The sequence below is a fragment of the Pseudoalteromonas sp. SCSIO 43088 genome (genome assembly GCF_023650795.1).
GTDB lineage: Bacteria > Pseudomonadota > Gammaproteobacteria > Enterobacterales > Alteromonadaceae > Pseudoalteromonas > Pseudoalteromonas shioyasakiensis.
In genome coordinates this window covers 995,172-1,110,514 of sequence record NZ_CP072675.1, presented here as the reverse complement: position 1 = coordinate 1,110,514, position 115,343 = coordinate 995,172, and the positions used below count along the sequence as shown (strand labels likewise).

At 40.6% G+C, this 115,343-nt stretch carries 97 protein-coding genes and 2 pseudogenes; 28 read left to right on the top strand and 71 right to left on the bottom strand.

Going from position 1 to position 115,343, the window contains the following annotated elements; translation table 11 throughout:
- Window positions 1–118: 118 nt before the first annotated feature.
- The 17 genes and pseudogenes from galU to J8Z28_RS04965 form a co-directional block, all read right to left on the bottom strand.
- On the bottom strand, window positions 119–1,000 hold the full coding sequence (galU, locus tag J8Z28_RS05045; RefSeq protein ID WP_054562235.1) for a UTP--glucose-1-phosphate uridylyltransferase GalU: 882 nt from the start codon (window positions 998–1,000) through the stop codon (window positions 119–121).
- A gap of 26 nt (window positions 1,001–1,026) precedes the next feature.
- Window positions 1,027–1,326, bottom strand: a pseudogene (locus J8Z28_RS05040) (thymidylate synthase); the annotation flags it as partial.
- A gap of 287 nt (window positions 1,327–1,613) precedes the next feature.
- Complete coding sequence (locus J8Z28_RS05035; protein ID WP_250660016.1) at window positions 1,614–2,210, bottom strand: DUF6338 family protein; 597 nt, start codon at window positions 2,208–2,210, stop codon at window positions 1,614–1,616.
- A complete protein-coding gene (locus tag J8Z28_RS05030; protein ID WP_250660015.1) occupies window positions 2,207–3,160 on the bottom strand; it encodes a caspase family protein in 954 nt (317 codons plus the stop codon). The genes J8Z28_RS05035 and J8Z28_RS05030 overlap by 4 nt, the downstream gene beginning before the upstream one ends.
- Entirely contained in the window at window positions 3,160–3,561 is a 402-nt protein-coding gene (locus tag J8Z28_RS05025) for a TIR domain-containing protein (protein WP_250660014.1), read from the bottom strand. The genes J8Z28_RS05030 and J8Z28_RS05025 overlap by 1 nt, the downstream gene beginning before the upstream one ends.
- A gap of 39 nt (window positions 3,562–3,600) precedes the next feature.
- Window positions 3,601–7,059, bottom strand: coding sequence for an SNF2-related protein (locus tag J8Z28_RS05020; protein WP_250660013.1), 3,459 nt, complete (start codon window positions 7,057–7,059; stop codon window positions 3,601–3,603).
- Window positions 7,059–8,501, bottom strand: coding sequence for an EH signature domain-containing protein (locus J8Z28_RS05015; RefSeq protein WP_250660012.1), 1,443 nt, complete (start codon window positions 8,499–8,501; stop codon window positions 7,059–7,061). Before J8Z28_RS05015 ends, J8Z28_RS05020 begins: the two co-directional genes overlap by 1 nt.
- A 12-nt stretch (window positions 8,502–8,513) precedes the next feature.
- Window positions 8,514–9,257: an OmpA/MotB family protein gene (locus J8Z28_RS05010; protein WP_250660011.1), complete on the bottom strand. Its 744-nt coding sequence runs from the start codon at window positions 9,255–9,257 to the stop codon at window positions 8,514–8,516.
- A 2-nt stretch (window positions 9,258–9,259) separates the two neighbouring features.
- On the bottom strand, window positions 9,260–11,335 hold the full coding sequence (gene zorA, locus J8Z28_RS05005; protein ID WP_250660010.1) for an anti-phage ZorAB system protein ZorA: 2,076 nt from the start codon (window positions 11,333–11,335) through the stop codon (window positions 9,260–9,262).
- 82 nt (window positions 11,336–11,417) lie between these two features.
- Window positions 11,418–14,444 (bottom strand): type I restriction endonuclease subunit R, encoded by a 3,027-nt coding sequence (locus J8Z28_RS05000; protein WP_250660009.1) that lies wholly within the window; start codon window positions 14,442–14,444, stop codon window positions 11,418–11,420.
- A gap of 12 nt (window positions 14,445–14,456) precedes the next feature.
- The gene (locus tag J8Z28_RS04995; RefSeq protein ID WP_250660008.1) at window positions 14,457–15,869 is read right to left on the bottom strand and encodes a tetratricopeptide repeat protein; all 1,413 of its coding nucleotides are present in this window, start codon (window positions 15,867–15,869) and stop codon (window positions 14,457–14,459) included.
- Window positions 15,862–18,624: an NERD domain-containing protein/DEAD/DEAH box helicase gene (locus J8Z28_RS04990; RefSeq protein ID WP_250660007.1), complete on the bottom strand. Its 2,763-nt coding sequence runs from the start codon at window positions 18,622–18,624 to the stop codon at window positions 15,862–15,864. The genes J8Z28_RS04995 and J8Z28_RS04990 overlap by 8 nt, the downstream gene beginning before the upstream one ends.
- On the bottom strand, window positions 18,614–20,659 hold the full coding sequence (locus J8Z28_RS04985; protein ID WP_250660006.1) for a DUF262 domain-containing protein: 2,046 nt from the start codon (window positions 20,657–20,659) through the stop codon (window positions 18,614–18,616). Before J8Z28_RS04985 ends, J8Z28_RS04990 begins: the two co-directional genes overlap by 11 nt.
- Window positions 20,656–22,194, bottom strand: a complete 1,539-nt coding sequence (locus J8Z28_RS04980; protein ID WP_250660005.1) for a DUF262 domain-containing protein — start codon at window positions 22,192–22,194, stop codon at window positions 20,656–20,658. Before J8Z28_RS04980 ends, J8Z28_RS04985 begins: the two co-directional genes overlap by 4 nt.
- Window positions 22,195–22,205: 11 nt before the next feature.
- Window positions 22,206–23,507: a restriction endonuclease subunit S gene (locus J8Z28_RS04975; RefSeq protein WP_250660004.1), complete on the bottom strand. Its 1,302-nt coding sequence runs from the start codon at window positions 23,505–23,507 to the stop codon at window positions 22,206–22,208.
- 1 nt (window position 23,508) lies between these two features.
- On the bottom strand, window positions 23,509–25,968 hold the full coding sequence (locus J8Z28_RS04970) for a type I restriction-modification system subunit M (RefSeq protein ID WP_250660003.1): 2,460 nt from the start codon (window positions 25,966–25,968) through the stop codon (window positions 23,509–23,511).
- Between the two features lie 50 nt (window positions 25,969–26,018).
- Complete coding sequence (locus J8Z28_RS04965) at window positions 26,019–26,885, bottom strand: WYL domain-containing protein (protein WP_250660002.1); 867 nt, start codon at window positions 26,883–26,885, stop codon at window positions 26,019–26,021.
- Window positions 26,886–27,258: 373 nt separating this feature from the next.
- Between J8Z28_RS04965 and J8Z28_RS04960 the strand changes: the two genes are divergently transcribed.
- From J8Z28_RS04960 to J8Z28_RS04950, 3 genes are read left to right on the top strand one after another with little or no spacing between them, the layout of a single operon-like run.
- Window positions 27,259–27,564 (top strand): DUF6957 family protein, encoded by a 306-nt coding sequence (locus tag J8Z28_RS04960; RefSeq protein WP_193521558.1) that lies wholly within the window; start codon window positions 27,259–27,261, stop codon window positions 27,562–27,564.
- 15 nt (window positions 27,565–27,579) lie between these two features.
- Window positions 27,580–27,900, top strand: coding sequence for a hypothetical protein (locus J8Z28_RS04955; RefSeq protein ID WP_193521559.1), 321 nt, complete (start codon window positions 27,580–27,582; stop codon window positions 27,898–27,900).
- A 1-nt stretch (window position 27,901) separates the two neighbouring features.
- Entirely contained in the window at window positions 27,902–28,462 is a 561-nt protein-coding gene (locus J8Z28_RS04950) for a recombinase family protein (RefSeq protein WP_193521560.1), read from the top strand.
- A 478-nt stretch (window positions 28,463–28,940) separates the two neighbouring features.
- Here the strand turns inward: J8Z28_RS04950 and J8Z28_RS04945 are convergent, their stop codons facing one another.
- The 10 genes and pseudogenes from J8Z28_RS04945 to rppH form a co-directional block, all read right to left on the bottom strand.
- Window positions 28,941–29,774 (bottom strand): thymidylate synthase, encoded by an 834-nt coding sequence (locus J8Z28_RS04945; RefSeq protein ID WP_250660001.1) that lies wholly within the window; start codon window positions 29,772–29,774, stop codon window positions 28,941–28,943.
- Window positions 29,774–30,250, bottom strand: coding sequence for a hypothetical protein (locus J8Z28_RS04940; protein WP_250660000.1), 477 nt, complete (start codon window positions 30,248–30,250; stop codon window positions 29,774–29,776). The genes J8Z28_RS04945 and J8Z28_RS04940 overlap by 1 nt, the downstream gene beginning before the upstream one ends.
- Window positions 30,250–32,313: a site-specific integrase gene (locus J8Z28_RS04935; RefSeq protein ID WP_250659999.1), complete on the bottom strand. Its 2,064-nt coding sequence runs from the start codon at window positions 32,311–32,313 to the stop codon at window positions 30,250–30,252. Before J8Z28_RS04935 ends, J8Z28_RS04940 begins: the two co-directional genes overlap by 1 nt.
- Window positions 32,313–34,646 (bottom strand): site-specific integrase, encoded by a 2,334-nt coding sequence (locus J8Z28_RS04930; RefSeq protein ID WP_250659998.1) that lies wholly within the window; start codon window positions 34,644–34,646, stop codon window positions 32,313–32,315. Before J8Z28_RS04930 ends, J8Z28_RS04935 begins: the two co-directional genes overlap by 1 nt.
- 13 nt (window positions 34,647–34,659) lie before the next feature.
- Window positions 34,660–35,886, bottom strand: a complete 1,227-nt coding sequence (locus J8Z28_RS04925) for a tyrosine-type recombinase/integrase (RefSeq protein WP_250659997.1) — start codon at window positions 35,884–35,886, stop codon at window positions 34,660–34,662.
- Window positions 35,887–36,014: 128 nt separating this feature from the next.
- Window positions 36,015–36,590, bottom strand: a pseudogene (locus tag J8Z28_RS04920) (thymidylate synthase); the annotation flags it as partial.
- 13 nt (window positions 36,591–36,603) lie between these two features.
- On the bottom strand, window positions 36,604–37,407 hold the full coding sequence (gene lgt / locus J8Z28_RS04915) for a prolipoprotein diacylglyceryl transferase (protein ID WP_054562237.1): 804 nt from the start codon (window positions 37,405–37,407) through the stop codon (window positions 36,604–36,606).
- 14 nt (window positions 37,408–37,421) lie between these two features.
- Complete coding sequence (locus J8Z28_RS04910; protein WP_055020682.1) at window positions 37,422–38,231, bottom strand: sulfite exporter TauE/SafE family protein; 810 nt, start codon at window positions 38,229–38,231, stop codon at window positions 37,422–37,424.
- A gap of 338 nt (window positions 38,232–38,569) precedes the next feature.
- Entirely contained in the window at window positions 38,570–40,846 is a 2,277-nt protein-coding gene (gene ptsP, locus J8Z28_RS04905; RefSeq protein ID WP_250659996.1) for a phosphoenolpyruvate--protein phosphotransferase, read from the bottom strand.
- 33 nt (window positions 40,847–40,879) lie between these two features.
- Window positions 40,880–41,398 (bottom strand): RNA pyrophosphohydrolase, encoded by a 519-nt coding sequence (gene rppH / locus J8Z28_RS04900; protein ID WP_054562240.1) that lies wholly within the window; start codon window positions 41,396–41,398, stop codon window positions 40,880–40,882.
- 540 nt (window positions 41,399–41,938) lie between these two features.
- Here rppH and mutH point away from each other — a divergent pair.
- A complete protein-coding gene (gene mutH / locus J8Z28_RS04895; protein WP_054554349.1) occupies window positions 41,939–42,610 on the top strand; it encodes a DNA mismatch repair endonuclease MutH in 672 nt (223 codons plus the stop codon).
- 49 nt (window positions 42,611–42,659) lie between these two features.
- Here the strand turns inward: mutH and eno are convergent, their stop codons facing one another.
- From eno to rlmD, 5 genes are all read right to left on the bottom strand, one after another.
- Complete coding sequence (gene eno, locus J8Z28_RS04890) at window positions 42,660–43,958, bottom strand: phosphopyruvate hydratase (protein WP_054562241.1); 1,299 nt, start codon at window positions 43,956–43,958, stop codon at window positions 42,660–42,662.
- Between the two features lie 113 nt (window positions 43,959–44,071).
- The gene (gene pyrG, locus J8Z28_RS04885; RefSeq protein WP_054562242.1) at window positions 44,072–45,706 is read right to left on the bottom strand and encodes a CTP synthase; all 1,635 of its coding nucleotides are present in this window, start codon (window positions 45,704–45,706) and stop codon (window positions 44,072–44,074) included.
- Between the two features lie 157 nt (window positions 45,707–45,863).
- A complete protein-coding gene (gene mazG, locus J8Z28_RS04880) occupies window positions 45,864–46,664 on the bottom strand; it encodes a nucleoside triphosphate pyrophosphohydrolase (RefSeq protein ID WP_054562243.1) in 801 nt (266 codons plus the stop codon).
- Complete coding sequence (relA, locus tag J8Z28_RS04875) at window positions 46,664–48,823, bottom strand: GTP diphosphokinase (RefSeq protein WP_054562244.1); 2,160 nt, start codon at window positions 48,821–48,823, stop codon at window positions 46,664–46,666. Before relA ends, mazG begins: the two co-directional genes overlap by 1 nt.
- 7 nt (window positions 48,824–48,830) lie before the next feature.
- Complete coding sequence (rlmD, locus tag J8Z28_RS04870; protein ID WP_250659995.1) at window positions 48,831–50,156, bottom strand: 23S rRNA (uracil(1939)-C(5))-methyltransferase RlmD; 1,326 nt, start codon at window positions 50,154–50,156, stop codon at window positions 48,831–48,833.
- Window positions 50,157–50,236: 80 nt separating this feature from the next.
- Between rlmD and barA the strand changes: the two genes are divergently transcribed.
- From barA to J8Z28_RS04855, 3 genes are read left to right on the top strand one after another with little or no spacing between them, the layout of a single operon-like run.
- Window positions 50,237–53,005 (top strand): two-component sensor histidine kinase BarA, encoded by a 2,769-nt coding sequence (gene barA, locus J8Z28_RS04865; RefSeq protein ID WP_054562246.1) that lies wholly within the window; start codon window positions 50,237–50,239, stop codon window positions 53,003–53,005.
- Between the two features lie 36 nt (window positions 53,006–53,041).
- Window positions 53,042–53,518 carry an energy transducer TonB gene (locus tag J8Z28_RS04860; protein WP_250659994.1) on the top strand — a complete coding sequence of 159 codons (477 nt, stop codon included), beginning with the start codon at window positions 53,042–53,044 and terminating at the stop codon, window positions 53,516–53,518.
- 12 nt (window positions 53,519–53,530) lie between these two features.
- Window positions 53,531–53,857 (top strand): hypothetical protein, encoded by a 327-nt coding sequence (locus tag J8Z28_RS04855; protein ID WP_055020676.1) that lies wholly within the window; start codon window positions 53,531–53,533, stop codon window positions 53,855–53,857.
- Window positions 53,858–53,939: 82 nt separating this feature from the next.
- Here the strand turns inward: J8Z28_RS04855 and pdxJ are convergent, their stop codons facing one another.
- From pdxJ to rpoE, 10 genes are all read right to left on the bottom strand, one after another.
- Window positions 53,940–54,671, bottom strand: a complete 732-nt coding sequence (gene pdxJ / locus J8Z28_RS04850; RefSeq protein ID WP_054554340.1) for a pyridoxine 5'-phosphate synthase — start codon at window positions 54,669–54,671, stop codon at window positions 53,940–53,942.
- 43 nt (window positions 54,672–54,714) lie between these two features.
- Window positions 54,715–55,401, bottom strand: a complete 687-nt coding sequence (recO, locus tag J8Z28_RS04845; RefSeq protein WP_054562249.1) for a DNA repair protein RecO — start codon at window positions 55,399–55,401, stop codon at window positions 54,715–54,717.
- 17 nt (window positions 55,402–55,418) lie between these two features.
- Window positions 55,419–56,351 carry a GTPase Era gene (gene era / locus J8Z28_RS04840; protein ID WP_054554338.1) on the bottom strand — a complete coding sequence of 311 codons (933 nt, stop codon included), beginning with the start codon at window positions 56,349–56,351 and terminating at the stop codon, window positions 55,419–55,421.
- Window positions 56,341–57,018 carry a ribonuclease III gene (gene rnc / locus J8Z28_RS04835; protein WP_054554337.1) on the bottom strand — a complete coding sequence of 226 codons (678 nt, stop codon included), beginning with the start codon at window positions 57,016–57,018 and terminating at the stop codon, window positions 56,341–56,343. Before rnc ends, era begins: the two co-directional genes overlap by 11 nt.
- A gap of 2 nt (window positions 57,019–57,020) precedes the next feature.
- Window positions 57,021–57,956, bottom strand: coding sequence for a signal peptidase I (gene lepB, locus J8Z28_RS04830; RefSeq protein WP_054562250.1), 936 nt, complete (start codon window positions 57,954–57,956; stop codon window positions 57,021–57,023).
- Window positions 57,957–57,982: 26 nt separating this feature from the next.
- On the bottom strand, window positions 57,983–59,770 hold the full coding sequence (lepA, locus tag J8Z28_RS04825; RefSeq protein ID WP_250659993.1) for a translation elongation factor 4: 1,788 nt from the start codon (window positions 59,768–59,770) through the stop codon (window positions 57,983–57,985).
- A 70-nt stretch (window positions 59,771–59,840) separates the two neighbouring features.
- Window positions 59,841–60,290, bottom strand: coding sequence for a SoxR reducing system RseC family protein (locus J8Z28_RS04820; RefSeq protein ID WP_054562252.1), 450 nt, complete (start codon window positions 60,288–60,290; stop codon window positions 59,841–59,843).
- A gap of 3 nt (window positions 60,291–60,293) precedes the next feature.
- A complete protein-coding gene (locus J8Z28_RS04815; RefSeq protein ID WP_054562253.1) occupies window positions 60,294–61,247 on the bottom strand; it encodes a MucB/RseB C-terminal domain-containing protein in 954 nt (317 codons plus the stop codon).
- Window positions 61,248–61,251: 4 nt separating this feature from the next.
- Window positions 61,252–61,878, bottom strand: a complete 627-nt coding sequence (locus J8Z28_RS04810; RefSeq protein WP_250659992.1) for a sigma-E factor negative regulatory protein — start codon at window positions 61,876–61,878, stop codon at window positions 61,252–61,254.
- 1 nt (window position 61,879) lies between these two features.
- Complete coding sequence (gene rpoE, locus J8Z28_RS04805; RefSeq protein WP_036969086.1) at window positions 61,880–62,461, bottom strand: RNA polymerase sigma factor RpoE; 582 nt, start codon at window positions 62,459–62,461, stop codon at window positions 61,880–61,882.
- A gap of 393 nt (window positions 62,462–62,854) precedes the next feature.
- Here rpoE and nadB point away from each other — a divergent pair, with 393 nt between their 5' ends.
- Complete coding sequence (gene nadB, locus J8Z28_RS04800) at window positions 62,855–64,477, top strand: L-aspartate oxidase (protein ID WP_054562255.1); 1,623 nt, start codon at window positions 62,855–62,857, stop codon at window positions 64,475–64,477.
- Here nadB and J8Z28_RS21900 read toward each other — a convergent pair.
- Both J8Z28_RS21900 and J8Z28_RS04795 read right to left on the bottom strand, forming a co-directional pair.
- Window positions 64,452–64,811, bottom strand: coding sequence for a protein YgfX (locus J8Z28_RS21900; RefSeq protein ID WP_350338387.1), 360 nt, complete (start codon window positions 64,809–64,811; stop codon window positions 64,452–64,454). The two genes, nadB and J8Z28_RS21900, sit on opposite strands and share 26 nt — an antisense overlap.
- Window positions 64,812–64,851: 40 nt before the next feature.
- Window positions 64,852–65,103 (bottom strand): FAD assembly factor SdhE, encoded by a 252-nt coding sequence (locus J8Z28_RS04795; RefSeq protein WP_250659991.1) that lies wholly within the window; start codon window positions 65,101–65,103, stop codon window positions 64,852–64,854.
- 120 nt (window positions 65,104–65,223) lie between these two features.
- Between J8Z28_RS04795 and ygfZ the strand changes: the two genes are divergently transcribed.
- Both ygfZ and J8Z28_RS04785 read left to right on the top strand, forming a co-directional pair.
- Window positions 65,224–66,135 carry a tRNA-modifying protein YgfZ gene (ygfZ, locus tag J8Z28_RS04790; RefSeq protein WP_250659990.1) on the top strand — a complete coding sequence of 304 codons (912 nt, stop codon included), beginning with the start codon at window positions 65,224–65,226 and terminating at the stop codon, window positions 66,133–66,135.
- Between the two features lie 12 nt (window positions 66,136–66,147).
- Window positions 66,148–66,633: an FKBP-type peptidyl-prolyl cis-trans isomerase gene (locus tag J8Z28_RS04785; RefSeq protein WP_250659989.1), complete on the top strand. Its 486-nt coding sequence runs from the start codon at window positions 66,148–66,150 to the stop codon at window positions 66,631–66,633.
- A 53-nt stretch (window positions 66,634–66,686) separates the two neighbouring features.
- Here the strand turns inward: J8Z28_RS04785 and J8Z28_RS04780 are convergent, their stop codons facing one another.
- From J8Z28_RS04780 to J8Z28_RS04760, 5 genes are all read right to left on the bottom strand, one after another.
- The gene (locus J8Z28_RS04780) at window positions 66,687–67,157 is read right to left on the bottom strand and encodes a hypothetical protein (RefSeq protein WP_054562259.1); all 471 of its coding nucleotides are present in this window, start codon (window positions 67,155–67,157) and stop codon (window positions 66,687–66,689) included.
- Between the two features lie 14 nt (window positions 67,158–67,171).
- On the bottom strand, window positions 67,172–67,966 hold the full coding sequence (locus J8Z28_RS04775) for a DUF481 domain-containing protein (protein WP_370316364.1): 795 nt from the start codon (window positions 67,964–67,966) through the stop codon (window positions 67,172–67,174).
- Window positions 67,967–68,025: 59 nt separating this feature from the next.
- On the bottom strand, window positions 68,026–68,346 hold the full coding sequence (locus tag J8Z28_RS04770) for an HI1450 family dsDNA-mimic protein (RefSeq protein WP_250659988.1): 321 nt from the start codon (window positions 68,344–68,346) through the stop codon (window positions 68,026–68,028).
- A gap of 118 nt (window positions 68,347–68,464) precedes the next feature.
- Window positions 68,465–71,578: an efflux RND transporter permease subunit gene (locus J8Z28_RS04765; RefSeq protein ID WP_250659987.1), complete on the bottom strand. Its 3,114-nt coding sequence runs from the start codon at window positions 71,576–71,578 to the stop codon at window positions 68,465–68,467.
- A 9-nt stretch (window positions 71,579–71,587) separates the two neighbouring features.
- Window positions 71,588–72,790 carry an efflux RND transporter periplasmic adaptor subunit gene (locus J8Z28_RS04760; RefSeq protein WP_236702890.1) on the bottom strand — a complete coding sequence of 401 codons (1,203 nt, stop codon included), beginning with the start codon at window positions 72,788–72,790 and terminating at the stop codon, window positions 71,588–71,590.
- 258 nt (window positions 72,791–73,048) lie between these two features.
- Here J8Z28_RS04760 and J8Z28_RS04755 point away from each other — a divergent pair, with 258 nt between their 5' ends.
- From J8Z28_RS04755 to J8Z28_RS21840, 7 genes are all read left to right on the top strand, one after another.
- Window positions 73,049–73,840, top strand: coding sequence for a crotonase/enoyl-CoA hydratase family protein (locus J8Z28_RS04755; protein WP_250659986.1), 792 nt, complete (start codon window positions 73,049–73,051; stop codon window positions 73,838–73,840).
- Window positions 73,841–73,909: 69 nt separating this feature from the next.
- Window positions 73,910–74,263, top strand: a complete 354-nt coding sequence (locus J8Z28_RS04750) for a CidA/LrgA family protein (protein WP_055020672.1) — start codon at window positions 73,910–73,912, stop codon at window positions 74,261–74,263.
- Window positions 74,253–74,963, top strand: a complete 711-nt coding sequence (locus J8Z28_RS04745; RefSeq protein WP_054562264.1) for an LrgB family protein — start codon at window positions 74,253–74,255, stop codon at window positions 74,961–74,963. The genes J8Z28_RS04750 and J8Z28_RS04745 overlap by 11 nt, the downstream gene beginning before the upstream one ends.
- Window positions 74,964–74,996: 33 nt before the next feature.
- Window positions 74,997–75,836 (top strand): mechanosensitive ion channel family protein, encoded by an 840-nt coding sequence (locus J8Z28_RS04740; protein WP_054562265.1) that lies wholly within the window; start codon window positions 74,997–74,999, stop codon window positions 75,834–75,836.
- A gap of 100 nt (window positions 75,837–75,936) precedes the next feature.
- Complete coding sequence (locus J8Z28_RS04735) at window positions 75,937–77,088, top strand: PepSY-associated TM helix domain-containing protein (RefSeq protein ID WP_152966950.1); 1,152 nt, start codon at window positions 75,937–75,939, stop codon at window positions 77,086–77,088.
- A complete protein-coding gene (locus tag J8Z28_RS04730; protein WP_054554318.1) occupies window positions 77,088–77,558 on the top strand; it encodes a PA2404 family protein in 471 nt (156 codons plus the stop codon). Before J8Z28_RS04735 ends, J8Z28_RS04730 begins: the two co-directional genes overlap by 1 nt.
- Before the next feature lie 255 nt (window positions 77,559–77,813).
- Window positions 77,814–79,226: a family 43 glycosylhydrolase gene (locus J8Z28_RS21840; RefSeq protein WP_284693433.1), complete on the top strand. Its 1,413-nt coding sequence runs from the start codon at window positions 77,814–77,816 to the stop codon at window positions 79,224–79,226.
- A 32-nt stretch (window positions 79,227–79,258) separates the two neighbouring features.
- Here the strand turns inward: J8Z28_RS21840 and J8Z28_RS04715 are convergent, their stop codons facing one another.
- Together J8Z28_RS04715 and J8Z28_RS04710 are read right to left on the bottom strand one after the other, a co-directional pair.
- Window positions 79,259–80,008 (bottom strand): RIO1 family regulatory kinase/ATPase domain-containing protein, encoded by a 750-nt coding sequence (locus J8Z28_RS04715; RefSeq protein WP_054562269.1) that lies wholly within the window; start codon window positions 80,006–80,008, stop codon window positions 79,259–79,261.
- Between the two features lie 86 nt (window positions 80,009–80,094).
- Complete coding sequence (locus J8Z28_RS04710) at window positions 80,095–80,559, bottom strand: MarR family winged helix-turn-helix transcriptional regulator (protein WP_054562270.1); 465 nt, start codon at window positions 80,557–80,559, stop codon at window positions 80,095–80,097.
- Window positions 80,560–80,686: 127 nt separating this feature from the next.
- On the opposite strand from J8Z28_RS04710, the gene J8Z28_RS04705 reads away from it, so the two are divergent.
- Genes J8Z28_RS04705 through J8Z28_RS04695 form a run of 3 tightly spaced genes read left to right on the top strand, consistent with a single transcriptional unit; the run spans window position 80,687 to window position 83,040 of the window.
- Window positions 80,687–81,838, top strand: coding sequence for a hypothetical protein (locus tag J8Z28_RS04705; protein ID WP_054562271.1), 1,152 nt, complete (start codon window positions 80,687–80,689; stop codon window positions 81,836–81,838).
- Between the two features lie 48 nt (window positions 81,839–81,886).
- The gene (locus J8Z28_RS04700; RefSeq protein ID WP_054562272.1) at window positions 81,887–82,777 is read left to right on the top strand and encodes a dienelactone hydrolase family protein; all 891 of its coding nucleotides are present in this window, start codon (window positions 81,887–81,889) and stop codon (window positions 82,775–82,777) included.
- Between the two features lie 47 nt (window positions 82,778–82,824).
- On the top strand, window positions 82,825–83,040 hold the full coding sequence (locus J8Z28_RS04695) for a hypothetical protein (protein WP_054562273.1): 216 nt from the start codon (window positions 82,825–82,827) through the stop codon (window positions 83,038–83,040).
- A 77-nt stretch (window positions 83,041–83,117) separates the two neighbouring features.
- On the opposite strand, the gene J8Z28_RS04690 is transcribed toward J8Z28_RS04695, so the two are convergent.
- From J8Z28_RS04690 to J8Z28_RS04660, 7 genes are all read right to left on the bottom strand, one after another.
- A complete protein-coding gene (locus tag J8Z28_RS04690) occupies window positions 83,118–83,825 on the bottom strand; it encodes a TorF family putative porin (protein ID WP_055020669.1) in 708 nt (235 codons plus the stop codon).
- Between the two features lie 11 nt (window positions 83,826–83,836).
- Window positions 83,837–85,054 carry a choline transporter gene (locus J8Z28_RS04685; protein ID WP_054562275.1) on the bottom strand — a complete coding sequence of 406 codons (1,218 nt, stop codon included), beginning with the start codon at window positions 85,052–85,054 and terminating at the stop codon, window positions 83,837–83,839.
- 129 nt (window positions 85,055–85,183) lie between these two features.
- Complete coding sequence (gene betA, locus J8Z28_RS04680; RefSeq protein WP_055197897.1) at window positions 85,184–86,854, bottom strand: choline dehydrogenase; 1,671 nt, start codon at window positions 86,852–86,854, stop codon at window positions 85,184–85,186.
- On the bottom strand, window positions 86,854–88,317 hold the full coding sequence (gene betB, locus J8Z28_RS04675) for a betaine-aldehyde dehydrogenase (RefSeq protein WP_250659985.1): 1,464 nt from the start codon (window positions 88,315–88,317) through the stop codon (window positions 86,854–86,856). Before betB ends, betA begins: the two co-directional genes overlap by 1 nt.
- Before the next feature lies 1 nt (window position 88,318).
- Window positions 88,319–88,909 carry a transcriptional regulator BetI gene (gene betI, locus J8Z28_RS04670; protein WP_055020667.1) on the bottom strand — a complete coding sequence of 197 codons (591 nt, stop codon included), beginning with the start codon at window positions 88,907–88,909 and terminating at the stop codon, window positions 88,319–88,321.
- Window positions 88,910–89,189: 280 nt separating this feature from the next.
- Complete coding sequence (locus J8Z28_RS04665; RefSeq protein WP_250659984.1) at window positions 89,190–89,657, bottom strand: nuclear transport factor 2 family protein; 468 nt, start codon at window positions 89,655–89,657, stop codon at window positions 89,190–89,192.
- An 89-nt stretch (window positions 89,658–89,746) separates the two neighbouring features.
- Window positions 89,747–90,928 carry an MFS transporter gene (locus J8Z28_RS04660; RefSeq protein ID WP_054562280.1) on the bottom strand — a complete coding sequence of 394 codons (1,182 nt, stop codon included), beginning with the start codon at window positions 90,926–90,928 and terminating at the stop codon, window positions 89,747–89,749.
- A gap of 110 nt (window positions 90,929–91,038) precedes the next feature.
- On the opposite strand from J8Z28_RS04660, the gene J8Z28_RS04655 reads away from it, so the two are divergent.
- Together J8Z28_RS04655 and J8Z28_RS04650 are read left to right on the top strand one after the other, a co-directional pair.
- Window positions 91,039–91,926 (top strand): LysR substrate-binding domain-containing protein, encoded by an 888-nt coding sequence (locus tag J8Z28_RS04655; protein ID WP_055020665.1) that lies wholly within the window; start codon window positions 91,039–91,041, stop codon window positions 91,924–91,926.
- Window positions 91,927–92,024: 98 nt separating this feature from the next.
- Complete coding sequence (locus J8Z28_RS04650; RefSeq protein WP_250659983.1) at window positions 92,025–93,116, top strand: alkene reductase; 1,092 nt, start codon at window positions 92,025–92,027, stop codon at window positions 93,114–93,116.
- Window positions 93,117–93,120: 4 nt separating this feature from the next.
- Here the strand turns inward: J8Z28_RS04650 and J8Z28_RS04645 are convergent, their stop codons facing one another.
- Complete coding sequence (locus tag J8Z28_RS04645; protein WP_054562283.1) at window positions 93,121–93,558, bottom strand: membrane-bound O-acyltransferase family protein; 438 nt, start codon at window positions 93,556–93,558, stop codon at window positions 93,121–93,123.
- A gap of 151 nt (window positions 93,559–93,709) precedes the next feature.
- Window positions 93,710–96,130, bottom strand: coding sequence for an ATP-dependent helicase HrpB (gene hrpB / locus J8Z28_RS04640; RefSeq protein WP_250659982.1), 2,421 nt, complete (start codon window positions 96,128–96,130; stop codon window positions 93,710–93,712).
- A gap of 168 nt (window positions 96,131–96,298) precedes the next feature.
- On the opposite strand from hrpB, the gene J8Z28_RS04635 reads away from it, so the two are divergent.
- Together J8Z28_RS04635 and J8Z28_RS04630 are read left to right on the top strand one after the other, a co-directional pair.
- Window positions 96,299–97,066, top strand: a complete 768-nt coding sequence (locus J8Z28_RS04635; RefSeq protein WP_055020661.1) for a substrate-binding periplasmic protein — start codon at window positions 96,299–96,301, stop codon at window positions 97,064–97,066.
- 196 nt (window positions 97,067–97,262) lie between these two features.
- The gene (locus J8Z28_RS04630) at window positions 97,263–97,460 is read left to right on the top strand and encodes a CsbD family protein (RefSeq protein WP_250660375.1); all 198 of its coding nucleotides are present in this window, start codon (window positions 97,263–97,265) and stop codon (window positions 97,458–97,460) included.
- Window positions 97,461–97,500: 40 nt separating this feature from the next.
- On the opposite strand, the gene J8Z28_RS04625 is transcribed toward J8Z28_RS04630, so the two are convergent.
- The 4 genes from J8Z28_RS04625 to J8Z28_RS04610 form a co-directional block, all read right to left on the bottom strand.
- The gene (locus tag J8Z28_RS04625) at window positions 97,501–98,541 is read right to left on the bottom strand and encodes a GGDEF domain-containing protein (protein ID WP_250659981.1); all 1,041 of its coding nucleotides are present in this window, start codon (window positions 98,539–98,541) and stop codon (window positions 97,501–97,503) included.
- Between the two features lie 365 nt (window positions 98,542–98,906).
- Window positions 98,907–101,537 (bottom strand): methionine synthase, encoded by a 2,631-nt coding sequence (gene metH / locus J8Z28_RS04620; protein ID WP_055020658.1) that lies wholly within the window; start codon window positions 101,535–101,537, stop codon window positions 98,907–98,909.
- Window positions 101,538–101,546: 9 nt separating this feature from the next.
- Window positions 101,547–102,614, bottom strand: coding sequence for a homocysteine S-methyltransferase family protein (locus J8Z28_RS04615; RefSeq protein WP_250659980.1), 1,068 nt, complete (start codon window positions 102,612–102,614; stop codon window positions 101,547–101,549).
- Complete coding sequence (locus J8Z28_RS04610) at window positions 102,604–103,551, bottom strand: homoserine O-succinyltransferase (protein WP_054562290.1); 948 nt, start codon at window positions 103,549–103,551, stop codon at window positions 102,604–102,606. The genes J8Z28_RS04615 and J8Z28_RS04610 overlap by 11 nt, the downstream gene beginning before the upstream one ends.
- A 246-nt stretch (window positions 103,552–103,797) precedes the next feature.
- On the opposite strand from J8Z28_RS04610, the gene ettA reads away from it, so the two are divergent.
- Window positions 103,798–105,471: an energy-dependent translational throttle protein EttA gene (ettA, locus tag J8Z28_RS04605; protein WP_138600221.1), complete on the top strand. Its 1,674-nt coding sequence runs from the start codon at window positions 103,798–103,800 to the stop codon at window positions 105,469–105,471.
- A 26-nt stretch (window positions 105,472–105,497) separates the two neighbouring features.
- On the opposite strand, the gene J8Z28_RS04600 is transcribed toward ettA, so the two are convergent.
- A complete protein-coding gene (locus J8Z28_RS04600) occupies window positions 105,498–106,247 on the bottom strand; it encodes an EAL domain-containing protein (protein ID WP_055020657.1) in 750 nt (249 codons plus the stop codon).
- A gap of 163 nt (window positions 106,248–106,410) precedes the next feature.
- On the opposite strand from J8Z28_RS04600, the gene J8Z28_RS04595 reads away from it, so the two are divergent.
- Entirely contained in the window at window positions 106,411–106,776 is a 366-nt protein-coding gene (locus J8Z28_RS04595; protein WP_055020656.1) for a PilZ domain-containing protein, read from the top strand.
- A 53-nt stretch (window positions 106,777–106,829) separates the two neighbouring features.
- A complete protein-coding gene (locus J8Z28_RS04590) occupies window positions 106,830–107,738 on the top strand; it encodes a histone deacetylase family protein (protein ID WP_055020655.1) in 909 nt (302 codons plus the stop codon).
- An 82-nt stretch (window positions 107,739–107,820) separates the two neighbouring features.
- Here J8Z28_RS04590 and cyoE read toward each other — a convergent pair whose 3' ends face one another.
- From cyoE to J8Z28_RS04560, 6 genes are all read right to left on the bottom strand, one after another.
- On the bottom strand, window positions 107,821–108,705 hold the full coding sequence (gene cyoE / locus J8Z28_RS04585; protein ID WP_054554292.1) for a heme o synthase: 885 nt from the start codon (window positions 108,703–108,705) through the stop codon (window positions 107,821–107,823).
- A 141-nt stretch (window positions 108,706–108,846) separates the two neighbouring features.
- Window positions 108,847–109,206, bottom strand: coding sequence for a cytochrome o ubiquinol oxidase subunit IV (gene cyoD / locus J8Z28_RS04580; RefSeq protein ID WP_055020654.1), 360 nt, complete (start codon window positions 109,204–109,206; stop codon window positions 108,847–108,849).
- Window positions 109,206–109,841 carry a cytochrome o ubiquinol oxidase subunit III gene (gene cyoC / locus J8Z28_RS04575; RefSeq protein ID WP_054562296.1) on the bottom strand — a complete coding sequence of 212 codons (636 nt, stop codon included), beginning with the start codon at window positions 109,839–109,841 and terminating at the stop codon, window positions 109,206–109,208. The genes cyoD and cyoC overlap by 1 nt, the downstream gene beginning before the upstream one ends.
- Window positions 109,838–111,826 carry a cytochrome o ubiquinol oxidase subunit I gene (gene cyoB, locus J8Z28_RS04570; RefSeq protein ID WP_055020653.1) on the bottom strand — a complete coding sequence of 663 codons (1,989 nt, stop codon included), beginning with the start codon at window positions 111,824–111,826 and terminating at the stop codon, window positions 109,838–109,840. Before cyoB ends, cyoC begins: the two co-directional genes overlap by 4 nt.
- 2 nt (window positions 111,827–111,828) lie before the next feature.
- Window positions 111,829–112,743 (bottom strand): ubiquinol oxidase subunit II, encoded by a 915-nt coding sequence (gene cyoA, locus J8Z28_RS04565; protein WP_054562298.1) that lies wholly within the window; start codon window positions 112,741–112,743, stop codon window positions 111,829–111,831.
- A 236-nt stretch (window positions 112,744–112,979) separates the two neighbouring features.
- Complete coding sequence (locus J8Z28_RS04560) at window positions 112,980–113,399, bottom strand: hypothetical protein (protein ID WP_055020652.1); 420 nt, start codon at window positions 113,397–113,399, stop codon at window positions 112,980–112,982.
- A 414-nt stretch (window positions 113,400–113,813) separates the two neighbouring features.
- On the opposite strand from J8Z28_RS04560, the gene J8Z28_RS04555 reads away from it, so the two are divergent.
- The gene (locus J8Z28_RS04555) at window positions 113,814–115,169 is read left to right on the top strand and encodes a M14 family metallopeptidase (RefSeq protein ID WP_250659979.1); all 1,356 of its coding nucleotides are present in this window, start codon (window positions 113,814–113,816) and stop codon (window positions 115,167–115,169) included.
- Window positions 115,170–115,343 lie beyond the last annotated feature (174 nt).

The window sequence follows — 115,343 nt, the reverse complement described above, 5'->3', positions numbered from 1 at the left end:
ATATCAGAAAAATCCTTTATTGGGTAATAATCGACAATTGGGAGGAACATGTAAATAACAAAAAAGTGCCATATAGACACTTTTTTTACATAATTTTCAACTAGGTAATTTGAATTGCTTATTTAACCAGCGACTTTATGAAGTCTGTAAGCTCACCTTTGAATTCATCACGACGCAGTGCAAACTCAACGATGGCTTTTAAATAACCAATTTTGCTACCGCAATCATGGCTTTTACCCTTCATTGAGTAAGCATCAACAATCTCTTTTTCCATGAGCATGGCAATGGCATCTGTTAATTGGATTTCATCGCCTGCACCGGCTGGGGTTTTTGCAAGTAATGGCCAAATATTTTTGCTCAATACATAGCGACCCACAACAGCAAGATTTGATGGTGCTTGATCAACTGGAGGCTTTTCAACCATATTTAAAATAGCTGCGCTTTCACCTTGATTGATTTTTACATCACCTAAGTCGACAACACCGAACTTGTCTACTTCGTTTTGCGGCACAGGCTCAACCATAATTTGGCTCTCGCCGGTGGTTTCAAAACGCTGGATCATTTCAGCTAAGTTATCTTTTTTAAGGTCACTTGCTACATCATCGATGATCACATCCGGTAAGATAACAACAAACGGTTCATCACCTATGATAGGTGCAGCACAGTTAATCGCATGACCAAGGCCTTTCGCTTCACCTTGGCGAACATGAATAATTGTTACATCTTTCGGGCAGATTGATTGTACTTCTGCGAGTAACTGACGTTTAACACGCTTTTCAAGCGTTGCTTCTAACTCAAAACTGGTATCAAAGTGGTTTTCAATTGAGTTTTTACTTGAATGCGTTACTAGAACAATTTCTTTAATTCCTGCTGAAATTGCTTCATTTACAACGTACTGAATCAACGGGCGGTCAACAATAGGAAGCATTTCTTTAGGGATTGCTTTTGTTGCAGGTAACATACGCGTGCCAAGACCAGCAACTGGGATCACTGCTTTCATTGATTTCTCCTTAAATTTTATTGTTCTTAAACTGAAAACGGATACTTAATTGCATCGTGACACTGATAACCTACTACTTCAAAATCGTCTTTTGTAACCCAGGTTTCAATGTCTTCTAGTGATTTAATATTTGGGTTTATTTTTAATTCTGGCGACGCGAATGGCTCACGCTTAAGCTGCACATCACGCATCAACTCAAGTTGGTTTTCATAAATATGCGCATTCGCTATTTTATGATACGCCTTACCCGGTTTGTGGCCGGTGATTTGTGCAACTAAAGCAAGTAACACAAAACATTGAATTTGATTAAAGTTCAAACCCAGCGGTTTTGCAACCCCTAATTTTTGCACAGTACGTTATATTTTAAAATCCAACTTCATCAAGCATCCTGTGCATTTTTTATTTTCGCACAGTATGACAGCTTTTGCTACTAGGCAATAACTGCCTATTCACAAACTACTCTTTACCGGGTGGAGTGGGAACATTGGTGGGGTTATCACCTGTGGAGCTTGGTGAGTAACCGCCTTGAGGTTTCCCATCGCTGCCGGGTCTAGAGGGTTGATAACCTTTTTCTTGAACTTTGGGAGGTTGATACCCATTGTTTGCTCTTTGTTTAGTCATATTTTACTTTCCTCAGTTCTACATGCGAAATTTCAGCAGATAAAATCAAGATCCCTGCTGTATCATTTTTTGCTCTTTCAAATGCACCATCTTTATCCAACACCCAAGTTTGCTCAAGGTAAATTTGTTCTGGTTCTGGGTTACTAGATGCAAATGACTTGCTTGAATAGAGTCCACCTAATATTTGTCCATCTTTTAAAGTCACTTTTACCCAATAAGGTTCTCTCTGTGAAAACACATAATCCCACGGTTTCCCCGTAGGGTGCGGTGCTTTACTTTGTACTAAGTTTGTTGAGCGAACCTTTCGCCAACTAAGTACCAATAATATTGGCGAAATAAAAATCACAAAGAAATAAAACAATACATACAGGTTGGGAGACTGTGTTTGCATTTCGCTCATCTCAACCCAACGTATGAATATGAACATAAAAGCATAGTTAACACAGCTATATGTTACGGCATCGATGAGCTGCTTTGATGAGTCTTTCTGAATATTTGGAAAGCATAACTCATATGTTTTTAGTGCTATAAATCCCGGCACAACGAACAATATAAACAAATAAAGTTTATCTAGCTCCCATATATTCATATTCTCTCCTTTTTAACAAGGCTCCAGTAATGAGCGCCTAAAACAGTTAACTTACACGCTTTGGATTCCATTGCAGCGAAATACATATGTTCTGCACCAACAGGGACAACAAGATTGATTCTGTTGAATTTTTGCAAAATCGCGAACCTTTCAGTGTTATCTTCAAGAGGCGATTCACTTTCAGGTTCGAAGGACGGGTCTAGTGGAAATTCATAGCCGGGTTCAGGAAACAATTCTGTTATCTGTTTTAAGTCTGATAGTGGTATAGGAGGTTGCACAGTTCTGAGTGTTGTAAAACTTCTAACATTTGTCTTAAAAATCGGTCTTTGCTCCCAAGGACCTAGCGACTGATCAATATGTGCGTAAATACTGCCGGGAGTTATTTCGCCAACCAAATTGGAAGCTCCACCACTTAAAGCATCTACAAACAGGCTTGTAAATACGCCACTACCATTTTCTTCTAATGCATACTGTTCAGCACTAGAAGCAGTAAGAATTGTAACACCCTCGCTAAGCAAGGCTTGTTCACTTGAAACTATTCCATTCCCAGCAATTCCTGAGTGGCAACTATCCAATATAATTACTTTGCTTCTGGCTTTTGATGAGTTTGCAATTGTTAGTAGTTCATTCAGAGATAACCCGTCATCCCCATCATTACAGTCAGAAGTCACTAAGTAACCACCTGTACTTTCGATATAGCCATGACCTGAAAAGTAAAATAGCGCTACATCACAGTCATCGGCAAAGAGCTTTTGAATATTGTCTTTTAAATCTCTTTTTGAAATGGCGCTATCAGGGCCATTTGCAACCATCAGGTTGACCCCGAAGTTTATAGAGCCATCACTGTGTCGCTCTAATACTGATTTGACAGAGTAAGCATCATTAACACACCCAAACAACGAGTTCGCGTTTTGGTAGTAATCAACCCCAACTATCAACGCCTTTCTCATTAGCCGTATATCCTTATAGCTCTTGCAATGGAAGCACCTTGCCATTTAACTATTATGTCAGCATTGTTTTTCACAACAGATGACGTTCTTGTTGAAGCCCAAGGTTCAATAGCTATTATTGATTTACCATATGCTTTTGCTATCTCAATCTCTTTGTTTATCCATTTGCTATACGTTGAATAAACTCCAGCCATAATGATGATACAGCTTGTTCCTTTCATCTTGTTTTCTATAGCTTGTTTTAACTGCCAGTCTGAACCATTTGTATGTATTGGGTCGTTTTTTGGCACAGAGTGGTCAAAGAACTTAATTCCCTGTTTTTGAATGAGGTCTATGACTTTTGTGTATCCATCACTGTAAGCCCAAGAGTGGCTGATAAATAATCGATATGTTTTATCCATGTAAATTCCTTTTAAATCCTGTAGTAATGCTTTTCTCTGTCATACTTTCATCCTTTTCTTATCTAAACGTATTAAAATCTGTTTAAATGTAATCTGATACTTCTCAACTAACTGAGACAACTTAGTACCGTTGATAACTTCAACACCACATTGCTTTGCAACTTCTCTAGTTCTTGAAGAAAGCATAGTAGCATTGGTTATGAAGAGTAATTTTGAACAACTTTTGCCGATTTGATGCTCGTAAATTGGTTTGGCTGCAAAAATTTCTTGCACAGCTTTGTAGCCATCATATCGGCCTCTAGTAGTGTGTTTTGCTTGAATCAGTACCATTTCATTATTTGCAATCAATATCCCATCTGAGCCTTTATCCGCACCATTACTTGCAAGCCAAACACTTTCTGCTACTAACTCTTTACTCATAACTTCAACAGTTAAAGCCTCAAATTGTTGCCAACTTAATTTTTTAATATCCTCGGAATCTATTATCTGCTCATCACTAAAGCCCTTAGCACCGCCAATACCTCCCGGCATTGGAATTACTTCTTCTGGCGTAACAACAGCATCTTTGAGTTGAGTTTTCTTAGTAAGTAATTTATGCAGATTAACATCGAAAGACTCCATTTCAGGGTGAAGGAGCACTGGGACATATATGTTAACGTCTTTTTTCTGCCCAATTCTATATACTCGATCAGTAGCTTGGGCTTCTTTTGCTGGATTCCAGTGACGCTCAAAATGAACCACATTATTAGCCCCAACTACAGTCAAGCCAACTCCTGCTGCAACAGGAGACATTACAATAATATTAAATCCGTCTTTTGCCTCAAAATCAGCAATCATTGTTTTGCGAGTAGGAGTGGAAGCTTTTTTGGAAACAGCTTTGGCATCACCATTTATGATTGAAAGAGGGCCTAGCCCATATTTTCTGCCTAAGGCGATACTTAAGAAAGTTTGAAGACGTTTGTTTACCGCAAAAATAATACACTTTTCATTTTTAGCTTTAATTAAATCTAATAACTTTAGTAAGCTTTTTAACTTCTCAGATTCAAATAGTATTTCGTCTAGTTCTTTATTAGATTTAGGGCAATTTAAACTACCCCCATCCGCTAGTCGCGGATGCAATGAACTACTTCTAAGTCTTTGTAGTGTGCTCAATACATGATTAGACTCAGACTCTTCAATCGACTCTATAGCACCATCATAGACCTTTAATTGATAACCAGTCATTGTCTTACCTAATTCTGGCAAGTATTTCCAGTCAGTATTTTCAATCCCAACATACATGCGCTTTTCAGGCAGCCCATCTAAGTTGTCTTCCTTGATCCTACGAAGCATTATAGCTCCTACTTTAATCCTTAGTTCTCTACCCACTCTATTTCTTATATCTTCAACTTCATCACTGGCAGCCTGTAATATTGGTGAAATATATTTCGATCTAAAATCTTGATAGCTTCCTAAATATTGAGGACAGGCAGTATCCATTAGACACCAAAAATCCGCTAAACTATTTTCAACTGGTGTGCCTGTTGCCACTAACTTGAATTGAGCTTTAAGCCCCTTGGCAGCTCTTGTAGCTAGGGCATTAGGATTTTTAATATTTTGAGCTTCATCAAAAATTACTAACCCCCAGTCAATAAGACAAAGAGAAAATTGATAATCTCTTAACGTTTGATATGTTGTAATAACCAATCGGCCCGGCATATCAAGCCTGTCAGTGCTCTCTTTACCAATATTTAATGAATATCTTGGTTCAAATCCTTCCTCATCTATCGAGTTTGATCTAATTTCAACGCCACCATTTCTAAACCGATTTAATTCTCCATCCGACTGAAGAATTACAATGTCTCTAAACGGTGATGTTTTAAAGGTTTTTTCAACCTCATCTTTCCAGTTTTCTAGCAAACTCAAAGGAGCAACAATCAAGGTCGGTTTCTGAGTTTCATTAATTTGACTTACTTCTCTGTAGTAGTGTTCTACAGCAGAAAGTGCCATGAATGTTTTTCCTAAACCCATGTCATCAGCAAGCAAAGAGCCACTGATAGCACTATTTTCATGACTTTGATCCAATAAGCCAAGAATCCACCGAACTCCTATATCTTGATGCTTATATGGATTTCTTAAATAATTGCCCCAATCTAGTTCACCCGTTCTGCATACATCATTAATTTTCTCTGAAACTATAGGTGAATTTTCTGATAGTTCTTCATCATTAAGATCAATGTCTACAACTATTGTTTCTTCAGATTCTATTGGCTCTTTCTCACTATCTGGATCTAAACCTTTATCAACTTCTGCTTCATCACTACCAGAGTGTATTTTTTTCTCAATTTCATCGAGAGTTTTACTTACATTGCCAGAGTCAGAAATATCAAAAAATTTGCCTTCAAACTCGATTTCATTAGCTCCAGTGCTAACTGCATCATCAATTACTTTTTTTACTTTTTCTAATGATGGTGTATCGCTTACCAGTGGACCTATTTTCGATATAGGCAGCACTTGTTCTAGTGAAGCTGATTTACCAAACCAATCAACTCCAGAGTCATCTGTTTCACCAAAATAAGCATGTTTAAATGTTGTAGCCCCATGAACTCGCAACGAAAATCCAAGATCTAAATCCACCAATGATGCATCTATAAAAGCGGTTGGGTTTTGCAAAAACTCTTTAACCTTACTTTTAGGTACAACCCTATTATCCAAAACTTCTTTTACGGCTTTGATTTTTTCTTCAGTGAACAAAATAATTTCGTCACCAACTTTTATTGTATTAGCATTGGGAGCTACGATTTGCCCCAATACTTTCTGCATATCTTCATGGCTTGAATCTTGACCCATGTAGGGCGTTAGTATCAAATTACCAAAGGCATCAACCTCAGCTTCAACAGCTATTTTCTCTGGGGTATGTATTTTTAGCTTGTCAAAATGCTGTAGTTGTAAATTGGCGTTTTGTTTCTGACTTAATTGCAAGTTATGCAGCAAAGTTAAATTATCAAACTCTGTTTTATCAGAAGTTTCATGTTTCTTTTTGGCTTCAAAAGCAATTAGTTGCGCTTGAGTTAGCAGATATTGCGAAGATTCTCCAAACTTTATGATCGGGCCTTCGATGGAATAACTATGAGTAGTCCTGCCGTCAGGATCTGATACCGCAAGCTCGATATTAAAATTAGATCTACTCGTGTTCCCTTTAATATCGGAATAAATAACACCATCCCAATGCGAAGGTAATGATAAAGATTCTCGAACATAATCATCTAAACGACACAAAACATTTGCAGGTACGATGAAGCCATTAGGTATGCTCTCAGCTTCACCTTGCTCTTCTAACATCTTCAAGGTTACATACTGCTGTATTAGCCATTCATTAGCTGTTCCATTTTTTACGTTTTCAAACTCTTTTTTCTCTAAAGAAAAGTAAGCCCCATCAAGCTCATCTGGAAGAAAGTTAAATGAAACAGATCGATCTGCATTTTTAAAAAATTTATTAATTAAATCTGAAAGTGCCACTATTCTGCTCCAAATCTTCGAACATAAACACGATAATCATCTGCGGGTAAAACGTCTTTCATCATTATCGGAACTCGCAGTCGCCTTAAAGTTTCAACGGCTTTTCTCTGCCAACTAAAATTCTGAGGTGTATGGTTGAAATGGTCGTATGCTCCATGCCCTAATGATGACATCTTATTGTTTAAGCCAACGGTTAATCCCCGATACGATTGCCTTTGTTTATCATATTGGAGTACAGGGGCTGACTCATGTAAGGAGCGATAGATCCATAATTGGCATTGGTGACTTCCTTCAATCATATGAGCTGTGCCTAAATCCACATAGATAATAGATTTTTCTCCATCATCTACTAGTGAGAAATCAGGCAAATGCTCTTCTTTGTATTTCGTTTTTAAAAAGCGAGCCATGCTTCTACACATGTAAAGCTTGGTATTTTTAATCAGTTTTTTATCATAAAGACCCTCCAAAAACTTTTTCCGTGACGGAAACATTCTCTCCATGTCTGGGTCGTATGATGAATATGAAAAGTCTTCTAATGCTTCTAAGAAAAGCCTTAAGTCAAGCCCTGACAACCAACCTTTTACCTTGGCAGCCATGTCTTTTGAAACATGACTCCACCACTTCCTAAATCTAGGGTGACTAACTGGCACTCTAGGATCACCTGCTATTGACATAATGGTATTGAGCCAAGATTCATGGATATCATGCGGTGGTGCTCTTTCTATAAGAATTTTTAGGACTTTATGCCCCAATAGTTCTGAACTATCAAAGTTGGATTCATAAACTTCTTGTTTTTGAACTTCGTTAAGAAGTTCGTGTGGTTTATTCGCTGGAATATTATTAAGTTGCTCGACATAGTAAATTCTTTGAGCCTGTTCCATAAACTGACCAGACTGAAACTGATCTAGTTCGAACTCTTTAACAATAAAATCAAAATCTTTATTTTTCTCTATTGCTTGTTGTGCTAACCATTTGGGGCCATTTGGAGAAAGTAAATTTTCATCAAACCATTTTGCCTGCTTACGCTTCTTTCGAGCCTCGACCAACCAGTCTGAGACATATGCCACATCATTTAACATGCTAAAGCAGCTTAAATAATACTGATAAAAGCTTTCTAAAAACAAAGAACTTGGCTTATCTGTAATCGAGTTGATTTTATCCAAAATAGAATTTGTAAGCTGGATTTGTTTTCCAATTTTTGTGTTTAGAGCAAAGCCAAATGCACGAATATCTAATTTATTTTCAATCGTATATTCAATATTTTTATTCGTCTGAATTGCATTATAAATCTTTGCCCAAGCAGCCTTAAAGCTGTCGCTATCAGTACCAGCTTTCTTTGTAATTTGTCTTAGTCCATTAACCAGCTCTAGCATCACGTTAGCGTTATTACCAAAAGGCTTTTCTGGTAGTGTAAATCTGAGCTTTTTTAAATTTATTCTCATTTACAACACCACTTAATGTTTGCCGTAATTAGGCTTTATCTTTTCGAGATCTTCTATTGAAGGTCGTTTAACAGTAAACCTAATGTCAATCCGTCGATTTTTAGCCCTCAGTTCTGGTGTTGACTCATCTAATTCGACTCGTCTAGTTGCCGCATATCCACTTACTGAAAATAGCTTCTCTTCAGAGTGATTTAACAACTCATTCAAGTTTGGTTCTAAAGCCAATTCCTCACTCCATAACTTCCATACTGTTATAGCTCTATCAGCACTTAATCCCCAGTTACCTTTAGTCCAGTATTTACCAAATTTAATTGGGACACTGTCTGTATGACCTTCAACAAACACTGTATCTAAATAGTTAAAGCGATCATTTTTCATAATCGCAGTATGAAGAACAGCACCAATACTTTTAACTGAAGTAACCATATTTTCTGGGATTTGATCTTCGCCTGATTTAAAAGAAAGTGTTTCTTCAGGGATACGAATTACTGTCTCATTATCCGCAATTTCCACCTTAATATTTTGTTTCGCCAACTCTTCCCTAACTTCATTCAAAATATCTTGTCTTGCTTGTTCCGCCTTTTTTAGTTCTTCAATGCCAGCATCAATATCTTGTGTCCGTTGAGTAAGCTCTATAATTAGCGCCACAGCCGCCAAAATAAAAATTACCAACAGTGCCGACATTAGATCTGAAAAAGAGATCCAGTATGGGTTCTCTTCATCAACCTTTACATGATTGCGTGATGCAAATTTCATTATTAAGCACCTACTTTATCTTGAATATCCTCAACTACACCTGCTAACGCTCTTGCTGCGTTATTCATAGTATTCGCATATTGTGTTGAAGAATCAGCCCATATCGTTAAGTGATCTTTTGTTTGAGAATTTGCTTGTTCAGCATAATCAGCAAGTAAGTTGGTCATTTGAGATGACAAATCAGACACATTTTTCTGTAATTGTGATAAATATTCACTTTGAGAAGATTTCAAGTTTTCAAATGTATTACCAGCATTCACGATCATACTATTTATCTGGTCTGCTAACTCTTTGAAGCGAGCAGTATCAGCAATCAATTGTTCTCGTAAATTTTCCATTCGTTCAGAAGTTGTTTGGTTTTGGCTAGCTAAATCTTTAGTTGACTCAATGGCCTCAGCAACAGCACCAGACAATTTATTTCCAGCTTCTCTAACATGCGAACCAAATACACTCATTTTTTCTGCCGCAGATCTAAGTTCAGAGGCAGATTCACGCATGCTATCAGTAGCCTTCGCACTTGCTAAGACAGAAGATTCAACACTTTGTTGAAGTGATTTTCCTTGCTCAATAATCTGCTCGGAACTAGTTTTATGGTTCTGTATGCTTGATTCTATTTGAGAAACTAATTCTTGTGTTGACTTGGAAATTGCTTGTGTTTGCTGCTCTAAAGCTGCGTTCCTTTGCTCAGAAATGGCCGCACTCTGCTCATCACGCTTGGTGAACGATTCATTTAAGGAAGACATTTGTGATTGTACAAACTCAGTTAAAACAGAGCTTTGAGACGCAATGCCTTCAGTTAGTGACTTAATTTGTTGCTCGATATTGTTCGTAAACTCTTGTTCTCTTTCTTTTGCACGAGCTTGGCTGCTGTCGAAAGCTTCATTTAAACTGCCAATTTGAGTTTCCATCAATTCGGTCATTTTCCGACCTTGCTCATTGCTTTGCTCAACTAACTGAGAAACTTGTAATGAAATTGAAGAAATAAGTTCTTTTTCCCTTTCTCCTGACGCTTGTTGAGATGCTTCTATCTTAGAAATAAACGCTTCCATTGTGCTATTCATGCCAGAGATGGATTCGTTAACTTTTTCTGAAGCACTTTCCATTGCAGCTCTTTGTTGATTCCCTTGAGCGCCAAAGCCATCCATAAATTTCGTTAGCAAGTCCTCTAATGCTTTTTGATTTCCTTCAGAAGTTTCGTCTACCAATTTATTTATTGCTGGAGCCATTATCTCATTTAGCGTTGTCTCCAACGCCTCACTAATTCCCCTTGTTGCAGTTAGCATTGATTCTTGCATCTTAATGCCTATTTGCTCAGCGAGACCTTGCAAACTTTCTCGTGATTCGATGCTATTATTTGCGATAACTTGGAGTTGAGACTCAGGACTTAAGCGTGGAAAAATATCGTCTATTTTGTCTTGAAGTAGGCTTATCTTTTTTCTAATACTTTGCTCTAGTGATTTCTCAATAAAGTTAAATAAAACACTTAATAATACGCCCCAAACAGATGTCATAAACGCGACCTTAGCACCACCTATGACCGCAGAAACACCAGCCTTCATTTCTTCAACTGATACTTCAGATGAAATGTTCATTTCCGATAGACCAATTTGAAGCCCGACAAAAGTACCTATAACCCCAACAGCAGTCAAAAAGCCGGGTACAGCAGCAATTAACCTGTTATCAGTAACTCCCTTTGCTAAGGTATGAGTATTAAAAAAATGAGAAGCATCAAAAGTATTATGTAAATGAACATTACCGACAGCCTTAACTTCGATTAATGTTTCATCAAACTCTTTCCATATATGTCTTACAGGCTGGCTTTTTTCTTTGTCTTTATTTGTGATAAAGCTAATCAAATCTCTTCTTTTAGAAGCGATGTTATCCGTTGATGTATCCTTTAACGCTTCATTTAGAATCGAAACTCGACCTCTAGCTTTAAAATATGAAATTAAAGATTTGCCAAGAAAATAGAGTGTAATTAGTAGAAGAAATGCAACAAACGTGGCACTGAGCTGTGATTCAAATGTTAACTCTTTAAAGTTCAAAAAGTCAGGGACCAACCAATCTAATTTTTCCATAATGTTTCCTACTAAAACTACATTCACTTGTTATTCTTGCTACTAACGGTGAAAAACTATTACCGCTTAGTTTCCGTTATATTTATAAGCCAACTGTTCTTTGCATACTTTGCATCCAAGATGCTTTAAAAGCCGGATCACCAGCAAAAAGCTTGTAAAGTTCAAGCTCATCTTTACGTCTAGCCAACATTACCTCTTTCAGCATTTTTTCGAATGCTAGTTCTCGGTTATGTGGATCAGGGTTATTTTGGTATTTAGCTTCAAAATCAGGATGCTGTTTAATACTTTCTGCAATATTAATAAACTTAACTTTTTGTTCCGCTGGAGTTGCACTCCAGCCTTGGAACCATCTTTCGTTAAAATTCTTGATGATATCGTCTAGCGGATCTCGCTCTTCTTCACCGCCATGCGCTCCACGCGGGTTAGGGTTCTGTGGCGCTAACTCTGTTTCTTCTGAATCAAGTCCAATACCATAATTCAACTTAACCCGCTGAAGGCCATAGGAGCTTAAATCAACGGACTCTAATAATTCATCAAGTGCTTCAGAGTCAGGGTCTTTAACAATAAGCTTCGGTATTAAGAATTTTAAGAACCAAAAGAGTTTTTCCCATGCAACAATCTCATATGGCATGATTGATGCCATCTGCCCATAGATTTTTACGAACTGCTTAGCTTTTACTTTGAAATCAACTTTATCTTCGTCTTCAAGTTCTAACTCATAATTAAAACGGTTCGCAGCGGTATCTATAATTGGGCTTAGTGTTTGCGCATCTTCGTTATTAAAATAACGTTTAATAAAGTCTTCAACCTCGTACCATTCGTAAACGCCAGCATCATCCATAGAGTCTTTCAACTCATGTAAGACATTGATGTCAGTAGCTTCTGATAACGTTGTTGAGGTATAGAATGGGTCAAATGATGTTTTGATATCATCAACACTGTTAAAGAAATCTAGTACAAACAGATCTTCTGTCTTTTTGCCAAGCTTAGGTGCTGAGCGATTAAGACGTGATAATGTTTGAACACAAAGCACACTCGCTAACTTTTTATCAACGTACATTGCACACAATTTTGGCTGATCAAAGCCCGTCAAATATTTATTAGCAACTATTAGTAAACGATATTCATCTGTATCAAATTTGTCTTTGGTTTCACTTTCTGGAAAGCCATTCATATCAGCTTCGGTATACTCGATTCCATCAACTTCTTTGGTTCCAGAAAACGCAATAACAGCTTTAAATGGATTGCCTTGTTGTTCAAGCTGTCTAGTTATCGCTTTGTAATAACGTATAGCTGTTTCAATATTTTGAGTAACAACCATCCCTTTTGCTTTCCCCTTAAGCTTTTTGCTATTCACAACGTGCGGTATGAAATGCTCAAGCATGATCTCAGCTTTTGTATCGATGGTTTGTTGACTTGTCTCAACGTAGGTTCGCAGTCGTTTCTGAGCTTTCTTAGTATCGAATTCAGGGTTGTCTTGAATTGATTTTTCAATTTCATAATAGCTCTTGTACGTAGTGTAATTCGCTATAACATCAAGAATGAAGCCTTCCTCAATCGCTTGTTTCATTGAGTACAGGTGGAATGGCTTAAAACTACCGTCTTCTTGCTGCTGTCCGAATTTCTCTAAAGTACTGTTTTTAGGTGTTGCTGTGAATGCTAAATAAGATGCATTACCTCGCATCTTTCTTGAACGCATTGCCTCAAGGACTTTATCTTGAGCGTCCTCAGCTTCCTCTATTTCAGACTTACCCATCGCTCGGTTCATGTTGTCGTGGGCAGAGCCTGATTGTGAGCTATGAGCTTCATCAATGATCACAGCAAAACGTTTATCACTTAAATCACTTATACCATCAATGATAAATGGGAACTTCTGAATGGTAGTGATAATAATTTTCTTACCATTTTCAAGTGCTGACTTGAGTTCTGATGATTTAAAAGCAGGAGCAACAATATTCTTAACTTCAGAAAACTCTTTAATATTATCTCTTAACTGTTTATCTAAAAGTCTTCTATCCGTTACAACAATCACCGAATCAAATAACGGCTGCTCTATACCTCGACTTCCCGGAGCATCTGATGAGTGTGGGTAAGTTTCAATTAGCTGGTACGCAGCCCATGTTATAGAATTTGATTTACCTGAGCCTGCCGAATGCTGAATCAAATAGGTTTGACCCACGCCATGCGTGGCGGCATGATTTACTAACTTACGAACAACATCCATTTGATGATAACGAGGGAAGAAAAGCGTGCGCTTTTTGAGATCATCTTTGCTTGAACCATCTAAGCGAACAAAATGCTGAATAATGTTAGCCAAGCTTTCTTTGGTAAACACTTCCTCCCATAGATATGAAGTCTTATGACCAAACATGTTTGGCGGATTACCTTGTCCATGTCCATTACCTTTGTTGAATGGCAGGAAGAAAGTACTTTTACTTGCAAGCTTCGTGGTCATATACACTTCATCGGTATCAACCGCCATATGAACTAAGCACCTACCAAATTGCAGTAACGATTGAGTTATATCTCTATCATTACGATATTGCTTTTGACCATGATATCGCGCTGTTTGCCCTGTCCACGCATTTTTAAGCTCAAGCGTTATCAATGGAATACCATTAATAAAAAGCACCATGTCGATTTCTTGAAGCGGGTTTGCTTTTGAATAATGAAGCTGTCGAGTTGCACTGAAAATATTTGCCGCAAAGTTCTGATGAACTTTGTCGCTGCTACTTGCTAACGGAGCTGGATACATTAAGTTTAAATGCGCGTCATCTACACTTAAGCCTTTTTTCAGTAGATGCAAGATTCCATGTTTTTTAATCAGCCTATCAAATCGTTCAAGCACTTTACGCTGCCAATCATTCGGACTATTACGCTTAAGTTTTTCCAACTCATCTTCTTGCGTATTTTCTAAAAACTGCCAGAAATAATTAGTGTCTAACGCATAATGCATGTCAAAGTCAGTCGGTTGACCAAGTTTATAAAACTTGTTGCCAAAATCAGGTGCAGCTTCTTGCACACCTGCTTTAATGTCTTCTAGGCAAGTTCCCGTTAATGCTTTTTCTATCGCAGCTTCTAATGCTTGTTCGTTTGTTTGACTAACCATTTCTTATTCTCCTTAATGCGTTGACTGGCTTTTAACTATTTTTATTACACGCCAACTAGGGGTTCCTTTCTTGGGATCTTTGTCCCAAATTTTTGTTGCCTTGACATACTCTTGATCGTTAAAACCGTTCAATAAATAAGGAGCAACGAAAGCATCATCAACAAAGCCAAAGCCCTTGGGATTGAGCTTTAGAGTGCCTTCAATTAATTTCACTCTCTCACTTTGTTTTGGTTCAACCTTGTGCGCTTCCAATACTTCTAACTGCTGTCCGTCATTAGCAAGTTTTAACTCTAGCCACGTTCCTACCTCTGGTAATCCTTTACCAAAAAACACACCTTTTCTTGCACTGAGTTTTTTATCCAAATCAAGATATATACTAAAACCCTTACTTGAACGGTGATGCGAATCAACAATACCTACCGCCACTTCTAACTTCTTGGTTGCATATTGAAGGGCATCATTTGCTCTGGTTTTAATGACTTCATCAAAGTTAAGCGACTCAATAGCTGAGGCATCAAACCACCCTTGCTGAATAAGCTCTTCATGCTCTGGTTTTATGTGCCAACCATTTGCGTTGTATATTTGTATTAATTTACTCAACGCTGCTGATGCAAAATCAAACTCTTGTTTATTGGCAAAAAGCTGGGCTAACCCGTAAAACATTGGAATACAAAAAGGAGGTTCGTGAGCTTCCAAAATTGCCTTGCTATAACAAGCTATTGCGGCCTTAGGCTCTTGGCTAATATAAGTATCAGCTAAAGCGCCCCAAGCCCAAGATTCAGACATTTTTTGTCGTAAAACTGATAAAGCAGATTCTCTTGCCTCATCATATCTACCCGCACTAACCAAGCATTTAGAAATATCAAACTGAAGCCAAGTTTTGTTCCTATCAAGAGCATTATTCAGCGCATAATTAAGTAAATTTAATATACCATCCAGATTCAAATCCCATTGTTTATGATGTTGTAACCACGCTTTACTTGTTTGCCTTGATAACCTAACTAGTAAACTTGGGTATTCTCCCTTTTCTGTTTTATATGGCTTTAGGTCGGCAGGTTGATAAAGGTTAGAGCCATAATAAGTTAACATCTGGATATAAGACTGGTAATGCTCTCCACAGCCCTTAAACAAATTGAAGAATCTGAAATCTAGTTCTTCACATGGCACTGTTAAATTGAGTTGTCCAATACAATTAATCCATGAATTAACTATTTCCTGCTCATTGACATTGGGAGCCTTATTTTGCCTAGCTAAAATCGGGTCTTGAATCGCCTTTATTGCAGCATAACAAACCCAAAATAAGGATGTTCTTAAATATGTATTTTGTGGTTCATTTTGAAAAGCCACAGAACCACAATTCCATGCATCTACAAAATTTCCTTGCTGCTTCAGTTCACGAATTTGGGCAAATACTTCACTACTCATTTAAAGCTTCCTTAAAAAGAACCATAACCTCTTCAGAAGTCGCTTTTTCAGGCATTATTTTTGATAGTAATCCAGTTTTTACGACCCAAGTTTTAAATTGAATGGCCTCATTACCTTTCGCGCAAAGAACTTGCATCTCCCAGTCACCTGAACGCTTTGCGTCAACTATTTCGAAACCTAATTCTTCCACAAAATTTCGAAGTGATTGTAGAGCCGTATTTAGTCTAGATTCATCAAACGTTATTTCGCTTGCTAAGAGTGTTTTTAATTCTTCGCTTAAACTCGGCTCTTTTGACTCATCAGGAAAAGCTAATGTTTTGACTTTAATATTTTTGTCATAGGTAAATCGAACACGAACTTTCTTACCCGTACTGTGCTCAAAAGTATAAAGCTCTTGATAGCTATGCTGCTTTAATTCACTGATCCGCCAAGAAGAGTTACTAAGACAATTTGATACGGAAAAGCAAATAGCTTTAAGCTCAACTACATCAGTATTCATTCCAACGGGATAATTGAATTTTTCTAATTCTGTTCGTTCAGGAATTTGATAGTTAAAGCCTTTGCTTACAGGAAACATTCCAATTTTACAATTGTTGTTTGGAATGAATTGAGTCTGATATAGCGGAGTTAATTTAGGGTATTTAAGTAACTTCAAACCATTCTCAGCAGACATACTTGCTGTATATAAAAACCTAAAAAAACCATCATTGGTAATAGAGTCACCACTAGGGCCTCTACTAGCATCCAAATAAACTAAATTCCATTGCCTTCCTTGCGCTCTATGTACCGTCATGGCGTATGCATATCGAATTCTAGCCGCATTTAATAAAGGACTATGGGCGATATGATTTTGTATTAATTCAGAATACTTTTTCTTCTCTGATAAATATTCATCAGATTTCTTGTCATTGATGCTGTCCAATTTACCTTTAAGCCCTTTAAATGCTTCGACAGCTTGCTCTCTTACCTTAATACTTAGCACTAACATTTGATCAGTACTTAATTCCGGCTTATCCGCATGTAAATAATCAATAATATAAGAAACGTTCACATCACCTAAGCTTGGCACTCGGCAATTCAAATAACCTATACGCACAACTGTCGGCATATCGCGACCTTTTAGCTGTAACTCAATGGTATCAATCTTGTCATCAACCTCAGTAACGCTAGCTATTTCTCCTGAATGCACCCAGTCATTGCTGGACTCTATATCAACCGATATATCTTTGGGGCTAATCACTGGTGAACTTGTGTGGAAATCAATAAGATCTCCAGCATTTAGAACATAAGGGTTGGCTTGTTTTAGAACTTTTTGCTTAGCCGCAAAATTGATTTTTTGAGCCATATCATTCAACGCTGTTAAATAAACACCGTGATAACGCCCTGATGTTATATCAGTACCAATTGTAGGACTATTTTCTATCTGTGATACTACTTCACTGTCTGCATTAGGCAGTTTATTAAAGTGTTTGTGTTGCATCTGTTGTGCAATTTCAAACTGAAAGTCATGTAACTCTTTAGGTTCTGACTCGATCTGTTGTTCTAAAAATGCTTCGTCAATCGTTAATTCTTTGTCTCGAATAGCCTGACCGGATAGCAAGCATAGGTCTAAGTCGCCACGAGATAGTTGATATGGGTCGCCAACCAAAAGTAATTTGGGCGGATTATTCTCAAACGCAGTTAATAGATCATTAACCATATGGCCTGACCCAAAAATCGCATTATCCATGTCATAGTAACTATTGCTAATTAAATGCGACTCAACAACAACCAAAACTTTGTCTTTAACTTGTTCGCTAGTAAGAATCACTGGGTGCTTAGCTAACTCAACGCCATTTGATTTCTTTACTACTCCATCACTCTTACTGCTGTAGAGTACTTGATATATTGAGTTAAACTCTCCAAGCCCCATCTCGGTATACTTATTTGCAATTCGAGCATTCGGGGCCAAGAGCAACAAACTCTTATTTTTATTCTCTATTCGCTTAATTATTTCTCTCACTAGGGTTCGTTTACCCGTGCTAGACATGCCTTTCAAAACCAAAGCACATATATCAGATGTTAACCATCGCTCTACTTGTTCTAAGGCTGTTTTTTGAAACCCAATAGGAGTAAATTCAGAATTAAATGATTTTTCAGGTTCAGCGGTTATAGTTCTAATAACAGGTTTACCATCAGGGAAGTATTCAGGCGCGGCAAAAGCATCAGCAATCATATTAAGCTCATGCAAAGACATATCAATCTCTGCGCTTGCTATACCGTCAATTGTTCGAATAGCTTTACCTAAGTCACATATATGAAACCAACTTTTAATTTGTTGTGGTATCTGAGTTTCATCTATTTCTATTGGTTGATGAAACATCACTAAACCCGCTATATGACCAAGGTTTGGTTTAGATTGAATTTCTATATGCCCACTTTTAATGTAATCGAGTAGAGCAAACTTATTGCTGCGAAGCTGTAAAAATGGGTTTCGACTATTACCGCCTTTAACAACAACATCGTCACAGTACCAAGGGCCATTTTCAGAAAATGTTAGCTCACCGCCAAAATTTTTGAAATCGATAACAATGATCGCATTATTCTTAACGATTAATGCATCAAACTCTTTGCCTGCAACAAAAAAGTTACCGAACAAATATAACTGATCATCACGTCCATCCCACTCTGCTTGCAGCATATCATGCAAAGCATTAAACGCTTGGTTCTCATGACTGTGGTTAAATGCGCTCCCTCTGAAAGCTTTAAATCCCATTAAATGCCTCTCGTCCTGAATAATGCTGTTCCAATAAACAGATCATCTCTTTTTGATGCTGTTTAATCTTGTCTTTGTCCCACTCATCGTTTTGCTTCAACTCAAAAATTTGTTTTAACTTGAGTGAGTCATATACTGGTTTAGCTTTGAAATCTTCCTGTTTTTTACCAACGGTTTGATTACTATAGGAAGAGTTTTCACCCGGACTCAGTAACACAAGGTTGCCAAAAGCATTCAAATAGTTATCTTCTAACCGCTTATCGTATTCTTCATGTTGTGGGTGAACATGCTCAACAGAATTTTTTGAGCTTATGCGGTATTTTTTGAATTTCTCATCAGCTCTATTTTGCTCATTTTTCCAAAGCACATATTCCAGCTTTTGAAACCAATAATGCTCAAACCCAGTGCCGTTGATTTGTTTTAGATAATCATTCATTTCATTTGAAGATCCAAAACTGCCATCTGTTTTCGTAAGGTAGTTAAAACTTGCTTGTTTTTGGCTAAGTTCGGCATGGAACAAAGCTAGTGACATCTTATTATCAATATCTTCTAACTTAGCTAATACTATATTTTTATCTTCCGTGTTGTTTTCAACTAACCAACCTAGAAAAGATGTAAGCCAATACTGAGCGCTTCGTTCACCAGTAAAGTATCGAACACTTTGAAGTTGGCTTAACTCTGTAATTTCTGTAGGCACTCGGTTTAATCTGCTTTGTGTCTTTGAGAAATTAACATTACTTAATCGTAAAACTGCCGTGGATTCTTCAGCCTTTTCTACCCACTTAACAACCCACTTATCAAACTGGTAGCGTACTTGCCATAAGCAATCTAAAAACTTAATTACTTCTAATTCAGAAGCCTTTAATACAAACTTTTCAAATGCTTGATTGAGTCGCTCACCATTAACGCGACTTTCAATGTCTTCGTTACCTGCTTGCGCTCTATAGATTCTAAATGCATGAATTAAAAACAACGGAAAGCCAATTATTGAGCGGCAGAATACTTCATCGTCTTCAGCGCTACTGCTACTACTTTGTTTCGATTCTGGCTTTTCTAACAGAGACTCGTCACTTATGATCTCCTCAAGCGTTAACCCTCTAACGCTCTCAGAGCCTTTATCGGAGAGATCTTGAAGCATATTAGTATCAACAAGCTTAAACTTTGTTTTGTCAAAACTAGCTAGATCTATATCTTGAATTTTTTTCCAGTTAGATGCTGTAAACACCCGCCTCACATTGCGCTCAAAGTAGTTATTTAGGTTTTCACACACTTGCCACAAGCCATCATATTCATGACGGTTTTTGCTTAACTTACCTAATAGTTTCGATTTTAAGATATCGGATTGCTCTAACTGCACACCACTGGTATTCATAGTCGCGAACAGTTTATTTAAATCGGTTCCAGCAGGAATAATGTTGTTAACCCAACGTACTTGCTGATAAAAGTACTTAGCAAAGTTAACTAAATGCGCTTCACCTTTTTTACTGTCCTTACGTATTTCTTTAATAAAGCTCGTTGCAGTATTTAACGCTTCGGCTAAATGTTTGGTGTATTCGTTCTTATGAATATCTTCATCAGAAGGTTTATGTGTAAACTCTAAATCAGTCCATGAGCACAATAAACCTTGTACCATCTCTCTAATTGAAAACGTAACACGAGGAAAATGCGCTAATGTCGCAACGTTTGAAAGCTCACAATCAACATTGGCTTTTTTAAATGCAATGGCAATCAGCATTAAGGTTGTCATGCGCTGTTGTCCATCGATCAATTCAAAGCTCACGGATGCATCTTTGTTAGCTTTTTTCGGCAATTGAGAAGAAAGCACAGTGCCAATATAATATTGGTGCTCATCTGCAATATATGCTTGCTCTATATCTTGTAACAGCTTTAAAACGCCTTCGCCACCCCACACGTAGGGCCGCTGATAAGATGGGATTTCAAACGCGATTTTGTTAATTAATAAATCGTGTGGCGTTTGTACTATTGTTTCGACCTGACTAACGCTTGAAGCGTTGTTTGATAAGGCTAAACTCATGCAACACACTCCTGCAATGCTGGCATATTACGATCTTTGGGTTCAGCTAATTTGTTCTCTATACCTTGTTTTAAATCAGCGTCAAAAGACTCAGCTATTTGATTACCAGAGCGCTCTGCTACAAGAATGTTAAAAAACTTAGCATAACCTTTTAAGAATTTTTGCTTTACTCCATTAGCAGGCTTACCGTCTCTATCTGATATCCCTATGTTTTCGGGCGTTATATCTCGCTTAAAACTTTGCAACATTGTAACTAGCTGCTTGTGCTCATAAGCTGTGGTTATCCAGTCAAGTAATGGGTACTTATTAACAAATGAAGAAATAGAGTCTTCTCTGACTGTTTTCTCATTGTAAAGTCGAATAGAAAAGACACATCGAGCTAACCAAAAGCTGGCTTCATTAAGGTGCTCTGTTCCAAACTCACTGACATATAGCAAAATAGTAATATCAAATAATTCTGTTAAAAAATCGCTGTTATTCGCCTTTAACACCACCTCGTTGTAAAACGAATAGAATGGCTCTAGATAAGGTTGAGACTGCTCAACCATCAAGGTGTGATATAGCTCATTAAAGTAGGCTAAATAATTAACCGTATTTATACCTGCATTTAGAGGTTGTTTAGCTAAATAGCCATCAACAAGCTGCTGAGATATTGCTCCCGATAAGCTTTTAATTTGAGCGCCACGGCTAAAGGCTAAATCTTCATTTTTACTGCCAGTATTCTCGGCAAACTCTTTTACAATGGCTTTTTTAACACCTTCAGGTGATCGGTGAGAAGGCACATATTTAAAACCAAATGCCTGCCAGCGTCTTGCCTTAAGCAGCCTGTTAACCACACCATCTAAATAGTTAAAAGACTCCCATTTACGCGCAAAGTTATTTTGTATTTCACTGGGTATCGCACGTAAATGGTGAGCTTTAATGACTTGTGGGCCAGATAGTCTTACGCCCCCCGTATTTTGCGTTTCAAAAAAACGATAGGCTTCATCTTCAGATTGTGTGATTACCACTGTGAAGTTAATACGGTTTAAATCGAGTGCTAACAACGACTCCGGGAGAGATTGTGCTGTTAGCCATTGATAGTTTTTGGCAATACGCTCATGGCTACTTGGCGAACCATAACGCATATTTGGCAGAGAGTAACTGTTACCACTTTTAGTTGCTATTGCCATGCAAATCAACTGCAAGGTCGTAATTCGCTGTTGACCATCAATAATATTCAAAATGATTTCAGAGCCATTAGTAACCTGATGCAACACCACACTACCCAAATAAAGTAACGGTTTTGCAGGCTTAATTTGCGAATCAATCATTTCAGTACTCGCAGTAAAATAAGCTTTTAGGTCATCAAGAAAGGCTTCGACATCGCTAGGCAACCATTTGTAAGGTCGCTGGTATTCAGGAAGGTTTAACCGCACCTTTAAGCCATGCAGGGGCTTTTTATCAACATCAATCACATCACCAGAGAATAACTGTGCAGCCGTTACACTGGTAACGGCAATGTCCATTGAATTGTTTACTACGTCCTGTTGCATCGTCATCCCTGCTAAACCACACCCGGCACTTTGATTTTACCAGTCACAGCACTGTTGATTAGCGTGGTTTTGTATTCTTTGAGTTTTACAATTTGTTTCTCTAAATGTTGAATTCCTGAATCAATTTTAGCGTGTTGCTGCTCTATGTAAGATACAACTTCACACTGCGTTCTATAATCAGGTAAGGGAAAAAATAGTTCTGCAAAATCATTAAACCTAAAATCAGTAGATCTTTCCCTGATCCCTTTAGCTAATGATTCAATAAAGCCTCCTATAGCAAGGTTTCTCAAATATAAAGCATAATATTTACAGTTAACTGTGTCATGAGCTTGAGGTGTGCACACTGAGTAAACTGGTGATGATTTTCCATCAGAATCAGAAACTCCAATTGCACCAGCAAAAGCATCCATTGCATGAATTACCAAGTCTCCTTTTCTGATACCTTGATAACCATGTTCTTTTGAAGCAAACGTAAACCCTTCTGTTCTTCGGTTTGTGCGAAGTGTAACTTCTCCATCACGAAAGCAAGTTATTACATCATCTTGTTTTCTAACGGCTCTACTTTGCTTTTTAAATATGTATTTAGCTCTTCGAACATCCCAATGCTCTGGAATTTTTCCAATCCAATCGACTCCAGAGTCCTTCATTGGAACGTCAGGGGTTAAACCTTGAGTAACAGACTGTTGAATAACAATTTTTTTACGCTCCTTTAGCAACCCTGTTTGCTTTTCTTTAATGGCAATCGCTTCATCAATTTGTGCTGTTTTTTTATCAAGAAAGTTGGCTATGGTAGTTTGTTCGTCTATTGGAATAATAGGAAGGTCAACCATTCTAAAATTGTCGTATCTAAGAGCTTGACCATCTCGCACTAAATTAGAGGTGCTTTGTAACGCTTCTATATATCTTTGGCTCTTAAGTAAATACTTAAAAAAAGGCGCATGGATATTTTTAGAAGGAATCAAAGGCACATAGGCAGAACTAACACAGCCAACTTCTCCGCAGTATTCAATACCACCTTGAAAACTCCTCATACTGATTACAAAATCATTGGCTTCAACGTGTTTTAATATCTCAGGATTAAACTCAACTTGAGTTACTCTTCGGCCTTCAATCTCCATAAACTTTTCTTGAGATATCATTCCATACTTTTGGGATGCGGTTAGTTGCTTGTCTTCTTTCCTAGCCCTTTCTTTTCTTTGAGTAAACAACCACTGGCTTCTTTCTACTTCCCAATTCTCAGGTATTTTATCTAACCATCTGACACCAGAATCCTTATATGAATCATATCTTTGCATAGAAGCTAACTCAGCCATCTTACCCTCCTTGTACTTCAGCTAAACCCACACCCAAAATTTCGGCTATTAAGCCCTCAGCTTTTTGCTCTAAGTCGATAATATCGGTGGCAACTTCATCCATTGAACGCAATGGCTTATGTTGATAGAAGTACTTGTTAAAGCTGATCTCATAGCCAATTTTAGTGCTATCTAAATTAATCCAAGCCTCTGAAACATGAGGTTTTACTTCATCAAGGAAATATTGGTGAATTTCGCTGTTGTCTGTGTCTTTATCTTGCTGCTTTCTATTTTGAAGGTAAGTAAGTGGTACAGACTCAGCATCGCGCAATTCAGAGTTAGTTTCATAGGTAGTAAACTCTAGTTTTTTCCCTTCAACGGCATAATAACCAAAGTCGGCTAAGTCAGATGTTTCACAGCCTACGTGATGTAATAGCTCGTCAAGCTTATCTTGTTTAAATTTAACGACTTTCTTGACCACTTTTACGGCATTTTCATCGTACCAACTAACAGCATCTAAAATCGCTTTCTTCTCTGAAGCACTAAGTTTGATCTCTAACGTTTTTAGTTCGGCATCAACATCGGCTTTGAATTGGTTAAAGTCGTTGCCTTCATTAACAGAGCTTCCACTTAAGCCCTTACTTTCAAACGCAGCTTTTAATTGGTTGGCATTATTTAAAAGTTCTCTAAGTTTTTGCCACTGCTTGGAATCAAGCAGTTTGCTTTTTGCTTTGGCATTTAAGCTAATATCATTGTCTTCACACCACGCGACTACCTCTTTCTCTATGCTCTTTAAGAAGCCTGTTTCATAAACCTTTTCGCCATACTCGCTAAACAAGTATTCCATTGGTTCACGTAGTGATTTATCAAAACGCAGTGGGGCAATAAGCTCATCTTTAAATTGAGCGCACCGTCTATCTGGGCGTTCAATATTGACTTTGTAGTAACCGAAATCTTGGTTATCAAAAACCTTAGCTGCAACACCGACAGGATCATTGTTGTCGTTTAACTTACGCTCTACATTGGAAGCACTAAGGTATGTTTGCATAATCTCTGTAATATGCTCAGGCGCAAACTCACAATTCTTGTTACCTAGGTTTTTTCGCAATTTTTTAAAGAGTAGGCTGGAGTCTATAAGCTGAACTTTACCTTTGCGCTCTTCAGGTTTGTTATTACTAAGCAGCCAGATGTAAGTGGTGATACCCGTGTTATAGAATAGGTTGTTTGGTAGCTGCACAATGGCATCGAGCATATCGTTTTCAATGATGTATCTACGAATATTGCTTTCTCCAGAACCTGCATCACCTGTAAATAAGCTGGAGCCATTGTGAATAGAAGCGACACGAGACCCTAGAGGGCTAATATCTAGCGGCTTCATCTTACTTACAACCTCCATCAAAAATAGCAATTGCCCATCGCTTGAGCGAGGGATGGCATCAACTTTTGATTTATTTCCCCAATAATCCGATAGTTCCACAATAAAGCGCGGGTCTATAACGTCAGAACCATCTTTAATGTTCTTTAGTTCACTGGCCCAGCTTTTCCCATAAGGTGGATTTTGTGCAGAAAAATCAAAGGTTTTCCCTGCAAACTCATCAACTGAGAGCGTAGAGCCAACACGAATATTTTCTGGGTTATTGCCTTTGATCATCATGTCGGATTTACATATGGCGTAAGTCTCGTCATTGATTTCTTTACCAAATAGGTGAATATCGCGTTTTGTGCCTTCGATTGGGAACTTCTCTTCAATAAAGTTCTGCGCCTCGGTAAGCATACCGCCACTACCACACGCACTATCATAGATAGTTAATGGGTCAGGTAAATTACCTTTTAACGGGTCAAATAACAGGTGGATCATCAACTCAATTACTTCACGAGGTGTAAAATGCTCACCAGCCTCTTCATTGTTTTCTTCATTGAACTTACGGATCAACTCTTCAAAAACATAACCCATGCCTAGATTTGACAATGGCGGCAGTTTGTTACCATCAGGGTCTTCTTTATCGTGCGGGGTTAAGTTGATGTATGGCGATACAAACTTTTCAAGTACATCAAGCAACACATCTTTACCCGCCATGTGGCGGACTTGCGCTTTTAGGTTAAAGCACTCGACAATCTCTTTTACATTCGCACTGAAGCCATTTAGGTATTCTTCAAAGTTAGCCAACAATATCTGCTGGTTGTTTGTAGCCGTGCTGAATAGGCTTTTTAAAGTCCACTTTGAAGTGTTGTAAAACACATAACCTGTTTCAGCCGTTAATGGCGCTTCATCAAGCTCGGTAGCTTCCATTTCTTCTAGTTGAAACTTAACTTCCGCAAGCACGGCTTCTTTAGTTGGCTCAAGTAAAGTATCTAACCTACGAAGCACAACCATAGGCAAGATTACGTCACGGTATTTACCGCGCACGTATACGTCACGTAAGCAGTCATCTGCGATTGACCAAATGAAAGAGACTAATTTGTTATGTACGCTGTGATCCATTGTTATTCCTATAAAAAGCAATTCTTTCGCTTTGATTAAATCTTAAAATTCTATTTGTATCCGGGCGAGATTGTCATACTCGCCACGTTTTCTAATTCGTTTATATTGCTTAGCCAAAGGTGATACTCATCACCCACTAAGGAGGCATTTTTAGTACAATCTACATTCCACTGACGCATTAGGTAGCCAAGCAAAGCTTCTCTTACTTCTAACCGCAACACACCTTCAAGCATGTTGTAATCTAGCTCTATCGCTTTTTTATGCTTTATAGACGGGTGAACACTTAACTCAACATTGAGTATGTTGTTCCAACTCATGTCATTTGCTGCAAGTTGATTGTCACTTACTGCTTGAACAATTTCTGAAACGTTTTGTAATCGCGTGCAGACGAAATCACGAAACTCATTGGTTTTGCAATCAAATGCTCTTACGTGCCAACGTTGACCGTTATTCGCAATGGAATGTGGGACAATCTCTCTACTGCTTTCACCAGATGACAGAGAAACATAATCGCACCTGACTGCTTTTTTGTTATTGATTGCACGCATTAAAGTGGCGATCACTTCTGAATCAGGATGAATCAAACGAGTTGCATCAAAACAATGATTTGAAGGTTGTAAACCATTTGATAAGCCATCGCCAAAACCTCTGCAAAGGCTAGTTAAAACGGCTTCAGGGTTATGAGTAAATACAGGCCGAAATTCTTTTGTACGATAGTACTGTTTGTCTTCGTGTTTTAATTCAAGATTATTAGGTGCTAACTCTTTGTATAGAGTTAGATCTCTTGAGCATGATGCGAGGCCAGTTTTGAAATGATTGATCAGATCTGCACGCGCTATTTGCCCTACAAATTGCAAGCAAAAATCAATAAACGCAATACGCTCTCGTTGTGCGTAATTTAGCTTTTCTAAATTCATCTAGTTCATAAGTTATTTTTATGATTATTAATTATCAAAGTTACATTAATAGAAACGAATAAGCAATCATTTTGATAGCATCTTTTGTATAAGCCCTAAAGTTCTGGTGCAAAGCTCCACTAACTGCTACTCAATAATTATGCTCAAAATCAACATCCCTCTTATTTTCTAAATAAATTGAAATTTTTGTTTAAATTTTTAGCGCATTTAACTAACTGATTTTTAAATAAATAAAAATCACCATAGTGCTCATTGTGTACTATCTTATTGATTTTATTGCATTTTTCCAATTTTAAAACTGAAAAAACATATTATAATGGATTAAATGGTGTGGTGATTTTTTAATGAGATTTAAGAGAATTAGTTAAGAGTTATGCTTACGACAACGTTGTTCGATTGGGCCATTGTAGAACTGGTTGCAGAAGATAGCCCTCATCAAAAAAGACTATTTTTATGGGGGCTTGTTAGTAAAGACCTATTAGGAAGATTCCAAAATGGGGACTATGTATTCACATCTCTAATTACAGCTATTTATCCTGATTCACGACAAGTCATTACAAAAACGAATCACGTCTACAATCTTGTCGGACCGGGCCAACGCGTCAAAGCATCTGGTGATGAGCTAGAAATGCTCAGAAATGGCTACTCTCCGGGCGATATTGAATTAATCAAATCCTAGATATGAGGGAATAGAGTGAAACATATAATTAATACCGACCAAAAAATAGCAGAAACCTTAAATAACGGAAAAATACTAGTCTTAGACCAAGTGACTAGCCAATGGTTAATTTTTGAAGATGATGGCGAGGAAGTATATTGCAGTGACGATATTGTAGAGATCGAAAAAGAGCAATTTCAAACGCTTGAAAGCTTAGCGACAGATGGGGCAATTTATCGGAATAAATTTATCCTATCTAATAAGTTAATGCTTCTTAGTTATATGAGTTGGGCAGTCGCACAGCAAGTAACTGGCAGAAACCAAGTCGAATCTCAAATCACTAAATTTGAGGCATAAAATGGCATACATAGGCTTCGCTAGAGTTTCTACAAATCAACAAGATCTCACTCTTCAATTAGACACACTAAAATCAGCGGGGTGCGATCCTATTTTCCACGGAAAGCAGTCCGGTACATCAGATGAAAACAAAGCAAAGTTAACTGAGTTAATAAACTATGCTCGTAAAGGTGATGTCATTCTAGTCACAAAGTTAGATCGTCTTGGTAGGTCGCTAAAATCGGTTTTATCAACAATTGAATATATTCACCAGAAAGGTGCAACAATCAAAAGTCTTGATGGAGTCATAGATACAAGTAATCAAAGTCCTTTTGCAAAAGCTATGGTTAACCTGATTGGTACTTTCGCTCAATTAGAGCGTGATCTTATTGTTTCTCGAACAAGTGAAGGGCGCAATGCTGCAATGAAAGCTGGTACTCATTTCGGTAGACCTCAAATACTAAAAGAACAAGCACGAAATAGAATTAAAGCAGAGCTTTCCGAAAATTCAGCAAGTATTAATCAACTAGCGCAGCAATATAAAGTATCAAGAACAACTATCAGGCGTATTCGTGATGAATAACCTGTAATCAAACATAAATTGTCTAAATATAAAATAAGCTTTTACTTAAGTAGCCAACCTGAGGTCCCAAACATGGAAAAAGAGCAGCTAGCTAATTCGTCAACTAAGACTCCATCCGCGATTAAAATTGACAACCTCGACATCAATCGAGATTTAACGAGAACAGCGCTTTGTTTTGTAGGAGAAAAGAAACTTGCATGTCACTTAGATAAATCAAAAGATTTTAACAAGTGTAATAATTGCATCTACTATGTTCAGATCAAGTAACAAGTAACAAGTAACAAGTAACAAGTAATATTATCCAAGCCTTGCTTGGCAAGGCCCAAATTAACTACTGCCATTTTGAAGCAAATGGACAAAAGTATTAATATTTGTTCACCTTGTTTTAGGGATGAACATAAGTTTGATATTAGAGTTATGTTCATGGACAAAAGTAAAATCAAACTTTTGTCCATATTGGTTTCCAAATTTTAAGAATTTAAATCGCGACAGGCGCTTTAATATTTGGATGTGCGTCGTAACCGACAATTTCAAAATCTTCAAACTTGTAATCATAAATAGATTCTGGTTTTCTATTTATCTTAAGTTCGGGTAAAGATTTAGGCTCACGAGACATTTGCTCTTGAATTTGCTCCATGTGATTAGAGTAGGCATGTAAATCACCAAAGCTCACTATAACTTCACCCGGCTCAAGATCACATTGTTGGCAGAGCATATGAACGAGCAAAGACAGGCTAGCAATATTGTATGGAAGTCCCAAGAAAATATCTGAGCTTCTAATATACAATTGACCAGATAGCTTTCCGTTAGCTACATAGAATTGATAAAGCAAGTGACAAGGAGGTAATGCCATTTTGCCATTTTTTACGTTTTCATGAGGGCTGACGGTTTCATCAGGAAGATACTCAACATTCCATCCATGAAATAGTATTCTTCGGCTATTTGGGTTGTTTTTAAGTGTATCAACTACATAGTCAATTTGGTTTATTGTTCCGCCATCTTTTGTAGGCCATGCCGTCCATTGAGCACCATAGATTGGCCCTAATGAACCATCCTCTAAAGCCCACTCATCCCAAATTTTTACACCATTTTCATTTAACCAATTGTTGTTTGTATCACCATTCAAAAACCAAATTAACTCATTGGCAATACTTTTAAAGTGAAGTTTCTTGGTAGTCAGTAACGGAAATCCTTTTGAAAGATCATGCCTAATCTGGCGGCCAAAAACAGAAGTTGTTCCAGTCCCCGTTCGATCACCTTTTTTCGTGCCGTTTTCGAGTACATCTTTTAATAATTCTAAATATGCTTTCATTATTTTAAATCTCTTAGTAAATCTTTTAATTGTTCATTTTTAGCTTCAAGAGCCTTTATTGTTTCTTTCTGTTTGTTGAACTCTCGTTTGTAATAACTTGCATTATCAATCGATCTTTGTAGCTGTCTTTCAAAAGAATCCCTATCTTTTTTTGCTTTTACAAATTCAGAAAACCAATGAACAACTTCTTTTGCTAGTTTATCACGTTCTTCTGTAATAATTTCGAGTTCAGTTTGTTTTTGTTTTTTTTCTTCAAGAGCTTTTTTTTTCCTTTCTTCTTTAATTTCTTTTAGTCGTTTTTTGGGAAATCCTCTGTCTCTTACTGTATTTCTACCAATTCCCGACAATCGAGCAACTTCATTGATCGTAGCCTTCAATTTAGTGTTTTTACTTATTTCATTAAGGGCATCATTTAATTTACGGGTGTACTCATCATAATCGAGCTGATTTTTTTCATCATAGGCTTGTGTGCTCATCAATCTAGTGCCTCCCCTAAGTAAATTAAAACTTGTTTAGCTTCTTCAATTGCTTCAATAAGCTGGCTCTTTCTATCTTCATATCCATCTTTACTTAATAAGGACACATTTGACGCGTACACTTCTTTCCATTTAGGGATATTTGCTTTTCCCACTATGGCATTTTTACATCTAATTGGGTTACACCTGAGGGAGCCAATACAAGGGATACTTTTGTCATAATCCTCCATTCCACCAAAACAAAACCCAGTTCCAACATTAATCACCGCCATTCCCTGCTCTGCCATAGCATCAAAGATCTCATCCTTGGTATACCCTAGATCCATATAGCCTTGAAAAACTTTATTTAACCTAGCTTTGTGCTCTTGAGCTTTAGGACCAGCATAAACACCATCAGGATCCATAACCGTTTTAATTCGCTCAACTTCAGCGTCGCGTCTAATTGACTTATTCATCGACTTATTAGCTATTATGTTTTCCGCTATTTCACCGTAACCCAAAGTTGTTCCACTTGAACTTCCAAAACTTGTGTATTTACCAACGTCATCAACAACATGTTTCAACTGAAAAGAAATAAATGGCAGCCCAAGTTCAATTCGGTGCAGTTGATAGGCTAAGGAATGACGAAACATATAAGCATTGAATTTAATTGCCTTAGTTCGTTCTTTTCCTAAAACAACATTTAAGTAGTTATCAATAAAGTGCTTAATTCCCGCTGAACCCATACTAGTTGGAGTTTTATCTGGTGAAACTGTATCCATGTTGCTAAATAAAAAGTCGTTATTCTTTAAAGGTGAAATCAAGGAAGCAGCTTTAATAGCGTCCTTCATTATTGGTATTGCAACCCATTTATCGTCAAACAAGGTTAAATTTTCTAAATCATTTTTCTTAACATTTGAAACTAAGACGTCAAACCCTTCATGTTCAATCAAACAACTACTAATTCTAATTTCACTCAACTCCTCTGGTCGCATGCCAGTTAACTGAGCAGTTAAAAATGCCGAAGCGTAATAAACTTGGTTTATATATTTTCTAACATGATCAAAGTGTCGAATATTATGTTTGCCATTCATAATTTTTCGAATTTCTTCGTGATAATACAAAGTCCCAGATTGGTCACAAAACTCTTTGGGGATATGGCATTTAGAAGCAATAAAGCTTTGAGAGTAACCTTTGGACCATAATCTTAATAAAACGTAATCATTAAGAGTACTTTCATCAAAATCAAAGTTTAAGTCGAGTTTCTTATTAAAAGCGTAAAAGTGTTTTAATGCAGTTTTATCTTCAACTTCCTGAGACATTCGAGATAAAAAGTCAATCACTGTAAAAGTAGAATGAAGCATCAACTGTTCAAAGTCTTCGTTTTCAAAATATTGCTTTGCTTCTCTTCTTTTAATCTCACGAGCAGGCCATTCCAATGACTCAAAATCGATTTTAATGCTAGAGCCTAAAATATTTTTGGTATAAGGATGGTTCAAATAATTAAAAAACTGCCTCAGCTCTGTTCCCGCTGTAAATTCAAAACTTTTCGCTGTTTTCCTAAAGTCACTATCCAAAATATCTGTCAAACTTTGAAAGCGTTCTTCTACGAACTCTTGACCTAGAGAACTCAAATCTTCAAATACTTTATCGATGTACCTTAACCCAGCTCTAAATTGAGTTATCACCGTATTTGGCCTGATAGCAATTCGCTCTGCTCTCTTTTTCTTTTTCTTCCTAAAAGCCACAGGAATTAAAGTACACATATGCAGAAGGCACTTGATTTCTGTCATAACAAAATCAGGAATACAGGGATAATCATTAAAGTCAATTCGAAGCTTAGCCCCCTGAACTGATTTAGGAGGGTTAAGGTAGTCCTCATTATAATCCCAGACATGCTCATGAAACTGACTTTTCTTTGTGACTTTTAAATTTAATAAATTAGGTAACCAACTGACGGTAGCTGGCAATTCCATATCATTTTTAAGTTCGTTGAATTGTTCAATAATTGGAATCAAAACAGTTTTATTTTGAGCGAAGTTTTTAACTAATGTCACGCTTGCATCGATGTTGTAATTTTCCATTATGCTGTTACTCCATCTATGACTGCTGTTTCTTCAAATTGTGCAAGTTTCTCAGCTTTAAACAGAACTTCTGCATCAAAATCAGACTTCTTAGGGTTAAGAATCTCATCTAACAGACATAGATTTTCTTCAATTACATAACCATGTGGAGTATCCATAATTCGATTTCTTTGCATCAAGAGCATGTAATCTCTCTTCATTGCAAAAAGCATAGGCAGCTTATCGACGGTTATCATTACATTTTCACATGACAGGCATTTATTATACTGAGAGCAAGGACTTCCCTTCTTAAATCCTGACATTTTCTTAACAAAATCTGGTGGCGAGAATATATTTGAGCAGCCCCCAAGTGGGGTTGTGAAAATTACTTTATCCGGATTGTCTAAAAACTTATTAGACACTTCATCATCAGCTTTAACAAAAATACGATTATGGATCTTGCTAATTGCATCAGTTAACTTTTCCCTAGCTATGCGATTAAAGTCTAACTTGTCCAAATAATTCATTGTTGTTTCTATGTTTGAATGGCCCAGCATTAATTGGATTTCTCTAATACTTACACCTGCTTCCAATAATTCACTAACGAATGTTGGTCTAAATCGACTAATTGTAAATACTAATGGTTCCCCACTTTCAGACTTTAAATCATGTTTCACGACAAAATTAGAATAGATAGAAGTTGTTTGCCGCTTCAAATCGGAAAAAGATCTAATTTCTCCATGAGTTGTTTGCCCTGTACTCTTATATATGAACAACTTATCTTTAATATGCTCCGGAGCATCTTTGCGGATGCTCTCAGTTACTCTAATGACGTTCTCGAATAGTTCCTTTACTTCTTCGCTTTGCTTTTTTGATAACCACTGAAGCTTAGATTCAAAAAGGTCTAAATGGAGTTGCATACCTCCAGAGCTTCTCTCTTTCCAATATCTCAAACATGGTTTTTGTGTGGTTTCGTGGGCAATTACAAAATCATCTACGAACAGATCAAATAGAGGATCCGCATTCATTCCAGTAATTTGCGCTAAACGAAAAACAAATGGTGCGATCACATCCGCATCAATAATCGAAGGTACTCCCCAACTTCGATATACATCGTGCAACCCAATATCTAGCTTTCCGATTATTTTAAGAAAGCCTTTTTCTTCAGGCGTTTTAGCATCATTAAAAGAAGTCGGATTGCAATCCAATTTATTTTCAAACAAGTATCGTGCATTCTCAATTTTAGAAAAGCCCGGCTTGATGAAACCGTTTTCGTCTAAAGGGTATTCTCCATCACCTGATTTTTGATATGGCTCAAATAAAGTTATTGTTTCATCAATTGAGTTTTGAATAGCGTCAGTAATAGCCTGACGCTCACTTTTTAAATAAGGCTTATAAGTATCTGTAACACGACCGCTAGTTTTCATTTCGACGTCATAGAAACTGTGAAAATTGATGTCCTTGAGTTTTGTAGCGCGTTTCAGTAGCTGTCGAACCGAACTAACGATTGTTGGAGCGTTGCTAGGTGCAATGCTTCCGCCATGCATTTTAGGGATAACATAGTCTTGCTTAAATCTAACTAGTAAAAACTCACTTAAAATATCTTGAAGCGATGATTTGGGATCAATATCATTCTGCTCTAAAAATCTGCACAAGTGACTGTACGCTTCCTGCGGCTTCTTTTTACTTGAGGCTGATGCTGCTCCATTTCTAACTAAAGCGGCTAATTGCTTTAGCTGCACGAATGGTTCATCGGAACTATCAACTCCAACAAATTCTTTATATGAATTGAGTGACTTTGTCGCTAATTCGTCCCACCGTTGCACTGCTTCTTGTTGTTTGTTCCTATATTCTTGATCATAAAGAACATCTCTGTCCTTAACTGCACGGTAATTGCAATCAAGCCCTCCTAATTGTATTAGCTCAGCGTTCAACTCGTTACCAAGATCTGTAACAATTTGATACCCTTTACCTCCGCGCCAATTCTTAATATACGTCTTAAAGCGAATTGAATTTCCGAAAGTTTTAACACCAAGCTTTTCTTCTGTAGTTAGGTTATCCCACCAATACTTTGTTGTTCTTCGGACTTCCAGTGCTGACGCGATCTGCTCTTTTAAAATTACACCTTCTTCTTTAAGAATATTGTTCAATTTCTCAAGATAAGGGCTGTATGCATTACTTTTTGATGAAGCAATCTTAAGTCCAAGATTTCTGTTTAACTCAGCACAAGATGCGGCTGCTGAATATCCATTTTTCTTAGGGATATGAGAAACCGAAATACCCCAAGCATTATAGCGGTTCGTATCTATTTCATTTACGAAGTTTTCTAAAATTTTAACTTTTGGATTTTGCATTATTAACTCCTGACTACTTTCTTTTAGTCTTAGTTTGAGCGTTCAACTGCTCCATCAAACGCGAACGAGTTAATATTTCTCCGTTATTGTCGGCAATCTTGCCGTAGGTTTCGTAAGGTAATTGAGTATAAACTTGAGTTGTTTTCAAATATGCATGTCCAAGACATGTCTGAAGCAATACTAATTTATCAACAGCATGATCGCCTAAATCCGGGGATCTTAATACAGACCCAGCGAAGCCATGTCTTAACATATGTGGATGAATCGCTCTCTTTATCAGCCCTTTTTTTAATGCACGTTTAGATACACGACTTAATAACTTACTTACAGATCCCGAATTGTATGGTGTACCATGAGAATTAAGAAATGCGGGGGCGTCTATGCCAAATTCTTTCGTTCTAACTCTATATTCCGGTGTTGAAAAATATCGTCGCAACCTCGCTAAAGTGTGAATACTTGTTAATGTATATCTTTCATTAATTTGGCGCTTTCTTCCTTTAGAACCTGCAACAAATACTTGTTTGTATTCAGAAGGAATTACAATCGTGTCAGCATCTAACATGTACATGTGATTATCTGTAGATAAAGCTGTATCAATGTGCTCTTTCTTCACTCTAGGTATTTCCGAGCGTCTAAGACCAGTGTCGTACATGAATTGCAGTAAGACTTTTTCTCGCTCGTGATTAGTACACATCATCAATGCAGTTAATTCATCTAAACTGCACATTTCAACTAACTTAGACTTTGAAGAACCGTAAATTAAACCGTCTACGTAAGGATTATCATCACGAAGTGCTTTACCATCATTCCGAGCCTTACAGAGATAGTCATTAAAAAACGCTTGGAACGTAGCGTCCCTGTTACTAATAGTGGTTGAAGCAAGACCTTTGGCTTGCCTTAAGTAAGCAAAATATTCACTAAAATTATGCTCTTGAATATCCAGCAATGCATTATCCAGTTCCTGATGTTTCAATGTGCTTTGTTCGTTCAAATAATCAAACAAATACGAAAGATTTTTTGCGTAAGTGGATATTGTAGTTAGCGGAGTTTTTCCATGCCGTAAAGCTTCTGACAGCCAATTTGAGACATTTGGAAGAACTTGGTGTTTTGAGTTAAATACAACTACTCCAGTTACTGCTGATTGCTCTGGAATCTCAATATTTTTTGTTGGAATTTGTTTATTAAAAATGTACGTATCCTTAAATTCTAGTATTCCTCCTTCAATTATCTTAAATCTCATTTAATACCTATTTCACTCTAAAATATAGTACTCATAGCGTACTATGCAATTAATTAATGTACCGATTTACTTTTACTGTGGTATAAAAAAAAGGACTTTTTAATTTCCTTTTTTCCATATTGTGCATTTCTATTATAGGGTAATAAAAGCGGCACATCGCAGCTACGTTGGTATGATGTTAAGTATAGGGTATCGCCCAACAAAGAAAAGGTGTGCGTGTGCATACAAGGGCGTAAACAGCCTAACTCAAACTCACCTGGGTTATAAAAAGTGACGATTTCACCGCGATCATCAATCCCTTTTGATAAGTTATCGATAACTTTTTTAAGTTGATCAAGGTGGCTGCCATCCGGACGTTGCCAACTGCGGCCTTGCACACCATACACTCGCCCCATATCATCTTCACCACGACGATGTGGATTTTCAAGCCAAGCTTTGTTTTCGTTTGCGTTAGCATTCCAAGTCATACAGCCGATATCACGAAACTGTGCAGCGCTGTCGTAACCACGTAAATAACCAAGTAACTCCGCAATCGCCGCTTTGTAAAAGCTCTTGCGCGTTGTTATTAGCGGAAACTTATTATTTGCCACATCATATTCAAGATCGGCATTAATAACGGTTAAACACTTAGTCCCTGTGCGTTTGTTCTCAACCCACACACCTTCGTCAACAATACGCTGACATAAATCTAAATACTGTTTCATTGATTTGCTCTTGTTATGCTTTACTTGCCACGCTGTGTTGCGGCTTTTTATAGGCCCATATTAACAAACCAAGGCCACCAATTACCATCGGCAATGACAGTATTTGCCCCATCGAGATAAAGCCTGCGAATAAACCTAAATGAGCATCTGGCTCACGGAAATATTCAACAATAAATCTAAACACGCCATAGCCAAGTAAGAACACCCCAGCAACACTTCCCGCTGGGCGAGGCTTTTTGATAAACCATTGTAAGATTAAGAACAGCACTAAACCTTCTAAAAAGGCTTCGTATAATTGTGATGGATGACGAGGCTCTGGACCACCTGATGGGAAAATAAACGCCCAAGGTACATCAGTCACTCGGCCCCATAACTCGCCATTAATAAAGTTACCAATTCGCCCTGCTAACAAACCGAGCGGCACCAGTGGCACTACAAAATCGCCCACTTCAAATAATGATTTTTTGCGGGTCCAAGCAAAAATTGCAATGGCTGTAATTACACCCAGAGTGCCACCATGGAACGACATACCACCTTGGTCAATTCTGAATAAGTACAATGGGTTTTCAATAAAGTAGCTGAACTGATAAAACAATACATAACCAATACGGCCGCCTAGTATTACCCCGAGCATACCGTAAAATAATAAGTCACTAACTTGTTCTTTTGTCCAACCTGAGTTTGGTTTTTCTGCTTGACGATTAGCAAGCCACATAGCCAAAGCAAAACCAATTAAATACATTAAACCGTACCAACGTACGCTAAGCGGGCCTACCGAAAAAATAACCGGATCGATATCTGGAAATTGAAGAGCCATAAAAATAAAAACCTTTAACTAAACACCATTTTAAGCGCAATTATGACAAGTAATAGCGCGAATACTTTTTTTATTGTTGCCACAGGCAAGTAATGCGTGGCTTTGGCACCTATTGGCGCAATGAGCGACGAGGTAACCACAATCCCGACTAACGCAGGTAAATACACAAATCCGGCAAATCCATCACTGAAAGATGTTAATTGCCACCCGGCAGATACGTAACCCACCGAGCCGAATAGCGCAATGACAATACCACATGCAGCAGCACAACCAATGGCCTTTTTAATATCAACAGAAAAATAATGCAGTAGCGGCACAATAAGCGCCCCGCCGCCAATACCAATTAGCCCCGACAGCGCCCCCATTATGGCACATAAAAAGCCAAGAATAGGCCCTGATGGAAGCGGTTTTTCACTGGCGGCTTTTTTTCGTGTCGATAACACCATTCTGAGCGCGATAAACACCACGCTACCAGCAAAAACAAAGCGCAGTAGCTGCTCGGGGATAAAGCTTGCTGCAAAACCACTGATCAATGCGCCTAGGCCAACACCAGTCATAACCCATGGGGCAATTTCCCAAGGCACGTTAGCATTACGATGATGAGCAAGGGCTGAAGAAGTCGAGGTAAAAATAATGGATGCTAACGAGGTTGCTATCGCGATGACTAATACATGGCTTGGGTCGGCAACATTGAACGATACTAATAGCGCACTAAGCACCGGTACGATAATAAGACCTCCACCAATACCTAATAATCCTGCTAAAAATCCAACCACGCTGCCCAAAATTGCGCAGTACACCATTAAAAGTATTACGTCATGCATAGCACACTCATATATTCAATTTGTTATATACATATACTAAACTAATATATATACCCAAACCACCTCAAGATGCGAGTTTCAGTTGGAATTAAAAGCGATTTAGGCAAGGCATTGATTGCAAGTAATAGTGGTTCTATTGTTAAAATCAATAACGCAGTATAAATCGCTTTTAAACCAACCCTTTGGGCATTTCACAGGCACTTACTCTCATCGTTGTTACTTCTTAAAAGGGACTGCCATTCTTGCAAAGTAACGCCTTGATATTAAGCACCTGTGAAACGCTGAATTCTACATCTTGAGATGGCTTGGGTATAGGCGCTTCACAGCACAATTTTCCCTCATGATTGACCTTGGCTTGGAGTATAAAATAGCTCACCGAGTTGATGTTCAATCATAAAGTTACGCGTTAACCTAAGTACATGTTTTGCAGTGGGTTGTAATAAACACTCTGCAAGTAACTTTTCCATATCACTGACATTTAATCGCCTAAGCACAAACTTAATTTTACTAATCGAAGCATAGTTCATACTCAAGCTTCGATAACCCATCGCAATAAGTAGTAAAGCGCCTTCTGGGTCGCCCCCTAACTCACCACACAAACTAAATGGCAACTCATGTTGTTGACACTCTTGTGCTATTTTTAACAGCACTCTAAGTACACTTGGGTGATAAGGGTTAAATAGCTCAGCAACGCGGGCATTAGAGCGATCAACTGCCAGCATATACTGGGTTAAATCGTTGCTACCTACAGAGCAAAAATCGACTTTTTGCGACCACTCTTCAAGCATAAATACACTTGAAGGTACTTCTAACATCACCCCGATTTCTGGGCGTTCTATTGCCTGTTCGGGGTATTGCTCACTTAACTCAAAATAGGCTTGTTCGAGCAGTTTTAACGATTCATCGACTTCCTCTGAGCCACTAATCATTGGCAGCATGATTTTTAAATTACCCAAACCAATATTGGCTTTTAACATTGCCTTGAGCTGATCTAAAAATAGCTCTGGATGGTCTAAGGTCACGCGAATACCTCGCCAACCTAAGAATGGGTTTTCTTCTGTTATATTGAAGTAATCTAAAACTTTATCGCCACCAATATCGAGTGTACGCATTACCACAGGATTAGGGTGATAGCTCGTTAGCACTTCGCGATACCACTTTTCTTGTTCTGACTGTGAAGGAAATTGGCCTTTTTGCATAAACCAGGCTTCGGTGCGATAAAGGCCTACCCCATCGCAAAATGGCTTATTATCATGCTCAGTATTTAATTCAAGGCCTGCGTTTAGTAATAAGCTAATGTGTTCGCCATCTTTAGTGACGGCATCTAAGTTTTGCTCTGCGACAAAACGGTCGTTCAATAAGGCTTCTTGATATTTGAGCTGACTGTATTCCTCTTGCAGCATTTGTGAAGGAGAAATATATAAACGCCCTGCATAGGCATCTAAAATCATTTGCTTGCCTTCAAACTGCAATAACGGCACATCTTCAATGCCCCAAATAGCAGGGATCCCCATAGCACGAGTTAATATAGAAGCATGACTATTTGCCGCACCATTAACACTCACAACCCCGGCAAGGTGCCCTTTAGGTACTTCAGCAAGCATTGCAGGGGTTAATGTACCGGCAATTAAAATAGTGTCTTTAGGGTAAGGTTTTGCCGCATGCTCAGTATTTACTAAGTGATGTAAAACCCGTAAACCAATATCTTTAACATCAACAGCACGCTCTTTAATGTAAGGATCTTGCATGGCATTGAATTGAGTCACTAATTTCTCAATAACAATTTTCAGGGCGCTTTTAGCATTCCAGCCTTGTTGTAATTGCGCTTCAACATTTTGACCAAGACTTTTGGCATCAAGTAACTGCTGATAAACATCAAATACCGCCAGTGCCTCTTGCGGAATAGAGTCACTCAGTGTCATCGATAAGGTATTAAACTCGTTCCGCGTCGCAGCCACTGCTTGGGTAAATAGCTTACGCTGGGTGCTCATATCGTCGTCTTTTTGCAGTTCAATAGAGCTAAAGTCAAGTTTAGGGATCACCACAAAGGCTTCACCTATGGCAATACCTGGTGCACTTGATACCCCTTTTAATACTGAGGTTTGGTGTGAAAACTCATCGACGCGTAAAATTTCTTTTATTTCTGCATGAGCTAACTGAGAAGCTAGCTGGGCCGAGAGCGTAATTAAGAATGACTCTTCGTCAGGGCTAAAAACACGGGCTAGTTTTTGTTGAACAACAATAACGCCTAAAACCTTTTTCTGGTGCACGACTGGCACTGATAAAAATGCGTTATAGCCTTCTTCATTAACTTCTGGTGAGAGTTTAAAACGAGGGTGAGACTTAGCAAAAGCAATATTGATAGGCTCTTCACGCTGAGCAACAAGACCAACGAGACCTTCAGTAAAACCTATACGAAACTTACCCACTGCATCTGGGTTGAGGCCTTGGGTGGCCATCAATACAAAGTTATCTTGGCTATAATCTGCAAAATAAATCGAGCAGCACTGTGTTTGCATGGCATCTTTTACCATTTGCACAAAACACCCCAGCGCACTATTTAAGTCCGCCTGTTGCGACACTGCCTCAGCAATTGATCTGAGCGTGGCTAACATGATGCTGCTCCTTTGATTTAAATAAGGTTGCCCTTATCGTTTATGTCGCCAATGATCTTTGTGTTGCTCTCGTTTATTAAACGGCATTGCAAACGGAGCAAACTCTTTCATTACTCGACGATATACATCGCGCTTAAACGAAACAACCTGCCTAACCGGATACCAATAACTCACCCATCGCCAATCATCAAACTCGGGGTGATGAGTTTTAAGTAAATCTACATCTTCATCTTTACAACGAAGTTTCAGTAAAAACCATTTTTGTTTTTGCCCAATACACACAGGACTTGAGTCTCTGCGAATTAAACGCTTGGGTAATTTATAGCGTAACCAATGTTTAGAACTTGCGACGATCTCAACGTCTTCAGGAAGCAAGCCCACTTCTTCGTGTAATTCTCTGTACATGGTTTGCTCTGCTGTTTCGCCGTCATCAACACCACCTTGGGGAAATTGCCAAGAGTGCTGACCATAGCGACGAGCCCAAAATACTTGTCCCTGATTATTGCAAATTACAATTCCGACATTGGCACGAAAACCTTCGGCATCAATCACCTTAGTGCCTCATTTGTAAGTCGATTTTTATTGATTGTTCCACATAACCTGCGATACAGCAAACACTTTACACCTAAGCCTAAATTAGATTGAAAATTTATTTTTTAACAAACATGTTTAATCAAGATGTTACGAAGCAATTATTATAAAAATGTGCAGTTTGATTAAAATAACTATTTACAACCGTATTTTTATCACCTTACCCACAGCTTGTGCATAACTTTTATAAATCATGCCTAAATTGCAAACAAATCCACAATCCATAGTTGAAATATCCACTTTCTCCACAGAAACTGTGGATAAACATGTTTATATATCTGTATTTATACAAACAACTGTTTAATTAATGAAATAGAAACAACATACAAAAACAGTAAAACAATTAAATATCAAATAGTTAGAATCAAACATCCAAAAGTGAAACTGATTATTTTTAGCTCACACTTAACGTGCGCAAAAAACACCCAAACACAAAGATATCCACTAAGGCGTGCATTTGCTATCATGAACCGGATAAATAGACAATCAAATAAACGCCTTATGCGACCAATAAAACCCGCTTCTATAAACGAATTAATGCAACGTGTTGATGCTATTGCAGGCCTCACCCTAGGGCAGCTAGCTGAGCAATATCAGTTTAAAACCCCTGACGATTTACTTCGTGAAAAAGGCTGGACCGGGCAACTTATCGAATATGTGCTTGGCGCAACAGCGGGTTCAAAACCAACACCTGATTTTGAAGAGTTAGGCATTGAGCTAAAAACTCTTCCTATTTCATTTAAAGGCAAACCACTCGAAACAACCTTTGTTTCGGTAACGCCGCTATTAAATGTAACCGGAATGACTTGGCAACAAAGTACGGTTCGTAAAAAGTTGAATCATGTTTTGTGGTTACCAATTTTAGGCGAGCGCGAGATACTGCCTTTTCACCGTACCATAGGCAGTGGCTTTTTATGGCAGCCAAGTGCAGAGCAAGATGCCCTTTTACAGCGTGATTGGGAAGAACAAATGGAGCTAATTGCCCTTGGTCGCGTAGATGAAATTTCGGGTCATTTAGGTGATGTAATGCAAATAAGGCCAAAAGCTGCCAATAGCAAAGCGCTGACTGACGCTATTGGCCCAAATGGCCAGATAGTACAAACCTTACCTCGCGGCTTTTACCTAAAAACCAGCTTTACTGGCGAAATCCTAAAACAACAATTTCAGCTATAAAAAAACCTCCCGAAGGAGGTTTTTTAAAGTCTTGATGAGCTAAGCCAGATTACTGACCTTTAACCTCTTTAAGACCGTTGTAAGGTGCTTTCTCACCTAATACTTCTTCAATGCGAAGTAATTGGTTGTACTTAGCAATACGGTCAGAACGGCTTAATGAACCCGTTTTGATTTGACCAGCTGCAGTACCTACTGCTAAATCAGCAATTGTCGCATCTTCAGTTTCACCTGAACGGTGTGAGATAACAGCTGTGAAACCAGCGTCTTTAGCCATTTTGATAGCAGCAAGCGTTTCAGTTAATGAACCGATTTGGTTGAACTTGATTAGGATTGAGTTAGCAATACCGTTATCAATACCACGCTTTAAGATCTTCGTGTTAGTTACGAAAAGGTCATCACCTACTAATTGTACTTTGTCGCCAATTAGTTGTGTTTGGTGTGCGAAACCATCCCAATCAGACTCATCTAAGCCGTCTTCAATTGAAACAATTGGGTATTGCTCAGTAAGGCCTTTAAGGAAGTGGTTGAATTCTTCAGAAGTGAATTTTTTACCTTCGCCTTTAAGGTCGTAGATATTCGCTTCTTTGTCGTAAAACTCAGATGCCGCACAGTCTAGAGCTAGAGTGATATCTTTACCAAGCTCATAACCTGCATTTGCAACAGCAACCTTGATTGCAGCAAGTGCCGCTTCGTTAGATTCAAGGTTAGGAGCAAAACCACCTTCATCACCTACTGATGTAGAGTGACCTTCAGCTTTAAGTACTTTTGCTAAGCTGTGGAAAACTTCAGCGCCCATACGTAATGCTTCACGGAAGTTTGTAGCACCAACTGGCTGGATCATGAACTCTTGAATATCAACAGAGTTATCAGCATGCTCACCACCATTGATGATGTTCATCATAGGTAATGGCATTGAGTAAACACCTGATGTGCCGTTTAGGTCTGCAATGTGCTCATAAAGCTCAACGCCTTTAGAGTTAGCAGCCGCTTTAGCTGTTGCTAAAGACACAGCTAAGATAGCGTTAGCACCTAGTTTTTCTTTGTTTTCAGTACCATCTAAGTCAAGCATCACTTGGTCAACAGCTTTTTGATCAACTGCGTTTTGGCCTTTAAGAGCTTCAGCGATTTCGTTATTGATATAGCCTACTGCTTTTAAAACACCTTTACCTAGGTAACGTGCTTTATCACCATCACGTAATTCAAGCGCTTCGCGAGTACCTGTTGATGCACCAGATGGTGCTGCAGCACGGCCCCATGAACCATCAGCTAAATGTACATCAGCTTCAACAGTTGGGTTACCACGCGAGTCCATGATTTCGCGACCAATCACTTTTACGATTTCTGACATCTTGATTCCTCTTTTCCCGAAAATGGTGAGTTAGTGCCAATTTTATTAATTATCCTTAATGCCATTGGCTTATTAAAACAAATAAGCCGTGCATAAAGCACGGCCTATTTAAATTACGATGACGCTTTTTGGTGAGTGTGTGCAGCTGCAACAAACCCTTCAAACAGCGGGTGACCATCACGTGGTGTTGACGTGAATTCCGGGTGGAATTGCGCGGCAATAAACCAAGGGTGATCTTTATTCTCGATAATTTCGACTAGTTTCTTATCTTCAGATAAACCAGTGAAACTTAAGCCTGCTTTTTCAAGCTGCTCTACAAAGTGGTTATTCACTTCGTAACGGTGACGGTGACGTTCAACAATTTCGTCACTACCGTATACTTCACTTACTTTAGAACCCGGTGTTAAGTGACACTTCTGTGCACCTAAACGCATAGTACCACCTAGGTCAGATTGCTCATCACGGATTTCAACGTTACCGTCAGCATCTTGCCATTCAGTGATTAAACCAACAACTGGGTGTGCTGATTTAGCATTAAACTCTGTTGAGTTTGCATCTTCAAGGCCTGCAACATTACGCGCATATTCAATAAGCGCTACTTGCATACCTAAACAAATGCCTAAGTAAGGAACTTTATTTTCACGTGCATATTTAGCCGCTAAGATCTTACCTTCAACACCACGGCCGCCGAAGCCACCTGGAACTAAGATAGCATCAAGGTGAGAGAGTAACTCAGTACCTTTACTTTCTAAGTCTTGTGAATCAACGTATTCGATGTTCACAGTTAAACGGTTTTTCAGACCTGCATGCTTTAATGCTTCGTTTACTGATTTATATGCATCTGGTAGTTCGATGTACTTACCAACCATACCAATTGTCACTTCACCTGTTGGGTTAGACTCTTGGTATAACACTTGTTCCCACTCAGATAAATCTGCTTCTGGGCACTCAAGATAGAAACGACGACATACGAAGTTATCTAATTCTTGTGACTTAAGTAACGCAGGGATCTTATAGATGCTTTCTACGTCTGGTAATGAAATAACAGCTTTTTCTTCAACGTTAGTGAAAAGTGCAATCTTCGCGCGCTCGTTATTTGGTAATTTACGATCAGAACGACAGATCAAGATATCTGGTTGGATACCAATCGAACGTAATTCTTTTACAGAATGTTGTGTTGGCTTAGTTTTAACTTCACCTGCAGGGCCTAAGAATGGCACTAGCGTTAGGTGGATAAACAATGCGCGCTCACGGCCAATTTCAGTGCCAAGCTGACGAATTGCTTCTAAGAAAGGTTGTGACTCGATGTCACCAACTGTACCGCCAATTTCAACGATTGCTACATCGCGACCTTCAGCACCGTCGTATACACGTTGCTTAATGTCGTTTGTGATGTGTGGAATAACCTGAATTGTTGCACCAAGGTACTCACCACGACGCTCACGTCGTAATACATCTTCATAAACACGACCTTGTGTGAAGTTGTTGCGGCTAGTCATCTTGGTACGGATGAAACGCTCATAGTGACCTAAGTCAAGGTCAGTCTCTGCACCGTCTTCAGTTACAAATACTTCACCGTGCTGAATTGGGCTCATAGTGCCTGGGTCAACGTTAATGTAAGGATCCAGCTTTAAAATAGTCACGTTAAGACCACGTGCTTCTAAAATAGCGGCTAATGACGCTGCTGCAATACCCTTACCCAACGAAGAAACAACCCCGCCAGTTACGAAGATAAATTTTGTACTCATGCGAACCCTAGAATATCAGGAATTAAAAGGAATAATATAGAATCAAGACGGGGCGATATTATAGCAAAGGGGCTGCTATCAATCCAGATAAAATTAGCAAATAAGTGCACAAAAAACGAGCTTGGTTACACTGTACCCAAACTGCTCTACAATGCACTTACTTGGCTTGCTTTTTAATGGCTTCCCATGCGTTGTCCATTTCTTCAAGGCTAGCCGTTTCTAAACTCTGGCCACGTTCACCTAAGTAAGCAGCCACTTTTTCAAAGCGTGACGCGAACTTAGCATTGGCACTTCGTAATAATTGCTCAGGATCGCGCTTAATATGACGGGCAACATTCACTGTTGCAAACAGTAAATCACCAAGCTCTTCTGCACTGTGCTCTGAATAAGGGTCGTGAGCCAGCGCTTCTTTTACTTCGTCTACTTCTTCAGCAACTTTATCGAGCGCACCATGATAACTTGGCCAATCAAACCCTAAGCTTGCTACACGCTGTTGAATCTTCTTCGCTTTTGAAAGGCCCGGCATAGCATCAGGAATGTCTTGCCACAGGCTCATTTGTGGTGAAGCTGCTTTTTCTGCTCGCTCTTGTGCTTTAATAGCCTGCCACTGCTCAGAAAGCTCAGCGTCAGTCAGCTCACTTTGTTCTGCAAAGACATGGGGATGACGATGCACTAACTTATCATTAAGCGTATTAGCCACATCGGCAAAATCAAATAATCCTTGCTCTTTGGCAAGTTGAGCATAAAAGATGACTTGAAACAGTAAATCGCCAAGTTCACTTTTAAGCTCAGTAAGCTCACCTTTTTCAATGCAATCTGCTACTTCGTAAGCTTCTTCAAGGGTATGCGGCACTATTGACTTAAAGTCTTGTTTTAAATCCCACGGGCACCCAGATTCTGGGTCCCGTAGTTTGGCCATAATAGCAAGCGACTGCTCAATTGACTGTTTATCACACATTACGAATGACCACGCTTTGCATCATGTACACCTTCGATTTGATGTAACTTAGACAATAAGCGGTTGGTGCTTGATAAGTCATGTACTTCAACCTGCATTGAAAACAGCGCAAGCTGCTTATCTTCAACCGTGTTGACGTTCATGTTCAGCACATTCACTTTTTCGTTTGCAAGCACTGAGCTGATATCTCGAATAAGGCCTGAGCGATCGGTCGCTTCAACTTTAATCGTTAATGAGTAAGAGCCATTGACATCGTCTGACCAACTTACTGATATAACCCGCTCAGGATGCTTTTCACGAAGTTTCTCAAACGAATCGCAGTCTTCACGGTGAACTGCAATCCCTCGGCCTTGCGTAATGTAGCCAATAATTTCATCGCCCGGCACAGGTCGGCAGCATTTAGCAACATGGCTCATTAAGCTACCTACCCCATCAACAACAATACCGTTCTTATCGCCGGTGACACTTTTTGGCTTTTTAAACTTAATTTGTGGTTCGTCATGCTCACGGTCACTAATGAAGTTTAATAACTGGTTTAAGCGAACATCTCCAGCACCTACCGCAACCATAAGGTCGTCAAGGCCTTTAAGGTTAAAGCGCTCGATTGCTGGCACTAGATCTTTGGTTGTTAAATCTAGTTTTTGCAGCTCAGTTTCGAGTATTTCTTTACCGGCACTTAAGTTTTTATCGCGATCAAGCTGCTTAAACCAATGATGGATTTTAGAGCGTGCTCGTGAAGACTTAATATAACCTAGCGATGGGTTTAACCAATCACGGCTTGGGTTAGGTTGCTTTTGAGTTAAAATTTCAACCTGATCGCCGGTGCTTAATTGGTGAGTAAATGGCACAATTTTGCCAAACACTTTTGCGCCAATACAGCGATGCCCTACATTTGAGTGAATGTAATAAGCAAAATCAAGTGGTGTTGCACCCAGCGGCAAATCGAAAATATCCCCTTTAGGCGTAAACACATAAACACGGTCTTCTACTACTTGGTTTTTAAGCTCTTCCGCTAGGTCACTGCCATCAACAACTTCTTCTTGCCATTGCAGTAACTTACGTAACCAGCTAATTTTTTGCTCGTAGCCTGAACCACGTCCTGGCAATGCACCTTCTTTGTACATCCAGTGCGCAGCAACACCTAGCTCAGCATCTTGGTGCATTTCGCTCGTACGAATTTGAATTTCAACGGTTTTACCTTCTGGGCCAAATACCACGGTATGAATTGACTGATAACCGTTTTGCTTAGGTGTTGCGATGTAATCATCAAATTCTTTATTTAAATGGCGCCAGTTAGTATGCACGATACCTAATGCCGCGTAACAATCTTGCAGGCGCTCTACCACTATGCGCATAGCGCGAATATCAAAAAGCTGGTCGAACTCGTAGTTCTTCTGTGCCATTTTTTTGTAGATGCTGTAGATATGTTTAGGGCGGCCATACACCTCACCTTCAATACCTGCTTCAGCCAAGCGTGCTTTTACTAAAGCAACCATGTTCTCCATGTAGGCTTCACGGGCAAGGCGCTTATCATCCAGCTGTTTGGCGATATTTTTATAGGTATCTGGGTGCAAATAACGGAACGAAAGATCTTCAAGTTCCCATTTAAGCTGACCAATCCCTAAACGGTTAGCTAGGGGAGCAAAAATGTCGCGTGTTTCTTTAGCGGCAATGACGCGCTCTTCTTCACTTGCGTCTTTAACATCACGCAGGTGGCACACTTGCTCTGCAAGTTTAATCACTACGGCGCGCACATCTTCAACCATGGCTAACAGCATACGGCGAATATTATCGATTTGTACTGTGCCTTTTCCTTGATGGGCTAAGGTGCTGATGGTAGCCATTTGGCTTACGCCTGTTAGTAATAACGCAACGTGATTACCCAGCTTTTCGGTGACTGTCTCAATTGAGATTTTTTCGGCTAAAAAATAAGGCGTTAAAAAAGCAGTGGCAAGAGAGTCTGCATCTAAATTTAGCTCAGCTAAAATCTCCACCATTTCAATGGCTGTGTTTTCACGTTTTGCATCATCGCAATGCAGGCACAGTTGGTGGGCCTGCTCTAATAAGGTATGTTTGTCTTCTGTTAGCGCTAACAGCTCGATACGGCTGGCAAAATCACTCGGCTTAGTTAGCTGATGTGACTGTCTAGTGGCTACCATGTGCGCTTTACCTCCTGTGAAATAACGCCATCGTTTCAATATGCCCGGTATGCGGGAACATATTCATAAGCCCAATTTTTTCAATGCTAAAGCCTGCTTGTAAAATAATTGCACTGTCACGGGCTAAAGTAACAGGATCACAAGAGACGTATAAAATCGTTTTAAACTGAGTAAGTGGTAACTGCTCTAAAATAGCCATTGCGCCAGTACGTGATGGATCAAGAACTAACACGTCAAGTTCGGCACTAAACCAAGCAGCTGATTGCATTGATTTTGTTAAATCAAAACAATAAAAATCGGTATTCGACAATGAGTTAGTTTGCGCATTTTGTTTTGCTAATGCAACCGCAGAATCGACCCCTTCAACACCAATAACATATTTAGCATACTTTGCAATCAATAATGAAAAGTTACCAATACCACAAAACAAATCCAATACCTGCTCATGACCTTGTAAATCAAGCCACTGTTTTGCTTGATGCAGCATAGCTTGGTTCACTTGCGGGTTAACTTGAATAAAGTTTTCAAGGCCAAACTCAAAGCGTAAATCATAAGCTGGTATCTGGTAGTACGGCATTTGATGGTCACTGTGATCAATTTCACCACTTTGTGATTGCCACACAACACGCCAGCTATATTCATCACACGCCGCTACGACTATGGCTTTTAACTCTGCATTAATAGCTTTGGTATGCCTAATAACCACAAAGGCCGCGTTATCAGCTTCACATAATTGTAAGTGACTAATACTGCTCAGACCTGAATGGCTGTTGATAAGAACATCAAAAACTGAAAAAACGTCTTTAAAAGTGCTGCTCAGCACATCACAGCTTTCAATACTCACCAATTGTTTAGAACCCTGAGCTCGATACCCTACGCGCATTTTCTTCGCAGCTTTGTCATGCATTACAGCAATACGCGCAGAGCGACGATAATGGTGCTCTTCACTAAGCAGAGGTGCTTGCCAATTTAAGTCATCAGCTTTAGCAAACTTGCTAAACAGCTGACTCACCGCAGCTTGCTTCTCAACCAATTGTTGCTCTGCATTAAGGTGCTGTAGCTGACAACCACCACAAACCTGATAATGCTGACAAAAAGGAGTAACCCTATGCGCTGAGGCTGATAGTACTTTTTTACAATCAGCACTGGCAAAACGTGCCTTATCTTCAATCAATAACGCTTTTACTTCTTCACCCGGCAAAGCACCATTAACAAAACAGACTTTATTTCCCTGCTTAGCAACGCCCCGCCCTTGGTGATCCATAGCAGTGACATTGAGGGTTAGCATTTTTTGCGAAACGGATTTCTTTTTGGCTTTGAAAATCTGTGCCATCGGGCAACACCTTAATTATTGATAAAGCGGGAGTAAGTATATACTCTTAAACAACGATAATAATGATAACAACATTCTTTATGACTAAATTTGGCTTACGTGACTCAGTCTTAACCCTTACACTTATACCGACTGTGATCATAGGCTTGTTGCTGGGCGGTTATTTTACAATAAATCGTTACATTGAGCTCGATGAAATTTTGTATCAACAGGGCGTGACTATTATTGAGCCCCTCGCCATTGCTGTTGAGCAACCATTAATAAAGCGTGATAAAGCCTTATTAACTCGCTTAGTTAGTCATACACATAACAAACACTCCCCTGCTATCCAATCAATTGCTATTTTTGATGAAAACAATGAGTTAGTGATTTTTAGTAAATACCAAAGTGAATTCAAAGAAATTGTTAGCAGCAATGCAAACAGCATGGATGGCATTCAAGTACAAAATTCTGAGCACTATTTAACATTTTCTACTGCCATAATTAATCATAGCCGCCAAGACATGATTTGGAATCATCACAGCTACCAAGCATCGCTAGGCACTGTGGTGATCATGCTCAACAAACAACAAGCCATTATTGGCCAGCAACGGGCATTATTAGTCAGTGGCGTGGTGATTTTACTCGCACTCATACTTGCCACCGTATTAGCGTTTAGATTAACCCGCATGTTTATTCAGCCACTTAATAAGTTAGTACTAGCTACCGACAAACTCATTGAAGGTAAAGTAGACACCGGACTTGATCAAAAAATGTTTGGCGAGTTTGAGCTCTTACGTACTGGTTTAAATACCATTTCAGAAACTATGGTTGTACAACGTGATGAGATGCAAAAGCACATTGACCAAGCAACCTCTGATTACCGCGAAACACTCGAACAATACGAAACACAAAATATTCAGTTAAGTATTGCTAAAAAAGATGCACAAGATGCGAACCGAGTAAAATCAGACTTTTTAGCTAAAATGAGTCACGAATTACGTACACCTTTAAACGGTGTAATAGGTTTTACGCGCCAGCTTTATAAAACCCCGCTCAATAAGCATCAAAAAGATTATCTAGATACCATTGAACTGTCGGCCAATAGCTTACTTACCATTATTAGTGATATTTTAGACTTTTCGAAATTAGAAGCCGGTGCCATGGAACTTGAATCAATGCAATTCCAGCTCCGTGACAATATTAATGAAGTTATGACCTTGTTGGCACCAAGTGCCCACGAAAAGCAACTTGAGCTTTCAATATTTATCCATCCGCAAGTACCTGACAACCTAACTGGCGACCCGACCCGCTTTAAACAAATTTTGATAAACCTATTAAGTAATGCCATTAAATTTACTGAAAAAGGCTCAATCAAGGTTGATGTTGGCTACCGCTTATTAGATGAAGAGCGCGCCTCTATTTTGGTGTCTGTCACCGACACCGGTGTGGGTATCCCTATGGATAAACAAGATGCGTTATTTACACCATTTGGCCAAGCAGACTCGAGTATCACCCGTAAATTTGGTGGCACAGGTCTTGGGTTAATCATCACTAAACATATTGTTGAAGCGATGAATGGCCGCATTACCCTAAACTCAGCACCTGGTAATGGTACCTGCTTTACGTTCAATGCCGTATTCAGAACGCCAAGTAACTCAATTACCAGTGACTTACCGACTCAATCACTGATCAATAAACGTATTTTGTATCTTGAGCCTCATGAGCATACCCATCAAGCAACGTTATCTCTACTACATGAATGGCAAACTCGCGTTACCGCCTGCATGGATGAAGAAAGCTTCTTAAATGAGATCAACAAAGACTTCAGCTACGATATTTGTATTATTGGCCATACCGCTACTATTGACGATATGCAGCAACTTAAGAGTTATGTAAAAGCAGTGCGTCCTGTAACTGATTATTTATACATAATGCTTAATACGGTTTCGCATAATATGCGTGAAGCCTTTGTCGGTAGCGGTGCAGATGCTTGCTTAAGTAAGCCGCTTAACCACCGTAAATTATGTGAGGTACTTGCTGCGCCTTACCGTCTTGACCATCCAGTGCATAACATTGAGCAAGGTGATGAAAAATTATTACCACTTAAAGTACTAGTTGTTGACGATAACGATGCCAACCTAAAACTAATTTGCACCTTGCTTGAAGAACAAATTGAGCTAATTGATACCGCACACAACGGCTCACAAGCATACAGCTTAAGTAAAAGCCATAAATATGACTTGATCTTCATGGACATCCAAATGCCAATTATGGATGGTATTACCGCATGTAAACTTATTCGCGAGTCATCTCTCAATGAAGATACCCCCATCATTGCGGTTACTGCTCACGCCCTCGCAGGTGAAAAAGAGCAACTACTTAAAGATGGCTTTAAAGGCTATTTAACTAAGCCTATTGATGAAGACATGCTAAAACAAATAATTAGCGATCATAGCCCGCAAGCGCCGATTAATCGTGAACGTAGCAAAACTGCCGCAGTTGACTCTGAACCTCCATTTGAAAGTGCCCGCCTCGATTGGCAATTGGCACTACAACGCGCAGGCGGAAAAGAAGAACTAGCACTTGAAATGCTCAATATGTTGTTACTCAGCGTGCCTGAAACCTTGCGCCTACTCAATGAAGCTATAGAAAAAGAAGATTGTGAACATGTACTTAGTATAGTCCACAAGTTCCATGGCGCATGTTGTTACACCGGCGTACCAAAACTAAAATCACTTGCAGAAACACTCGAAACCGCTTTAAAAGGCGATTGCGATTTAAATTACATTGAGCCTGAATTATTTGAGCTGATTGATGAGCTGAATAACTTGTTAAGTGATGCGGGAATGGTTGAGCAACAACGATAAGAGAACACTCAATAAATTGTATAAAGGAATATATTAATGAAAAACTATTTATTGCTAGCTGGTAGTTTGTTTGTATTTGGTTGCGCATCAACCGAAGAGAAACCCGTAAAATTAGAGTATGCAGATTTAGCTGTTAGCTATAATGAAATGGAGTCAGCAAAATGGCAACAGCTTGAACGCTTTCCTGCCAGATACCCCAAAAAAGCAGTTATCCAAGCAAAAGAAGGTTGCGCAACTATTGAGTATGTCATTACGCCACAAAATGAGATTAGAGATATTCAGGTAGTTGCCTCAACTAACCCTGTATTTGCCGCTGCAGCAAAAGATGTAATCACTAATTGGCACTGGAATGTACTGGCGAAAAATATTACTGATAAAGCGGTGAAAACCCAAACTCGCTTTGATTTTTGTTTTGACACACCTGAGCAATCTTGCAAAAAGCTAAAACCTAACTATTCATGCCCTAGTTCAGATATTATTTATTCCACGGGTACACGCGTAGTGAAGTATTAAAGGGAGCTTGCTTTGTATTTTATCTTACTTATCATCTTTAGTGCTATTTCACTCACTTGGTTTTTCCTCCGCTATAAAAAACTAAGTATTGAAGCTAATAATTACGTAAAAACCAATTACACAGAGCAGTGGCAAACATACGAAAGCCAAGCCCGTTTAATGAAGGCAAAACCTAACTCAATGGTTTTTCATTCAATCAAGAAAGGTGAATTGTCGGCAATAGATGATGATGTTTTAAAAAGCTTTAAGAAAAAACATCAATATTTAGTGGCCCTACTCTGCCTTTCGCCTTGGCTATCTTCATTGCTTGCACAATTTATTGTTTATCTGAGTAAATAAATGAGTAAATAAAAACGCGGTGGATATCATATCCACCGCGCTCAGTATTCAAACTTACCAGCGTCTATAAAAGAGCGACAGTTCAAAGTCTTGCTTCAATCATTAAACGTTTCATATCGCTGACTGCTTTTTCTAAACCATCAATCGCTGCACGGGCAATAATCGCATGACCAATGTTTAACTCATAAATTTCTGGCATTGCCGCAATAGGTTTTACATTGTGATAATGAAGACCATGGCCGGCATTAACGATTAAACCTAAGCTATCAGCATATTGTACGCCGCTACGAATACGCTCAAGCTCAGTGTGAAGCTCTTCGTCATTTTCAGCATCAGCATAAGCACCGGTGTGAATTTCAACGTATGGAGCATTACACGCTTTTGCAGCGTCAAGTTGTGCGTTGTCGGCATCAATGAATAACGAGACCTTAATTCCTGCTGCAGTTAACTTTTCTGTTGCTGCTTTTACTTTTTCAAAATTACCCACAACATCCAGGCCACCCTCAGTGGTGAGCTCTTCACGCTTTTCAGGCACTAAACAAACATAAGCAGGTTTCACTTCAAGGGCGATGTCGATCATTTCATCGGTGACTGCAATTTCAAGATTCATACGTGTTTGAATCGTTTTTGCCATCACATATACGTCGCGGTCTTGAATATGACGACGGTCTTCACGCAAATGAATGGTGATACCATCTGCACCAGCATGCTCTGCAACAGCTGCAGCATGCGCAGGATCTGGGTAACTCGTGCCACGCGCTTGGCGTAAAGTGGCAATGTGATCAACGTTTACACCAAGAAGAATATCTTTCATTTTTTTACCTGTTTAAAACAACGATTCAAGGCTGAACATCAGCCTACTTAATAAATAACTCACGGCTTTTTAATGGCTTTTTACCAAGTAAAGGCTTGAGTAGGTATCGACTTAATTGCTTTGCCATATATAACACATCAGGGGCGCTAAAGTCATGAGCTGCTATGGCATTTAATTGCTTTCCTGAAAAGCCACTATGGGGGTCGTCATGCAGTAAAAAACCGTATTCAGCAAAGTACTGGTAATTTGCTGCATCGTTAATTTCATCACCTTCGGCATCAACACTAAAATCAACACCATAACCCAGCATCTCTAACAGTTGAAACTCGTAAGAGCGCAGCACAGCTTGTAGGTTTTTAGTGCATGATAACTCGTCTAGATGCTGTTTATAAAGATGATATACACTTTCCATCGGCTCATTGATAGGTACGATACGATTGGTTAATTCGTTCATATAGAAGCCGCAATAAAGCTCGGTACCCTGCAACATAGTTTGCCGGCCATGGGGTTCAAAACGATTAATGTATTTTAAATCAGACTTGCCGCTATATTGTACGAGCAGAGATTGGAAAGGTTGTAATTGTGCTTTATGTTTAGTGGCCTGGCGACCACTAACACGGGCCAGCATTCTCAGCTGACCTACGCCTTCTACCAGCATATCGAGCATGACTTGCGAGTCGCTAAATGGACGTCGGTGCAGCAAGTATGCTGTGTAGAATTCGCTATCCATGGCGTGTAAGACTTTACTTAGTCTTCACCATAGCCAAGGCTACGTAGCGCACGCTCATCGTCAGCCCAGCCAGACTTCACTTTTACCCAAAGTTCTAAAAACACTTTGTTATCAAGCATGTCTTCAAGGTCTTTACGAGCTTCACGGCCAATCACTTTGAGCTTTTCGCCTTTATTGCCGATCACCATACGCTTTTGCGTTTCACGCTCAACGAGGATCAAACCATTAATTTGCCAAACACCGTTTTCTTGCCATTTAAACTGCTCGATCTCGACGGTGACTGAATATGGTAGCTCATCACCCATAAAGCGCATCAGCTTTTCACGGATCACTTCAGCCGCCATAAAGCGCATTGAACGGTCTGTTACGTAATCTTCAGGGAAGTAAAACTCACAAAGCGGTAAACGCTTTTTCACTTCATCTTTGATTAAATCAATATTTTTACCCTGCTTTGCTGAGACCGGCATAATAGCCACAAAATCAAATTTACCACCTAAAAACTGCATGTGCGGAAGCACTAAATCACGGTCTTTAACTTGGTCAATTTTATTCATAACTAATAATACTGGACGACCGCTCTGACGTACTTTATTTAGTACCATCTCATCGTCTTCGTTCCAGTGTGTGCCTTCAACCACAAAGATGATCAGTTCCACATCGCCAATTGAGCTTGATGCGGCACGGTTCATTAAACGGTTAATAGCACGTTTTTCTTCGACGTGTAGGCCTGGTGTATCCACATAAACAGCTTGGTATTTACCTTCGGTATGAATACCCATAATACGGTGGCGTGTGGTTTGTGGCTTACGAGAAGTAATAGACACCTTTTGCTCAACAATATAGTTAAGTAAGGTTGATTTACCTACATTTGGGCGGCCAACAATGGCAACCATACCGCAGTGCGTGTCTAGCTCTGCAGGTTCTTTGCTAATTAAATCATCAAGATTCATTTTTAAGTATCTTTAAGGCTTTTTCAGCGGCTTTTTGCTCAGCTTTACGACGTGAGCTACCTACTGAGATAATGCTATCCATCCCTTCAACAATACATTCAACCGTGAATGTTTGATTGTGCGCTTGGCCTTTTGTATCAATTACAGTGTAGCCAGGTAACGATAATTTGCGCGCTTGTAAGTATTCTTGAAGTAATGTTTTTGGATCTTTTTGATTTAAGCCCGGCGAAATTGCATCAAGACGCGACTCGTACCAGCTTAAAATTAACTCACCACATTGTTCAATGTTTGAGTCTAAGAACACCGCACCAATGATCGCCTCAACGGCATCAGCAAGGGTTGATTCACGGCGAAAACCACCGCTTTTAAGCTCACCTGGACCTAAGCGTAAGTAATCGCCTAAGCCAAACTCTAGGCCAAACTCAGCCAACGTTTGACCACGAACTAGGGTCGAACGCATGCGGCTTAAATCACCTTCGCGTGCTTTTGGAAATTTAGTGTAAAGCGCATTCGCAATCACAAAGCTCAAAATCGAATCACCTAAAAACTCTAAGCGCTCGTTGTGTTGGCCTTTATGACTGCGGTGCGTCATTGCCTGCTCAAGCAAAGCTTGATCAGTAAATGTATAACCTATTTTGTTGTATAACTCTGTTACGTTTTTTTTCATCGTTACTGAATATTACCTAGGCGTTCAAAACGAACACCAGTTGGAACCCAGCCTGGTAAAAAGTCATCTGGGCCATTCTCAAATTCAAAACTCATCCATATAAAGACGGCTTTACCTACCAAGTTTTCTTTAGGTACAAAGCCCCAAAAGCGACTGTCTTGGCTATTATCACGGTTATCACCCATCATGAAATAATGATCGGCAGGAACAACCCACTCGTCTGAGCGTGTACCTGGTTGTTGATAATAACGGCCTTTCATTTCAGGAGCTTGCGGGTTAATTAAAATATTATGATTCAATGTGCTTAGGTTTTCTTCTAAGCGCACTAAATTCATCGAACCCTGCTTGAACTCGTCACTATTGAGGATTTCCATATCAATTTTGTTGTATTCATTACACAGCAAATCACCTTGCTGCGTTACACCTTCGGCACATTTTGGCTGAATATAAAGGTGCTTATTGCGATATACAATTTTATCGCCCGGTAAACCAATCGTACGTTTAATGTAATCTACGCGCTCGTCTAATGGGTATTTAAATACCACAATATCACCACGTTCAGGTTCATCAACATCAACTAACTGGCTACGCCAAATAGGATCTTTAACGCCATATGAGTACTTCTGCACTAAAATGAAGTCGCCCACTAATAGGGTTGGCATCATTGAACCAGATGGAATTTGAAACGGTTCAAAAATGAAAGAGCGAAAAATAGTGATCGCTGCAATCATCGGAAAAATTGACTTTGCCGTTTCAGTGATACTTGGCTCAGGCGCAATTAATGCAGCGGTTTCTTCGTCTAATTCGCCACCTGCTGCGTTTTGAGCAAGGGCAATGCGTTGCTGACGCTTTGGCGCAAACATAAAGTGGTCAATTAACCAAATTAATCCTGAGCCTAGCGTTAACAACACTAAGAAAATAGAAAAGTAACCCGCCATGCATTAATTCCTTTATTTACTTCTAATTATTTACCAACTTTAAGGATAGCTAAGAATGCATCTTGAGGTACTTCAACGTTACCTAGTTGCTTCATTCGCTTTTTACCTTCTTTTTGTTTTTGTAGTAGTTTCTTCTTACGGCTCACGTCACCACCGTAACATTTCGCGATTACGTTTTTACGTAATTGCTTAACTGTTGTACGGGCAATAACATGCTGACCAATCGCTGCTTGAATCGCAATATCAAACTGCTGACGTGGAATTAAGTCTTTCAGTGCTTCGGCTAACTGACGACCACGTGATTGTGCAATATCGCGGTGTACAATAATCGCTAACGCATCAACACGCTCACCATTAATTAATACGTCAACACGTACCATGTCTGAAGCTTGGAAATGCTTAAAGTTATAATCAAGCGATGCAAAACCACGGCTTGTTGATTTTAACTTATCAAAGAAGTCCATGACTACTTCAGCCATCGGTAATTCGTACGTCACCGCAACTTGCTTACCATGGTAGCTCATTTTAGTTTGCATACCACGCTTTTCAACACAAAGCGTAATTACGTTACCTAAAAACTCTTGCGGAACTAATATGTTAGCTTCAACAATTGGTTCACGGATTTCAAGAATATTATTCACCGGCGGTAAGTCAGACGGGTTATCTATCTGGTTAGTTCCGTCTTTAGTCTCTACTTCGTAGATTACTGTTGGCGCAGTGGTAATAAGGTCAATGTCGTATTCACGCTCAAGACGCTCTTGAATGATTTCCATGTGTAGCATACCTAAGAAGCCACAACGGAAACCAAAGCCTAGTGCTGTTGAGTTTTCTGGCTCGAAGAATAACGACGCATCGTTCAAGCTTAATTTATCAAGCGCATCACGGAATGATTCATAGTCATCTGATGAAATTGGGAACATACCAGCATAAACCTGCGGTTTAATGCGTTGGAAGCCTGGTAAACGCTCTGGAGCAGAATTACGTTGTAAAGTGATGGTATCACCTACAGGTGCACCATGAATTTCTTTAATACCCGCAATAACAAAGCCTACTTCACCGGTTTTTAAGATACCCGTGTTGGTTTGTTTTGGTGTGAAAATACCCACTTTATCTGCGATGTGAACTTGATCATTCGACATGATCTTAATTTTATCGCCCGCGCGCAATTCACCGTGCTTAATACGTACTAATGATACAACGCCTTGGTATGGGTCAAACCATGAGTCAATGATAAGCGCCTGTAGTGGCTCATCTTTGTCACCTTCTGGCGGCGGAATATCTTTAACAATGATTTCGAGTACTTCTTCAATACCAATACCGGTTTTAGCACTACATTGCACAGCATCAAGAGCATCGATACCAATGATGTCTTCAATTTCTTCTGCTACACGAAGTGGATCGGCTTGTGGTAAGTCGATTTTATTTAGAACTGGAATAACTTCTAAGTCCATTTCGATTGCTGTGTAGCAGTTAGCTAAAGTTTGAGCTTCAACACCTTGACCCGCATCAACAACTAAAAGTGCACCTTCACAGGCTGCAAGTGAACGTGATACTTCGTATGTGAAGTCAACGTGTCCTGGCGTGTCGATAAAGTTTAACTGATATGTTTCGCCGTCTTTAGCTTTATAATTTAGCGTTACACTTTGCGCTTTGATGGTAATACCACGCTCACGCTCAATGTCCATTGAGTCTAACACCTGCTGCTGCATTTCACGGTCTGTTAAACCACCACAAACTTGGATAAGACGGTCAGAGAGAGTCGATTTACCATGGTCAATATGGGCGATGATCGAAAAATTACGGATATGCTTCATAAACTGGATTCTAAACTTCTATATAAAATGGACTAAGTGTATAAAGCGACAATTTTACATTTAATTGGCTTTAATCACCATCTATTTGAGTGAAAGGAATAGTAATTGGGTGAATTTTTATTACTTTAATATCATGCTTAAGGCTCTTAACCCTTGATTTTGCTATCGCATAGCCGGTTATGCCACCAATCACGGCGGCTAAAATTTGCCAGCCTTCTGTAAGCGAAAAAGCCGAAAATGCGATCAAAGCAAACCCTAAGCTAAACAAAAGAGGTAGCATGTAAACAGCCATAGCGTGTTTAACTAAGTGACTATCATCGAGTGCTAATGTTACTTTTTGCCCTACTTGGAGCTCTTTTTCGAAGGTATAAGGAAAGGTTTTTTTAGCTGTTCCAAACAGCTTTGCAAAAACTTGCGAACCACAACGACCATTACAGCCGGCACAGGCTTGCTTTTGCTCTGCTTCTAAATTCGCTGTCGTGCCTTTTACCGACACGACAGTGAGTGTTTGTTCAATCATGATTTAAAGAGGTCGCGCTACCGACTCAGCTATAGCTTTGGCTGTCATAGCAGGGATATTACCAACAACCGATACATCAAAGCTACCACCATTGTGCACATACACAGTCGTTGCGCCTGAGGTTAAAGCACCGCTTGCACGCTTACCCGGTAAAGGTCTTTGAATAAAAACAGACACTTCAACAAACCCATCTGAATATAAATAATAGTCAGCAAGTTCATTGTTTAAGTCAAGTTTATGACGATCTGACTTTAATAATTTAAAGCCATCTGGCAACCAACCAATTTTCCAATCATTCGCTGCGCTGTCTTCATTATTGGCTAAATCGTTAGTCGCCAACACCGCAGGAAAGTCACGATTTTGCATTTCAACTAACATAGGTGCTGGCTGTTCTGTTACGCTGATATGAGTTAACTGTAACTGCTCAAGCATCTCACCTTTGTGATTCACATAGGCAGATTTAAGTAACAACGATGACTCAGTATCTAACCAAATCCAATAGTTATATTTGTATTCATCTTTTGATTCAATACGCACTAACTGTGCTGAGCGCCCTGCAATACGGCCTTTTCCGCCAAGTACAAAATCATAATGAGCGCTTAGTCGGTTAATATCTTTAAAAAGTACTTCAGGAATTGGCCCAGCGATAGAGTCTGTTTTAACTGAATAAGGCTCTGAATGAGGCTCAAAATAGGTAACTTGATCGTCAACGCGCACCATTTCTAGGCCAGCGCCGTTGAGTAAACTTAGATGCTCAAGTTCAATATCACCTTGTTTTGCATGTAGCCAGCGATAAGGTTCCATAGCTTGGCCTTTTACAACCACAAATGATGCGTCAAAGTTGCGAGTATGAACGGCCGTAGCCATATCATTTAATAAAGTCTTGGCGGGATTTTCGTCGCTGGCAATGGCTGGAGCCGTTAATACCAGCGACAAAATAAAAGTAAAAACTTTCATTTAATTAGTTTTTTTCCTCGTCTGCATTTTCTGCAGTTTGCGATTTTTCTAGCGAATATGCAACACGTGCTTGACGTTGGTGCTCAAGAACTAATGCGCCAATACGCTGCTGTTGTAACTCACGTAAACCTTGCTCTGCATTTTCTAATGCAGGCTGCTCAGATGAGTAACTTACAGGAGAAGCCATACCTGTTAATGGTACTGTTTGTAATGTTGGAATATCACTTTGCGGTGACTCACTGTTTTGTGGCAATGTTTGTACGCCCACAATCGCAAACATAGCAACACTAGCAGCAATAGCCACTTGGGCAAATGGACGACGCCAATTAAATGCTACCACGTTATCTGTGCCTGTTGCCGCCACGATCTCTTCGCTTTTTGGTGCCGTTGTTTTATTCGCGAAATCTGCGTAAACAGGTTCTTGCTCAAGTGATTCTGCCACTGCATCTGCAATGTCAAAATTAAAAGCGTTGTTATTTGCCTCAGCACGCATTACATCACCAATCATTGCGTAACGACCAAATGTAGATACATCGTCGTTTGTGATCGCTTGATCAGTTAACTGCTGCTCGCCGTCAAGTAACGCGGACAACTGCTCATTATCCAACTTGTTAACGTCTGCTTTTGTCATACTAAGACTCACCTATTAATGGATTCAATTTATTATCAATCGCCTCACGGGCACGGAAAATACGTGAACGCACCGTTCCCACTGGGCAATCCATAACCACGGCTATTTCTTCATAGCTCATACCTTCAATTTCACGAAGGGTAATCGCGGTTTTAAGATCTTCAGGCAAACTATCAATCGTATTAAAAATTACAGCACGTACTTCGTCACTTAATAACAGGTTTTCTGGCGATGCGTTTGAACGCATTGCATCTGCACTGTCATAAAATTCTGCTTCTTCGGCATCAACATCGTTAGCTGGGGGCTTACGGCCCTGCGCAACTAAGTAATTTTTAGCACAATTTACGGCGATACGGTACAACCAAGTATAAAAGGCGCTATCACCTCTAAAGTTAGGTAAAGCACGATAGGCTTTAATAAAAGCTTCTTGTGCGACATCAGCAACATCACCTTGGTTCGATACATAACGTGAAATCAAACCTGCAATTTTATTCTGATATTTTCTAACTAATAGGTTGAAGGCGTTTTTATCTCCTTGCTGGACCCTTTTAACTAGCGCTAAATCCAAATCCTGCTCGCTCATTCGAGCCGGTACTCCTCTGTTTGATTCTTGCTTGCTATTCATATACTCGCCATTGTTTACACAAACTCTGACTGCACCATGAATATAAAAGTTCAGTTTAAAATGATTTTTTTATAAAATAGCACGCAAATAAATTGAGTCATACCAATCTTATTACACGACAACCTCAATAACTGCTTAAAAATCAACGGTTATCTAAATTGAATTCACAATTAAAAACAGCTAACAATAAACTGTTTATGTGACGATAAAACTAATAAGATTGGTATAACGTATTAAAATGACTAATAGTGTTAAAGCAAATATGGTACATATACGTATACCACATAAAAATTTATTTGCTCAAACTTTTGGCACTACTAGCCGAGCATTGTAACCGCAAAGACCACAGACATGAACCAAAATAAACATCACATTACTGATGTCGCTATCATTGGCAGCGGCGCCGCTGGCCTTTCTCTTGCTTTATCGCTTGCTAATTACTGTAAGGTGACGGTACTTAGTAAAGGCGCATTAACTGAAGGTTCTACCTTATATGCTCAAGGTGGTATTGCAGCAGTATTTGATAAAAAGAATGACAGTATTGAATCTCATGTTGAAGATACACTCGATGCAGGCGGCGGATTATGTGACCGTGATGCGGTTCACTACACAGCAAGCAATGCTAAAAAATGTTTAAAGTGGCTTATTGAGCAAGGCGTACCTTTTGATATGGAATTCGATTCAAAAGGTAAAGAGCGTTTTCATTTAACTCGCGAAGGTGGTCATAGTCATCGTCGTATTTTACATGCTGCCGATGCAACTGGCCGAGCAGTGCAAACAACCTTAATTAGCCAAGTACAAGCACACCCTAACATCACTCTGTTAGAAAACTACAATGCCATCGATTTAATCACAGATAAAAGCTTAGCCAAAAAAGGCAAGCATGTTCACGGCTTGTATGTGTGGAACTGTGTTGATAAAAAAGTTGAAACCATTGCTGCTAAGTTCGTATCACTGGCAACAGGCGGCGCAAGTAAAGTGTACTTATATACTTCTAACCCTGATGTATCGAGTGGTGATGGTATAGCAATGGCATGGCGTGCAGGGTGCCGTGTTGCCAATATGGAGTTTAACCAATTCCATCCAACAAGTTTGTACCACCCAGAGCTGCAAAACTTTTTGATCACCGAAGCAATGCGCGGTGAAGGTGCGTATTTAAAACGCCCTGATGGCACTCGCTTTATGAAAGACTTTGATGAGCGCGAAGAACTTGCCCCTCGCGATATTGTTGCTCGTGCTATCGATTTTGAAATGAAACGCCTTGGTGCGAACTGTGTATACCTTGATATTAGTCACAAAGACAAAGACTTTATCATTGAACACTTCCCAACTATCTACGCAAAATGCTTAAGTGTTGGCCTCGACATTACCAAAGAAGCCATTCCTGTGGTGCCTGCTGCACACTATACCTGTGGCGGTGTTATGACCGACTTTAATGGCCGTACAGATTTAGATAACTTATACGCGGTTGGCGAAGTAGCTTACACAGGTTTACATGGCGCTAATCGTATGGCGAGTAACTCGCTACTCGAATGTATCGTGTTTGCCCATGCTGCCGCGAAAGATATTCTGAGCAAAATCGATGCAAGCCCTGCCCTTGAAGCCTTACCACTTTGGGATGAAAGTCGCGTAACTAACTCAGACGAAGAAATTGTTATTACCCACAACTGGCATGAACTAAGGTTATTTATGTGGGATTACGTGGGTATTGTACGCTCAACAAAACGTTTAGAACGTGCGCTTCACCGCGTTGAATTACTGCAGCAAGAGATTCACGACTATTACGCCAACTTTAGAGTTACAAATAACTTATTAGAACTTCGAAACCTAGTACAGGTTGCAGAGCTTATTATTCGCAGCGCCCTTGAACGTAAAGAAAGCCGCGGTCTTCATTACACGATTGATTACCCAGAGCAAAACGAAAATCCAACACCGACAATTTTAACGCCTAAGTCGGTTGCTGCACTGCAATAATCGCACGCTTTAAGCGCGAGAAACTTTCTTCATCAACACTGGCTGAGCTTATAATCAGCCAGTGTGATTGATAAAACCCAGCCAACCTCAGCACTACAAAATTAGCAAACACATAACTTTTAGCTGTTATCTGGCCTTGAATTTTAAGTTTGTCGTTAACAAACCTGAGCTCTGCTTGCTCTAAAATTATAAAACCCTTTTCAGGCTGTGCTTGTTGAACTTTTTTAAAACTAAGAATGGCTAAGAAGAAGCACGCTAAACAAGCCAAAAGTTGAGCGAAAACATGCTGGTAAACAAAGCATAAAGTGATGGCTGTTAAGCAAAAAAAGACCACAAAGGGTTTGTGGTCTGGGGTGTTATTTGTAACGGTAAATCTATACACGAACTCGGTCTAAAATTAACGCGACCATACCGTTAAGCTCTCGGTCTTTACACTCTTCATGACCCATGAACCAGGCGAATAAATCAGGATCATCGCACTCAAGTAAGCGTTGAAAAACGGCTTGCTGTTCTTTTGATAGTGAGTCAAACGCTTCTTCAACGAATGGCATAAATAAAACATCTAGTTCTAACATACCGCGACGGCATGCCCAACGAATACGTTCTTTACTGTGAATTTCAGTCATTTTAAACCTCGTACTTATTTGTCTGCAGTTTACCAAATTGCTATCGAATAAACAGCTATTTAAATTGCTACCCTAACTAAGTTATCATTAGCGCTCATTCATATCGTAAAGAAGGTTTTTATGTCGACTGTTTACGCATGTCCTTTATCTTATTCACTTATCAGCCTAACTGGCAAAGATAAGTTGTCTTACCTTCACGGACAAATTACGCAAGATATCAACAAATTAACTGATGATAACTTCCTTTGGGCTGGCCACTGTAATGCAAAAGGCAAGCTTTGGGGTGTGTTTAGGTTGTTTTCACACCTTGATAGCTATTACCTTGCGGGCTCAAAACCTGAAGTAGAGCAATCGCTAGTCGAGTTAAAAAAATATGCGGTATTTTCGCAAGTAGAAATTCAGCAATCTGAAAAACCGCTAATTGGCTTACTAGGTGATGACCTAACAGCGACTCTAGAAACCTTAGCAATTAATTTTGACGACGAGCACAGCGCAGTCGATTTTGCTGGCGGTAAAGCATTAAAGCTTGCAAATAACCGTGTATTGCTTATGGTCAACGAAGAATTTAGCTTACCTGATAACGTCACAGCTCTTGATGATGACGCGTTATGGCAACAGGCAGCTATTGCCGCAGGCGAGCCGTCATTAAACAGCGACGCTATTGGCGAATACGTACCGCAAATGGTTAACTTGCAAGCGCTTGGTGGTATCAGTTTCAGAAAAGGCTGCTACACAGGGCAAGAAACCGTCGCTCGTATGAAATACCTAGGCAAAAATAAACGTGCTATGTATATAGTTTCGGGCAAAGCTGAATGCTTACTTGACGAGCTTGAACTCGAAACACAAATGGGCGAAAACTGGCGCCGTGCTGGCAAGCTTATTAGCCAAAGTTTTAATCAACAAACGCAAAACTTAATGGGTCTGGTTGTGCTTCCTAACGACAATGAAGCAGGCCAAATTTTGCGAGCAAAACACCTCCCTCAGGTAGAGTTATCTATTCAAGCTCTGCCTTACTCTCTCGAAGATGAATAAATAGGAATGACTATGATCGTAGCAGCAAACAAAGTGGTAAAAATGCATTATTCAGTATTGGATAATAACAAAAACACCATCGACAACTCTTTCGATGGCGAGCCACTAGTGTTTATCGTTGGCACGGGTTTCTTAATTCCAGGCCTCGAAAATGCGCTATTAGGTAAAGAAGCGGGCGACACATTCAGCGTAACAGTTGAGCCAGAGCAAGGCTATGGTGAGCGTCACGATGACCTAATGCAAGCAGTGCCAAAATCAATGTTTGAAGGTATGGAAATTGAAGTTGGTATGCAGTTCCGCGCTACGACAGACGCTGGCGACCAATCAGTAATGATCATTGAAATTCAAAACGAAGACGTTATTGTAGATGGTAACCACCCTCTTTCAGGTATTACCCTTCATTTTGATGTTGAAGTACTTGAAGTACGCGATGCAACTGAAGAAGAATTAGCACATGGTCATGTGCACGGTGAAGGTGGCTGTGGTCACAGCCACTAAACCATTACTATAAAAAAAGCGCCATTGGCGCTTTTCTTATATCTGCTGTGTTCTTATTCGACTACTTCTTCTGTATCCACAGAAGCGTCTGTCACAGGTTCAGCAATATGCTCTCTAAGCGCAGCAAGTAAGCCTTCTTGGTCATTTGTCCCTAAGCGATAGTGCGTACCGTCTTTCATTGCCAATTCAACAGCACTAAATCCAGATACACTGTAAACCCAGCCATCATGCGTGATACGCAGACCAATACCATGGCGAAATGAATTACTTACCGCTCGAACTGATTCAATCTCATCAAAAGTCACTGTTTTACCAAATACACCCGGACCGAATGCCCAGCTTACTGTTTTATCGCTCACCTTAATCGTTAAGCCATGAAACAAAAAGGCCACCAGCACTAAGATAGCGCTAAACACCATAAGAGGAATATCTGCACCAATTAAGTTCCAAGCTAAGGCAATGAAGGCGCCAATCCAGCCTAAGATAACAAAAATAAAAATAGCGTACTGTTTATGTTGATACATTCTGAAGTATTCTCTTAAAAGCTATAAACAAAGGTTGCACTCAGCTCAGAATCGTACTTGAGCTTATCTTCCTCTGGTTTTGAGTTATAGCGATACATGTAAGTAAATTTGAGTGATACATCACCCATAATTTTGCTGATCAGGGATGTTTCTGACTTTAAACGCGAGTTTAACCCTGACAATGATTGTTCATAACTGACATCTTGATTAAAGCGAGTACGAGCAGAGACCGTACGCTCCCACTGCAGCGCTAAACGAAGCAGATAACCTGTTTTTGTTTCATCTTCTTCTGTTGCAGTCTCTTGATCAGCCACCGAGCGGTATAAACCCGGCCCCACATCGATATCGACTTTATTCTTGCTGCCTTGGTAAATGCGGTTACCGTAACCCGTTGCTATGGTGCTCTTAAACTCAAGACCACTAAACTTATCTCGCTCATAGTCACCATAAATGAAAAATGACTCATTTTTCACATTTAGCTTATAGTTACCTTGGCCCGATACAAAAATACGGTCAGCAGAGACTTCTTCATCACCAGTTTCTTCATTACGGTCACGTTTGTATAAAGTATCGAGCTTAAATTGGTTACGCCACTTTTCGAAATCTTGGTATAGGTTACCTTTAAGTTTGAAGCTGGTTGAGTTGGTATTGCCACGGCTTACCATAAAACCAAACTCCATATCTCCGTACAGCAACTCGCCTTTATGAATTTTATGGATTTCTTCTTCTGATAATTGGCCGTACTCATGGAAGTCTTCAAACGGATCAACAGCAAAAGCCTGCCAACTGCAAACTAGCAGGGCGGGCAAAATAATTCGTTTTATTGAATTAAAACAACTAAAAGTAGAGTCAAACATCGGCTGGAGAGTTATTCGCTATCTTTCCAAAGAATGTGGCAAAACGGTGCATCTTTGTCTCGGCTAATTAAAATTTTCGCAAACAAGATATCTTGATTGTCGAACTCAAGTCCTACTAAGACTTGCACAAATAGCTCAGGTTCAATTTCGAGTGCAACAAAATCTTGCCACTGCTCGTCAGGCTCACCTTCTTCAATAAAGCCAAGCTCTTCTCTGTGCTCGTTAAAATCAGCAATATCTTGCTCGCTTAAATTATCAGGCGCTAATTCTAAAAAGATATCATAAGCCTGATGAGTTACTTCTTCTTCACTAAATAAGCGTGGACCAGCCATTCCTTAAACCTCTGCACATGTGTGTCGCTTTGAATCTGGTTATGATAACAAACCTCTTTTGAGTTTTACCAAAAAAAAAGCCAGGTTGCCCTGACTTTTTTGTAATTAATAACAGATTTTACTCATCACTTGCTGTGCCTTTTATTTTTTCGCGCATTGATTGCACGAGCGTATAAAATAGAGGAACAAGCAAGGTACCAAAAATGGTTGCAGCTAACATCCCGAATAACACGGTAATACCGAGCGATATTCGGCTACCTGCCCCTGCGCCACTTGCAAACACCAACGGCAATACGCCAAGTACAAACGACAGTGCCGTCATCAACACCGCTCTAAAGCGTAATCTTGCCGCGTTAAGAGCCGCTTCAAAAATACTTTTGCCTGCCGCGCGCTCTTCCATAGCAAACTCAACAATCAAAATGGCGGTTTTGGTGGACAAGCCAATCAGTAGCACTAAACCAACCTGTGCATAGATGTTGTTTTCCATACCAATTACATACAGCGCAAGCATGGCACCAAATAATGCCAGCGGTACCGCTGCAATGACCGAAAACGGAATTGTCCAACTTTCGTATTGCGCTACTAAGAATAGATACACAAATACTACCGCTAAGCCAAACAAAATTGGCGCCATGTTACCCGCTTCAATCTCTTGTTTAGACTGCCCAGCCCACTCGTACACATAGCCTGTTGGTAATTGCTCAGCCAACTCTTGCATTGCTTTAATAGCATCACCACTGGCATAACCCGCCGCAGGTTGTCCGCTAATGCTTGCACTTCGGTATAAGTTAAAGTGCGTTAAACTTGTAGGGCCAAGAATTGGCTCAAGTTTAGCCAATGTAGTGAGCGGCACCATTGCTCCTTCATCATTACGCACGTAGTAGTGCTGTAAGTCTGCAGGGTTTTGACGAAAACGGCTTTCCGCCTGCATGATGACACGGTAAGTACGACTGAATTGGTTAAAGTCATTAATGTATAATGAGCCCAGTTGCGCCTGTAAAGTTAAGAAAATATCGCTAAGCGCGACCCCTTGAGCTTTTGCCTTATTACGGTCAATTTCAAGGAAATACTGCGGCACATTGGCTCTAAATGTACTGTAAACATTTGATAGCTCTGGGCGCTGGTTCGCTTCATAAATTAAGCCATTTAATACTTGAGCAAGCTCTGCAGGCTCGCGCCCTTCACTGTCTTGTAACCTAAACTCAAAGCCAGCACTGTTACCAAGCCCCGGAATTGCAGGCGGGTTAAAGGCCATGATTTGCGCATCAGGCATCGCCCAGAACTGCCCCATTAAGCGCGTTAGCACCGCTCGTAAACCAAGATCAGGGCTAGTTCGCTCTTCCCAGTCTTTCAGTACTACGATACCAAGCGCATTATTAGACCCCGCACCACCGAGTAATGAAAAACCAGACACCGCAATAAAATCGGTTGCCGCTGGTTCATTTTTAACAATATCACCCAGCTTATGCATTACATCTTGGGTACGACCGCTAGCTGCCGCATCTGGTAATTGCACATCAACAAACAGGAAGCCTTGGTCTTCTGCTGGTACAAAGCCTGTAGGCACCGTTTTTACCAACCAACCTGCAGCAGCAAAAATAACCACTGCAAATAATGCCATTCTGGCGGTACGTTTGAGGATAAAGTTAATAACTTTACTGTAACCATTAGTTGAACGAGTAATAATGTTCTCGAATGGTGCTAGCCATTTAATCGGCTTCATGGCTTTTTCACTTAACAATAAAGCACACAAAGCAGGGCTTAATGTCAGTGCATTTAATGATGAAATGAGTACCGCAAAAGAAATCGTCACCGAGAACTGTTTATAAAGCTCACCGGTTATTCCCGGCATAAAGCCTACTGGCACAAACACCGCAAGCAATACTAAGGTCGTTGCCACGATTGGCCCCGATACCTGCTCCATCGCTTTGGTAACCGCTTCTTTAATCGGCAGCTTTTCTTCTTTTAGTATTCGCTCAACGTTTTCAATAACGATAATGGCATCATCTACCACGATACCTATTGCAAGCACTAAACCAAACAAGGTGATTAAGTTGATGGAGTAATCCATCATCATCATAAACGCGAAAGTCCCCACCAAGGATACCGGAATAGCCACCGTTGGAATGAGCGTAGCGCGCCAATTCTGTAAGAATAAAAACACCACTAAAATAACTAAGCCAACCGCTTGAACAAGGGTGACAACCACTTCGTCAATCGAGCGATTGATGAACTCTGTAGTGTCATAAGGAATTGAGTACTCAACGCCATCAGGTAGCTGCTTAGCAAGCTCTGCCATACGGGCTTTTACATCGGTAGCCACTTGTGTCGCATTCGCTTCTGTTAGCTGATAAATAACTAAGAATGCAGTGTCTTGCTGGTTTAACTTTGCTGTTGTGCTGTAGCTTGCCGCACCTAATTCAATACGGGCAATATCGTTTAAGCGCACGAAGTTACCATCTTTACTTGAGCGAATGATGGTTTGCCCAAACTCTTCAGGGGTTTTTAAACGCCCTTTTGCCTGAATCGAATATTCAAATTGCTGGCTCGGTGCAGAGGGGGCAGCCCCCAGTTTACCTGCTGCTACGATAGTATTTTGCTCTTGCAGCGCAGCTTGAACTTCTGACACAGTTAAACCCAGTGACGCCATTCGATCTGGGCGTAACCACAAACGCATTGAATAGGTTTGTTCACCCATTACCTCAGCAGATGCAACTCCATTTATTCTGCCAAGTGGCTCGGTTAAATAGTTAGTTGCATAGTTACTTAAGAAAATAGCGTCGATATTTTCTTGGTTAGAGTACAAGTTGATACCAAGTAGCATCGAGCTCGATTTTTTCTTAACCGACACACCTTGGCGCTTAACCTCTTCAGGTAAGCCTGCTTCTGCAAGTGCCACACGGTTTTGTACGTTAACTTGGGCAATATCTGTATCTGTGCCGACCTTAAAATACACAGTTATGTTGGCCGTGCCGTTATTCGACGATGTTGATTCGATATACATCATATCTTCAACACCATTAACCTGCTCTTCTATGGGCCGGATCACCGACTCTTCGACAATTTGCGCACTTGCACCTGGGTAACTAGCACTAATTTGTACCTGCGGAGGGGTTATTTGCGGATACATATTCACAGGCAGCAAAGCCATTGAAATTAAACCCGCAATGGTAATAACAATCGAAATTACCAAGGCAAATTTTGGGCGAGATATAAAAGATTTACTGATCATATCTCACTCCTAAGAGTTAGCTTTGCTAGAAATAGTGCCGGTTGTTTCATCGACATTTTTTTCAACAGCTTTCACTTCAGCGCCTTGGCGAACTTTTTGTAAACCTTCAATAATGACTTTTTCACCAGCCTCTAAGCCTGACTCAACAACCCACATTGCATTAATACGACGACCAAGTTTAACAATCCGCATAGCCACTTTGTTTTCGTCATCAACAACGAGCACAAACTTACCTTGCTGGTTTTCTTGTACCGCTACTTGAGGAATGAGTGCCAAGTCTTGTTTATTGGTGCTTTCAACGATCAAGGTGACAAATAAGCCCGGCATGACAATGCCATCTGGGTTATCAAAAGCGGCTCTTAGCTCAACCGTGCCTGTGTTGCGGTTAATTTTGGTATCAGCAAAATCAAGTTCGCCTTTATCAGGGAAGGTCGAATTATTCGGTAAGCGTAAAGTTAAATCGATTGGCACATCGCGAGGGTCTTTATCTGACGGTGCTTGATGATTTTGGCGATAAGAGATGTAGTCTGCTTCTTCAACCTGAAAACTTACATAAATTGGGTCTACATCGGTCAGCTCCGCAAGCTCATTGGATGATGGCCCAACAATATTCCCCACATCATAGTTCACTTTACCAATACGCCCTGCAAACGGCGCACGAATTTCGGTATAACTTAGATTAAGTTTTGCTTTTTCAAGTTCAGCTTCTGCGGCTTTAACAGCTGCGGTGGTTTGCTCAAAATTAGTGGTTAGTTTATCGAGATCTGATTGTGAAATAAAACCTTGCGCAGCCACATCTTTGCCGCGTTTTAAATCACGTTCAGCGGCGCCCGCTGCGGCAACTTTACTTTTTAAGTCAGCTTCAACTTCTGCCACAGTAGAGCGGTACTCTGATGGGTCAATACGCAGTAAAAGCTGATCTTTTTCGACCGATGAACCTTCATTAAAGTGACGTTCAATTAGTTCACCCTCAACTCGGGCTCTAATAGCAACCTCTTGGAATGCTTCAGTACGCGCGACAAACTCTCGGTAATTACCAACTTCTTGTGTGACGACATTAAATACTGATACGGCCGGTGGCGGCGTAGCTTGTTGTTGTGCTTTATCATCTGAGCAGCCAACCAATGTAGTTGTTAATGCTACAGAAATTGCAGCAAAAGCCAAAGAACGAGATGATTGTTTAGTTATGCGAGCTGTTTTGCGCATCAGCATATATTTACTCCTTGTTGCGCGACTTAAAACTAAGTCTAGTCGTGTCATGGGATTTTGCGAAAGTATCTAACTAATCACAAAATCAAACTAGCGATGAACTAGCATCTTTGTTTTAAAAATATACACCAATTTGTAACTAAATATATGACAAGGTTACCCATTTTTGGAAAATATAATGATTACTTGCGACACATCAGCAATTCTTTACTTAGTTGTAATTAACTCGTAAGCTCTAGCAAACAGGTCAGAGGAGTTACCATGATAAAACTAGAAATAAAACAACACGTCGCATGGGTTAGCCTTGCTCGTCCCGAGAAACAAAATGCACTCAGTTTTGCCATGTTTGTCGAGCTTTCAAACGTAATCAAAAAAATTAAACGTGATCGCAGTTTACGTGCGGTGGTTATTTCTGGTGAAGGCGAACACTTTTGCTCTGGATTGGATGTTGCTGCGGTGATGAAAAAGCCAAGCAATATCATCAAGCTTTTATTCAAGTGGTTACCAGGAAACCAAAACTTAGCGCAAAAAGTTGTACTAGGTTGGCAAGACTTAAGTATTCCGGTGATTGCGAAAGTAACCGGACACTGCTTTGGTGGCGGTATGCAAATCGCACTTGGTGCTGATTACCGCATCGTCGATAAAAACGCTAAATTAGCGATCATGGAAGCTCGTTGGGGCTTATGCCCTGATATGGGGGCTAACGTGGTGCTTGCAGGTTTAATGAAGCGTGACCAAGCACTTTGGTTAGCAAGTCATGCAGGGCCAGTCTCTGCTGAAGACGCTAAAGAATATGGCTTAGTTACACAGCTCACTGATGACGTTGATAAACAAACCGATGCCGTACTAGAAACGCTACTAGCGCGCTCGCCAGATACTCTGGCAGCAATTAAACGAATTACTCAGCAAAGCTACCGTTCACAGCAGCGTAAAATTCTCGCTAAAGAAACCTGGAGTCAAATTCGCTTACTGATGAACCCTAATACTAAAAAGGCGATTGCAAAGGCGAAAGGTGCAGGGGATATTCAATTTAATAATGCCAAATCATGGTAAGCTAAAGTCGCATAGTACAACTGACAAGGGTATGATGTAGTTGTACTTTATTCGCAATTATCCTGACTTATGAAATACCTTATCAGTAGTGTCATTATTCTTACCTGCTTAGCCGTTGCAAAGTTTTTAACGGCTTTGCTTGAAAGCTCTTTCCCTGCCCCATTACTCGGTATGGTGTTACTTCTCGTGCTACTGTTAACGGGCCTCGTTAAAGAACAACATTTAAAACCAACAGCCAGCCCTTTACTTAATTATATGCCGTTGTTCTTCATCCCTGCAGGGGTTGGCATTATTGAGCACCTAGGTTTAATTTCGCAGAACTGGCCTTTATTACTAACTATTTTTATTGTCGTGCCACTGACCAGTGTTTTACTCATAGGCGCTGTTATCGCTTATTTTAAGGGCCGCGAAAATGACAGTTAGTTTATGGTGGCTCTGCGTTCCGTGCATTATTGCGCTTTTCTTAGTACTGCGGTTTTTAAACGCGAAAACCCAGCATGCCACTGCCAAAGCGCTTAGTAATCCTGTGTGCTGGGCAATTGTGTTAACTGCAGCGTTGTTAGTGGCATTTAAGCTCCCTTATGAGCCTTTTGCCGAGCACAGTAAAGTTTTAAGCTGGTTGCTTGAGCCTGCCATTGTGGCATTGGCTTTACCGCTTTATCAGCAATTTATCCACGTAAAAAAGAACCTACTGCTAATCCTCATAAGTTGTAGCTTAGGGGTGATCAATGCCACCTTGGTCGCCTCGCTAATATGTTATTTTTTTGCTGCCCCTGCTCAGCTAAGCGCATCCCTAGCAAGTTTATCTGTAACAACACCCATCACCTTATTAGTAACTGAGTCACTGGGGGGGATTCCTTCTTTGGCGGCAGCCATGGTGATTTTTATTGGCGTACTTGGGGCTATATTTGGTAATTTGATTTTCTCACTTATAAATATCCGCAACGCCCAAGCAAAAGGTGTTGCCATTGGTACCGCTTGCCATGCCATTGGCACAGCATCACTGATTAGTGATCAGCCAAAAGCAGGTGCCTTTGCCTCTGTGGCGATGGCATTAAGTGCGCTACTCAGCGCGATAATAGTGCCGATACTTTATCCTGTTATTCAGCATGTTCTGGTATAGTCAGAATTCGCAGTAACCTTGTTAGGAAAACACATGATTGACTCAGAAATTCAGCAAGTCGAAAAATACTACAATCTGATTATGGAATATTTGGTCACCTACAGTATGCAAATTTTAGGTGCCATCTTAATTCTATTTATTGGTTTATGGATTGCGCAAAAAGTATCGAATATGGTTGCTGGCCTCATGCAGCGTCACAATATCGATATCACCCTCACCAACTTTGTCAGTAATGTCATCAAAGTATTGCTGATCATTATGTTCTTGGTTATTGCCCTTGGCAAAATTGGCATTAGCGTGACCCCATTTGTCGCTGCCATTGGTGCTGCATCACTCGGTGCTGGTTTAGCAATGCAAGGCATGCTTTCAAACTACGGTGCGGGCCTTGCCATCATTGCAACAAGGCCATTTGTTGTTGGCGATACTATTGAAGTAAAAGGCGTGAGTGGGCAAGTTAAAACCATTGAGCTGGGTCACACAATTCTGATTAACGAAGAAAAAGTCGAAATCACCATTCCTAACAAACATATTGTTGGTGAGATTTTACATAATTCGTTTAGCTATTCATTAGTTAAAGGTGAAATAGACATCGCTTATGATGCCAATGCAGACCTCGCTATTGAGCTTATCGAAAAAGTGTTAGACGAGCATGAGCTAGTTAGTGACTCTCCTCATGCACAAGTCGGTATTGAGCGCTTTGCTGAGAGCGGTGTTACCTTGAGCTATCGCTTTTGGGTGCCAACCACCAAAATTATTGAGACCAAATTAGCGGTGAACCGCAATGTATTTAAAGCAATTCAAGGAGCGGATATCGAAATTCCTTTCCCACAACGAATTGTTACCCTCAATCAAACTAATGATAAAGGCGCTTAAAGCGCCTTTTTTGCAGCTCGTCGACAGAGATTGTGTTTGTTCAAAAGATTGTAGTACAATTTAAATGATAACAATTACTATCATCAATTAACGTCGGGCTATTTTTACCATGAGTAAACGTCTTTGGTTCCAACTACATGGTTGGTTTTCACTCCCTGTATGGGTGCTATTTTGCTTTATCTGTGTCACAGGCACTGTGTCTGTGATAAGCCATGAGCTTACCTGGCTCACCAACAGTGAGGCACGCGCAAACAACCCAAATGATTTACCTGCACTTGGTGTTGATCAAGTTATTAATAGCGTTGAAAAAGCCTACCCGACTGCCGATGTAATGAGCGTGCTTACTTATGAGCCTTACTTGGTTAATGCGGTTATTTTCACTGATACCGACAAACCTTATGCTGTGGCTTATGTCAATCAATACACCGGCGAAGTACAAGCGGTTAATGACACTATCTCATTCATTGAATTTATGCGTACCCTACACGGCTGGTTATTCTTCCCTTGGCAAGAAGGTTACAGCATAGGTTACTACCTCGTCAGCGCCATGGCCTTTGTTATTTTAGGTGCACTAGTAACTGGTTTAGTGATTTATAAAAACTTTTGGCGTGCATTTAGTCAGCCAAAACTACGTTTTAACCAAGGTAAAAAAACCTTTCTAAAAGATTTACATACCCTAAGTGGTGTTTGGTCAATTTGGTTTATGGTAGTAATGGCACTCACAGGTCTGTGGTATTTAGTGCAAGCCATCATGTGGCATAACGAAATAGACATTGAAGAGCACGCACCGCTCGTGGCAGTGTCAACTTTACCTGCGGATAAACAAACACCGCCAACCGACTTAAAAGCGGCACTGGCTATTACCAAAGAGAAATTCCCAGATTTCAAACCTAGTTATGTGATGCTGCCAGAGCATAACCGCGGCATGTTTAATATCATGGGCAGTGGCGATACTATTTTCTACGATAACTACGCTTACTCAACTTCAATCAATCCTTGGACAGGTGAAATTGCAGCAAGTAAAAGCCCAGAAACCATGTCGGGATTACTCACCCTTTCACATATCGCCGATCCGCTGCATTACGGTAACATTGGCGGTCTGTGGACAAAGGTTATCTGGTTTATCTTTGGTTTAATTTTAAGTGGTATGTCGATCACTGGTTTTATGATGTATGCCGCAAAATTAGTAAATAACAAACCTGTAAAAGCGCGCCAATCAGCGCCAGTGAATAACGTTCAGGAGGCAAACTAATGGCTCGTTTACAAGCAACTTGGTGGCAACGTAAAAAGTATGTTTTACATGCTGTGGTACTGGCTTTACCTGTATGGTTTATTTATCAGTCATTAAACCCTCAGTTTCCTGCACTTTGGCAAGAGCAACAAGCGGGCGAATTTAAAATCGCCCCGATGCCGCTAAATGAAGATGCCCCGTACTCACACCACAATGAGTATGTGAAAGATTTCTTTATCGCCTTTAATCAAGGTGACATAAGCAATGTTCGTCAGGCGTATTTAAATATTGGCCAAGCGCCTTTAGCACTAACGGAGTTTGCTAAAGATGAAGAAGGCATAATGCATGGCACCAATCATGGTCAGCACGCCCATGCGATAGCCCCTAAAACCATCTCAGCAGATGATAAACTGTGGATCACCATCCAAACTTGGCAAGGCCAACTGCATACCCTCAAATGGGATATTCCCAGCCAGTTTATTACTCAATAACATCCGAAAAGCCACTCACTGAGTGGCTTTTTTGTATCTCAGCTAAACACTAAAGTCCCTTCCAAAATAGTTAAAGGTAAAATTTTTGTTAATTATTTTTACCATTCACCTTTACAAAAGTAATAATATAATAAAGTATTATAAATAGTTTTCATTTGCACCAATACTCTTAACTGAGTTAGTAGCTGTAGATCAAAACTCATCCAAGGAGCAAAACACACAAGGAAAGCTCAATAACAATGATTTGGAGACACAATGATACTTTCAAAAAAAGCCCTAGCTGCACTCAGCTTGGCAACAACCCTCATTCTGCCCAGTGCTTATGCGATTGATAATGGCGTATACACCATTAAATCAAAGTACAGTGCTAAGTTTGTTGAAGTAGCCAGCGCGCAAACCAACGACGGTGCAAATGTTAGTCAGTGGGCTGACACTAATCACGACACCCAGCGCTGGTTAATCACCAACATAGGTGGCAGCAACTATTCGGTTATTAACTTAAATAGTGGTAAAGCCCTAGAGGTGTTTGACTTCTCGACCGCCGATGGCGGCAATGTGGTGCAATATGAGTACGCTAATCTTGCCAGCCAACACTGGCAAATTAATGAGGAAGGTAGCGGTTATTACAGCTTTATTAACGATCACAGTGGTAAGGCTCTTGACCTATATGCTTTTGATGGCAACGATGGCGCAAATATTAGCCAGTGGAGCTATAACGGCAGCGATGCACAGCAGTGGCAGCTAACCAAGCTTGCTAATGTTGAATCAACCCCTTGGGATCCATCCACAACTAATGGCGCTGCAGACCACTGGCCACTTACAGGTAATTTAGTCACCCACGATCCAACACTTGGCTATGAAAATGGCACTTGGTGGGTTTTTCAAACAGGCCCTGGTATTTACGGTAAATATTCAAGCAACGGTGTAGATTGGAATGATGCGCAACCAATTTTCTCAAATGGTTTAAGCTGGTGGAGTAACTATGTGCCAGATCATGATGGAATTGATGTCTGGGCGCCTGAATTAAAAAGCTACAATGGTCGTAGCTGGCTTTATTATTCGATTTCGACCTTTGGTTCACGTGTTAGCGCTATTGGCCTTACCTCAGCAAGTAGTGTGGCAGCCGGTGATTGGCGTGATGATGGTTTAGTAATTAACACGACCAATAGCAATAATTATAACGCCATTGACCCCGATCTCGTGGTAGCAAAAGATGGAGCACCTTGGCTTGCCTTTGGCTCATGGAATTCGGGTATTAAACTAACGCGTATTAACCCAATGACCATGAAACCATTTGGTCAAATCTACTCTTTAGCAAGTCGCTCTGGTGGCATCGAAGCACCTACCATAGTGTATCGCCAAGGCTATTACTATTTGTTTGTTTCAGTTGGCAAATGCTGTGATGGCACGAATAGTACTTACCATATTGCGTATGGTCGCTCTAGTGACATCCGCGGCCCATACCTAGATAAAAATGGTACCGACATGTTAGCCAGCGGCGGGAGCATTCTTGATGCGGGTAATAGCCAATGGGTAGGTCCAGGTGGACAAGACATTTTAAATACCGATGTGATTGTTCGTCATGCCTATGATGCAGGTGATAATGGTACCCCTAAATTGCTCATCAGCACCCTGAATTGGGATGCGAATGGTTGGCCTAAATACTAGTTCTCCCCACTAAGCGCGTGCAAGCGCGCTTTTTACAATCTATCTAATATACTGCGAACAAATTCAGAATTAAGAATCTGAGTTACAGCCCCGCTACACCATAAATAGGCACGTTGAATCGGATAACCTTTAAAAATCCAACGCTTACGCACATGATTAAAGTCGTGCAAATAATCAGCCTTTGCTTGCGGTAACGAGTCTTTGGCTAACTTATGCCATGCTTTATAAACCCCACTCATATCGGCACCACGCATAAAACGCTGTAACCAGCGAGGAAAGCGTGCAAAGCGAATCGCTGACTGAAAATCAATAATGTAAGGCTTGCCGTCTTTTGAACAAATAACATTACCTAAATTACGTAAGTCGAGGTGCACCACGCCGCGGCGATGCATTTTTGCTACCAAACGCTCAAATTCTTTAAAGAACTCACTCGGTAAATGCTGCTGTTGCAAGGCAAGCTGGCGAAGTGGCGTGCCTTCAATAAAATCATAAGCAATAGCAATTGATGACAAACGACAAAAGTTATCGACCACTCCGTCTACATCTTGCAGGCGTGCCAGCCCCTTGTACTCTTGATTGATAAAAAGCGGCGCGATGGTTTTTCTCACCCACCATGGGCTGTGCTGAAAATCTTTAATAATTAAATCAAATTTCGCGTCTTTATAACGATAAACAATGGCATTGGCAAAGCGGCCTGTGTGAACAACCGACAAACCTTCGGGGCTAAATTGATGAGCTGGAAATTGAGCGTGAAGCTGCGCAAGCAAAGATGATTCAAACATAACAACCCGGACTTGTTAAAATTAAATGCCTAGGCAACTATATTATCAAAATGCGTCTACAGCGACAATGTACCGCTTAGAGAAATTTATGCTTTTAAATTATGAATTGCTCTAAACAATAAGCTTGCGAGTTGCTCTTGCTCATCATCAGAGAAGCCTGTGAGTGCTTTGCGATAGATATCATTTACAGTAGGTAAAATTTCTGGGTAAAGCTGTTGGCCTTTTTCAGTCAGGCATAAAAGAGTTGAACGGCGATCTTCAACTGACTGCTTTTTAGCAACTAAGCCCTTGTCTTCTAAACGAGAAAGTAATCGACTCATGGCACCACGGTCATACACCATGTGCTCACAAAGCTCAGCCAAGGTATTTACTTTACCGCGCGCAAGTAGCACAACCACAATGTACTGAGCCGACGTTAGCTCTTTATCCTCTAAAGCATCATCAAGATGAGTCACTAGGTTTGAACGTAAGTAAGAGACTAAGCGACCTAAGTCTTGCACGGGATCTAAATCTTCAATACAGCACTGGCCAATTGATGCAGGTTCTTTCATATTTCCTCTAAAGCGGTTAATAGCAATTCATAGACAGTTAATCGGAAAAATAATTCAATCCTATTAGATTGCTTCAACAGCTATGAATAGTGTAGCGTGAAGAAGCGTACTAACTGTCGGGGGCGTTATGCTAACTAAACAACATATTATCAAGTATTTATCTCTTACAATACTGCTACTTCTTTGTTGGCTAGAGCATTATAACCATTTCATTATGCGCTTTATCGACAGCGCCCTAGTACAATCAACCCTAGTGTACGCTTCATCACGTACAGTTAACGCTGCTATTTCGCTATTGCAATCAGCCGAAGTGGGCATTGGTATTGCGAGTATTCAACCTGCACAACTACTCGACCCAGTAAATGACCTAGCTGAATACATGTCGGATGCTATGCGCTTAGCTATAGGCTCGTTATTTTTACAACGCATTTTATACACCATTTCTTCTGGGGTTATTTTTAGCAGTCTCTTTACAGTTTCGGTTGTCGCATACTTTATTTGTGAATGGCGTAACTTCTTACCCAACTTACGTCATAAAATTATGGCGAGTCTTATTTTAATTCGCTTTTTAGTGCCTGCTGTGGTGCTTACAACAGGCCTCGTGAGCCAAGTATTCTTAGATGAGCAAATAAACCAGCAAAGTGAAATCGTAAGCGAAAAAGTCGAGACGGTGAATAGTAGTGCAAATAACACCTCTGCCCTATCAGCCAAGCTAAAAGCCGAGGTCGATAGTGAAAAACAAACCATCTTCGACAAGCTCTCGCTATTAAATGAGCAGCAGATTAAGAACCACCAGCGAGCCACTGAGCTCAAAGGTGATTTAGCAGAGGTCGAAGCCCAAATAGAAGCGATTCAAGCAACCCGCAGCTTGTCTGAGCGACTGACCTTTACTGAGCTTGAACAAGCCAAGCCATTACTTGATAAAAAGCAGCAATTAACAGCGCAGTTTAATGCGGTACTAAACCAGCAAAGACAGCTGAACCTAGACAAAGACGCCTTAAACAAGCAACTAGAAAACCTTAACGCATCACTCAATCAAGACCAATCGTCGCAGGTGAGTAAAATTATCGATACCGTCACCTCTGGTATTAGCAACATGGTGGCTGCCGTCGAAGACTTATTTATCGACTTTTTGAATATCTTGTCACTGCTGATTTTAAAGCTGTTATTAATGCCGCTAATATTTTTATACCTATTTAACAAAGCCTTTAAGGCTATTTGGCAACGCCGCTTTATGGACGTAGTAATGCAAACAAAACAACTGGCTGTTAATCGCTGATATTTCAGCTAAAGTTATAAACCTAACTCGTTTTTAAAGGATATAAGTATGACTGAGCAACGCCATAACCACATTCCCCAAGAAGCTTTCGATTGGTACGATGAATACGCACATGGCTTAATGGACCGTCGCACCTTTATGAAAAAGCTGGGTGGCTTAGCTGCCCTTGGCTATTCAATGGCAATGCTAAGTAGCGCTTTACTACCGAACTACGCATTAGCTGAGCAAGTATCCTTTAATGACCCTGATATTAAAGCCAGTTATAAAACCTTTGATTCGTTTAAAGGTCACGGCGAAGGTAAAGGCTATTTAGTCGAACCCGCTAATTTAACGGGCAAGCTCCCAATAGTATTAGTGATCCACGAAAACAGAGGCTTAAACCCTTATATTAAAGATGTTGCTCGCCGCCTTGCCAAAGCCGGTTTTATTGCCTTTGCGCCAGATGCATTGCACCCTCTTGGTGGCTATCCTGGTAATGATGATGAAGGCCGCGCAATGCAGCGCTCTATGGATAAAGAAAAAATCCAACAAGACTTTATCGCCGCAGCTGAATACATAAAAAGACACCCAAATAGTAACGGTAAACTCGGTGCGGTAGGCTTTTGCTTTGGTGGTTATATGGTTAACTACCTAGCTGCAGTTGATAGCAAACTAATTAATGCGGGCGTACCCTATTACGGCACTCCGGCTGTTAAAGAGCTGAGACAAAATATCAAAGCCCCACTGCTAGTACACTTAGCTGAGTTTGATAACCGCGTTAATGCAACTTGGCCAGAATATGAGAGCGACTTAAAAGCGCATCAAGTGCCTTACACGATGCACATGTATGAACAAGCAAATCATGGTTTTCATAACGACTCTACATCTCGTTATGATGAAAAACAGGCGGAGCTTTCATGGCAACGCACATTGGCGTTTTTCAATGAGCAATTGATTTAAACAGAGCAATTTCATACACTCTCGAAAAAATTTAGGCTAGAAAAGAGATGGAATCGCAAGTCAGTTATCGCTTTGACTCACAGCAAACCGCTAATCGGTTTTTAAACAAGCTTAAACATTGGTCAGTGGCTAAAGTCACTGCGAGTCTTTGCCAAGGTGGTTATGGCGTGAAAATACGCTACGAAGTCGATACCAGTGGCTTTGATTACACCCTTGCTGAGCTTGATGATTTAGCGATGCAGCACGAAGGCGAAGAGATTTAATACCCATATTCTAAGCATAAAAAAACGGCTAACAAAGGTTAGCCGTTTTTATTAAAGCTGCGCTAGCAAAACGCTACTTATAAATCAAAGCTACGTGAAATAGACGCGACAATGCGCTCATCTGCGGTATCCCAGTCAAGGCTGGTATTTTCTCCTGCAAGCTCAAAATCAAAACCTGCAAAGCTTGTTTGATAGGCTAAACGATAATGGTTGTATGACTTATCATTACCATCCCAAGCAAACTTATTGCCATCTAATGAGTTAGATACATCAAAACTGGCACGAATTGCATGATTTGGGGCAATTTCAAAGGTATGGGCAAGCATAGAAATCACATGCCCAGCATCGGTACCGAAGTAATCCCAAGCGTACCAGAAGTTAAGTTCTGTAAAACCTAGGCTATTGGTATAGCCAAACTTTGCATAAGTCTCAAAATAATTACCATCGCTTGAGTAATCTTCACCGTGGTATGAGTAGTAAGCAATACCATAATCAATACTAAGAGCGTCAGTTAACTCAGCATAGTTACCAAAATACGCATCCCACTCGATGTCTGTGTCATCGCCAAAATCTACATTTGAAGCCCAAGTACCTACATACATACCTGAATCTGCAAAGGCATAATCTAAGCTCCCCTGAATCGCGGGGTCATTCATGGTTTGGCTTACACCATTAAAGGTGTAATCTGAAGCCAATGTAACCGTAGTCGATAAGTCAGCCATAGCTGATGTCGATAGTAATGCCAATGGCAACGCTGCTGCTAATACTGTTTGTCTTGTTGTCATGTTGGTTTCCCTTAGCTAACTGTTTCTATTTTTGTGTAATCTAATTTGTTGTCTTTTGGTGAGCCTTCGATATTTTTCACTGTTTTTAACTTGCTGTAGCCAATAAACACAGCACAGCCGAAAAATAACGCGATAACGAGCGCACCAACCCATTGGATCTGTAAAAAGTCGAACTTAAACAGCAGGGTTAATAATGAAAGCGCCACCACATTTAAGGCAATGTAATTAAATTTACCTAAACGCTTCACCGTTAAGTTTAGGTTATCTGTGTATAAACGGATCAAAGAATCAAGTGAGTTGATCACAAACACCACACCAACAAACACCATAGCGATGTTTTTCAGGCCTGCTGTTGCAATACCCGCTTCATGATATTGATACAAAACACTAAACCAGATAGCGATTGGAATAGACGGGAAAATCAACATAGCCGCCAGCACTTGGTAAGTTTTTAAGCCACCCACAAAGCGCGAAGTAAATTGACCAATCATGATGCTCCAAGCAAACCACCAAAACAGGTAGAAGGCATGGTAATCATTCAGTGGTAATACAAACTCATTGATGTTGCCAAAGTAGCTGCCAATTAACGCAAGGTTATCAACAAATGCTGATGTTTGTGCATCAGAACCCACAAAGGCACCGAACCACATAAATGCGATTAAAGCGATAAATAACCAAGTAGTAGAAATACTTAAAAAGCGTACATACTTAATGTCTGTGCTCGAATACACAGCAAAACAAATCGCTGCAAACACCATTAAGTAGAATGTCGGAATAATTGACTCACCATCACCAAGCGACGGTAAATACCAAGGTAAATTCGACAGCAGTAAAAATGCAGTAAATGCGCATGTGCCAATAATAACGATGTTATTAATTAGTTTTACCCAAGCAATTTCAAAGAATTTTACTTTAGGTTCTATTACGCAGAAATAAAAGCACGTAAGGAAATAAAATCCCCAGATCAAGAAGCCCCAAAAACCAAACTCGATGGCTAATGGATTGGCAAACGCATACTCTGGGCTTGCTTTTATGTCTGCATAACCTGCAAACTCTGTCAGTGGAAACATAATCAAGCCAACATCTAGGCCCGATGTAAATAAAATTGCAATGAACGTAAACGTTCTAACCGGTGTGACGCCAACACACCTTACCGTGCCCCATTTAAATAAAATAACCGCAATTGCTAACAGGGTAAAAATGATGCCAGCACTAAGCCAAAAGGTCATAGTTCCCCCCCCAAAATAAGTAATAATACTTCATTGTTTCTCCAGTTTTATTCCTCGCATTAACGCATCACAAACAACTCGTGATGCGCGCCACTGCAAGCCCCACAGCCGAAACTGCGGGTGGCCTTATTAGATCTCCGAACTACGCTGCGTTGATTGCCATTGTTTTTCCATGGCAACATCTGCAGTTGATGCCGATAACACAGGCTTACCTAAAATGTGGTCCGCCGCTTTTTCTGCCACCATAATGGTTGGTGCATTTAAATTACCGTTAGGAACGGTTGGGAAAATAGATGAATCTACAACCCGTAAACCTTCGATACCGTGCACTTGAGTTTGCGAGTTAACCACGGCCATCTCATCTTCACCCATCTTGCACGAACATGACGGATGGTAAGCACTCTCAACCGCTTGACGAACAAACGCATCGATTTCTTCATCGCTTTGAATATCTTTACCGGGTTGAATTTCACCATCGCGATACTCATCAAACGCATTTTGTTCGATAATCTCACGAGTTAAACGTACACAAGCTCTAAAGCCTTCAATGTCATCTTGGTGCTGTAAGTAGTTAAATTGGATCTTAGGTGCAACCTGTGGATCCGCCGACTTAATCGTTACTGCACCACGGCTTTTTGGTTTGTTATGCCCAACATGAACTTGGAAGCCATGACCATCAAAGGCACTTTTACCGTCATAACGAATTGCAGCTGGTAAAAAGTGATACTGAATATCTGGCCATTCAACACCCGGTTTTGAGCGAATAAATGCACATGATTCAAAATGGTTCGTCGCCCCTAAACCTGAGCGGTTTAATAGCCAACGAGCGCCAATTAGCCCTTTTGAAACAAGGCCTAATTTGCCGTTTAAAGTAATTGGTTGCTTACACTTATATTGGAAGTAAAACTCCAAGTGATCTTGTAAGTTTTGACCAACACCTGGTAAGTGATGTTTAACCTCAACCCCCGCTTCGCTCAGGATATCTTTATCACCAATACCTGATAATTGCAGAATATGCGGTGAGCCAATTGGGCCCGCACTTAAAATAACGTCTTTTGCTGCAAATGCTTGCTGCTTAGAGCCAGACACTGAAAACTCAACACCAACGGCTTTTTTGCCTTCTAGCAGAACTTTTTCAGCTAAGGCACCGGTGATTAGCGTTAGGTTTTTACGTGACTTAACTGGGTCTAAATACTCACGGCTAGCAGAGCTTCTTACGCCGTCTTTTACCGTCATATGCATTGGCCCAAAACCTTCTTGCTGGGCTGCATTGTAGTCATCAGTTTGCGCATAACCTGCTTGTTGGCCCGCTTTGATAAAGGCTTTATAAAGCGGGTTAGCCATTTCATTACCGTTATTAACCCCTAATGGGCCGTTATCGCCACGGTAACTGTTACCACCTAAGTAGAATGATTCCGCACGTTTAAAGTACGGTAAACATGCTTGATAATCCCAACCATTAGCGCCGTGTTGCTGCCACTCATCAAAATCTTTGGCATGACCACGTACATAGACCATGCCGTTAATCGATGATGAGCCACCTAACACCTTACCTCGTGGGCAGTGCATTTGACGGTTATCTAAATATGGCTCTGGCTCGGTATGAAATTGCCATGCATATTTGTCAGTATTCATTGGGATTGATAGCGCGGTAGGCATCTTTATAAAAATGCTTTTATCACTACCACCCGTTTCAAGTAATAACACCTTATTCGAAGGGTCTGCTGATAGTCGGTTTGCCAACACGCAGCCTGCAGAGCCAGCACCGACTATGATGTAATCATAGTTCTGTGTACTCATTAAAATGGACTCTCTATATTGCTCATACCCACATAAATCGATTTAGTTTGGGTATAGTGATCTAAAGTTTCGATACCGTTTTCACGGCCGATACCTGATTGCTTGTAACCACCTACTGGCATTTCTGCAGGTGAATTACCATAGCTGTTTATCCAACAAATACCGGCTTGTAACTGGTGGATAACGCGGTGTGCACGCTGAATATCTTTAGTGAACACGCCTGCGGCTAAGCCTAGGTGCGTATCGTTTGCACGCTGAATAACGTCATCTTCATCATCAAACACCAACACGCTCATTACCGGGCCAAAGATCTCTTCTTTAACTATGGTCATGTCATCTTTACAGTCGACAAAAACGGTCGGTTCCACAAAGTAGCCGTTTGGCGCAGATACTGGTGATAGTGCCTTACCGCCGGTTAATAAGGTTGCGCCTTCTTGAATACCTTTATCGATATAGCCAAGTACTAGCTCTTGGTGTTTTTTAGAGATAAGCGCCCCTAAATTCACCTCAGGATCCATTGGGTCGCCAGCAATAATATTTTGCTCAGTGCGTGTTTTCAGCTCATCAATAAACTGCTGATAAACATTTTTATGCACATAAATGCGTGTACAGTTAGTGCAGATTTCGCCTTGCGTATAAAAATTACCTAACATTGCCGCACTAACAGCTTGTGATACATCGGCATCATCAAATACTAATAACGGTGACTTACCACCAAGCTCCATGGTCACATCTTTAAGTGAACCAGCAGCGCTTGCCATTACTTTTTTGCCTGTGCCTACTTCACCAGTGAAAGACACTTTTTCAATATTTGGGTTTGCTGTTAACCATTGCCCTACTTCAGCAGCGCCTTGCACAACGTTGAATACGCCAGCAGGTACACCCGCTTCGATGAAAATCTCTGAAAGTTTAATTGCACCAAGTGGTGTTTCTTCAGAAGGTTTGAAAATAACCGCATTACCTGCAGCCAGTGCTGGGCCTGATTTCCAACAAGCAATTTGTAGTGGGTAGTTCCATGCACCAATACCGGCACAGATACCTAAAGGCTCTTTACGTGTGTAGTAAAAATCATTGCCAACCATTTGTTGCTGACCCACTTGCGCAGGAGCAAGGCCAGCAAAATATTCAATAACATCGGCGCCAGTTTCAACATCGACACACTCGGCTTCTTGCCAAGGCTTACCCGTATCAAGTACTTCTACTTTAGCCAGTTCATCGTTACGATCGCGTAAGATTGCCACGGCTTTTAATAAAATACGGCTACGCTCAATTGGCGTCATTGCAGACCATGCTGCAAACCCTTGTTTTGCGCTTTCGATTGCCGCGTTTTGAATAAACTCATCAGCAATTTCAACGTGATAAATCACTTCATCCGTTGCAGGATTCTTAACTGCAAAGGTATCGCCAGTTTGATTCTTTAAAAAATGGCCATTAATAAAATTTTCGTAAACAGGTGTGGTCATTTTAGGCTCCATACTGTTTTATCAGTGAACGAATGTAGTCTTTGGCTAAACGCTCACAATTTTCGAATTGATCTTGGTCTGACTTACTTAATACGGCTCTTAGCCATAAACCATCGATCATGGCTGCACTTAGCTCAGCAGCTAAATTGGCATCGCTATCGCTCATTAACTGTTTGAATGAGCTTAATAAGTTACTAAATAAACGTTTACTATTTACGTTTTGTAAGCGATGCAACTGGGCGTCGTGCATTGAATGCGCCCAAAAGCTCAACCAAGTTTTGGTGTTATTGCTTTGCTGCTGAATACGCGAAAAGTTTGCTTCAACGATAAACATTAATCGTTGCTCTGGACTAGTTTGTGGCGTTACTTGATTCAAAAGTGCTTGCTTTAAGCTGGTCAATAAATAACGCACAGTGGCTTCAATTAAGCCCTGCTTACCACCAAAATAATGACTGATAATGCCAGACGATAAGCCTGCCTTTTTACTAATGCTATTTATGGTGGTGCCTTGCAAACCAAGCTCTGCAACCGACTCTATTGTGGCGTCAATTAACTGCTGACGACGAACAGGTTCCATTCCAACTTTCGGCATAATTTTTTATTGATTGAACGTTCAATTAAAATAAAGGTTAAGGTAATGAGCATGGCAATTCAAGGTTGACAAATTGTAAACAACCGCAAAGCTACACTCGTAAGTTAAGCTAACCCACTGTTCTTACGTTTATTATCCGAAATATAAAAAAGTTTTAAATTTATTCAAAATAAAGCCTAAAAAGTATGAATTTAAGCTGAAATGCGGAAAAAAGAGAAAATTTATTGCAGGCGTATTTTAATAAAAAAGCGCTTATGTTAGGCTAAAAGTTAAGCTAAGCTCATTCGTGGTATTTACGAATAACCGCTATCTTGCCATCTTCTATTTCGAGCACATCCATAATGGTCTGCGTGTATTCAATTTCTTGCTGGTTTTGTGGGTGTATACCTTTAGCATGATGGGTATAACGCAAGGCAATGGCAGAATCATTAAAAATAAAGGTATCGAGTAAGTTTGCTTGATATTCAGTGTGCGCCCCAAGGTAAAAAGTCATGCCTTTACGCATCATCGCTTTGCCATCTGGCTCCCTTGAATCATCTGTTTGATAAGGTAAGTGTTGGTTTGCTACATCGTCAGTTAATAAAGCTAAAAAGGCTTCTAACTCTTTGTTGGTGGCATTGGGTGCTTGTGTTGCAACCATGGTATTAAAGTACTGCTGTGCTAATGATGTGAGCTCTGGGTTAACTTGCTTTGCTTGGCTGCTAAATGTGCTGAACAGGCAAATAGCTAGAAAATAAAGGTGCTTCATCGTTATTCCTTGTGGTTTTAGTTATTGACTAATAATCAAACTACGCACCAAAAATAACGACAAAGCATCAAACTATCAACAATTTAGTTTTAAGCTGTTTGTGGCTTTGGGATCTCGCGTTTATCTAAATAGCCGCTGTATCGTGTTGCAATTAACGCCGCTAAACTGATGATAGCGCCAATCCAAGCAGTGTCTTGCAATGAGTAGTTTTCAACGACAACACCACCTAACACTGAACCTAGCGCAATCCCGATATTAAACGCTGCAATGTTCAACCCTGAGGCCACATCGACGGCATTGGGTGTGAACTTTTCGGCAAGTTTAACCACATAAACTTGCAGCCCAGGCACATTACCAAACGCAAATGCCCCCCATACAAGTATGGTCAGTACCGCAGCGACTTTAGATTGCATGGTAAAGGTCAGCACTAACAGCACAATACTCAAAGCACTAAAGATAATGGTCAGCGCACTAATGGGGCCTTTTTTATCAGCTAATTTACCGCCGTAGATATTGCCAACAGCAACCGATACCCCATATACCAGCATAATTAAGCTAATGGTGGCTGATGCAAAACCAGTTTGCTGCTCTAAAATGGGCGCTAAATATGTAAAGGCAGTAAATGTGCCGCCATAACCAAGTATGGTCATCAAGTACACCAGTAAAAGCCTAGGTTGAACCATTACTTTTAGCTGCTCACCCAAAGTCGCCGGTTTACTTTGCTTTAAGTTGCTAGGAATTAAAAACGCGCTACCAACAAGTGCAATTAAGCCCAGTAAAGACACCACTAAAAAGGTCGCTCGCCAACCAAAGTGCTGACCAATCCAAGTCCCTAATGGCACACCGGTTACTAATGCAACCGTTAACCCCGTAAACATAATCGCAATGGCACTGGCTTCTTTATCTTTACTGACAAGCCCAGTAGCGATCGTTGAACCAATTGAGAAAAACACCCCATGGGCAAGGCCTGTTAGAATCCTTGCGGTGATCAAGCTACCATAACTAGGTGCTTGCCAAGCCAGTAAATTACCAATTACAAATAGGCTCATTAAGCTAAGTAATACATGTTTTCGATTCCAGCGTCCGGTAAGCGCGGTTAATACTGGCGCCCCCACCGCAACCCCTAATGCGTACAAGCTAACAAGTAGTCCGGCACTCGGTAACGAAACCGCTAAATCATCAGCGATGGTTGGCACTAAGCCGACAATCACAAACTCAGTGGTGCCTATGGCAAACGCACTGAGAGTTAACGCAAGTAATGCTATTGGCATCACATATCCTCTGTTTAATTTTGAAAGTGCGGCTATTGTGGCTAAAATTAAATTTGCAAAAAATAGCAGTAGTGACAAAATACTTTTGTCAAAAATGAAAAGGTAAAACCATGAGCGTGATCTCCAACACCCAAGATTTAGAAGCATTTATTAGCGTGGTTGATACCGGCGGGTTCTCAAGTGCAGCCAATGCATTAGATGAGCAAGTAGCAAAAATATCACGGGCGGTAACTCGGCTCGAAAAATCCTTAAACGTTACCTTATTCAACCGCACTACAAGGCGCATTGAGCTGACCGAAGAAGGTCAGTTATTTTTAGGCTATGCTAGAGAAGCACTGAGTCAGCTCGCACAAGGCGAAGAGGCCTTAAAGCTTTTGCACTGCGCCCCATCAGGAAAATTAAGAGTCGATGCTGCAAGCCCCTTTGTGTTTCACCAATTAGCACCACATTTAAAAGCCTTTAACCAAGCTTACCCTGATATAAAACTCGAAATCACCAGCCACGACAACATTATCGATTTACTTGAGCATAAAACCGATATTGCTATTCGTATTGGCGAACTCGCTGACTCAAACTTGCATGCGCGCACTTTGGGAGTTAGCAAACTACAGCTCGTTGCCAGCCCTGATTATTTAAAAGCGGCACCGCCATTAAACGAGCTAACCGACTTATCCTCGCACCAGCTTATTGGTTTTACCGATGCGCCGCATTTAAATCACTGGCCGCTAACCACGCCTTTAGACCTTAAATTTTCAATCAGTGCATCAAGTGGTGAAACTGTGCGCCAGCTTTGTATTCAAGGTCACGGCATTACCTTGTTGTCGGAATTTATGATCAACGAAGATTTAAAAGCAGGCCGTTTAGTAAAAGTGCTCGAAGGCGAGGTACTGAGCCCTAATCGCCGCGAAAAAGTGCATGCGGTGTATTATCAAAACAGCGGTGTGTCATCACGAGTATTAGCGTTTTTAGACTTTATAGCACCCAGGTTAACGCTTTAGTTTTTGCACTTTTAACAAAAGTGTTTTGTGATTAGTGGCATTAATTTCATAAATAATTTTCGTTATGCTGAAAGCATATTCGCTTTCAAGGAGCCGTAATGAACAAATTATTCGATACTGTACAACTTGCCGGTCATACATTAAAAAACCGCATTGTTATGCCACCGATGACCCGCTCTCGCTCATCACAACCGGGTGATATCGCCAATGAGTTAATGGCCGACTACTATGCACAACGTGCGAGCGCTGGCTTAATTATCAGCGAAGGCACACAAATATCAGCCCTAGGTAAGGGTTATGCTTGGACACCGGGTATTTACACTGCCGAGCAAATTGCCGGTTGGAAGAAAGTAACCGACAAAGTTCATCAAGCTGGTGGCATTATGTTCGCTCAGCTTTGGCATGTTGGCCGAGTATCTCACCCAAGTAACACAGGTGGCGAGCAACCAATCGCGCCATCTGCTATTGCAGCTAAAGACGTAAAAGTTTTTATTGATGAAGATGACAAACCTGACTTTGTTGCCACAGCACAGCCACGCGCAATGAGCCATGACGACATCAAACAGGTTATAAACGAATACCGCCAAGCAGCCCGTAATGCAGTTGATGCAGGGTTTGATGGTATTGAACTTCACGCTGCTAATGGTTACTTAATTAATCAATTTATTGATTCAAAGTCAAACCAACGCACTGATGAATACGGCGGCAGTTTAGAAAACCGCTTACGCTTTTTACAACAAGTGACACAAGCGGTTTGTGATGAAATTGGCGCTGAGCGTGTTGGCGTGCGCCTTGCTCCACTCACAACCCTCAATGGTACGGTCGATGATAACCCGTTTGAAACCTATATTGGCGCAGCAAAAGTACTCAGTGATCTCAACGTTGCTTATCTGCACATTGCCGAAGCTGATTGGGATGATGCGCCTTTAATGGAGCAAAGTTTTAAGCAAGCACTGCGTGAAAACTATGCTGGGTTAATGATTTATGCAGGAAAGTACACTGGCGAGAAAGCAGAGCAAGCATTAGCCGCAGGCTGGGCTGATTTAATTGGCTTTGGTCGCCCGTTTGTTGCAAACCCTGATCTGCCAGCACGTATTGAGCAAGGTATTGAACTTGCGCAGCATGATCCAGATACCTTATTTGGAGGCGGTGCTAAAGGTTACACTGATTACCCTTTAGCAACGCAGTAACGCGCTAAAAAAGGTGGCTCGTCAACCAATAGCTCAATACAATAAAGCTGATGTTGGCGAGCGCTCTTAACCACCAAGGAGCAGAGCTAAACTGGAGTTGGCTGTACTTGCTTACTAATACCAACACGCCCATCACAGTAAACCAAGGAGTAAAAAAGAATAGTGGCTTTAACTTCACTAAACTCACCGCTAAATCGTGCAGCGCCCCACTGACAGCAAAAGTCAAAACAAGGGCACACCAAGCCGGCATAATGTCATTGCAAGGCTTCATTACATACCGAGATAAGTAATAGCTCCACACCGGATTCCAATATCGCCAAAATAAATAAAACGAGCTAGCACCCAGCGAGCGTATCAGCATATTGCGCAACGAATCTTTATGGCCAAGAGGCACACCTGTACGTTTTTTAACGTATTGAGCAAGGGTAATAGCTGCAGACACAGGATTTCTCTTTTTTACTAATGACTCAATTAGACTACTAAACAACCAACAAAAGAGAAACCAAAACAAGGCTTGAAATTGTAACGGTTTATGAAGCGTGCAGAACTAAGGCAAGTGATGAAGCTGAGCTAAGCACTCAGCTTCATTAAAATCACATCTTACTTTTTACTTTATTAGTCGCTTGGCTGGTGGCTGGGTCGTCTGGCCAAAAATGTTTTGGATAACGCCCTTTCATTTCTTTTTGCACATCTCGGTAACTCGTTTGCCAAAAGTTAGCTAAGTCTTGAGTTAACTGTAGCGGTCGCCTCGCTGGTGATAATAACTCCATTAATAATGGCAGTTTACCTTGGGCTAGCAAAGGCGTGCTGGTCATGCCATACACTTCTTGCATGCGTACACTAAGCTTCGCAGGGCCATCGAGCTGATAGGTCACTTTTACATTTGAACCACTTGGCACCGTTAATCGCAAGGGCAGGTGCTCATTCAATAAGCTTTGCTGCTGCCAATCAAAACAGCTTTTAATCGCTTCGCTGTAATTGAACTTTTTTAATTGTTCAAGGTTTTTAATATCATCCAAATAAGGTGCAAGCCATTGGCTATCGGCAATTAAATCATCATGATTTAAACGCGGAAATGACTCTGGTAACAGCTTACTTGCCAAGCTCATTCGAATAAGTAACTGCTCACTATCGGGCTGTTCATTAAATACCGAAAAGCCCTGCTTACTAAATAAATTTAACCAAGCTTTGGTGCGCTCGTTTTTATCTAGTGGCTGTTTACTTGGTTGACTCGCTATGGTGATGGCACCCAGCTTGAGCTCATCTTGATGGATAAAACGCCCTGCTTTTTCATCGTATTCGCAGCGAGTTTGCTCAGTAAATAAATGCGAAAGCTCATCTTCAAGCTCACTTGGCAAAAAGGCAACAGCGGCAAAAACACGGTTTCCCTTATGACCGCCCATATGCGCAATGGCAATATAGTCATCGTTATGCCAAAACTCCTCACTTAAATCGGCGCCTGCACCATTGGCAAGTAAATAACCATTTCCGCGCTTTTTGGCTAGGCGGTCTGGAAAAGCAAGCGCCACCAGCAGCGACAAGTACTCTGTTTTAAGCTCATTAACCGGCTTGAGTTGCAAGCGCGATAGCCAATAATTTAATTGCTGCTTAAATACTGGGTGCGGTTTGCTGTGCTGACTATGTAATGCCAAATTAAGATCAGCTGGCATACTGATACGGCTTTCAAGCAGTGCAGTTAAATACCCCGCTAATACATAAATACCAGACATGCGCTGCTCTAGTTGCTTTGCCTTAATGAGCATATGCGAGAGGCGAATATCGGCTCCATAGCTCAGCATTTGGCTGCCAAGGGGTGTTAGCTTTTCATTTTCATCAATGGCTTCGAGCATTTTCAAAAGTGCCGTTGCCTGTTTAATCTGCTGGCGACTAGGTGGGTCGAGTAAGCTAAGCTCAGCAAGTGATGCCCCCCACTGCTTTGCCTCTAATAACAACTGACTAATATCACTGGTCAGAATTTCTGGCGCATCATGGCTGTTACGGCGCTCAAAGGTTTGCTTAGAGCCTAATCGATACACAACCCCCGGCTCAATTCGCCCAGCACGACCAGCGCGCTGTATGGCAGAAGAACGAGAAATACTTTGCGTAACAAGCTCTGTAACACCGGTTTTTAAATTGAAATTGGCAGCACGGCGTTTGCCGCTATCAACCACAATACGTATTCCTTCAATGGTCAAACTGGTTTCAGCGACATTGGTGGTTAATACCACTTTGCGTTTGCCATTTTTAGCAGGCGCGATAGCAGCTTGTTGCTCGTTTTTATTTTGCTCACCATACAAGCTAAATACTTCGACGCTATCACCTAAATCATTTAAAGACTGCTGAACGCGCATGATTTCACGCTGCCCTGGTAAAAATACTAAAGCACTGCCCGCTTGCTCACTAAGCGCCTGTTTTATTAGTGCAGGTATGTCATCGAGCCAACGGCTTTCGTCTTTAAGTGGAATATACACTTCATCAATGGGGTAGCTTCGACCTTGTGATGAGATAATAGGACAGCTGAAAAACTTACTGTAACGATCGCCATCTAGGGTTGCCGACATCAGTAAGATTTTTAAATCATCGCGAAGTGCCGACTGTGTTTCGAGGGCAAATGCCAAAGCCGTATCTGCGGCAATTGAGCGCTCGTGAAACTCATCAAAAATAAGTAAGTCTACATCACTAAGCTCTGGGTCATTTTGCAACATACGCGTCAACATGCCTTCGGTGACAATTTCGAGTTTAGTTGTAGAACTTACTTTTGATTCACCACGAATGCGTAAGCCGACACTGTCACCGACTTTTTCATTCTGCTGACTTGCCAAATACTGGGCAATATTGCGTGCAGCCAGTCGTCTTGGCTCTAACATAACAATGCGTTTAAAGTGCCCTTCGCGCATTAAGGTAAGAGGCAGCCATGTCGATTTACCCGCTCCCGGTGGCGCTTGCAATAAGGCCATTGGGTTACTCTGTAATGTAGTTAACAGGGATTGATAAATATCTTGAACTGGCAGCACGTTAGGTATCTCTTACTTTCTTTTCGCGCATTGTATCAAAAAACTAAAAATTGCGATGGCTATAGGCTTATTTTTATCTCGGGCTTTAGAAGTGAAAACATTGCATTCTGCCAGTTTAGACTTATTCTTGATTAAACGACCAAACAAAAATCAGAATAAGGAATTAACTTGTTCAGGATTTACACCCGTATTTTAATCACCTTGCTACTTTTAGTTTTCCCGTTTCAAAAAGCGTTTAGTCAGCAAAAAATTACGGTTGCACTTGGCAATACACTACCCCCTTGGGTCATGGTTGAAGACAACACAGGCATAATTCCTGACTTACTTCGTGCGACACTCGGTGTTCACGGTTATCAAATACACTTTGTCTACGTTCCCTATGCAAGGCGGATCCCTTTGTATACTGAGAACTTAGTTGATGTTGTGTCTGATATTAATGAAAAAGTTATCGAAACCCATCAAATGAGCGGTTACTTTTCAGATATTGCTTACAGCTACGAGAACTTCGCTTTTAGTCTGGCCAAGCAAAACCTGCAGCTTAGCTCTATTGCACAATTAAAACACTTTAGTGTTCTTTCATGGCAAGGTGCAAAAGAATTACTCACACCAGAATATCAAGCAATGGCCAGAGAAAACCCACAATACGCAGAAACCTATGATCAACTTGCACAAGTACAGCTTTTGTATCGAGAGCGCTACGAGGTGATCCAGATGGACGGTAAAATTTTTGATTATTATCGAGCATTAATTAATATCAATGACGAAATTGATGTCTCTAAACCTGTGCAACGATTTGCGTTGTTTGGCAAAAACCCCAGTGGCTTTTTATTTCGAGACGAAGCCTTAAGAGACCTGTTTAACGAGAACTTGCGTAAACTAAAATCAACTGAAGAATACACGCGGATAATCAATCGCTATACCTCTAAGAGCCACTAAGTATCTAAAAACTAGCGCAACAGAAAATATTACAGGCTGATTCTAAAAACTACGTAGTAATTGCAAACTTATAAATTCCACTCATTATATGTAAAAGCATAAAACAACTATAAATCAATCAGTTAATGAAATTCACCAAATTGGTACAGCGATTGCTCTTACTAAGATGAATGTTTAACAAAGTAAGGAGATTATGATGAACAGCGATCGTTTAGAAGGCAATTGGAAAGAGCTTAAAGGTAAAGCACAACGTAAATGGGGTGACCTTACCGATGATGATTTAGATAAAATTGAAGGTAGCCGTAAAGAGCTGGTTGGTAAACTTCAGCAAAAATACGGTAAATCTAAGGAAGAAGCTGAGCATGAAGTCAGCGACTTTGAAAAAAGCCATTAATTTGAGCAATAAATAAAGCCGCTAATTGCGGCTTTATTTATCAAGCAGGCTCATGCTTTGCTAAATCGGCTTCAGCAACCGTTTGATTTTTACCTTGCGATTTAGCGCGGTAAAGCCGTTTATCGGCAATGTTCAAACAGTGATCCACGCTCTCATCAGCAACGCGCACGTACAAGCCAATACTTAAGGTGACATTAAAACGATGCTGGCCGCTCGTAAATGGCTTTTCAGCAAGCTTCTTATGGATTTTTTCAGCTACTTTTCTGGCTCTAAGCTCATACCCTGTTGGGATCACTATTAAAAACTCTTCGCCGCCCCAACGGGAAATAACATCTTCTTCTGTGCACACTTCTTTAAAGACATCAGCGAAAAATATTAGCACCTCATCGCCCACTTGATGACCGTAGGTATCGTTGATTTGTTTAAAGTTATCAACATCCATCAGCAAGAACACTGCCCCTTCGCCAAAGCGCTTATCTTGCAAGCATTCAGTTGCGTAGCGACGGTTAGCGAGTTCAGTCATCGCATCAGTACGTGCAAGCTTTTGATTAAGCTTAAGTTGTTCCATTAACTGCAAACTGTACTTGTTGCGGTAATATTCGTAGAAGCCAGCCAAAATACATAAAATCGAGAAACACAGCATGACACGTGTCGGAAAGTAGTGACTCGGATAACTGTAATAACCGAATTGATCGGTAAAATAGAAAAGCACAGAGATAATACTGGCAAGCAAGATAAGATCGAACGCTCCGCGCTTTAAGCCACGAATAAAAAATGTCACAGGAGATACAATAAACAGCCATAACGGCCCAGTGCCATTGCTCCCCCCAGAGACAATTAAAAAACACATCATCGAATAGAGGGCGTACAGCATAAGTACTGCGATGGTTTCGTCACGATTTTTAATGACGAAAGGTGAGGCAAACACAAAGCCGCCAATAATCAATAAATAGCTAAGGGCATGGTAACCATCTTGATAGCTGGTGATCGCCATTAAAAACGAGGTAATCGAACCAATAAATGCGAAAACACGTAAAAATCGTGCTTTATCTTTGTCACTTGCATTCACTGTATCAATCACAATTTCACCTTAGATTTCTTGATCAATCTCAATAATACCAATCCGCAATAATACTTAATCATTTTGAGGGATTAAACCTGTCGCTACCTGCGTTAAAAATTTCTGATTTAGAACAAAAAAATTTCTGATTTAGAACAACTAAATAACGAAATTTTTGCCTTGTTATCAACGAGGTTTTATTGCCTCAAAATAGACCACTTTATTAAGCGAATTGGTATAACTTTAACACAAATATATAAATTAGAAGGAATTTACCAGTATTAAAACAATTAAAAAGAAAAAAGTATGATAAAAAATGAGCATAAAAAAACGAGCCATTTGTGGGCTCGTTTTTAATTTAAACAAAAGCTAATAACTAAAGGTTATTATTCTGGTTCATAGCCCAAATTAGGCGACAACCAACGCTCAGCTTCTGCAAGAGTCATGTTGGTACGCTTAGCGTAATCTTCAACCTGATCTTTTTGAATTTGCGCTACAGCGTAGTACTTAGCTTCAGGGTGAGAGAAATACCAACCAGAAACCGCCGCACCCGGCCACATTGCATATGAACTGGTTAGCTTCATGCCAATACGCTGCTCGGTATCAAGTAACTGCCAGATTTTCTTCTTCTCTGTATGTTCAGGACAAGCAGGATAACCTGGCGCAGGGCGAATACCTTGGTAGTTTTCACGAATAAGTTCATCGTTCGATAGATTTTCATCTACCGCATAGCCCCAATACTCTTTACGTACTTGCTCATGCAAGTACTCAGCAAATGCCTCAGCCAAGCGATCTGCTACGGCTTTAACCATGATCTTATTATAATCATCTTGCTTAGCATCGAAGGCATCGGCAAGGTCGTCTTCTTCAAGACCACCAGTAACCGCAAAAGCACCAAAGTAATCAGGGGTGCCTTTTGGCGCAATATAATCAGCTAAACAATAATTAGCAAAGTCGGTTTTTTCTGTTTGCTGACGTAAATGACACGCTGTAGTTAAAAGCGTTGTACGCGACTCATCGGTGTAAATCTCAATGTCATCCCCTACTCGGTTTGCAGGGAATAAACCAATGACACCTAGAGGTTGTAGCGCACCTGATTGCTCAAGCTCATCAAGCATTGCGTTGGCATCAGCGAATAAGCTTTTAGCCTGTTCACCTACAATTTCATCTTCAAGAATACGTGGGTACTTACCAGCGATTGACCACGTCATGAAATAAGGTGTCCAGTCGATGTACTGTCTTAACGTCGCAATCGAAACATCTTTAAACTCAGTCACCCCCAGTTTTTTCGGCACAGGTGGCGTGTAGTTGTCCCAATCGAGTTTTACAGCGTTGTCGCGAGCACGCTGTAAAGTAACGGGTTTTGAGCGCGGCTTTTTACGTGCTTGTTGTTCACGTACTTTTTCATACTCAGCTTTGGTTTTCTCTAAAAATGCCGGCTTTAACTCTTTCGACAATAAATTAGAAACCACACCCACAGCGCGGCTGGCGTTATTTACATAAACCACACCTTTATCATACTGAGGTTCAATTTTAACCGCGGTATGCGCTTTAGAGGTTGTTGCACCACCAATCAGTAGCGGTAATTCAAAACCACGGCGGGTCATTTCTTTCGCAACATGCACCATTTCATCAAGCGAAGGGGTAATAAGCCCTGATAAACCAATAATATCGGCTTTTTCGTCAATGGCGGTTTGCAAAATTTTCTCTGCCGGCACCATCACACCAAGGTCAATAACCTCGTAGTTATTACATTGCAGTACCACGCCTACAATGTTTTTACCAATGTCGTGTACGTCACCCTTAACGGTTGCCATAACCACTTTACCATTGGTTGCGCCTTCTTCTTTTTCAGCTTCAATGAAAGGGTCAAGATAGGCTACGGCGCGCTTCATCACACGAGCAGACTTAACAACCTGAGGTAAGAACATTTTACCTGCGCCAAATAAGTCACCTACTACGTTCATGCCGTCCATAAGCGGGCCTTCGATCACTTCGATAGGCTTAGCTTTGCTCTTGCGGCACTCTTCGGTATCTTCATCGATGTATTCGGTAATGCCTTTTACTAGTGCATGTTCAAGGCGCTTTTCAACAGGCCAAGTACGCCACTCTAAATCTTCAACTTTCTCTGCTTGCGCCATGCCAGAGTATTTGGGTGCAAGTTCAACAAGTCGCTCACCGGCACCTGGGTCGGTATTGAGGATCACATCTTCTACAGCTTTGCGCAGCTCTTCGGGAATATCATCGTAAACCGCTAATTGGCCCGCATTTACAATGCCCATGTCCATACCCGCTTTAATCGCGTGGTATAAAAACACTGAGTGAATAGCTTCACGTACTGGGTTATTACCACGGAACGAGAACGACACATTCGATACACCACCCGACACTTTACAGTGCGGTAAGCCTTGCTTAATTCGGCGCGTACCTTCAATAAACTCAACAGCGTAGTTATCGTGCTCTTCAATGCCCGTTGCGACGGCAAAAATGTTTGGGTCAAAAATAATGTCTTCTGGCGGAAAGCCAATATCATCAACGAGTATTTTGTAACTACGCTGACAAATCTCGAACTTACGATCAGCAGTTTCTGCTTGCCCGGTTTCATCAAACGCCATAACCACCGCAGCAGCACCAAAGCGTTTAATTAGCTTAGCTTGGCGGATGAATGGCTCTTCACCTTCTTTAAGTGAAATTGAGTTAACAATGGCCTTACCTTGAATACACTTTAAGCCTGCTTCAATCACTTCCCATTTAGATGAGTCGACCATGATAGGTACTTTTGAGATATCAGGCTCTGAGGCAATTAAGTTTAAAAACTTTACCATCGCCGCTTTTGAGTCCAACATAGCTTCATCCATGTTGATATCAATCACTTGCGCGCCATTTTCTACTTGTTCACGGGCAACATCGAGAGCGGTCTCGTAATCTTCTTCCATGATCAAGCGCTTAAACTTAGCCGAGCCTGTTACATTGGTACGCTCACCGACGTTAGTAAATACAGCAATTTGGTCAGTCATGTCGGTTTCCTAGTTTAAGTTACACGCTTCAAGGCCCGATAAGCGCATACGCACTTCAAGCTCAGGTAATTGGCGAGGTTTTACACCTTCAAGGCCTTTCGCAAACGCCTTAATATGAGCCGGTGTCGTGCCACAACAACCACCTACAATATTGATAAAGCCAGACTTGCCCCAATCAATAATTTCTTTTGCCATTTCAGGAGCTTCTAAATCATATTCGCCAAACTCGTTCGGTAAACCTGCATTTGGATGCACCGAGGTAAAGGTTTCACAAACGTGCGATAACTCTTCAACATACTGGCGCAGTAAGTCAGGGCCTAGGGCGCAGTTAAGGCCGATTGATAGCGGTTTAATATGACGAATTGAGTTATAAAATGCTTCTGTGGTTTGCCCTGATAAAGTACGGCCAGAGGCATCGGTAATGGTGCCCGAAATCATCACAGGTAAACTACGACCAGCTTGCTCGAATGCTTCTTCTACTGCGAACGAAGCCGCTTTAGCATTAAGGGTATCAAAGATGGTTTCTATTAAAATAAGGTCAGCACCACCTTCCATTAATGCCAGTGTTGACTCAACATACGCAGCCACCAGCTTATCAAAGTTGATATTACGATAACCTGGGTCATTTACATCTGGTGAAATAGAACAGGTTTTTGACGTTGGCCCAAGTACACCGGCTACATAACGCGGTTTGCTAGGATCTTTTGCTTCAAGTTCATCACACACGCCGCGTGCAAGCTTCGCTGACTCGAGGTTGATTTCGCGGCTAAGGCTCGCCATGTCGTAATCTTCCATAGAAATAGTCGTGGCATTAAAGGTATTCGTTTCGATGATATCGGCACCGGCTTCTAAATAAGCACGGTGAATATCAGCAATGATTTTTGGCTGAGTCAGGCTTAATAAATCGTTATTGCCTTTAATAAGTACGTGCCAGTCTTTAAAGCGCTCACCGCGATAATCCTGTTCTTCTAATTTATATTCTTGGATCATGGTGCCCATCGCGCCATCGAGGATTAAAATTCGCTGTTTTAGCGCCTCGGTTAATTGTTCGCGTTTATTCACTGCATTACTCGGCATAGTTGTTAGTCCTTACATCTTGGCTAACTAAGTTAATATCATACGGTGTAGTTTGGTACACATAATAGTTTAACCAATTCGAAAACAATAAAAAGGCATGGCTTTGCCACGTTTTCGACGGTTCGTTGTCTGGGTTATCGTCAGGGAAGTAATTTTCTGGCTTAGGTGCATCCGCTGATTTTTCTTGGTCGCGTAAATACTCCCCTTTTAAGGTATGAGCATCGTACTCTGGATGGCCAGTAATATACACTTGGCTACCTGATTTATTTTTAATTAAGTAGGCACCTACTCGCTCTGATCCGGCTAACACCACTAGCTCCTCGCAGGCATTGATCTTATCGATATCAATATGACCATAACGAGAATGTGGCACTAAAAAGGTATCATCAAAGCCACGCGTTAGCGCTGCGTGGTCAAAATAGCTTTTATGGGTGAAAACACCGCTTAATTTGTTTGGTTTCAGATCACGTTTAAGACCATAGTGATGATAAAGCCCCGCATGGGCCGCCCAACACGAAAACAGCGTAGACGTCACATGCTGCTCTGCCCAATCTAAAATAATTTTTAGTTCATCCCAGTAGGCAACTTCGTCATACTCTAAATGAGCAAGCGGTGCGCCCGTTATGATCATGGCATCGTAGTTATTATCTTTCACTTCTGAAAAATAACGATAAAACGTATCCATGTGCTGTTCAGAGTTACTGCTGGTGCGATGGGTATCTAAGCGCAACAGCTCAACATTAACTTGCAGCGGTGAGTTTGCTAACAAGCGAATAAACTGCACTTCGGTTTCAACTTTGTTTGGCATTAAGTTTAAGATGGCCAAACGCATTGGGCGGATTTCTTGCGTTTTAGCACGACTTTTTGGCATTACAAACACGTTTTCTTGACGTAACTTTGCAATGGCAGGCAATTCATCTTTTACTGTAATGGGCATAGCTGGCTCCGAGCATACTTATCTGACTGCTAATTATGAACGGATAGTTAGAAATTTCAACCTCTAGATGTTTAGATGTCTAAATGAAATAGTATTTCTGAGCGGTCATTAATTAAAATGTATGACTCTTTGAGTAAATAACACCTTGATATTAAGCCTATCATAAACGCTGAATTCTGTATTTTGAGGTAGTTTGGGTATACAATACTTGCTGTTAATTTTTATTATAAATTGAAGGCTTCTTTCATGGTGTTACCAGACAAGTTTATATTCTCGATGAGTCGAGTATCTAAGGTTGTGCCACCTAAGCGCACTATCTTAAAAGATATTTCTTTACACTTTTTCCCAGGCGCAAAAATTGGTGTGCTAGGTCTAAACGGTGCAGGTAAATCAACGTTACTTCGCATTATGGCCGGTGTTGACCAAGACTTTGAAGGTGAAGCTCGCCCTCAACCAGGCACTAAAATCGGTTACTTACCGCAAGAACCCGTGCTAGACGAAAGCAAAACAGTTCGCGAAACAGTAGAAGAAGCTGTAAGCGAAGTTAAAAATGCACTAAATCGCCTTGATGAAGTATACAACGAGTATGCAATGGACGGTGCTGACTTCGATGCACTTGCTAAAGAGCAAGGCGAACTAGAAGCTATCATCCAAGCGCACGACGGTCACAATATCGACAACGTGTTAGAGCGTGCAGCTGATGCATTACGCCTTCCACCTTGGGATGCAAAAATTGAACACCTTTCGGGTGGTGAGCGTCGCCGTGTTGCGATCTGTCGTTTACTACTTGAAAAACCAGATATGCTTATTCTTGACGAACCGACCAACCACTTAGACGCTGAGTCAGTTGCTTGGTTAGAGCGCTTCTTACACGACTACGAAGGTACCGTGGTTGCTGTAACCCACGACCGTTATTTCTTAGATAACGTAGCAGGTTGGATTTTAGAGCTTGACCGTGGTGAAGGTATTCCATGGGAAGGTAACTACTCATCGTGGCTTGAGCAAAAAGATTTACGTTTACAACAAGAACAGAAATCTGAAAAAGCACGTCAAAAATCAATCGCGCAAGAACTTGAATGGGTTCGTTCAAACCCGAAAGGCCGTCAAGCTAAGTCTAAAGCACGTATGGCACAGTTCTCTGAGCTTCAACAAAACGATTACCAAAAGCGTAACGAAACGAATGAACTATTCATTCCACCGGGTCCACGCTTAGGTGACCAAGTTATCGAAGTGAAAGGCCTGAAGAAGAGCTTTGGCGAGCGTGTATTAATCGATGACTTAAACTTTGCAATGCCGAAAGGCGCTATCGTAGGTATTATCGGTGCCAATGGTGCGGGTAAATCAACGCTATTCAAAATGCTAAGTGGTGAAGAAACGCCTGATAGCGGTGAGATTATTGTTGGTGACACAGTTGAGCTTGCAACGGTTGATCAGTTCCGTGGCGACATGGACGAAAGCAACACTGTTTTCCAAGAAATCTCTAACGGCCAAGACGTATTAAAAATTGGTAACTTTGAATTCCCAAGCCGTGCCTATGTTGGCCGCTTTAACTTCAAAGGTAACGACCAACAAAAATTCGTTAAAGACCTATCAGGTGGTGAGCGCAACCGTTTACACCTAGCTAAGCTATTAAAAGCAGGTGGCAACGTATTACTACTGGATGAGCCAACCAATGACCTAGACGTTGAAACACTACGTGCACTTGAGAACGCTATTTTAGAGTTCCCTGGCTGTGTAATGTGTATCTCGCATGACCGTTGGTTCCTTGACCGTATTGCTACACATATTCTTGATTACCGTGACGAAGGCCAAATTAACTTCTTCGATGGTAACTACACAGAATACGAAGAGTGGTTGAAGAAAACCTTAGGCGCAGAAGCAGCACAACCTAAGCGTATTAAATACAAAAAAATTGGCTAATTAGCTGATACTCAAAAAGCCCCTATTTAGGGGCTTTTTTGTGCAAAGTATGCAAGGAATTCATCAACTTTCAATGATCTCGAAAAATACCAACCTTGTGCAAATTGTATCCCCGCTTTAGCGACTACTTGGGCTTGTTTTTTGGTTTCGACTCCCTCAGCAATATAGGCATGATTACTGTCATAACCACAATTTGCGAGTTGTTTCTTTTGTAATGAAGTAGCCCAGTCATCTTGTAAAATCAGATCGATTACCGACTTATCTATTTTTATATAATCAACATTTAACTGCGCAAGCGCTAAGATATTCGCTTCACCTAATTGCATATCATCTAACGCCATTTTTGCCTTAGAGATATTTTCTAGAATAGTTTGAACACCCATTCTATCGGGGATCCCTCGCTCAGATAATTCAAATATCACTTTGCTGGCATTACTATTCAAAGCTGACTTTTTCAGGGTATAGAATACTCCGCCTCGCCCCCAAAGCTCTGGTGGAACATTAATACCTACATGTACGTTGTCATGCTTATTCAGCCACTCAGCAAGCTCTTCGGCTACTTTATCTATGACCCAGTATGTGATCATGCCACTTAATACAGAACCTTCAATTAACGGTATAAACTCGAGAGGTGGGACGACTTTATCATTTCGCTGCCAACGAATAAGCGCTTCTGCTCCAACACACCGATTATCACTTAAACGTATTGTGGGTAAGTATTCTAAAAAGAATTCATTGTTATCAAGTGCCGCTTCAATTTCTGCAAGTGTAATCACATCATACTCCTATCAATGCCTATTAAAGATAGACCGAGGAGATTAATTTGCAAATAATGGCAACCCACCGGATTTTGAATTTCAATACTCAGCTGCCATTTAATCAGGCGACAACCGCTGACTCGACTATACTCATTAGGTCACTAAAGTAGGAGATACAGCTATGAATGAACGCAGAGAGTTTTCGCGGGTATTATTTTCTTGCCCTGCGATCCTTCGTATCGAAGATAACGACTATCACTGTCAGTTACTTGATCTATCTTTGCAAGGTGCGCTCATTACTAAAAGTGATTCATTTTTAGTGCCTATTCATAGTAAAGCTGACTTAATCTTCACCCTGCCAGAATCAACTATCGAGATTAAAATGCAAGTGGAGCTATGTCATGTTGAGCATCAACATGCTGGCCTTCGCTGTGAACATATCGATATTGATAGTATTACTCACTTAAAACGGTTGATTGAGCTAAATCTGGGTGATGAAGCATTATTACATCGCGAGTTAGCCCATTTAATTCACGCGCCAGAGTAAACTTTTGTCGGTAGATTCGTTATGCTGTAGCAAATTCAGCTATTCAATGAGCTATGCAGTTAAATCCCCACTTACCCTTGGTGTATCATCCAAATTACTCGTTTAGTTTCGATCCTAATCATCGCTTTGTGATGAGTAAGTTTGCTTATTTATATGAGCATGTACAAAACCTTGGATTAATAAATGACAACCTAACTCAACCGATGCTTGGCAGCCCTGAGCCCCTTGAATTAGTGCACTGCGAAAACTATATCCACGACCTTTGGCACAACCGCTTAGATGAAAAAGCGATGCGCCGTATTGGCTTACCTTGGTCAAAAGAGCTGATGGCACGTACCTTTACTGCGCCTCTAGGCACCTTACAAACAGCACGTTTAGCACTTAGACATGGCATTGCTTGTCACTTAGCGGGGGGCACTCACCATGCCCATACTGATTTTGGCTCAGGCTATTGCATGGTAAACGACCTCGCTTTTACCAGCGAAACTCTGATAAAAAGTGGTGAAGTAACCAATATACTTATTTTTGATTTAGATGTTCATCAAGGTGATGGTACCGCAGCAATGCTGGCGCATCAGCCCTATGCTTATACCTGCTCTATTCACTGTGAAAAGAATTTTCCATTTCGAAAGTCAACCAGCGATTTAGACATAGGTTTAGCGCCGAATGTCGCTGATAGTGAATACCTAGGCGTTGTTGACGATACTCTGAGTTATTTATTAAACACCCTAAACCCAGATTTAGTGCTTTATGATGCAGGTGTAGATGTATGGCAGCAAGATGTTTTAGGGAAACTCGATATAAGCTGGCAAGGGATAGAGCAACGCGACCATTTAGTCCTCAAGCGTTGCCTTGAGCACAATGTACCTGTCGCAACAGTAATTGGTGGTGGCTATGATAAAGATCATCGCCGTTTAGCGGCTCGCCATGGTATTGTGGTAGAGCAAGCTGCTCGTTTTTAAAAAATAACAAAGAAAAAAGGCCCGGTGGAGAAAAAACCGGGCCTTTGCTACTGTAACATTGGGATATGTTAGCAACTTTTTTCTAAGTTAAAACAAGTAGCTGTGGAGCTACCGAATGGTAATCTAAAGCCATCGCTATGCTCAAAACCGTGATGTTTACAATTGAAAAAGCAAACACTTGGCGCGCCCAGCCGCTTACATCAATATTGCGACGATAGCCACGAAGCGCCATTAGCAACCACCAAAAACTCGTTGTACAGGCTACAGCCATAAAGGCTAAACCTGTATAACCACTAATGGTTAATAACATCACAACCAACGCATACACGGCGATATATAAAACAATGTGATGCTTTGCCTTCTCGATCCCCTGCGCTACTGGTAACACAGGAATTCTGGCCGCTTGGTAGTCGTTATAACGAAAGATTGCAATTGCATATGAATGAGGCATTTGCCATAGACTAAACATAACCAATAAAATCACAGCACCAGCATCAAACTGCCCAGTCACGGCACAATAACCCACTACAGGTGGTACTGCGCCAGATAAACTTCCTACAAAGGTGCCGTACACAGAACGACGTTTCATATATAAGCTGTACACACCTACGTAGATGACGTAACCAAAAGTAGCAAATAAGAGTGCCACTACGTTGGTATACACTGCTAATAATCCGAAACCAATAACACCAAGCACGATGCCATGTGCCATAGCCGCCTTTGCTGACATTTCGCCAGTCACTGTGACGCGTTTGCGAGTGCGCGCCATAGCAACATCAATATCACGATCAATTACGTTATTGATCGCGCATCCTGATGCTACTACTAAAGATAACCCTAGTAAGGTTGCGATCATTAACCATGGGTCAATATCACCACGAGAGGCTAGCAAGAATCCCCCCGCGACAGAGATCAAATTGCCCATGATAATGCCAGGTTTAGTGACATTTAAATAACGTCGAAACACTTCCTCGACTCCTCTAATTTTCAGCACAAACGCAATATTACGAAAGAAACTAGTTAGTAACAGACTGTGAGAACTGGAGACACAACCTCAGACTAACCAGCTCCTCTCGTAAATCTTTTACCAATTACCAAGTAATTGTTATTAGTACATCATCATGGCGTTCGATTCGTAGATGATCCACACCGACAAACCAACCACCATTACAATGATTAAAGCACTAAAGATAAACGACAATGAACTTGCCTTGCCGTCTTCAGTTTTGAAGTTTAGGTGTAAGAAATATTTCAAATGCACCCAAATTTGCACAATCGCCATGCTCACGATGCTCCATGCAGTGGTCGTTTTCGAAAACGAACCACTCATCACAGCCCAAAATGGAATAGCCGTTAAAACCACTGACAGTAGAAAACCAATTAAATAGTCTTTAACGCTGCCATGTGATTGTTCATTATGCGTATGAACTTCTAAGTTATTAATTACATGTGATTCACTGTGGCTCATTACATTGCTCCCATTAAATAAACAACGGTAAATACACAGATCCACACCACATCTAAGAAGTGCCAGAATAGGCTTAAACAACTTAGGCGTGTCACTGTTTGTGGGTTTAAACCACGGCGCACAACTTCAATCATTAGGACAGTCATCCAAATAAGACCAGCTGTAACGTGAAGACCATGTAAGCCCACTAGAGAGAAGAACGATGTTAAAAAGGCACTTTGCTGAGGGCCATTACCATGCGCAATTAGGTGATGAAATTCGTACACTTCCATACCAATAAACACTGCACCAAAGGCAAAGGTAACTAGCAACCAAGTTAATGTAGCCGCCTTTTTCTGCCCATGAGCAGAAATCATCGCAAAACCAAAAGTGATACTACTGAGTAGTAGAGCTGCGGTTTCAACCGCCACAAAATCAAGTTCAAAAATGTCTTTACCCGACACACCGCCAGCAGTGTTCATAAACAATACTGCGTAGGTTGCAAAGAATGATGCAAACAACAGGCAGTCAGTCATAAGGTAAAGCCAGAAACCAAATACGGTGTTACCACCTGTATCGTGGTGCTCATGGTCATGTGCATCGACATGACCGTGTGCGCCGTTTAAGGTGTCGAGCCCTGCAGAAATGGTACTCATGCATTCACCTCCTTCGTAGCGGCTGTATTGTGAGCCGTTTCTAGTTCAACAATTTCATCTGGTTGCACGTAGTAATCAATATCGCTGGTGTAACAACGCTTGATGAACACCACGATAGCACCCAGTAAACCAAAGGCTGCAAGCCACCAAATGTGCCAGATCATGGCAAAACAGAAGGTTGTTAAAGCCGCGCTCATTAATACACCTGCCGATGTATTTTTTGGCATATGAATTGGGCTATAAGAGTCTTCTTGCTTGTAAGCTAAGCCTTTTTCTTTCATGTCTGTCCACGCATCGATGTCATCAACATGAGGGATTTTCGCAAAGTTGTAGTACTGCGGAGGTGAAGCCGATGCCCACTCAAGAGTATGACCATTCCACGGATCGCCCGTTGTATCATCAAGTTGCTCGCGGTTTTTGAAGCTCACTACAAGTTGCACAACTTGGAACAAGATACCGAACATAATGATCACCGCACCGCCAGCTGCAATGTATAACCAAATGTTCCAATCAGGGTTGTTCGTGTGGTTTAAGCGACGTGTCATACCTAAGAAACCAAGTACGTATAACGGCATAAATGCCACGAAGAAACCAATTAACCAGCACCAGAAAGATCGTCTGCCCCAGCTCTCGTCAAGTTTGAAGCCCATTGCTTTAGGGAACCAAAACGCAAAACCAGCTAAATAACCAAATACCGCACCACCAATAATGGTGTTATGGAAGTGAGCGATTAAGAATAAGCTGTTATGTAATACGTAGTCAGCACCAGGAATAGCAAGTAGAACACCCGTCATACCACCGATAGTGAACGTCACCATAAAGCCTAAAGTCCAAAGGACAGGCACAGTAATACGTAAACGACCACGATACATAGTGAATAACCAGTTAAACAACTTAACCCCGGTCGGTACCGCAATAACCATGGTCATAACACCAAAGAAGGCATTAACGTTAGCGCTTGAGCCCATCGTAAAGAAGTGGTGAAGCCAAACGATGAAACCTAAAATCGAAATTGCACCACTTGCGTAAACCATCGACTTGTAACCAAACAGGCGTTTACCAGCAAACGTAGAGATAACTTCTGAGAAAATACCAAACGCAGGTAAGATCAGAATGTAAACCTCAGGGTGACCCCATGCCCAGAATAAGTTGATGTACATCATCGCGTTACCACCTAGTTCATTTGTGAAGAAGTGGAAATCGAGATAACGGTCAAGCGTTAGCATTGCCAGTACAGCCGTTAAAATTGGGAACGATGCTGCAATTAAGATATTCGCCCACGTACATGCCCAAGTAAAAATAGGCATTTTCATTAATGTCATGCCTGGTGCACGCATTTTAAATACAGTCGCTAAGAAGTTTACCGATGTTAATAAGGTACCCAAGCCGGATATTTGCAAGGCCCATATATAATAATCGACCCCGACACCTGGACTGAATGACAACTCTGACAACGGTGGATATGCCACCCAACCCGTTTTCGCAAACTCTCCAAAGAATAATGAGATATTGATTAGGATTGCACCGCCAGCAGTTAACCAAAAGCTAAGGTTATTTAAGAATGGGAATGCAACATCACGGGCACCAATTTGCAGCGGTAAAATGATGTTCATTAAACCAATCATAAACGGCATCGCCATAAAGATGATCATAATCACCCCGTGTGCCGTAAATATTTGGTCATAGTGCTCTGGTGGTAAGTAACCACTTGCACCGCCGGTAGCCATTGCTAATTGCAGTCGCATCATAATGGCATCCGCGAAACCACGGAAAAGCATGATAAGCGCAAGAATGATGTACATGACACCTAAACGCTTATGGTCAATTGAGGTGATCCAGTCGTGCCAAATCACGCCCCACTTTTTATATTTTGTTACTAAGCCTGCCACTAACAGACCTAAGACAGCAACAACCGTCATGGTAACCATGATAATTGGTTCATGAAACGGGATTGCGTCTAATGTTAATTTACCTAACAACGACATGATTATTCCTCGTCCTCGCTGTGCTTCTTATGAGCTGAGTGCTCTGGCATAGCGTGTTGCATTGCACCGTGAGAGCCATGCGCTTGCATATATTTCATTACGATTGAATGGAACATATCTTTATCTACGCTGGCATAGTATTTAACTGGGTCGTATTCACTTGGTTTTGCAAGTTCAACATAGCTTTGCTTAGTCAATGCAGAACCGGTATTTTTTACTTTGTTTACCCAAGCATCGAAATCAGCTTCTGTGGCTGTTGCAATGGCATCGAACTTCATACCAGTGAAACCTGCACCACTGTAGTTAGCAGAAAAGCCTTTAAAAGTACCCGGCTCATCAGCGATTAAGTGAAGCTTTGTTTCCATACCGGCCATTGAGTAAATTTGGCTACCAAGCTGTGGAATGAAAAACGAGTTCATGGTGCTTTCTGAGGTGATCTTGTACTGCACTGGCACATTGGCAGGAAAAACAAGCTCATTCACTGTGGCGATGCCTTGCTCTGGATAAATGAATAGCCATTTCCAGTTCAAAGAAACAACCTCAACAGTAAGGTGCTTACCTTTACCCTCAAGTGGTTTATATGGGTCAAGTTGTTGCGTTGACTGCCACGTGATCACACCTAAAATCGCAACGATGATGATAGGAATGGTCCAAACTACAGCTTCAATCTTATTAGAGTGCGCCCACTTTGGAGCGTAAATTTCTTGATCTCGTCCATCACGGTATTTCCATGCAAAATAAATTGTCATGGCAATAACTGGAATTACAACAATCAGCATTAACACCGTAGCTACGATAATTAAATACTTCTCGTCGACACCAATTTGACCTTTTGGATCGAGTACCCCGCCTTTACAGCCAGACAAAGCCAGCACTAAAGACGCTAGAGCAATATTACAAAGGTTTCGAATTGACAAAGGAATATCCTACAACCTAAAAGTTAACACTTGTCGAAATAAGAACACGACGCTTTTCTGCAACAGATGCTACAGATATCCCTCGGCTGAATAACGGGCACGACAAATAGGCACGCTAAAAAGTGAGGGATTTTAGATTGGCTGACTGAAATTTGGGCGTAAAAAACCCACTAGGTGCTTAGTAAAGACAACTTAGAAAATGACTAAAATGGCTGAACTTAAGCAACAAAGCTTATTTACAGACAACCACTTACACGAGGAGGAGCACGACAGCCATGAGCGCTGTGTACTACTAAAGACTTTATCGTTTCACGCGCAGCGAAGGCCGCTTTACGTAAAATGACACCTGCACGACGCGCAGGGAAGAAATGGAAGACCAACCAGCATAAACCAATCAGTAATTGGCAAGACACCACTGGGTAAGCTAAAAAACTCAACACGTTAAGCAATGGTGTTTCGTATAAAGCACCTTCGCTTAATAAGCTTCTTAGCCCTTGAGCATCTTCTAATGTACCGTTGATTAGCATCGCTGAATTAATCAGCAACAAGGCTAAAACTGACATTAGCTCTTTACCAGCAAAAAACGCACGCGCAGCCAATTGCAATCTAGCTAAGCTAGACTGTTTGACATCTTGTGACTGACTAATTGCTCGCAAAACTCTCGCCTTTTATCGCTTTTACTGCATTTCAGGTAAATGACTTACCCTATTTTTAAATGCGGTAACATGATCTTCATCAATAAAGTTTCAGTAATTACTGAAATTTCGATGTGGAGTATAACAAAGTCAACAGACGGTACAAGTAGAATTTAACAGCACACGGTTAAGTATTGTTTAGCCATTTGATAATAAACTGTAAAAAACCAAACAAATTAAAGCTAAGTAGTTAAAAGTAATACTGTATTTTATATAGCGAAAAGCAATGAAGAAAAAGAAAATAGCATAAAAATAGCGATTTAAAGCATACTTAGTCAGTAGCAATCAAAGCTTTATTACTGAACAAGGATTAGCCAACCCACTAAAAATATAATATTCTTAACAACACTAAAATAAAGAATAAAAGAGATAGTTATGCGCCAATACGCACTCGCCACAGCCTTTTTAGCACTAAGTACCAGTACACTTGCAAATACGATTGAAGATACCGCTGTAGCTGGCTTAGATAAACCTGCGATTTACTACGCCGATATAGAACCCCACTTAAAAAGCGCAGCAAAACACCCCAGCGTCACATTAAAACAAATCGGCACCTCATTCCAAGGACAGGCACTTAATTCTATCAAAATTGGTACCGGCCCAATCAAAGTGATGATGTGGAGCCAAATGCACGGCGATGAAAACACGGCTACTGCCGCATTAATGGATTTTTTAAGCTTTATAACCACATATGAAAACGCACAATGGCTAGAAAGCTGGCAAAAGAAAATAACTCTTCTCATTATCCCTATGGTGAACCCAGACGGCGCCGCAGCTCAGACCCGTCATAATGCACAAGGTATTGATTTAAATCGTGATGCTAAAGCCCTTCGCACAAAAGAAGGGCAAATACTCATGGCTGCAGCAGATGAATTCAAACCTGACTTTGGTTTTAATTTACATGATCAGAATGCATATTACGGTGCAGGTAAAATGGGAAAACAAGCCACTATTTCAGTGCTAGCACCCGCCTATAATGAAGCAAGAGAAGTAAATAAAAGTCGTGGTGAGGCTATGCAGTTTATTGCCCACTTAGCCAAAACGGTTGAATCAATGATCCCAGGGCACTTAGGGAAGTACAACGACAGTTACTCCTATCGCAGTTTTGGAGATACTTTTTCGGAAAAAGGTATCCGAACAATATTAATTGAATCAGGTGCTTACCCAAACGACCCAAATCGCCAAATAGCACGTAAAGTTAACCGTGTTTTATATAAAAAGGCCATTGATTCAATAACTTCACAGAAATGGAAAAGCGCTAAAATAGCCCAGTACCACGCTATTCCATTTAATGCTAAAGACAATTGGGTAGACTTACTAATAGACGATGTAACAGTAAAGAGTGAACTTGGTGATTACCAGATAGATATTGCTATAAACAACAAAGGACAGTCACCCATAATTAAAGAATTGGGTGATATAAGCAGTATCCGCCAAGGTTACACCAGTTTAGATGCAAGTAGCCTGAACTTTAAGGTAGGTAATAGCTTTGTATTAAATGAGCCGTTAACGCTTACCGAAAATAAATATAAAGAGCTTTTAATACAAGGGTATAGTTGCTTTTCTGGCGATATTAATATGCTAGAAAACGCCACAAATTGGCCAGTTTACGCATGCAAAAGTGTATTTACATCAACACCTTCACTTAATGCACCTGCCGCCTTTTTCTTACAAGCAAATGGCAAAAATAAGTACGCAGTTTTAGGGGCTGAGCTAATTAATTTAGATTAAACACGATTTAAAAGGACAGGCACTCTTAAAAGTGCCTGTTAAATCTCCAAATACCTTAAATTTGTAACCTAAAATAATAGTTGTGTAGTCGAGCTAGCCTATTAGCTTAATCTAATAATAAAAACCAAGGTAAAGATTTAGCTTTATGAGAATTGAAAGCGCAAATTAGCTGCA

Coding starts and splice junctions, on each gene's coding strand:
- galU (WP_054562235.1), bottom strand. CDS start 1,000: ATGAAAGCAGTGATCCCAGTTGCTGGTCTTGGCACGCGTATGTTACCT.
- J8Z28_RS05035 (WP_250660016.1), bottom strand. CDS start 2,210: ATGAATATATGGGAGCTAGATAAACTTTATTTGTTTATATTGTTCGTT.
- J8Z28_RS05030 (WP_250660015.1), bottom strand. CDS start 3,160: ATGAGAAAGGCGTTGATAGTTGGGGTTGATTACTACCAAAACGCGAAC.
- J8Z28_RS05025 (WP_250660014.1), bottom strand. CDS start 3,561: ATGGATAAAACATATCGATTATTTATCAGCCACTCTTGGGCTTACAGT.
- J8Z28_RS05015 (WP_250660012.1), bottom strand. CDS start 8,501: ATGAGAATAAATTTAAAAAAGCTCAGATTTACACTACCAGAAAAGCCT.
- J8Z28_RS05010 (WP_250660011.1), bottom strand. CDS start 9,257: ATGAAATTTGCATCACGCAATCATGTAAAGGTTGATGAAGAGAACCCA.
- zorA (WP_250660010.1), bottom strand. CDS start 11,335: ATGGAAAAATTAGATTGGTTGGTCCCTGACTTTTTGAACTTTAAAGAG.
- J8Z28_RS05000 (WP_250660009.1), bottom strand. CDS start 14,444: ATGGTTAGTCAAACAAACGAACAAGCATTAGAAGCTGCGATAGAAAAA.
- J8Z28_RS04995 (WP_250660008.1), bottom strand. CDS start 15,869: ATGAGTAGTGAAGTATTTGCCCAAATTCGTGAACTGAAGCAGCAAGGA.
- J8Z28_RS04990 (WP_250660007.1), bottom strand. CDS start 18,624: ATGGGATTTAAAGCTTTCAGAGGGAGCGCATTTAACCACAGTCATGAG.
- J8Z28_RS04985 (WP_250660006.1), bottom strand. CDS start 20,659: ATGAGTTTAGCCTTATCAAACAACGCTTCAAGCGTTAGTCAGGTCGAA.
- J8Z28_RS04980 (WP_250660005.1), bottom strand. CDS start 22,194: ATGCAACAGGACGTAGTAAACAATTCAATGGACATTGCCGTTACCAGT.
- J8Z28_RS04975 (WP_250660004.1), bottom strand. CDS start 23,507: ATGGCTGAGTTAGCTTCTATGCAAAGATATGATTCATATAAGGATTCT.
- J8Z28_RS04970 (WP_250660003.1), bottom strand. CDS start 25,968: ATGGATCACAGCGTACATAACAAATTAGTCTCTTTCATTTGGTCAATC.
- J8Z28_RS04965 (WP_250660002.1), bottom strand. CDS start 26,885: ATGAATTTAGAAAAGCTAAATTACGCACAACGAGAGCGTATTGCGTTT.
- J8Z28_RS04960 (WP_193521558.1), top strand. CDS start 27,259: ATGCTTACGACAACGTTGTTCGATTGGGCCATTGTAGAACTGGTTGCA.
- J8Z28_RS04950 (WP_193521560.1), top strand. CDS start 27,902: ATGGCATACATAGGCTTCGCTAGAGTTTCTACAAATCAACAAGATCTC.
- J8Z28_RS04945 (WP_250660001.1), bottom strand. CDS start 29,774: ATGAAAGCATATTTAGAATTATTAAAAGATGTACTCGAAAACGGCACG.
- J8Z28_RS04940 (WP_250660000.1), bottom strand. CDS start 30,250: ATGAGCACACAAGCCTATGATGAAAAAAATCAGCTCGATTATGATGAG.
- J8Z28_RS04935 (WP_250659999.1), bottom strand. CDS start 32,313: ATGGAAAATTACAACATCGATGCAAGCGTGACATTAGTTAAAAACTTC.
- J8Z28_RS04930 (WP_250659998.1), bottom strand. CDS start 34,646: ATGCAAAATCCAAAAGTTAAAATTTTAGAAAACTTCGTAAATGAAATA.
- J8Z28_RS04925 (WP_250659997.1), bottom strand. CDS start 35,886: ATGAGATTTAAGATAATTGAAGGAGGAATACTAGAATTTAAGGATACG.
- lgt (WP_054562237.1), bottom strand. CDS start 37,407: ATGGCTCTTCAATTTCCAGATATCGATCCGGTTATTTTTTCGGTAGGC.
- J8Z28_RS04910 (WP_055020682.1), bottom strand. CDS start 38,231: ATGCATGACGTAATACTTTTAATGGTGTACTGCGCAATTTTGGGCAGC.
- ptsP (WP_250659996.1), bottom strand. CDS start 40,846: ATGTTAGCCACGCTCAGATCAATTGCTGAGGCAGTGTCGCAACAGGCG.
- mutH (WP_054554349.1), top strand. CDS start 41,939: ATGCGACCAATAAAACCCGCTTCTATAAACGAATTAATGCAACGTGTT.
- eno (WP_054562241.1), bottom strand. CDS start 43,958: ATGTCAGAAATCGTAAAAGTGATTGGTCGCGAAATCATGGACTCGCGT.
- pyrG (WP_054562242.1), bottom strand. CDS start 45,706: ATGAGTACAAAATTTATCTTCGTAACTGGCGGGGTTGTTTCTTCGTTG.
- mazG (WP_054562243.1), bottom strand. CDS start 46,664: ATGTGTGATAAACAGTCAATTGAGCAGTCGCTTGCTATTATGGCCAAA.
- relA (WP_054562244.1), bottom strand. CDS start 48,823: ATGGTAGCCACTAGACAGTCACATCAGCTAACTAAGCCGAGTGATTTT.
- rlmD (WP_250659995.1), bottom strand. CDS start 50,156: ATGGCACAGATTTTCAAAGCCAAAAAGAAATCCGTTTCGCAAAAAATG.
- barA (WP_054562246.1), top strand. CDS start 50,237: ATGACTAAATTTGGCTTACGTGACTCAGTCTTAACCCTTACACTTATA.
- J8Z28_RS04860 (WP_250659994.1), top strand. CDS start 53,042: ATGAAAAACTATTTATTGCTAGCTGGTAGTTTGTTTGTATTTGGTTGC.
- pdxJ (WP_054554340.1), bottom strand. CDS start 54,671: ATGAAAGATATTCTTCTTGGTGTAAACGTTGATCACATTGCCACTTTA.
- recO (WP_054562249.1), bottom strand. CDS start 55,401: ATGGATAGCGAATTCTACACAGCATACTTGCTGCACCGACGTCCATTT.
- era (WP_054554338.1), bottom strand. CDS start 56,351: ATGAATCTTGATGATTTAATTAGCAAAGAACCTGCAGAGCTAGACACG.
- rnc (WP_054554337.1), bottom strand. CDS start 57,018: ATGAAAAAAAACGTAACAGAGTTATACAACAAAATAGGTTATACATTT.
- lepB (WP_054562250.1), bottom strand. CDS start 57,956: ATGGCGGGTTACTTTTCTATTTTCTTAGTGTTGTTAACGCTAGGCTCA.
- lepA (WP_250659993.1), bottom strand. CDS start 59,770: ATGAAGCATATCCGTAATTTTTCGATCATCGCCCATATTGACCATGGT.
- J8Z28_RS04820 (WP_054562252.1), bottom strand. CDS start 60,290: ATGATTGAACAAACACTCACTGTCGTGTCGGTAAAAGGCACGACAGCG.
- J8Z28_RS04815 (WP_054562253.1), bottom strand. CDS start 61,247: ATGAAAGTTTTTACTTTTATTTTGTCGCTGGTATTAACGGCTCCAGCC.
- J8Z28_RS04810 (WP_250659992.1), bottom strand. CDS start 61,878: ATGACAAAAGCAGACGTTAACAAGTTGGATAATGAGCAGTTGTCCGCG.
- rpoE (WP_036969086.1), bottom strand. CDS start 62,461: ATGAGCGAGCAGGATTTGGATTTAGCGCTAGTTAAAAGGGTCCAGCAA.
- nadB (WP_054562255.1), top strand. CDS start 62,855: ATGAACCAAAATAAACATCACATTACTGATGTCGCTATCATTGGCAGC.
- J8Z28_RS04795 (WP_250659991.1), bottom strand. CDS start 65,103: ATGACTGAAATTCACAGTAAAGAACGTATTCGTTGGGCATGCCGTCGC.
- ygfZ (WP_250659990.1), top strand. CDS start 65,224: ATGTCGACTGTTTACGCATGTCCTTTATCTTATTCACTTATCAGCCTA.
- J8Z28_RS04785 (WP_250659989.1), top strand. CDS start 66,148: ATGATCGTAGCAGCAAACAAAGTGGTAAAAATGCATTATTCAGTATTG.
- J8Z28_RS04780 (WP_054562259.1), bottom strand. CDS start 67,157: ATGTATCAACATAAACAGTACGCTATTTTTATTTTTGTTATCTTAGGC.
- J8Z28_RS04770 (WP_250659988.1), bottom strand. CDS start 68,346: ATGGCTGGTCCACGCTTATTTAGTGAAGAAGAAGTAACTCATCAGGCT.
- J8Z28_RS04765 (WP_250659987.1), bottom strand. CDS start 71,578: ATGATCAGTAAATCTTTTATATCTCGCCCAAAATTTGCCTTGGTAATT.
- J8Z28_RS04760 (WP_236702890.1), bottom strand. CDS start 72,790: ATGCTGATGCGCAAAACAGCTCGCATAACTAAACAATCATCTCGTTCT.
- J8Z28_RS04755 (WP_250659986.1), top strand. CDS start 73,049: ATGATAAAACTAGAAATAAAACAACACGTCGCATGGGTTAGCCTTGCT.
- J8Z28_RS04750 (WP_055020672.1), top strand. CDS start 73,910: ATGAAATACCTTATCAGTAGTGTCATTATTCTTACCTGCTTAGCCGTT.
- J8Z28_RS04745 (WP_054562264.1), top strand. CDS start 74,253: ATGACAGTTAGTTTATGGTGGCTCTGCGTTCCGTGCATTATTGCGCTT.
- J8Z28_RS04740 (WP_054562265.1), top strand. CDS start 74,997: ATGATTGACTCAGAAATTCAGCAAGTCGAAAAATACTACAATCTGATT.
- J8Z28_RS04730 (WP_054554318.1), top strand. CDS start 77,088: ATGGCTCGTTTACAAGCAACTTGGTGGCAACGTAAAAAGTATGTTTTA.
- J8Z28_RS21840 (WP_284693433.1), top strand. CDS start 77,814: ATGATACTTTCAAAAAAAGCCCTAGCTGCACTCAGCTTGGCAACAACC.
- J8Z28_RS04715 (WP_054562269.1), bottom strand. CDS start 80,008: ATGTTTGAATCATCTTTGCTTGCGCAGCTTCACGCTCAATTTCCAGCT.
- J8Z28_RS04710 (WP_054562270.1), bottom strand. CDS start 80,559: ATGAAAGAACCTGCATCAATTGGCCAGTGCTGTATTGAAGATTTAGAT.
- J8Z28_RS04705 (WP_054562271.1), top strand. CDS start 80,687: ATGCTAACTAAACAACATATTATCAAGTATTTATCTCTTACAATACTG.
- J8Z28_RS04700 (WP_054562272.1), top strand. CDS start 81,887: ATGACTGAGCAACGCCATAACCACATTCCCCAAGAAGCTTTCGATTGG.
- J8Z28_RS04695 (WP_054562273.1), top strand. CDS start 82,825: ATGGAATCGCAAGTCAGTTATCGCTTTGACTCACAGCAAACCGCTAAT.
- J8Z28_RS04690 (WP_055020669.1), bottom strand. CDS start 83,825: ATGACAACAAGACAAACAGTATTAGCAGCAGCGTTGCCATTGGCATTA.
- J8Z28_RS04685 (WP_054562275.1), bottom strand. CDS start 85,054: ATGACCTTTTGGCTTAGTGCTGGCATCATTTTTACCCTGTTAGCAATT.
- betA (WP_055197897.1), bottom strand. CDS start 86,854: ATGAGTACACAGAACTATGATTACATCATAGTCGGTGCTGGCTCTGCA.
- betB (WP_250659985.1), bottom strand. CDS start 88,317: ATGACCACACCTGTTTACGAAAATTTTATTAATGGCCATTTTTTAAAG.
- betI (WP_055020667.1), bottom strand. CDS start 88,909: ATGCCGAAAGTTGGAATGGAACCTGTTCGTCGTCAGCAGTTAATTGAC.
- J8Z28_RS04665 (WP_250659984.1), bottom strand. CDS start 89,657: ATGAAGCACCTTTATTTTCTAGCTATTTGCCTGTTCAGCACATTTAGC.
- J8Z28_RS04660 (WP_054562280.1), bottom strand. CDS start 90,928: ATGCCAATAGCATTACTTGCGTTAACTCTCAGTGCGTTTGCCATAGGC.
- J8Z28_RS04655 (WP_055020665.1), top strand. CDS start 91,039: ATGAGCGTGATCTCCAACACCCAAGATTTAGAAGCATTTATTAGCGTG.
- J8Z28_RS04650 (WP_250659983.1), top strand. CDS start 92,025: ATGAACAAATTATTCGATACTGTACAACTTGCCGGTCATACATTAAAA.
- J8Z28_RS04630 (WP_250660375.1), top strand. CDS start 97,263: ATGAACAGCGATCGTTTAGAAGGCAATTGGAAAGAGCTTAAAGGTAAA.
- metH (WP_055020658.1), bottom strand. CDS start 101,537: ATGACTGACCAAATTGCTGTATTTACTAACGTCGGTGAGCGTACCAAT.
- J8Z28_RS04615 (WP_250659980.1), bottom strand. CDS start 102,614: ATGCCGAGTAATGCAGTGAATAAACGCGAACAATTAACCGAGGCGCTA.
- J8Z28_RS04610 (WP_054562290.1), bottom strand. CDS start 103,551: ATGCCCATTACAGTAAAAGATGAATTGCCTGCCATTGCAAAGTTACGT.
- ettA (WP_138600221.1), top strand. CDS start 103,798: ATGGTGTTACCAGACAAGTTTATATTCTCGATGAGTCGAGTATCTAAG.
- J8Z28_RS04595 (WP_055020656.1), top strand. CDS start 106,411: ATGAATGAACGCAGAGAGTTTTCGCGGGTATTATTTTCTTGCCCTGCG.
- J8Z28_RS04590 (WP_055020655.1), top strand. CDS start 106,830: ATGCAGTTAAATCCCCACTTACCCTTGGTGTATCATCCAAATTACTCG.
- cyoD (WP_055020654.1), bottom strand. CDS start 109,206: ATGAGCCACAGTGAATCACATGTAATTAATAACTTAGAAGTTCATACG.
- cyoC (WP_054562296.1), bottom strand. CDS start 109,841: ATGAGTACCATTTCTGCAGGGCTCGACACCTTAAACGGCGCACACGGT.
- cyoB (WP_055020653.1), bottom strand. CDS start 111,826: ATGTCGTTGTTAGGTAAATTAACATTAGACGCAATCCCGTTTCATGAA.
- J8Z28_RS04555 (WP_250659979.1), top strand. CDS start 113,814: ATGCGCCAATACGCACTCGCCACAGCCTTTTTAGCACTAAGTACCAGT.